Source organism: Catenovulum maritimum, assembly GCF_001050375.1.
GTDB lineage: Bacteria > Pseudomonadota > Gammaproteobacteria > Enterobacterales > Alteromonadaceae > Catenovulum > Catenovulum maritimum.
The window spans coordinates 1-115,343 of record NZ_KQ130487.1 but is presented as its reverse complement, the minus strand read 5'-3'; the positions used below and the strand labels follow the sequence as shown (position 1 = coordinate 115,343).

At 38.1% G+C, this 115,343-nt stretch carries 101 protein-coding genes and 4 tRNA genes; 72 read left to right on the top strand and 33 right to left on the bottom strand.

What is annotated here, in order from left to right; genetic code table 11:
- Positions 1 to 496 precede the first annotated feature (496 nt).
- Genes XM47_RS08035 through XM47_RS08025 form a run of 3 tightly spaced genes read left to right on the top strand, consistent with a single transcriptional unit; the run spans position 497 to position 3,793 of the window.
- Positions 497 to 1,078: a D-sedoheptulose-7-phosphate isomerase gene (locus XM47_RS08035; protein WP_048691457.1), complete on the top strand. Its 582-nt coding sequence runs from the start codon at positions 497 to 499 to the stop codon at positions 1,076 to 1,078.
- 22 nt (positions 1,079 to 1,100) lie between these two features.
- A complete protein-coding gene (gene hldE, locus XM47_RS08030; RefSeq protein WP_048691455.1) occupies positions 1,101 to 2,540 on the top strand; it encodes a bifunctional D-glycero-beta-D-manno-heptose-7-phosphate kinase/D-glycero-beta-D-manno-heptose 1-phosphate adenylyltransferase HldE in 1,440 nt (479 codons plus the stop codon).
- Positions 2,537 to 3,793 (top strand): 3-deoxy-D-manno-octulosonic acid transferase, encoded by a 1,257-nt coding sequence (locus XM47_RS08025; protein WP_077066510.1) that lies wholly within the window; start codon positions 2,537 to 2,539, stop codon positions 3,791 to 3,793. The genes hldE and XM47_RS08025 overlap by 4 nt, the downstream gene beginning before the upstream one ends.
- A gap of 26 nt (positions 3,794 to 3,819) precedes the next feature.
- Here the strand turns inward: XM47_RS08025 and XM47_RS08020 are convergent, their stop codons facing one another.
- Positions 3,820 to 4,539, bottom strand: a complete 720-nt coding sequence (locus XM47_RS08020; RefSeq protein WP_048691451.1) for a 3-deoxy-D-manno-octulosonic acid kinase — start codon at positions 4,537 to 4,539, stop codon at positions 3,820 to 3,822.
- A gap of 55 nt (positions 4,540 to 4,594) precedes the next feature.
- On the opposite strand from XM47_RS08020, the gene XM47_RS08015 reads away from it, so the two are divergent.
- From XM47_RS08015 to XM47_RS19250, 21 genes are all read left to right on the top strand, one after another.
- Positions 4,595 to 5,665, top strand: coding sequence for a glycosyltransferase family 9 protein (locus XM47_RS08015; RefSeq protein WP_048691603.1), 1,071 nt, complete (start codon positions 4,595 to 4,597; stop codon positions 5,663 to 5,665).
- Positions 5,658 to 6,203, top strand: a complete 546-nt coding sequence (gene gmhB, locus XM47_RS08010; protein WP_048691450.1) for a D-glycero-beta-D-manno-heptose 1,7-bisphosphate 7-phosphatase — start codon at positions 5,658 to 5,660, stop codon at positions 6,201 to 6,203. The genes XM47_RS08015 and gmhB overlap by 8 nt, the downstream gene beginning before the upstream one ends.
- Before the next feature lie 472 nt (positions 6,204 to 6,675).
- Entirely contained in the window at positions 6,676 to 7,134 is a 459-nt protein-coding gene (mraZ, locus tag XM47_RS08005; RefSeq protein ID WP_048691448.1) for a division/cell wall cluster transcriptional repressor MraZ, read from the top strand.
- 23 nt (positions 7,135 to 7,157) lie between these two features.
- Positions 7,158 to 8,099, top strand: a complete 942-nt coding sequence (gene rsmH, locus XM47_RS08000; protein WP_048691446.1) for a 16S rRNA (cytosine(1402)-N(4))-methyltransferase RsmH — start codon at positions 7,158 to 7,160, stop codon at positions 8,097 to 8,099.
- Positions 8,086 to 8,436 carry a cell division protein FtsL gene (gene ftsL, locus XM47_RS07995; RefSeq protein ID WP_245623444.1) on the top strand — a complete coding sequence of 117 codons (351 nt, stop codon included), beginning with the start codon at positions 8,086 to 8,088 and terminating at the stop codon, positions 8,434 to 8,436. Before rsmH ends, ftsL begins: the two co-directional genes overlap by 14 nt.
- Positions 8,433 to 10,235 (top strand): penicillin-binding transpeptidase domain-containing protein, encoded by a 1,803-nt coding sequence (locus XM47_RS07990; RefSeq protein ID WP_048691444.1) that lies wholly within the window; start codon positions 8,433 to 8,435, stop codon positions 10,233 to 10,235. Before ftsL ends, XM47_RS07990 begins: the two co-directional genes overlap by 4 nt.
- Positions 10,225 to 11,736, top strand: a complete 1,512-nt coding sequence (locus XM47_RS07985) for a UDP-N-acetylmuramoyl-L-alanyl-D-glutamate--2,6-diaminopimelate ligase (protein ID WP_048691443.1) — start codon at positions 10,225 to 10,227, stop codon at positions 11,734 to 11,736. The genes XM47_RS07990 and XM47_RS07985 overlap by 11 nt, the downstream gene beginning before the upstream one ends.
- Positions 11,733 to 13,118, top strand: a complete 1,386-nt coding sequence (locus XM47_RS07980) for a UDP-N-acetylmuramoyl-tripeptide--D-alanyl-D-alanine ligase (RefSeq protein WP_048691441.1) — start codon at positions 11,733 to 11,735, stop codon at positions 13,116 to 13,118. Before XM47_RS07985 ends, XM47_RS07980 begins: the two co-directional genes overlap by 4 nt.
- The gene (mraY, locus tag XM47_RS07975) at positions 13,118 to 14,203 is read left to right on the top strand and encodes a phospho-N-acetylmuramoyl-pentapeptide-transferase (RefSeq protein ID WP_048691439.1); all 1,086 of its coding nucleotides are present in this window, start codon (positions 13,118 to 13,120) and stop codon (positions 14,201 to 14,203) included. Before XM47_RS07980 ends, mraY begins: the two co-directional genes overlap by 1 nt.
- Positions 14,204 to 14,261: 58 nt before the next feature.
- Entirely contained in the window at positions 14,262 to 15,461 is a 1,200-nt protein-coding gene (ftsW, locus tag XM47_RS07970; protein WP_245623443.1) for a cell division protein FtsW, read from the top strand.
- Positions 15,454 to 16,515 carry an undecaprenyldiphospho-muramoylpentapeptide beta-N-acetylglucosaminyltransferase gene (gene murG / locus XM47_RS07965; RefSeq protein ID WP_048691435.1) on the top strand — a complete coding sequence of 354 codons (1,062 nt, stop codon included), beginning with the start codon at positions 15,454 to 15,456 and terminating at the stop codon, positions 16,513 to 16,515. Before ftsW ends, murG begins: the two co-directional genes overlap by 8 nt.
- A gap of 1 nt (position 16,516) precedes the next feature.
- Positions 16,517 to 17,971 carry a UDP-N-acetylmuramate--L-alanine ligase gene (murC, locus tag XM47_RS07960; RefSeq protein ID WP_048691433.1) on the top strand — a complete coding sequence of 485 codons (1,455 nt, stop codon included), beginning with the start codon at positions 16,517 to 16,519 and terminating at the stop codon, positions 17,969 to 17,971.
- A complete protein-coding gene (locus XM47_RS07955) occupies positions 17,971 to 18,900 on the top strand; it encodes a D-alanine--D-alanine ligase (protein ID WP_048691432.1) in 930 nt (309 codons plus the stop codon). The genes murC and XM47_RS07955 overlap by 1 nt, the downstream gene beginning before the upstream one ends.
- Positions 18,893 to 19,639, top strand: a complete 747-nt coding sequence (locus XM47_RS07950; protein WP_048691430.1) for a cell division protein FtsQ/DivIB — start codon at positions 18,893 to 18,895, stop codon at positions 19,637 to 19,639. Before XM47_RS07955 ends, XM47_RS07950 begins: the two co-directional genes overlap by 8 nt.
- A gap of 18 nt (positions 19,640 to 19,657) precedes the next feature.
- Positions 19,658 to 20,887: a cell division protein FtsA gene (gene ftsA / locus XM47_RS07945; RefSeq protein WP_048691429.1), complete on the top strand. Its 1,230-nt coding sequence runs from the start codon at positions 19,658 to 19,660 to the stop codon at positions 20,885 to 20,887.
- 36 nt (positions 20,888 to 20,923) lie between these two features.
- Entirely contained in the window at positions 20,924 to 22,105 is a 1,182-nt protein-coding gene (ftsZ, locus tag XM47_RS07940) for a cell division protein FtsZ (RefSeq protein ID WP_048691426.1), read from the top strand.
- 163 nt (positions 22,106 to 22,268) lie between these two features.
- The gene (gene lpxC / locus XM47_RS07935) at positions 22,269 to 23,180 is read left to right on the top strand and encodes a UDP-3-O-acyl-N-acetylglucosamine deacetylase (protein WP_048691424.1); all 912 of its coding nucleotides are present in this window, start codon (positions 22,269 to 22,271) and stop codon (positions 23,178 to 23,180) included.
- A gap of 418 nt (positions 23,181 to 23,598) precedes the next feature.
- A complete protein-coding gene (locus XM47_RS07930) occupies positions 23,599 to 25,263 on the top strand; it encodes a ribulokinase (protein ID WP_048691422.1) in 1,665 nt (554 codons plus the stop codon).
- The gene (locus XM47_RS07925) at positions 25,263 to 25,955 is read left to right on the top strand and encodes an L-ribulose-5-phosphate 4-epimerase (protein ID WP_048691420.1); all 693 of its coding nucleotides are present in this window, start codon (positions 25,263 to 25,265) and stop codon (positions 25,953 to 25,955) included. Before XM47_RS07930 ends, XM47_RS07925 begins: the two co-directional genes overlap by 1 nt.
- Before the next feature lie 54 nt (positions 25,956 to 26,009).
- Complete coding sequence (gene araA / locus XM47_RS07920; RefSeq protein ID WP_048691419.1) at positions 26,010 to 27,512, top strand: L-arabinose isomerase; 1,503 nt, start codon at positions 26,010 to 26,012, stop codon at positions 27,510 to 27,512.
- A 520-nt stretch (positions 27,513 to 28,032) separates the two neighbouring features.
- Positions 28,033 to 28,950, top strand: a complete 918-nt coding sequence (locus XM47_RS19250; protein WP_216595977.1) for a methyl-accepting chemotaxis protein — start codon at positions 28,033 to 28,035, stop codon at positions 28,948 to 28,950.
- Between the two features lie 54 nt (positions 28,951 to 29,004).
- Here XM47_RS19250 and XM47_RS07910 read toward each other — a convergent pair whose 3' ends face one another.
- Entirely contained in the window at positions 29,005 to 29,727 is a 723-nt protein-coding gene (locus tag XM47_RS07910) for a FadR/GntR family transcriptional regulator (RefSeq protein ID WP_245623442.1), read from the bottom strand.
- Between the two features lie 183 nt (positions 29,728 to 29,910).
- Here XM47_RS07910 and XM47_RS07905 point away from each other — a divergent pair, with 183 nt between their 5' ends.
- The 7 genes from XM47_RS07905 (at position 29,911) to XM47_RS07875 (ending at position 35,838) form a co-directional block, all read left to right on the top strand.
- The gene (locus XM47_RS07905) at positions 29,911 to 30,684 is read left to right on the top strand and encodes an SDR family NAD(P)-dependent oxidoreductase (RefSeq protein WP_048691417.1); all 774 of its coding nucleotides are present in this window, start codon (positions 29,911 to 29,913) and stop codon (positions 30,682 to 30,684) included.
- Positions 30,681 to 31,544 (top strand): SMP-30/gluconolactonase/LRE family protein, encoded by an 864-nt coding sequence (locus XM47_RS07900; protein WP_048691416.1) that lies wholly within the window; start codon positions 30,681 to 30,683, stop codon positions 31,542 to 31,544. The genes XM47_RS07905 and XM47_RS07900 overlap by 4 nt, the downstream gene beginning before the upstream one ends.
- Before the next feature lie 77 nt (positions 31,545 to 31,621).
- The gene (locus tag XM47_RS07895) at positions 31,622 to 31,960 is read left to right on the top strand and encodes a hypothetical protein (protein WP_048691415.1); all 339 of its coding nucleotides are present in this window, start codon (positions 31,622 to 31,624) and stop codon (positions 31,958 to 31,960) included.
- A 99-nt stretch (positions 31,961 to 32,059) separates the two neighbouring features.
- Positions 32,060 to 32,440 (top strand): SirB2 family protein, encoded by a 381-nt coding sequence (locus tag XM47_RS07890; protein ID WP_048691414.1) that lies wholly within the window; start codon positions 32,060 to 32,062, stop codon positions 32,438 to 32,440.
- A 136-nt stretch (positions 32,441 to 32,576) separates the two neighbouring features.
- On the top strand, positions 32,577 to 34,556 hold the full coding sequence (locus tag XM47_RS07885; RefSeq protein ID WP_048691413.1) for a methyl-accepting chemotaxis protein: 1,980 nt from the start codon (positions 32,577 to 32,579) through the stop codon (positions 34,554 to 34,556).
- A 122-nt stretch (positions 34,557 to 34,678) separates the two neighbouring features.
- Complete coding sequence (locus tag XM47_RS07880; RefSeq protein WP_048691412.1) at positions 34,679 to 35,332, top strand: pseudouridine synthase; 654 nt, start codon at positions 34,679 to 34,681, stop codon at positions 35,330 to 35,332.
- Complete coding sequence (locus XM47_RS07875; protein ID WP_048691410.1) at positions 35,320 to 35,838, top strand: DUF6942 family protein; 519 nt, start codon at positions 35,320 to 35,322, stop codon at positions 35,836 to 35,838. The genes XM47_RS07880 and XM47_RS07875 overlap by 13 nt, the downstream gene beginning before the upstream one ends.
- Before the next feature lie 13 nt (positions 35,839 to 35,851).
- Here the strand turns inward: XM47_RS07875 and XM47_RS07870 are convergent, their stop codons facing one another.
- The 6 genes from XM47_RS07870 to miaB all read right to left on the bottom strand — a co-directional run bounded on the left by XM47_RS07870 (position 35,852) and on the right by miaB (position 42,287).
- Positions 35,852 to 36,817 (bottom strand): Gfo/Idh/MocA family protein, encoded by a 966-nt coding sequence (locus tag XM47_RS07870; RefSeq protein WP_048691409.1) that lies wholly within the window; start codon positions 36,815 to 36,817, stop codon positions 35,852 to 35,854.
- Positions 36,804 to 38,369 carry an apolipoprotein N-acyltransferase gene (gene lnt / locus XM47_RS07865; RefSeq protein ID WP_048691408.1) on the bottom strand — a complete coding sequence of 522 codons (1,566 nt, stop codon included), beginning with the start codon at positions 38,367 to 38,369 and terminating at the stop codon, positions 36,804 to 36,806. The genes XM47_RS07870 and lnt overlap by 14 nt, the downstream gene beginning before the upstream one ends.
- A complete protein-coding gene (locus XM47_RS07860) occupies positions 38,369 to 39,238 on the bottom strand; it encodes an HlyC/CorC family transporter (protein ID WP_048691407.1) in 870 nt (289 codons plus the stop codon). The genes lnt and XM47_RS07860 overlap by 1 nt, the downstream gene beginning before the upstream one ends.
- A gap of 21 nt (positions 39,239 to 39,259) precedes the next feature.
- A complete protein-coding gene (ybeY, locus tag XM47_RS07855) occupies positions 39,260 to 39,751 on the bottom strand; it encodes an rRNA maturation RNase YbeY (RefSeq protein WP_048691405.1) in 492 nt (163 codons plus the stop codon).
- Positions 39,748 to 40,791, bottom strand: coding sequence for a PhoH family protein (locus tag XM47_RS07850; RefSeq protein WP_048691403.1), 1,044 nt, complete (start codon positions 40,789 to 40,791; stop codon positions 39,748 to 39,750). Before XM47_RS07850 ends, ybeY begins: the two co-directional genes overlap by 4 nt.
- A gap of 62 nt (positions 40,792 to 40,853) precedes the next feature.
- On the bottom strand, positions 40,854 to 42,287 hold the full coding sequence (gene miaB / locus XM47_RS07845; RefSeq protein WP_048691401.1) for a tRNA (N6-isopentenyl adenosine(37)-C2)-methylthiotransferase MiaB: 1,434 nt from the start codon (positions 42,285 to 42,287) through the stop codon (positions 40,854 to 40,856).
- Positions 42,288 to 42,650: 363 nt separating this feature from the next.
- On the opposite strand from miaB, the gene XM47_RS07840 reads away from it, so the two are divergent.
- The 10 genes from XM47_RS07840 to XM47_RS07795 all read left to right on the top strand — a co-directional run bounded on the left by XM47_RS07840 (position 42,651) and on the right by XM47_RS07795 (position 52,769).
- On the top strand, positions 42,651 to 46,085 hold the full coding sequence (locus tag XM47_RS07840) for a DUF1588 domain-containing protein (protein WP_048691399.1): 3,435 nt from the start codon (positions 42,651 to 42,653) through the stop codon (positions 46,083 to 46,085).
- Between the two features lie 11 nt (positions 46,086 to 46,096).
- Positions 46,097 to 47,431: a DUF1501 domain-containing protein gene (locus XM47_RS07835; RefSeq protein WP_048691398.1), complete on the top strand. Its 1,335-nt coding sequence runs from the start codon at positions 46,097 to 46,099 to the stop codon at positions 47,429 to 47,431.
- Position 47,432: 1 nt separating this feature from the next.
- Complete coding sequence (locus tag XM47_RS07830) at positions 47,433 to 47,921, top strand: TlpA family protein disulfide reductase (protein ID WP_048691396.1); 489 nt, start codon at positions 47,433 to 47,435, stop codon at positions 47,919 to 47,921.
- A gap of 9 nt (positions 47,922 to 47,930) precedes the next feature.
- Positions 47,931 to 48,149 carry a DUF4266 domain-containing protein gene (locus XM47_RS07825; RefSeq protein WP_048691395.1) on the top strand — a complete coding sequence of 73 codons (219 nt, stop codon included), beginning with the start codon at positions 47,931 to 47,933 and terminating at the stop codon, positions 48,147 to 48,149.
- An 18-nt stretch (positions 48,150 to 48,167) separates the two neighbouring features.
- Complete coding sequence (locus tag XM47_RS07820) at positions 48,168 to 49,337, top strand: DUF3570 domain-containing protein (RefSeq protein WP_048691394.1); 1,170 nt, start codon at positions 48,168 to 48,170, stop codon at positions 49,335 to 49,337.
- Positions 49,337 to 50,239, top strand: coding sequence for an FAD:protein FMN transferase (locus XM47_RS07815; protein WP_048691393.1), 903 nt, complete (start codon positions 49,337 to 49,339; stop codon positions 50,237 to 50,239). The genes XM47_RS07820 and XM47_RS07815 overlap by 1 nt, the downstream gene beginning before the upstream one ends.
- A gap of 93 nt (positions 50,240 to 50,332) precedes the next feature.
- Complete coding sequence (locus XM47_RS07810) at positions 50,333 to 51,055, top strand: YebC/PmpR family DNA-binding transcriptional regulator (RefSeq protein ID WP_048691391.1); 723 nt, start codon at positions 50,333 to 50,335, stop codon at positions 51,053 to 51,055.
- 133 nt (positions 51,056 to 51,188) lie between these two features.
- Positions 51,189 to 51,482, top strand: coding sequence for a hypothetical protein (locus XM47_RS07805; protein WP_245623441.1), 294 nt, complete (start codon positions 51,189 to 51,191; stop codon positions 51,480 to 51,482).
- A gap of 1 nt (position 51,483) precedes the next feature.
- Positions 51,484 to 51,843: a hypothetical protein gene (locus XM47_RS07800; protein ID WP_048691388.1), complete on the top strand. Its 360-nt coding sequence runs from the start codon at positions 51,484 to 51,486 to the stop codon at positions 51,841 to 51,843.
- Positions 51,844 to 52,001: 158 nt separating this feature from the next.
- On the top strand, positions 52,002 to 52,769 hold the full coding sequence (locus XM47_RS07795) for a TIGR04219 family outer membrane beta-barrel protein (RefSeq protein ID WP_048691386.1): 768 nt from the start codon (positions 52,002 to 52,004) through the stop codon (positions 52,767 to 52,769).
- Between the two features lie 393 nt (positions 52,770 to 53,162).
- On the opposite strand, the gene XM47_RS07790 is transcribed toward XM47_RS07795, so the two are convergent.
- The 12 genes from XM47_RS07790 to crp form a co-directional block, all read right to left on the bottom strand.
- On the bottom strand, positions 53,163 to 56,012 hold the full coding sequence (locus XM47_RS07790) for a fibronectin type III domain-containing protein (RefSeq protein ID WP_048691385.1): 2,850 nt from the start codon (positions 56,010 to 56,012) through the stop codon (positions 53,163 to 53,165).
- Positions 56,013 to 56,025: 13 nt separating this feature from the next.
- The gene (locus tag XM47_RS07785; RefSeq protein WP_048691383.1) at positions 56,026 to 58,002 is read right to left on the bottom strand and encodes a CsgG/HfaB family protein; all 1,977 of its coding nucleotides are present in this window, start codon (positions 58,000 to 58,002) and stop codon (positions 56,026 to 56,028) included.
- Between the two features lie 21 nt (positions 58,003 to 58,023).
- The gene (locus tag XM47_RS07780; protein ID WP_048691380.1) at positions 58,024 to 59,007 is read right to left on the bottom strand and encodes a hypothetical protein; all 984 of its coding nucleotides are present in this window, start codon (positions 59,005 to 59,007) and stop codon (positions 58,024 to 58,026) included.
- A 112-nt stretch (positions 59,008 to 59,119) separates the two neighbouring features.
- Positions 59,120 to 60,094, bottom strand: a complete 975-nt coding sequence (locus XM47_RS07775; protein ID WP_048691379.1) for an MlaD family protein — start codon at positions 60,092 to 60,094, stop codon at positions 59,120 to 59,122.
- The gene (locus tag XM47_RS07770; protein ID WP_048691378.1) at positions 60,094 to 60,744 is read right to left on the bottom strand and encodes an ATP-binding cassette domain-containing protein; all 651 of its coding nucleotides are present in this window, start codon (positions 60,742 to 60,744) and stop codon (positions 60,094 to 60,096) included. Before XM47_RS07770 ends, XM47_RS07775 begins: the two co-directional genes overlap by 1 nt.
- Complete coding sequence (locus XM47_RS07765; protein ID WP_048691376.1) at positions 60,741 to 61,532, bottom strand: ABC transporter permease; 792 nt, start codon at positions 61,530 to 61,532, stop codon at positions 60,741 to 60,743. The genes XM47_RS07770 and XM47_RS07765 overlap by 4 nt, the downstream gene beginning before the upstream one ends.
- Positions 61,522 to 62,295 carry a hypothetical protein gene (locus tag XM47_RS07760; RefSeq protein ID WP_048691375.1) on the bottom strand — a complete coding sequence of 258 codons (774 nt, stop codon included), beginning with the start codon at positions 62,293 to 62,295 and terminating at the stop codon, positions 61,522 to 61,524. The genes XM47_RS07765 and XM47_RS07760 overlap by 11 nt, the downstream gene beginning before the upstream one ends.
- Entirely contained in the window at positions 62,267 to 62,974 is a 708-nt protein-coding gene (locus XM47_RS07755) for a tetratricopeptide repeat protein (RefSeq protein ID WP_048691373.1), read from the bottom strand. The genes XM47_RS07760 and XM47_RS07755 overlap by 29 nt, the downstream gene beginning before the upstream one ends.
- A complete protein-coding gene (locus XM47_RS07750; RefSeq protein WP_048691372.1) occupies positions 62,974 to 64,011 on the bottom strand; it encodes an LPP20 family lipoprotein in 1,038 nt (345 codons plus the stop codon). The genes XM47_RS07755 and XM47_RS07750 overlap by 1 nt, the downstream gene beginning before the upstream one ends.
- Positions 64,008 to 65,417 carry a murein transglycosylase domain-containing protein gene (locus XM47_RS07745; protein WP_048691370.1) on the bottom strand — a complete coding sequence of 470 codons (1,410 nt, stop codon included), beginning with the start codon at positions 65,415 to 65,417 and terminating at the stop codon, positions 64,008 to 64,010. The genes XM47_RS07750 and XM47_RS07745 overlap by 4 nt, the downstream gene beginning before the upstream one ends.
- 11 nt (positions 65,418 to 65,428) lie before the next feature.
- Positions 65,429 to 66,235, bottom strand: a complete 807-nt coding sequence (locus XM47_RS07740) for an LPP20 family lipoprotein (RefSeq protein WP_048691369.1) — start codon at positions 66,233 to 66,235, stop codon at positions 65,429 to 65,431.
- A gap of 187 nt (positions 66,236 to 66,422) precedes the next feature.
- A complete protein-coding gene (gene crp, locus XM47_RS07735; RefSeq protein ID WP_048691367.1) occupies positions 66,423 to 67,058 on the bottom strand; it encodes a cAMP-activated global transcriptional regulator CRP in 636 nt (211 codons plus the stop codon).
- 234 nt (positions 67,059 to 67,292) lie between these two features.
- On the opposite strand from crp, the gene XM47_RS07730 reads away from it, so the two are divergent.
- The 10 genes from XM47_RS07730 to XM47_RS07685 all read left to right on the top strand — a co-directional run bounded on the left by XM47_RS07730 (position 67,293) and on the right by XM47_RS07685 (position 77,899).
- Positions 67,293 to 68,117 (top strand): mechanosensitive ion channel family protein, encoded by an 825-nt coding sequence (locus XM47_RS07730; RefSeq protein ID WP_053084529.1) that lies wholly within the window; start codon positions 67,293 to 67,295, stop codon positions 68,115 to 68,117.
- A gap of 9 nt (positions 68,118 to 68,126) precedes the next feature.
- Positions 68,127 to 68,855: a DUF481 domain-containing protein gene (locus XM47_RS07725; RefSeq protein ID WP_048691364.1), complete on the top strand. Its 729-nt coding sequence runs from the start codon at positions 68,127 to 68,129 to the stop codon at positions 68,853 to 68,855.
- Between the two features lie 302 nt (positions 68,856 to 69,157).
- Complete coding sequence (locus XM47_RS07720; RefSeq protein WP_048691362.1) at positions 69,158 to 70,318, top strand: porin family protein; 1,161 nt, start codon at positions 69,158 to 69,160, stop codon at positions 70,316 to 70,318.
- Between the two features lie 3 nt (positions 70,319 to 70,321).
- Positions 70,322 to 70,837, top strand: a complete 516-nt coding sequence (locus tag XM47_RS07715; RefSeq protein WP_048691357.1) for a polysaccharide biosynthesis/export family protein — start codon at positions 70,322 to 70,324, stop codon at positions 70,835 to 70,837.
- 3 nt (positions 70,838 to 70,840) lie between these two features.
- Positions 70,841 to 73,081 (top strand): GumC family protein, encoded by a 2,241-nt coding sequence (locus XM47_RS07710; RefSeq protein WP_048691356.1) that lies wholly within the window; start codon positions 70,841 to 70,843, stop codon positions 73,079 to 73,081.
- An 81-nt stretch (positions 73,082 to 73,162) separates the two neighbouring features.
- On the top strand, positions 73,163 to 74,137 hold the full coding sequence (dusA, locus tag XM47_RS07705) for a tRNA dihydrouridine(20/20a) synthase DusA (RefSeq protein WP_077066508.1): 975 nt from the start codon (positions 73,163 to 73,165) through the stop codon (positions 74,135 to 74,137).
- Between the two features lie 273 nt (positions 74,138 to 74,410).
- Entirely contained in the window at positions 74,411 to 75,211 is an 801-nt protein-coding gene (locus XM47_RS07700) for a CheR family methyltransferase (protein WP_048691596.1), read from the top strand.
- A 6-nt stretch (positions 75,212 to 75,217) separates the two neighbouring features.
- Positions 75,218 to 75,844, top strand: a complete 627-nt coding sequence (gene cheD / locus XM47_RS07695) for a chemoreceptor glutamine deamidase CheD (protein ID WP_048691354.1) — start codon at positions 75,218 to 75,220, stop codon at positions 75,842 to 75,844.
- Between the two features lie 12 nt (positions 75,845 to 75,856).
- The gene (locus tag XM47_RS07690; protein WP_048691352.1) at positions 75,857 to 76,900 is read left to right on the top strand and encodes a protein-glutamate methylesterase/protein-glutamine glutaminase; all 1,044 of its coding nucleotides are present in this window, start codon (positions 75,857 to 75,859) and stop codon (positions 76,898 to 76,900) included.
- Positions 76,901 to 77,014: 114 nt separating this feature from the next.
- Entirely contained in the window at positions 77,015 to 77,899 is an 885-nt protein-coding gene (locus XM47_RS07685; protein ID WP_048691351.1) for a tetratricopeptide repeat protein, read from the top strand.
- A 73-nt stretch (positions 77,900 to 77,972) separates the two neighbouring features.
- Here the strand turns inward: XM47_RS07685 and XM47_RS07680 are convergent, their stop codons facing one another.
- Positions 77,973 to 78,587, bottom strand: coding sequence for a tetratricopeptide repeat protein (locus tag XM47_RS07680; RefSeq protein WP_048691595.1), 615 nt, complete (start codon positions 78,585 to 78,587; stop codon positions 77,973 to 77,975).
- Between the two features lie 421 nt (positions 78,588 to 79,008).
- Between XM47_RS07680 and XM47_RS07675 the strand changes: the two genes are divergently transcribed.
- The 7 genes from XM47_RS07675 (at position 79,009) to XM47_RS07645 (ending at position 89,648) form a co-directional block, all read left to right on the top strand.
- Complete coding sequence (locus XM47_RS07675; RefSeq protein WP_048691347.1) at positions 79,009 to 80,229, top strand: alpha-amylase family protein; 1,221 nt, start codon at positions 79,009 to 79,011, stop codon at positions 80,227 to 80,229.
- 353 nt (positions 80,230 to 80,582) lie between these two features.
- Positions 80,583 to 82,352 (top strand): SLC5 family protein, encoded by a 1,770-nt coding sequence (locus XM47_RS07670; RefSeq protein ID WP_048691345.1) that lies wholly within the window; start codon positions 80,583 to 80,585, stop codon positions 82,350 to 82,352.
- Positions 82,353 to 82,414: 62 nt separating this feature from the next.
- Positions 82,415 to 83,734 carry a glycoside hydrolase family 27 protein gene (locus XM47_RS07665; protein WP_053084528.1) on the top strand — a complete coding sequence of 440 codons (1,320 nt, stop codon included), beginning with the start codon at positions 82,415 to 82,417 and terminating at the stop codon, positions 83,732 to 83,734.
- A gap of 293 nt (positions 83,735 to 84,027) precedes the next feature.
- A complete protein-coding gene (cobA, locus tag XM47_RS07660; RefSeq protein ID WP_048691343.1) occupies positions 84,028 to 84,831 on the top strand; it encodes a uroporphyrinogen-III C-methyltransferase in 804 nt (267 codons plus the stop codon).
- A 13-nt stretch (positions 84,832 to 84,844) separates the two neighbouring features.
- A complete protein-coding gene (nirB, locus tag XM47_RS07655) occupies positions 84,845 to 87,397 on the top strand; it encodes a nitrite reductase large subunit NirB (RefSeq protein WP_048691342.1) in 2,553 nt (850 codons plus the stop codon).
- 18 nt (positions 87,398 to 87,415) lie between these two features.
- Positions 87,416 to 87,739, top strand: a complete 324-nt coding sequence (nirD, locus tag XM47_RS07650; RefSeq protein ID WP_149865481.1) for a nitrite reductase small subunit NirD — start codon at positions 87,416 to 87,418, stop codon at positions 87,737 to 87,739.
- Between the two features lie 433 nt (positions 87,740 to 88,172).
- Complete coding sequence (locus XM47_RS07645; protein ID WP_048691337.1) at positions 88,173 to 89,648, top strand: NarK family nitrate/nitrite MFS transporter; 1,476 nt, start codon at positions 88,173 to 88,175, stop codon at positions 89,646 to 89,648.
- Positions 89,649 to 89,983: 335 nt separating this feature from the next.
- On the opposite strand, the gene yegD is transcribed toward XM47_RS07645, so the two are convergent.
- Both yegD and XM47_RS07635 read right to left on the bottom strand, forming a co-directional pair.
- On the bottom strand, positions 89,984 to 91,369 hold the full coding sequence (gene yegD, locus XM47_RS07640) for a molecular chaperone (RefSeq protein WP_048691335.1): 1,386 nt from the start codon (positions 91,367 to 91,369) through the stop codon (positions 89,984 to 89,986).
- 176 nt (positions 91,370 to 91,545) lie between these two features.
- The gene (locus tag XM47_RS07635; RefSeq protein WP_048691334.1) at positions 91,546 to 92,607 is read right to left on the bottom strand and encodes a family 43 glycosylhydrolase; all 1,062 of its coding nucleotides are present in this window, start codon (positions 92,605 to 92,607) and stop codon (positions 91,546 to 91,548) included.
- A 281-nt stretch (positions 92,608 to 92,888) separates the two neighbouring features.
- On the opposite strand from XM47_RS07635, the gene XM47_RS07630 reads away from it, so the two are divergent.
- Positions 92,889 to 93,590: a pseudouridine synthase gene (locus tag XM47_RS07630; RefSeq protein WP_048691333.1), complete on the top strand. Its 702-nt coding sequence runs from the start codon at positions 92,889 to 92,891 to the stop codon at positions 93,588 to 93,590.
- A 48-nt stretch (positions 93,591 to 93,638) separates the two neighbouring features.
- Here XM47_RS07630 and XM47_RS07625 read toward each other — a convergent pair whose 3' ends face one another.
- The 9 genes from XM47_RS07625 to XM47_RS07585 all read right to left on the bottom strand — a co-directional run bounded on the left by XM47_RS07625 (position 93,639) and on the right by XM47_RS07585 (position 105,131).
- Complete coding sequence (locus XM47_RS07625; protein WP_048691332.1) at positions 93,639 to 94,871, bottom strand: ABC transporter substrate-binding protein; 1,233 nt, start codon at positions 94,869 to 94,871, stop codon at positions 93,639 to 93,641.
- Complete coding sequence (locus tag XM47_RS07620) at positions 94,858 to 96,072, bottom strand: GGDEF domain-containing protein (RefSeq protein ID WP_048691330.1); 1,215 nt, start codon at positions 96,070 to 96,072, stop codon at positions 94,858 to 94,860. Before XM47_RS07620 ends, XM47_RS07625 begins: the two co-directional genes overlap by 14 nt.
- A 9-nt stretch (positions 96,073 to 96,081) precedes the next feature.
- Positions 96,082 to 98,976, bottom strand: coding sequence for a sensor domain-containing phosphodiesterase (locus tag XM47_RS07615; protein ID WP_048691328.1), 2,895 nt, complete (start codon positions 98,974 to 98,976; stop codon positions 96,082 to 96,084).
- A gap of 324 nt (positions 98,977 to 99,300) precedes the next feature.
- On the bottom strand, positions 99,301 to 100,587 hold the full coding sequence (purD, locus tag XM47_RS07610; RefSeq protein WP_048691327.1) for a phosphoribosylamine--glycine ligase: 1,287 nt from the start codon (positions 100,585 to 100,587) through the stop codon (positions 99,301 to 99,303).
- Between the two features lie 49 nt (positions 100,588 to 100,636).
- Complete coding sequence (locus XM47_RS07605; protein WP_048691326.1) at positions 100,637 to 101,491, bottom strand: class I SAM-dependent methyltransferase; 855 nt, start codon at positions 101,489 to 101,491, stop codon at positions 100,637 to 100,639.
- A gap of 183 nt (positions 101,492 to 101,674) precedes the next feature.
- Positions 101,675 to 103,261: a bifunctional phosphoribosylaminoimidazolecarboxamide formyltransferase/IMP cyclohydrolase gene (gene purH, locus XM47_RS07600; RefSeq protein WP_048691325.1), complete on the bottom strand. Its 1,587-nt coding sequence runs from the start codon at positions 103,259 to 103,261 to the stop codon at positions 101,675 to 101,677.
- A gap of 85 nt (positions 103,262 to 103,346) precedes the next feature.
- Complete coding sequence (gene fis, locus XM47_RS07595) at positions 103,347 to 103,640, bottom strand: DNA-binding transcriptional regulator Fis (protein ID WP_048691323.1); 294 nt, start codon at positions 103,638 to 103,640, stop codon at positions 103,347 to 103,349.
- A gap of 15 nt (positions 103,641 to 103,655) precedes the next feature.
- A complete protein-coding gene (gene dusB, locus XM47_RS07590) occupies positions 103,656 to 104,630 on the bottom strand; it encodes a tRNA dihydrouridine synthase DusB (protein ID WP_048691321.1) in 975 nt (324 codons plus the stop codon).
- A gap of 312 nt (positions 104,631 to 104,942) precedes the next feature.
- Positions 104,943 to 105,131, bottom strand: coding sequence for a hypothetical protein (locus XM47_RS07585; protein ID WP_048691320.1), 189 nt, complete (start codon positions 105,129 to 105,131; stop codon positions 104,943 to 104,945).
- A 237-nt stretch (positions 105,132 to 105,368) separates the two neighbouring features.
- Here XM47_RS07585 and XM47_RS07580 point away from each other — a divergent pair, with 237 nt between their 5' ends.
- The 7 genes from XM47_RS07580 to XM47_RS07550 all read left to right on the top strand — a co-directional run bounded on the left by XM47_RS07580 (position 105,369) and on the right by XM47_RS07550 (position 112,797).
- A complete protein-coding gene (locus XM47_RS07580; RefSeq protein WP_048691319.1) occupies positions 105,369 to 105,800 on the top strand; it encodes a DUF3859 domain-containing protein in 432 nt (143 codons plus the stop codon).
- 95 nt (positions 105,801 to 105,895) lie between these two features.
- Positions 105,896 to 107,167: a CRISPR-associated protein Csx16 gene (gene csx16 / locus XM47_RS07575; RefSeq protein WP_048691317.1), complete on the top strand. Its 1,272-nt coding sequence runs from the start codon at positions 105,896 to 105,898 to the stop codon at positions 107,165 to 107,167.
- Positions 107,167 to 108,210, top strand: coding sequence for a UDP-N-acetylmuramate dehydrogenase (gene murB, locus XM47_RS07570; RefSeq protein WP_053084527.1), 1,044 nt, complete (start codon positions 107,167 to 107,169; stop codon positions 108,208 to 108,210). The genes csx16 and murB overlap by 1 nt, the downstream gene beginning before the upstream one ends.
- 13 nt (positions 108,211 to 108,223) lie before the next feature.
- A complete protein-coding gene (birA, locus tag XM47_RS07565; RefSeq protein WP_048691316.1) occupies positions 108,224 to 109,273 on the top strand; it encodes a bifunctional biotin--[acetyl-CoA-carboxylase] ligase/biotin operon repressor BirA in 1,050 nt (349 codons plus the stop codon).
- Positions 109,270 to 110,022: a type III pantothenate kinase gene (locus XM47_RS07560; protein WP_048691314.1), complete on the top strand. Its 753-nt coding sequence runs from the start codon at positions 109,270 to 109,272 to the stop codon at positions 110,020 to 110,022. Before birA ends, XM47_RS07560 begins: the two co-directional genes overlap by 4 nt.
- Positions 110,023 to 110,288: 266 nt before the next feature.
- Positions 110,289 to 112,007, top strand: coding sequence for a putative bifunctional diguanylate cyclase/phosphodiesterase (locus tag XM47_RS07555; RefSeq protein ID WP_048691313.1), 1,719 nt, complete (start codon positions 110,289 to 110,291; stop codon positions 112,005 to 112,007).
- A 139-nt stretch (positions 112,008 to 112,146) separates the two neighbouring features.
- Positions 112,147 to 112,797 carry a hypothetical protein gene (locus XM47_RS07550; RefSeq protein ID WP_149865479.1) on the top strand — a complete coding sequence of 217 codons (651 nt, stop codon included), beginning with the start codon at positions 112,147 to 112,149 and terminating at the stop codon, positions 112,795 to 112,797.
- On the opposite strand, the gene XM47_RS07545 is transcribed toward XM47_RS07550, so the two are convergent.
- Entirely contained in the window at positions 112,779 to 113,831 is a 1,053-nt protein-coding gene (locus XM47_RS07545) for an aldo/keto reductase (protein ID WP_077066507.1), read from the bottom strand. The two genes, XM47_RS07550 and XM47_RS07545, sit on opposite strands and share 19 nt — an antisense overlap.
- A gap of 99 nt (positions 113,832 to 113,930) precedes the next feature.
- Between XM47_RS07545 and XM47_RS07540 the strand changes: the two genes are divergently transcribed.
- The 6 genes from XM47_RS07540 to XM47_RS07515 form a co-directional block, all read left to right on the top strand.
- A complete protein-coding gene (locus tag XM47_RS07540; RefSeq protein ID WP_048691308.1) occupies positions 113,931 to 114,329 on the top strand; it encodes a transmembrane 220 family protein in 399 nt (132 codons plus the stop codon).
- A gap of 139 nt (positions 114,330 to 114,468) precedes the next feature.
- Positions 114,469 to 114,544, top strand: a tRNA-Thr gene (locus tag XM47_RS07535).
- Positions 114,545 to 114,565: 21 nt separating this feature from the next.
- Positions 114,566 to 114,650, top strand: a tRNA-Tyr gene (locus XM47_RS07530).
- A gap of 28 nt (positions 114,651 to 114,678) precedes the next feature.
- A tRNA-Gly gene (locus tag XM47_RS07525) sits at positions 114,679 to 114,753 on the top strand.
- 4 nt (positions 114,754 to 114,757) lie between these two features.
- Positions 114,758 to 114,833, top strand: a tRNA-Thr gene (locus XM47_RS07520).
- 81 nt (positions 114,834 to 114,914) lie between these two features.
- Positions 114,915 to 115,343, top strand: a 429-nt coding sequence (locus XM47_RS07515; protein ID WP_048691307.1) for a GTP-binding protein, incomplete at its 3' end; no start/stop codon positions are given.

Genomic DNA, 115,343 nt, shown 5'->3' with positions numbered 1-115,343 from the left:
TAACGCCCAAAAAGTCCTGCTACATTTACTTAGGTGTATTTACTCGTTTTTTGACAAAACAATTACGTCAAAAATAACCAACTTAACTTGATAATAACTTTCGATTATTTGAAATGGTATTAGTAAAATCAAAAGCCAATCTGCAAAGTCTATTAACAGTAGTAATAGCCAAATAGGTAAAGTGAAATGCCAAAATCCCGTATGAATTTAGGCTAATTCCAAAAGGCGTTAAAGCCATTGCTCATCCATACCTCACTGGCATTTTCTTCCTTCACACTGTTAGCTTTTTCTCTTATTTAATTTTATTCCAACTTAGCCATTAAAACTGATTAATAATTCGTCATGGCAATTGCTCTTGGTGCTATCCGTTAACAAAAACGCTATTTTCCTTTTCTCTAGCCTACAATCATTTGCCAAAGCATAGTATGCTTAGCGGATAATTTATTTTATTCATTCTTACATAAAATAATCACAAAATTTGAGTTGAGAAACCTTTATGTCGCAACCTGACTTAGCATTAAGCTTCGAGCAAAATTTAGAACGTCATATCGAATTATTTAAAACCCTTGATATTCATAAACCTCAGTTACTCACTTTGGTGGAGCAATGCAAGCAGGCGATAGATAATGGTGGAAAAATTGTTTTTTTTGGCAATGGTGGTAGTGCTGCCGACAGCCAACATCTTGCTGCTGAATTTGTTGTTCGGTTTAAGAATGATCGACGGGCATTACCTGCGATAGCATTTACTACTGACACTTCTATTTTAACTGCCCATGCTAACGATTATGGTTTTGATACAGTTTTTGCTCGTCAGGTACAGGGACTTTGTTCTAATAAAGATGTGGTCATCGGTATTTCAACTTCGGGCAAAAGCCCTAATGTTAATTTAGCTTTAGAAGCAGCAAATGAAATGGGGGCTTACTCAGTTGCATTTACTGGGCGCGATGGTGGCTTAGTTAAAGATATCGCTCAATTAGCAATTGTGGTTAATCATCCTGAAACCGCACGCATTCAAGAGGCTCATTTATTTATGGGGCATTGGGTTTGTGAAGCATTCGATTTACTTCTGGCAGAATAAGTTTTTATAGGCATCTTTTTTAATGGATTTATCAGTTTTTTCTAGATTATCTCAGGCTAAAATTTTAGTTGTAGGCGATGTTATGTTAGATCGCTACTTTATGGGCGATTCACAACGCATATCACCAGAAGCACCAGTTCCTGTGGTCAAAATTGGACAAACCGATGATAAAGTCGGTGGTGCTGCAAACGTTGCTCGAAACATTGCTCATTTAGATGGCAAAGTGGGTTTACTCGGGATTATTGGTCAAGATGAAAATGGTGCAAGATTAACTCAGTTATTAAAGTCTGAGCAGATTCAATCTGAATTAGTAGAACAAGCTGAAAAACCGACCATTACTAAACTTAGAGTTATTAGCCGCCATCAGCAAGTGGTTAGATTAGACTTTGAAGAAAACTTCACCCAAGCGCAATCAGAACTACTTTCAGAGAAATTTTCACAAGTAGTTGATAACTATGATGTTGTCATTTTTTCGGATTATAACAAAGGCTCTTTGCAGCAAATTCAAAAGATGATTGCTACTGCAAATGCTGCAGGCAAACTGATTTTGATCGATCCAAAACAAATGGATTTAACACTGTATCGCGGTGCCAACGTTATCACGCCTAATTTAGGTGAATTTAAGTTAGCCGGTGGTGTTGCTGACAGCGAAGAAAGCATTTGCCAATCTGCTCGCAAACTCATGTCTGATGCTGGCATAGAATCTATTTTATTGACTCGAAGCGAGCAGGGCATGTCTGCCATTACAGCAACTGAAAAGCATGATATGCCAGCTCAAGTTCTAGAAGTCAGTGATGTTACAGGAGCTGGTGATACAGTCATTGCGACTTTAGCTGTGATGATGGCGGTTGGTTTAAGTATGCCTGATGCTGCTAAAATGGCGAACCTAGCGGCTGGTATAGTGGTTGCTAAATTAGGCGCAGCTACGGTGAGACCAGAAGAGTTAGCTGCTAAGTTCAATAAAGAGCTTATGGGGGACGGTCAACATTATCAATGTCCATTTGATGATGTATTACAACATATCGAATTTGCTAAAAAAGCGGGTGAAAAAATCGTTTTCACTAATGGCTGCTTTGATATTTTACATGCAGGCCATGTTACTTATTTAGAAAAAGCTAGATCATTAGGTGATCGACTGGTATTAGGCCTAAATAGTGACGAAAGCATTTCTCGCTTAAAAGGCCCACAACGCCCAGTTAATCCTTTAGCACAAAGAGCTGCTGTCATGACTGGATTAAGAGCCGTTGATTGGGTAATACCTTTCGGTGAAGCTGGAGACGACACGCCTGCTAAATTAATTGAGGCGGTTAAACCAGACGTTTTAGTTAAAGGTGGTGATTATACAATCGACACTATAGTGGGTGCTGAATTTGTATTAAATAACGGTGGAGAAGTTAAGGTAATCGAATTTGTTGATGGCTGCTCTACTACTAACGTGATTAATAAAATTCGCCAGTCTTGAATCGATTTACTTACACAATAGTTTGGTATTGTTTATTACCTATTGTCTTTTTATATCTGCTTAAGCGGATAATAAAAGATCCACAATACAAACGTGGCTTTTGGCAAAGGCTAGGTTTTATTCCTAAACAGTATAAGCCTTGCATCCATATACATTGCGCTTCTTTGGGAGAGGTTAATGCAGCTGCTGGATTAATTCAGCAGCTTATCGAAACTTATCCTGATTCTTCTATCCTGGTTACAAACTCGACGCCTGCTGGTGCTACCCGAATAGATGCGCTTTTTGGTACACAAGTACTGCAGCTGATGGCACCTATTGACCTCTCCATTTTTGTTAATCGTTTTAGTCGGAAACTCAATAGTAAATGCTCTATTTTTACTGAGGTTGAAATCTGGCCAAATTGGTTAGCTTCGTTAACAAAGCAGCAAACCAAGCTAATGTTAGTGAATGCTCGCTTATCTGATAAGTCCTATAGAAATTATGCTAAATGGGGGAGTGTGTTCAAACATGCTTTTTTACGTTTTGATTGGATTACGGCTCAAACTCAAAACGATCTTGAAAATTATCAAAAATTTGGTGTCAATCGAGTCAGTGCCGTCGGTAACTTAAAATTTGATATCCAATTACCGCAAACCTTGTCACAGCAAACCTTGGATTTGATGCAATCTCATCAATTAAATCGACCAATATGGATCGCAGCAAGTGTTCACCCAAGTGAGTATCAAATCATAGTTCAGGCTCATTTGGCTTTATTAAAACAAATTCCTGACGCGTTACTCTTGATTGCGCCTAGACACAAAGAAAGGTTTGATGAAGTCGCAGAGTATCTAAACAGCGAAAATGTGAATTACCAAAGACGAAGTCGTCAGCAAGCGGTAACTCAATCTGATCATGTTTGGTTGATTGATAGCATGGGCGAGCTAATTAATTTTTACGCCATTGCTGATATTGCTTTTGTCGGTGGGAGCTTAGTCGCTAAAGGAGGGCATAACCCATTAGAGCCTGCGGCGTTATCTAAGCCGATTTTAATGGGGCCTGATAGAGTTAACTGTGAAGATATTTGTCGTATGCTAGTGCAAGCTGGGGCTATGTTTGATGTTGATTCAGCAGTATCGATTGAAACACGTTTGATGGATTTGTTTAAATCGGAAAATCATTATCACCAAGCGGCTTTAGCAGCGAATAAAGTCGTGATGCAGAATCAAGGCGCCGTTCACTCCAGCATGAATCACATCCGAAATATTTTAGGTTAATAATTTTGCTAAGTCGGTTGAGGATATTAATCTTGTGATTGATATCCTTTTAACAAATGCAGCCATTGATTTGCCTGCCAATTAAACTCAGGATATTTAGATTTTTCTTTCTCTAATGAACGTTTTAGTCGTTCTAAGTTAGATTTTTGCCATTTCGCTTTGTTAGGTTTAATTTGCCCACGGTCAAAATCGATTAGCCAAATTTTTCCGGTATTATCCATCATTAAATTATGAATATTTAAATCAGCGTGATAAATACCATTTTGATGAAATTTAGCTATGGTGTTGCCTAGGTTAATCCATTCATCTTTGGTTAAAGCTCTTACTTTTAAGATTTGAAACAAATCTTGGGCGAGTGGGATTTGCTCCATTATGATGTCAGCTGTGTATAAATGGAGTTTTTTAACGAGTCGAGCCGCTATTGGTTTAGGTACGGGTAAACCTAATTCCAGCATTTTTTCCAGCAAGGCAAACTCTTTATAAACTCGACTTTGCTTTAAGCCAGCATACAAATAGCCATCTTTGGCTATTTTACCTATGAGCCCACCACGATAATAGTGACGTAGTACGAGTTGCTTATCTTGATGTTTTACAAAATAAGTAATATTTCGTCCTTGCGATTGACCAGTGACCGCATCATTTTGTTGCCAGTAGCTAGGTGAAAACCAATCAGATGACATTGAAAAGTTTACATTATCTGAGCTAATTAAGAATTCACGGTTTGTTAATCGACTGACTTGTGGCAAAATTTAGCTCTCGGCGCTGATGAAAAGCGCGATTATAACGAATTATTTAGCGAAAATGACCCCAAACTCCGCAATTAAATCTATTTGTATACTCCGTTTATCTGCAATTGGTGATGTATGCCATGCAGTTGCTACGGTTCAACAAATTCAAAAAAACTATCCAGCAGCTGAAATTACTTGGGTACTTGGTAAAGTTGAAGCTATGTTATTGGCTGATCTTCCAGGTGTGAATTTTGTAATTTTTGATAAAAAACAGGGCGTTAAAGCTTATAAAAAGTTAAAGCGAGACTTGCCACAAACTTTTGATGTGTTACTGCATATGCAGGTTGCGTTGCGCGCGAATATCGCAGCCATGTGTATCAAAGCGAAGCGAAAAATAGGTTTTCCAAAGCACTTATCTAAAGAGTTACATAGTTTAGCGGTTAATGAACATACCCAGGCTCAAGCCCAGCCACATGTTTTAGAAGGTTTTCAAGCCTTTGCGCATGCTATTGGGGTGGAACCATTTGAGCCTAGTTGGGATATACCTATTAGTGAAGCGGATATGACTTGGGCTAAGCAGCAACTCAATACTCAATCTCCGATTTTTGTCATCGCCGCGGCAGCAAGTAAAGCTGAACGGAATTGGTCTGCTAAGGGATATGCTGAAATTGCAAACTATGCGGCAGGTTTAGGTTTTCAGGTTGTATTAACCGGTGGACCAACTCAAATGGAAGTTGAGTTAGCCAGTGATATCGCTGCTTTTACTAATGCAAGCGTTGTTAATTTAGTTGGTCAATCGAATTTAAAACAGTTATTGGCTTTATTGAAATTAGCGGATGTCGTTTTAGCACCTGATACTGGCCCAGCGCATATGGCGGTAACTCAGGGAACACCTGTTGTTGGTCTATACGCCCATAGTAATCCTAAACGCACTGGCCCCTATACTTGTTTAGAGTACGTGGTGGAAGTTTATCAGCAGCATGTGACCAATCAGTTTGGCAAAACCACAGCCGACTTAAAATGGGGTACCAGAGTTAAAGGTAGCGATTTGATGCAAGATATTTCAGTTGAAGCTGTGAAACAAACTATAGATAAACTTATTTCAGACAAACAAATTAACACTAAGGTTAAATCCATTGGCTAAAGCACTTTTTTTAGATAGAGACGGTATTATCAATCTTGATCATGGCTACGTTTATCAAGCCGAATCTTTTGAATTCATGCCTGGTATATTCGAACTTTGTCAAAATGCTAATGGCGCAGGTTATCAGATTATTATTGTTACTAATCAGTCAGGCATCGCCAGAGGCTATTATTCAGAAGAGCAGGTTAATCAACTTCACGATTGGATGATTGAACAATTTAAGTCGCATAAGGTTGATATTTCTAAAGTTTATTTTTGCCCACATCATCCAGAGCACGGCGGCTTGCAATACCAACACAACTGTTTATGCCGGAAACCTAACCCAGGTATGCTATTAAGAGCCAATCGAGAGTTAGGTGTCGATTTAAGCCAGTCAATTATGCTTGGTGATAAAGAGTCTGATGTGCAAGCAGCCTTAAAAGCCGGAATACCGCATAGAATTCTACTGAATTCAGATTATATTAATACTGCTGATTTAAAGCATACTGCGGCGACTCAGGTGGTTAGTCAATTGAGTGAGATAGACATAGCTAAATAACCTGATCTGTGTTTTTGAGTTCAAGTCAAAGAAAAAAGCAGCCAGTTTGTTGGAATGAGCGAACAACAAACTGACTGCCAAGCCACGGAGGTAGAGTTAGCCACATGTGGGTTGTGCTTAACTCTGGAATCTATAATACAGATATAAACCACAGTTGCAAATGATAATTGTTCTCAATATCATCTTTTTTAAGTGTTTTTAATTATTTCTACCTTTCAAAATGTTATAAAAATATTAAATCTCCCCCAAAACTCCATTTTTTCCCACTTTTCAGTCACTTGAAATAGATCCTTATAAAACAGGGATCTAATCGCCTATTTTAAGCTTAATTTACCCTTGACAAACTTTACTTGCATACTCAAACTGTGCAATTGTGGATCAAAGTGGAATAAAGTGGATCGAATTTTAATTAGCAAATTAGTTTCGATACTTAACCAATTTTCAATCGAATTATTAAAGGCTTAAATTTCAAGTGTTTAGAGGCGCAAGTGCAATCACAATGGATAACAAAGGGCGGATAGCTATTCCGACGCGTTATCGTGAGCAGCTGCAAGAAGATTGCGGCGGCCAAGTTGTATGCACTATCGACATAAATCAAGAATGCCTTTTGTTATATCCATTAAACGAATGGGAAACGGTTGAAAAGCGCTTAATGGCTTTATCTGATATGAATCCAAGTGAAAGACGCTTTAAACGCTTAATTTTGGGCTATGCGACAGAAGGCGAAGTTGATCGTAATGGCAGGTTATTACTTTCTGGTCCTTTAAGAAAACATGCTTCGTTAGAAAAAGAGATCATGTTGGTTGGTCAATTACACAAATTTGAAATCTGGAGCGAAACTTTATGGAATGCTCAAATTACAGAAGATATGGAATCAATTAGCTCTGGTGAGTTTGAATTATCAGAACGTTTACAAGACTTTTCGCTGTAAAAATAAATAATAAGAGATCATAGATGCAATCTGAAAGTGGCCATATTAGCGTTTTATTAAATGAGTCGGTTGATGCGTTAGCAATTAAACCGGATGGCATTTATGTAGATTGTACTTTTGGCCGAGGTGGCCACAGTCGAAAAATCTTAAATCAGTTAAACGAAAATGGTCGTTTGTTTGCAATCGATCAAGACCCAGCGGCAGTTGCCTGGGCAAAACAACATTTTTCGGATAGTAACTTTGAGTTAATCCAAGGCAATTTTAGATATTTGAACGACTACATGGAGCAAAGAGGTTTAGTCGGTCAGGTGGATGGTGTGTTGCTCGATTTAGGTGTGAGCTCACCTCAGTTAGATGAAGCCGAGCGTGGTTTTAGTTTCCTTAGAGATGGACCGCTAGATATGCGAATGAATCCTGAAGTTGGGATTTCTGCTGCAGAGTGGTTACAAACTACGAAGAAAGAAGATATTGCCTTTGTTTTAAAAGAATATGGTGAAGAAAGGTTTGCTCGATTAATTGCTAGCGCAATTGTTATGGATAGAGAAACTAAGCCGTTTACCCGAACAAGTGATTTATCTGGCTTGTTAGAGCGCATTATTAAGAAAAAAGAGCCAGGTAAACACCCTGCAACCCGAACCTTTCAAGCAATTAGAATTGAAGTTAACGGTGAGCTGGATGCAGCAAAAGAAGCTTTAGAAGCTGCGGTTAATGTGCTTAAAAATGGTGGCAGAATTTCAGTTATTAGCTTTCATTCGTTAGAAGATCGTATCGTAAAACGCTTTTTTAACACTGAGAGTAAAGCTAAGCCTGTACCAAAAGGCTTACCTATAACAGATGAGCAGCTTAGCAAGGATATTCGTTTAAAAACGGTTGGCAAAGCAATCAAACCGAGTGCACAAGAAGTTGAAGATAATAAACGTTCCAGAAGTTCAGTACTGAGGATTGCGGAACGTGTCAATCGATGAAGAGCAACTTGAAAAAGAGTTTGATAAATCAAGGCAAGTTAATTTAGCTACTGCAGTTTTACTAGATTGGTGGCAAAACAAAGTGTTGGTTGTTTTGATTTTGTCAGTTTTAGCAAGCGCTTATGGTGTTATCTATTATGCCTGGAGTAATCGCCAGCTAAATAGCGAAATGCAAAAGCTACTAGAAGAAAAAGATAAATTAGATATTGATTGGCGCCACATGTTGCTAGAACACAATGCCTTATCTGAGCATAGTAGAGTAGAACATATAGCACGTGGACAATTGGGAATGGTTAGGCCATCAGGCGAACAAGAGAAAGTTATAAAAATAAAATGAATAAACGTAAACTGATAAATGTAAATGAGACAAAGCGCTGGCGGTTTATAACCGTTTTTGGCGTTATTGCGCTTGTATTTATCTGTTTACTCGCCAGAACCGCTTATATTCAAGTTATTTCGCCTGATATGTTGCGTCAACAAGGCGATTTAAGAACGCATAGAACTTTATCCGATACAGTGCTGCGCGGCATGATAACAGACAGAAATGGTCTAGAGCTGGCGATTAGTGTGCCAGTGAAAACCGTATGGGCTGATCCTAAAGAAATTTACAATTCGGTAAAGCTTAAATTAAGCGAATCACAAGGCATTGTGGTTGACCAAGTCACAAAACAAGATATTAAAAGCGCCTTGCTTGCAAAAAGAGAGTGGCGTGCATTAGCAGATATTTTAGATTCAGATGCTGAGTCTTTAGCTGAACGCATTATTAAGTCTCCAACGAGCCGATTTACCTACCTAGCTCGGCATGTTTCCCCTGCTATGTCTGAATATGTTCAGCACCTCAAAATTAGAGGGGTTCATCTCAGACCTGAATCAAAACGTTATTATCCAGCAGCCGAAGTTAATTCGCATATAGTGGGCATTACCAATATTGACGATCTTGGCATTGAAGGCGTTGAAAAAGCTTTTGATGAAGAATTAACTGGCGAAAATGGCCGTAAGCATGTATTACGTGATGCCCGGGGAAGAACAATTGATGTACTCGCTGAAGAGGCGGCGACTAAAGCGAAAGATGTCGTCTTATCTATCGACCAGCGTATTCAATCATTAGCATATCAAGAATTAAAAAAGGCCGTGCAGTATTATGAGGCTGATTCTGGCTCTATCGTTGCTGTGGATGTTAATACTGGTGAATTACTCGCTATGGTTAATAACCCGTCTTACAACCCAAATAACCGTTCTACGATTAAAAATTCTGCACTGAGAAATCGTGCGATTACAGATACCTTTGAGCCAGGCTCTTCTGTTAAGCCTTTAACTGTACTATCGGCTTTAGAGTTCGGTACAGCTGATGTAAATACATTAGTCGACACCTCACCCGGGTATATCATGCTGGGTGGCCGCCGCGTAAAAGATCATCATAACAATGGTAAATTAACGCTGGCTGAAATACTTAAAAAATCGAGTAATGTTGGTACAACCAAACTGGCCTTAGAATTACCAAAAGAAAACTTCCTTGATGCTTTTTATAATGCTGGTTTTGGCATGGATACCGGATTGGGCCTAGTGGGCGAGAGTTCAGGATTATTTTATGACAGACGCCGTTGGTCTGATATCGAGCTTGCGACTTTATCTTATGGCTATGGTTTGTCGGTTACACCAGTTCAACTTGCGCAAATGTACGCGACTATTGCGAATGGTGGTATTCGTCGTCCTTTATCTATTTTAAAACTCGATCAACCATTAGAAGGTGAAAGAGTTTTTAGCCATAGTTCAACTAGACAACTACTTAAAATGATGGAAAGCGTAGTCGAAGAAGATGGCACGGGTCATAGAGCGGCGGTTAAAGGTTATCGTGTCGCTGGTAAAACAGGGACCTCGTTAAAAGCCAAAGCGGGTGGTTATGGCAATGATTATATGGCTTTATTCTCTGGAATCGCGCCAGTTTCCAATCCTAAAATTGCTTTAGTTGTTGTGATTAATAACCCGAAAGGTGATAAATACGAAGGCGGCCAAGTTGCAGCGCCTATCTTTAGCAAGGTGATGAGCGGTACTTTACAGTTGTTAAACGTACCAACAGATAAAAATAATAAAGCTGTGAGCTTGGCTCAGGTTAAGGTGGCACGAAATGACGCTTAACCTAGACATTAACCAAGCGATTGCTGAGCTTTTAAACATTCATGTTTTTGAGCCTTGTATTAGCGGAATTAAATTAGATAGTCGAAAAATTCAGTCAGGCGACTTATTTATCGCGCTAGATGGTGAGCAATGCCACGGTATACGTTTTGCCGAGATGGCGATTGAAAATGGCGCTGTCATTATCTTTAGCCAGACAGTTACAAAAGCTGAGCACGGGCAAGTTCAGCAAATAAATAATATCCCTGTTATTAGTATTTTCCAATTAGATGCATTTGTCAGCGAAATCGCTGCTACTTTTTATCAACTGCCGACTCAAAAAATGAAGTTAATTGGGGTAACAGGGACGAATGGTAAAACCTCAATCTGCGATATTATTTTCCAGTTAAGTGAGGCATTAGAGTTACAGTCTGCATATATAGGTACGCTTGGCGTCAAAAGTAAAACCATTAATGATTATCATGGCATGACAACGCCAGATGCTGTCAGCTTACAAGCTTATTTAAATCAACTGGCTAAATCAGGTGTTGAGCTGACCGCGCTTGAAGTTTCGTCGCATGCTTTAACTCAAGGTCGAGTCTCTGCTTGTCAGTTTGATGTCGTCGCGTTTTCCAATTTATCTCACGATCATTTAGATTATCATGGCGATATGCAAAGCTATTTTGCGGCAAAGCAAAGTTTGTTTAGTTTAGATACGACAACGCCAGCTGTTATTAATATTGATAATAAATACGGCCAAGATTTAATCAAAGCCTTACAAGCTCAAAACCCAGAGCGTCAAGTGATAGCCGTTGGTCATAATGCATTTGAGTTTTCAAATTCGGCCTTACAGCTAAATCAGGCCGATATTCTAGTTGAAGGTTACTTATTAAAATTAAGCTTAAAGCTAAATGGAAAAGTTGAAAGCTTTGAACTTAAAACGCCATTACTCGCTGAGTTTAATATAGACAATTTATTAATTGCTATTGCTTGTTTAGTGACGCAAGGCTACTCAATTTCAGCCATCAGCCAAGCGATTAACTTGTTAAAACCAGTTGCTGGGCGAATGGAATGTTTTACCAGCTCAAATGATATTACCCTAGTTGTCGATTTTGCGCATACGCCAGACGGTTTAAAACGTGCTTTAGAAGCTTGCCAACAACATTGCCATGGCAAAGTTTGGTTGGTATTTGGTTGTGGTGGCGACAGAGACCAAGAAAAACGTGCAGAGATGGGAAGAATTGCATCTGAGTTAGCGGATCATATTATGCTGACTAATGATAACCCCCGCAGTGAATCACCAGCAGATATCACAAAACAAATTTCAGAGGGCATTTCGGGTAAACGTTACCGCATAGAGCATGATAGACAAGGTGCGATTCGCCAAACTTTCGCGCTAGCACAAGAAAAAGATTGGATTTTAATTGCAGGTAAAGGACACGAAACTATTCAGCAAATTGGCGATACTGAAATTCCATATAACGAAAGAGTTTTCGTTGAGTCATTGAGTCGGGGGCATGCGTGATAAACGTTTTATTAACTGAATTAGCAAAAGTGACTCAAGGTGAAATCTTTGGTGAAGATGTTGTTGTGAATCAAATTTGCACAGATAGCCGAAGCATTACTGCTAATTGCGCTTATTTAGCCTTGGTTGGTGATAAATTCGATGGTCATACTTTTTGCCAACAAGTTGTCGAAAAGGGTGTGAAAATTCTAATTGTTAATCAACCTCAAACCAACTTAGCAGAACATGTTAGCCAATTAGTTGTTAAGGATACTCTAATTGCACTAGGTCAAATTGCCGCATTAAACAAACAAAAAGCGAATGTTAAAACAGTCGCGATTACGGGTAGTTGTGGCAAAACAACAGTTAAAGAGATGCTTGCTGCTATCTGTCGTACGGCAGGTAAAACGCTAGCGACAAAAGGTAACTTTAATAATCATATTGGTGTGCCTTTAACCCTATTGAATTTAGAAGAGTCGGATGAGTTCGCGATAATTGAAATGGGCGCAAGCCAAGCGGGTGATATAGCCTATACAGTTAACCTAGCAACACCAGACGTGGCTATGGTTAATAATGTTGCTGCTGCACATTTAGAGGGCTTTGGGTCTTTAATGGGTGTTGCCTTAGCTAAAGGTGAAATCTATCAAGGCTTATCTAGTTCAGGCATTGCTGTGGTTAATATGGATTGTGATTATGTTGAAACATGGCAGCAAGATTTAGATAACTTAAAGCAAATCGGCTTTTCTTCAGAACCTTTTGCCGATCTTTATTATTCTGATTTAGTTTTAAATCAAAACTTATGTCCTGAATTTAAATGGCATTATCGTGGTCAGTCTTACTCTGTTACATTAAATATTGCGGGCGAACATAATGCACAAAATGCTTTAGCTGCAATAGCTTGTGCAATTGCATTAGGCATTTCAGCGGAAAATATTAATCTAGGCTTAAGCCAAGCTGAAACAGCAGCTGGCCGAGTTTCAATTAAAAAACCAAACGCAAATTTAACTGTGATTGACGATAGTTATAATGCAAATCTAAGTTCAATGAAATCTGCAATTGAGTTAGTTAGTAAAGCTGAGGGAACTCGTATTTTTGTGATGGGCGATATTGGTGAATTAGGTCAAGAAAGCCAAGCTATACATAGTGAAATTGGCGAGTTTGTTGCTCAAAACAAGATTGATAAATTTTATACTAAGGGACAAATGAGTCGATTTGCTCAGGCCAAAGCAGAAAACCATTTTGCTAGTTTTGATGCCTTAATCGAGCAAATATTGATTGATATTAATACCGCAGTAGAAGCGGATCAAAATGCGAAGCTAACCGTTTTAGTTAAAGGATCGCGTAGTCAAAAAATGGAAAACGTGGTTAATGCACTTGTGCAATCAAATGAGGAAAAAGTTTAATGTTATTGTGGTTAGCACAGTGGTTTCAACAAAATGTCGATACTGGCTTTAATGTTTTCCAGTATCTTACATTTCGTTCAATTTTAAGTATTTTGACCGCATTAACCTTATCACTGTATTTAGGGCCTAAATTAATTCGTTATTTGCAAAATATGCAAATTGGCCAAACTGTTCGCGACGATGGTCCTGAATCTCACCTAAGTAAATCAGGCACACCGACTATGGGTGGCATTTTGATTTTAGGCGCAATTTCTATTTCAACTTTACTCTGGGCGGATTTAAGTAATCGTTATGTGCTGGTTACACTATTTGTAGTGCTTGCATTTGGCTTAATTGGTTTTGTCGATGATTATCGAAAAGTCATTCGTAAAGATAGCAAAGGTTTAATTGCGAGATGGAAGTACTTTTGGCAGTCGGTTACGGCTGTAATCGTTGCTGTTGCTTTATTCTTTACGGCTGAGCGTCCTGAAGAAACTCAATTATTGATCCCATTTGTAAAAGAAATTATGCCGCAATTAGGTCTATTTTACCTAGTCACTACTTATTTTGTGATTGTCGGAACCAGTAATGCGGTTAATTTAACGGATGGTTTAGATGGCCTTGCGATTGTTCCTACTATTATGGTTGCAGCTGCGTTTGCTATTTTTGCTTATGTTACCGGCAATGTGAATTTTTCTTCTTACTTAAACATTCCTTATATCCCAGAAGCCAGTGAGCTAGTTATTGTTTGTACTGCGATTTTTGGCGCAGGGTTAGGCTTTTTATGGTTTAACACATATCCAGCACAAGTCTTTATGGGCGATGTAGGTTCACTTGCTTTAGGTGCAACTTTAGGTGTTATAGCAGTGCTAGTTAGGCAAGAGATTGTATTAATTATCATGGGTGGTGTTTTTGTGATGGAAACCGTTTCCGTCATATTACAAGTGGGTAGTTACAAGTTACGCGGTGAAAGAATATTTAGAATGGCGCCGATTCATCATCATTATGAATTGAAAGGCTGGCCAGAACCTAGAGTAATAGTACGGTTTTGGATTATTAGTTTAGTACTGGTGTTTATTGGCCTAGCGACCTTGAAACTCAGATAACGAATAAATGAGAGATGTTAATTAGCAAATGACAACTAAAATGCTGGCAAAACCAACAATGACAGAAAACGTAAAGCGCTTACTTGATAGCGCTTTCGGTGTTTCTGGTCAGCATAGTTTATATGATAGAAGTTTAGTGATTATTGCTTTGGCATTGGCAACAGTTGGACTCGTAATGGTTGCTTCGGCTTCGTTACCTTATGCCATGCGTGAGTTTAATAACCCATTACACTTTGTTATTCGACATGTCATTTACTTATTTTTAAGTGGGTTTGCAGCTATGGCTGTATTGCAAATTCCTATTAGTTGGTGGGAAAAATACAACCCGTATTTATTATTAGTCGCTTTGTTTTTACTCGTTTCAGTATTGTTTATTGGTAAAACGGTTAATGGTGCGACACGTTGGTTAGCGATAGGGCCGATAAATATTCAAGCGGCTGAACCAGCAAAGTTATTCTTTTTTGTTTATTTAGCGGGTTACTTAGTTAGACGAGAACAAGAGATTAAAGAAAATTTAAAAGGCTTTTTAAAACCGCTTGCTGTGTTTTTCTTACTCGCAATTATGCTTTTGCTACAGCCTGATTTAGGCACTGTGGTTGTCATGTTTGCGACAACAGTTGGTTTATTGTTTTTAGCTGGTGCTAAGTTAATCCAGTTTTTTTCGTTATTTATGACTGGGATTTCAGCCATTGTGGCGCTCATTATTTTAGAGCCATATAGATTACGACGTGTGACTTCATTTATGAGTCCTTGGGAAGACCCTTTTGGTAGTGGCTACCAGCTGACGCAAAGCTTGATGGCTTATGGCCGTGGTGATTGGTTTGGTACTGGCTTAGGTAACAGCATTCAAAAGTTAGATTATTTACCAGAAGCGCATACCGATTTCGTATTTGCGATTTTGGCAGAAGAAATGGGATTTTTTGGCGTAAGTTGCGTCATTCTGGCTGTGTTTTTCTTGGTTGGCAAAACGATTAGCTTAGGCAAACGCACGATAGAGGAAGAAAAATATTTCGCCGGTTATCTTGCTTATGCCATTGGTATTTGGATTAGCTTTCAATCAGCTGTCAATATAGGGGCGAGTGCGGGCATGTTGCCGACTAAAGGTTTAACTCTGCCATTAGTGAGCTATGGCGGCAGTAGCTTAATTACTATGAGTATAGCGGTTGCACTTATTTTGAGAATCGACCATGAGTCTAGGATTACTAAGCTACAAGCGACACGTTCAAGCAGTATAAAGCTGGGGGGACGTCATGGCTAAAAAAATTCTGATCATGGCGGGTGGAACCGGCGGACATATTTTCCCTGGATTAGCAATTGCAGATGAGCTGTCTAATAAAGGTTGGCAAGTACTCTGGCTAGGGACTGCTGATAGAATGGAAGCTGATTTAGTACCTAATGCTGGCTATCCAATCGAGTTTATTGAGATCAAAGGGGTTAGAAATAAAGGGATTATTAGAAAAGTACTGACGCCTTTAATGGTTATAAATGCAGTTTTACAAGCTAGAAAAATAATAAAAAAATTTAAACCGGATGTTGTTGTCGGTTTTGGTGGATATGCTGCTCTACCTGGTGGGATTGCTGCAAAATTATCAGCAATACCGCTCGTTATTCACGAGCAAAATGCCGCAGCAGGCTTAACCAATAGAATATTAAGCAAGATTGCAGCTAAGGTTTTAGTGGCATTTGATAATGTGACTAATTTGCCTGACACGACGGTTAAAGTTGGTAATCCGTTAAGGCAGCAAATATTAACTAAAACTACTCGCGGCAATGCGGCTGAATTATCAATATTAGTGGTTGGTGGCAGTTTAGGTGCGCAAGTATTAAATCAACAAGTACCAGCGGCATTAAAACAATTAGAAGCAAACAACATTAAAGTTTTGCATCAAGCAGGTAAAGGTAAGTTAGAGTCGACACTTGAGTCTTATCAAGGTTTTACTGGCGAGTACCAAGTGGTTGAGTTCATTACGGATATGGCTCAAGCGTATCAAGCTGCAGACTTAGTTATTTGCCGAGCAGGTGCGCTAACTGTGTCTGAATTAGCTCAGACTGGTATCGCAAGCGTTTTGGTGCCGTTGCCACATGCGGTGGACGATCATCAAACTAAAAATGCACAAGTATTGGTTAATGCGAAAGCTGGAATTTTGTTGCCTCAGACAGAATTAACTACTGGTGGTTTAGTGCCGGTATTAAAGCAAATATTAGCGACACCAGATATGGTCGAAAAAATGGCAATAGCTTGTCAGCAGGTGGCGACACCTCAGGCTAGACAAGTGATTAGTGAACAAATTGAAAACTTAGTCCAAGGTTAAAATGAAAAACAACAATAGCGATTATAAAATTCCTGAAATGCGCCGAGTGAACTTGATTCACATGGTCGGCATAGGTGGTGCAGGCATGTGTGGTATCGCTGAAGTATTGTTGACAGATGGTTACAAGGTATCAGGTTCGGATATCGCTGAAAGTGTAAATACACAAAGATTGAGAAAACTCGGAGCGGAAATTTTAATCGGCCATAAAGCTGAGCACATTAGTCATGCCGATGTTGTGGTTATCTCAAGTGCAGTTAATACCGAAAATCCAGAAGTTGCTGCCGCTATTGAGCGTAGAGTTCCAGTTATCCGAAGAGCTGAAATGCTTGCAGAGATCATGCGCTATCGACACGGCATTGCCGTTTCAGGAACGCATGGTAAAACGACAACAACGAGTCTTGTCGCCAGCATTTTTGCTGAAGCTGAGTTAGATCCAACTTTTATAATTGGTGGCAAGTTAAATAGTGCTGAAACCAATGCTCGATTAGGTAAAAGCCGTTATTTAGTGGCTGAAGCTGATGAAAGTGATGCTTCGTTTTTACACTTATTACCCATGGTTTCAATTGTCACGAATATCGAAGCCGACCATATGGATACTTATGATGGTGACTTTGAAAAAATGTTCGCCACCTATAAAGAGTTTTTACATAACTTACCTTTTTATGGCCTAGCGGTATTATGCATAGATGATGAAAATGTACGTCGAATTGCGACAGAAATCGGCCGTAATTATATAACTTATGGTTTTAATGACGAAGCTGATTACCAAGTTACTGACTTTAGCCAAACAGGTAAGCAAACTCGATTTACGGTTAAGCGCCAACAAGGCGACTTATCGGTTTGCCTAAATTTACCGGGTAAACATAACGCTTTAAATGCGGCTGCCGCGATTGCGGTGGCGACAGATGAAGGTATTCAAGATGATGTGATTTTAGCTGCTTTAGCTAAATTTGCAGGCATAGGGCGTCGTTTTGAAGCTATGGGCGAGTATCCATGGGGCGAAGGTAAAGTTGAATTTATTGATGATTATGGTCATCACCCAACTGAAGTTGCCGCAACAATCGAAGCGATTCGAGCTGCATACCCGGAAAAACGCCTAGTTATGGCTTATCAGCCACATAGGTATACCAGAACGCGTGATTTATACGAAGATTTCACTCAGGTTTTATCTCAAGTTGATGTGCTTCTTTTACTTGAAGTTTATAGCGCAGGAGAAAATCAGATTGTTGGCGCAGATAGTCGCAGCTTATGTCGTTCTATCCGTCAGCGAGGCAGTTTAGAGCCTATATATATCGCAAGTGCAGAGCAGTTACCGAATGAGTTGGCAAATGTTTTACAACCTAATGATTTATTTATTACCCAAGGCGCGGGCGATATAGGTAAAATTGCCAAGTTATTAACAGATTTAAAGCTAGATAAAGAAACCATGAAAAATTATCAAGCGGAGGCTAAATAATGTCTCTAGAACAATTGTCAGCAGAAAAAATTGCGGTTGTTTATGGCGGTACGTCAGCTGAACGTGAGATATCTCTTCGCTCAGGCAAAGCCGTCTTTAATGCGCTTGTTAGACAAAACGTAAACGTTGATTTAGTTGACACTAAAGAAGTGTCTCCATTGCAGTTAAAGCAACTAGGCTATGACAAAGTTTTTATCGCTTTACATGGCCGAGGTGGCGAAGATGGTGTTATTCAAGGTGTCTTTGAATATTTGAACCTTGCCTATACTGGCAGTCGAGTATTAGGTTCGGCGCTTGCTATGGATAAAATTAGAACTAAGCAAGTATGGCAAAGCTGCGATTTACCGACTGCAAACTTTGTTTATGTAGACGCTCAGGCTGAATATGATTGCGACGCTATTATCGAAAAGTTAGGCCAAGTTGCTTTTGTAAAGCCAGCTAGAGAAGGCAGCAGCATTGGTATGAGCCGAGTCGAAGGTGCAGAGCAATTGGCATTGGCAATTGAAAAGGCAGCTGAGTTCGATCAACACGTTTTAGTTGAAAAATGGATTAATGGTCCTGAGTACACAGTTGCTATATTAAATGGCCAAGCGCTACCTGCAATTTCAATGAAGACACAGCGTAGTTTTTATGACTATGAAGCTAAATATTTTTCAGATACTACCGAGTACTTATGTCCTTGTGGCTTAAGTGAAACGGATGAAGCCTATATTCAGAAAATAGCATTGGCAGCTTATCAAGCCGTAGGTGCTTCTGGTTGGGGACGTGTTGATGTCATGAGAGATGCTGATGGATGTTTTTATTTGCTTGAAGCGAATACTGTACCTGGCATGACAGAAAAAAGCTTGGTGCCTATGGCAGCAAAGGCAGCTGGTATTAGTTTTGATCAGTTAGTACTAGAAATTTTAAAAACGGCTGACAGTGATTGATTTACAACTAGCCAAATTACGCCAAATTGAATGGCCTTTTTGGATAGGATTTATATTTTTTATTGCCGTGATCGTAAGCTGTTTTAGATTATGGTTTAGCTCGGTCGATTGGTTAAAAACACGAGATAGTTTGCCGGTTGAGCAACTGATAGTGGAAGGGAATCAAGATTACGTTGAGTACCGAGATGTATTAGAGGCGTTAGCGCCTCAGATGCAACAAAGTTTTTTTGAACTCGATGTAAATCAGGCACAACAGAACGTTGAGAATATTGATTGGGTTTATTGGGTCGCAATACGCAAGGAATGGCCAAATATGCTGAAAGTAAATTTAATTGAGCAAGAAGCTGAAGTACATTGGAATGGTGACTTTTTGCTGAATACATTAGGCCAAGTATTTCAGGCCGATGTGAGTCGCTTGTTAAAGGCGATACCGGCTTTGTTTGGTCCCGAAGGGGATGAGACTAAAGCATTGCAGGCATATAGAGATTTATCTCAATTGTTAGCGTTAGAAAACTTAGCAATTGATGAAATGACATTAACTGAGCGTCATGCAATAAGAATGATTCTGAGTAATGGAATTAAATTAAATTTGGGACGAGAAGACTGGCTGGTAAGAATCAAGCGTTTTATCGAATTTTACCCAGATTTAAATGAACAAAATAACGTGGAATATGTTGATTTACGCTACGACACTGGATTTTCGGTTGGGCATAAATCAGAACAAACACAAACAAAATAATAATTGGCAGAGTTAAATATGTCTAAAGCGCTAGATAAAAACTTGATTGTAGGACTCGACATCGGCACATCTAAGGTTGTTGCCGTGGTTGGTGAAGTCTTACCTGATAATACAGTGAGTATTATTGGCGTTGGAACAAACCCATCTGAAGGTATGGATAAAGGTGGTGTGAACGATATCGAATTGGTTATTAAATCAATTAAACGGGCGATACACGAAGCAGAAATGATGTCAGATTGTCAGATATCATCTGTGTATTTAGCGATATCGGGTCGACATATCCAATGTCAAAATGAGCACGGGATGGTGCCAATACATGAAGCAGAAGTGAGCCAAGATGATGTAGATAGTGTCATTCACACTGCTAAATCTGTGCCTTTACCTGCAGACAGAATGATTTTGCATGTATTACCTCAAGAATACGACGTAGATGTTCAAGAAGGGATCAAAAGCCCAATTGGGATGTCTGGTGTTAGGTTAAAAGCAAAAGTTCACCTAGTGACTTGCGCGAATGACATGGCAAAAAATATCGTTAAGTGCGTCGAGAGATGTGATTTAAAAGTGGATGCTTTGGTTTCATCTTCTTTAGCATCAAGCTACTCAGTCTTAACTGATGATGAGAAAGAACTCGGTGTTAGTGTGGTCGATATTGGCGCTGGCACTATGGATCTTGTGGTTTATGCAAACGGTGCGATTCGACATAGCGCTGTTATTGCGATTGCTGGTAATCAAGTGACGAAAGATATAGCACAAATATTTCGTACACCTTTGAGCCATGCTGAGCAAATTAAAAAACAATATGCGTGTGCACAAAGACACTTAGTCAGTTTAGAAGATAGCATTGAAGTACCAAGTGTTGGTGGTCGACCAGCGCGTTCAATGTCGCGTCATACACTCGCTGAAGTGGTTGAGCCTAGATATCAAGAATTGTACGACTTAGTGTTAAGTGAAATACGTAAGAGTGAGTGGGAAGAACAAGTTGCAGCAGGCATAGTTTTAACTGGTGGAACAGCAAAAATGGAAGGAGCTATAGGTTTAGCTGAAGAAATTTTTCAAATGCCGGTGCGTTTAGGAGAGCCGGTAGGCATTAAAGGATTGACTGAATATGTGAATGATTCTAGTTATTCAACGGCAATTGGTTTGCTGCAATATGGTAAAGAGGATTTACTAAATAAAGACGCAGAAAAACAAATGTCAGAATCAACTTGGTTTCAACGCATTAAAAGCTGGTTTAAGGGCGAATTTTAAGTTTACAATAGCAGGTGTTATTAGGAGAGGGCAAAAATGTTTGATTTAATGAGTGAACATAACGACGAAGCAGTAATTAAAGTAATCGGTGTTGGCGGCGGCGGTGGTAATGCTGTTGAACACATGATGGTTCATACCATTGAAGGTGTGGATTTTTTAACTGCCAATACAGATGCGCAAGCATTACGTAATTCAGCGGCTAATACAACAATTCAATTAGGCCGTGACGTTACTAAAGGTTTAGGTGCTGGGGCGAACCCAGAAATAGGTCGACTTGCTGCAGAAGAAGATCGTGAAGTGATTATTGAAGCAATCAAAGGCGCGGATATGGTCTTTATTGCAGCTGGTATGGGTGGTGGTACAGGTACTGGGGCGGCACCTGTAGTAGCACAAATTGCCAGAGAATTAGGGATCTTAACGGTTGCAGTTGTGACTAAACCTTTCCCATTCGAAGGTAAAAAGCGTATGTCATACGCGGAGCAAGGTATTGATTTATTAGCAAAAAATGTTGATTCATTAATTACAATTCCAAATGACAAGCTACTTAAAGTATTAGGAAAAGGCACCACTTTATTAGACGCATTTAAAGCGGCAAATAATGTTCTTCAAGGTGCAGTTCAAGGTATTGCTGAATTAATTACTCGTCCTGGTTTAATTAATGTCGATTTCGCGGATGTTAGAACTGTGATGTCTGAAATGGGCACAGCTATGATGGGAACAGGCGTTGCTTCTGGCGAAGATCGTGCTGAAGAAGCGGCTGAAGCTGCGATTTCTAGCCCATTATTGGAAGATGTCGACCTAGCGGGCGCTCGTGGTATTTTAGTTAATATTACAGCAGGCATGGATATTAGCATTGACGAGTTTGAAACTGTCGGTAACGCAGTTAAAGCATTTGCATCTGAAAATGCAACAGTTGTTGTTGGTGCGGTTATCGATCATGAAATGTCAAACGAATTAAGAGTAACAGTTGTTGCGACTGGTATTGGTGATACACGTCCTGATATCTCTTTAGTCCCAACGGCTAAAGTTAGCTTAAACGAGAGAAGCGCAAGCCGATTCAGTTCTGTTGATGCTTCAGTACAAGCAAATTCTTCTGCTGCATATGAAATGGAAGAAAGAACAGCTGCACCAGCACCTGTATCTATCGATGACTCGTCTGCTGCGACAAACTTGGATTATTTAGATATCCCAGCATTTTTACGTAAACAAGCAGATTAAGCTAATTGATGCGAACTTGGTTGCAAAATCAAGCTTTGACTTAAAAGTCGATCGAGAAATGAACTTTTGCGTGATAAAATGCGTATAAAGTGAACCTAACCTAGAGTTGGTTAGAACTGTTTATAGTTTGCATACATATAAGCATAGGAGATAGTTAGATTAAATGGTAAAGCAACGTACCTTAAAACAAAGTGTTAGCACCATAGGTGTTGGCCTTCACCGAGGTGAAAAAGTTAGATTAACAATGCGACCTGCACCTGCTAATACAGGGATAGTATTCAGACGCGTTGATCTCTCACCTGTGGTTGATATGCCAATTGCACCGGAAAAGGTGACAGATACACGTATGTGTACCTGTATGACAAATGAAGACGGGGTTGCAATATCAACAGTTGAACATTTAATGTCAGCCTTAGCGGGCTTAGGCATAGACAATGTGATTCTGGAAATTGATGCTAACGAAGTACCTATAGTTGATGGTAGTGCAAGCCCTTTTATCATGTTGATAGAAGAGGCTGGAATAGAAGAATTAAACGCACCGAAAAAGTTTATCCGCATCGATAAACCAATTCGAGTTGAAGTTGAAGATAAGTGGGCTGAAGTCTTGCCATACGACGGCTTTAAACTCGATTTTTCGGTTGAATTCCCTCATCCGGCGATAGCAGCGACTAAACAACATGTAGAGATGGAGTTTTCGAGCCAAACTTTTATTGATGAAGTTTCACGAGCCAGAACTTTTGGCTTTATGAAAGACTTTGAATATTTAAGAGCAAATAATTTAGCTTTAGGCGCTAACTTTGATAATGCTGTTGTATTAGATGAGTTTCAGGTGCTAAATGCGAATGGCCTTAGATATGACGATGAATTCTTGATGCATAAAATTTTGGATGCTATTGGTGATCTATACATGGCTGGGCTACCTATTTTAGGTGAATTCAGAAGTTTTAAAACTGGTCATGCAGTCAATAATATTTTATTGAGAGCGATAATGGATAACCCAGATAGCTGGACTTTAGTCGAATTTGATGAAGCTAAACAAGCGCCATTGAAATTTTTAGCGGCATCTCCTGCGTAAAACTCTCCAAAAACAGATAGGTATTGATTTGCCCTAATCAATACCTACTCTCTTTTACATGCTCTAAAGACTCTATTCTAATTCCACACAATTAAATCGGTTATTAAGGCAAAACCTCTTTTATATTTCTATTGTTGACCGCTTGCTCATCCGCTATTGCTCTAGGCAAAAATACCTCTAAATTATTAAAAGTTAATAATATCAATAGCTTAATCCTGAACAGTTAATTTTATATCCTGAATTAAGCTTAGATAGTTTCAACCTCTCCGACTAACAATAAAAATATCTATTTAAAATCAGTTGCTTACATAACTACATTTTATTTGTATTATAAATGAGATAAAAATCACTTTCCATGTGAAATGGTTTTATGTATTATTTAAATTATCTTATGACAAATAATATTTATGGTGAGAATATGGCATCGTATGCTTTAGGCTTAGATTACGGCTCAGACTCTTGTCGAGCTTTGCTAGTGGATACTCAGACGGGTAAAGAAGTTGCAACTAATGTTGTTTATTACCCAAGATGGAAGCAAGGTTTGTTTTGTGAACCAGCAAAAGACCAGTTTAGACAGCACCCATTAGATTATGTAGAAAGCCTAATTGAAGTCATCAGTGGTTTATGGAACTTAGCACCGGAAGGCGCAGCAAATGATGTTGTTGGTGTGAGTTTTGACACCACGGGCTCTACCCCTATTGCTGTGGATGCAGAGGGGACAGCGTTAGCTCTTAAGCCTGAATTCTCAGAAAACCCAAATGCAATGTTTGTGTTATGGAAAGATCACACTGCAATCTTAGAAGCGCAACAAATTACCGAAGCTGCTAATAAGGCGCCGGAAAATTACCTTAAGTATGAAGGTGGTATTTATTCTTCAGAGTGGTTCTGGGCAAAAGTTTTACATGTTTCACGTCAAGATAAGGCTGTTGCAGAAGCTGCTTATGCTTGGGTGGAACATTGTGATTGGATGTCGGCTTTATTAACAGGTACGACTCATCCAGAAAAATTCCGTGCTAGTCGCTGTGCTGCAGGCCATAAAGTGATGTGGCATGAAAGCTGGGGCGGTTATCCACCTAATGATTTCTTCGCTGGTATCGATCCTCTATTAGATGGTCTTCGCGATAAATTACCAGCTGAAACTTTTGCTTCTGATCAAATCTGTGGCCAATTAACAGCTGAATGGGCTGAAAAATTAGCACTACCAGAAGGAATCGTTGTGACTTTTAGTGCGTTTGACTGCCACATGGGCGCGGTTGGCGCAAATGTAAAACCAGGCGTATTAACTAAAGTAATGGGCACATCTACCTGTGATATTACAGTTGCAACCTACGACGAAATTGGTGACAAGTGTATCAAAGGCATTTGTGGTCAAGTTGATGGCTCTGTTTTGCCTGGCTACATAGGTTTAGAGGCTGGTCAATCTGCTTTTGGTGATCTTTATGCTTGGTTCCGCCGCTTAATTAATTGGCCGTTACAAAATATCGCAGCATCAGAGTTATTAGATGATGTGACAAAAGCTAAATTAGCTGAAGAAATAGAAGATCAAACCTTATTTAAATTAGGTGAAGAAGCGGCAAAAATTCCAGTCGGTGAATCTGGGCTTACTGCTTTAGATTGGGTGAATGGTCGACGTACACCAGATGCAGATCAAACAGTTGCTATGGCGATTACTGGTTTGAAAATGGGTAGCCAAGCGCCGCATATTTATCGTGCCTTAGTTGAAGCAACTGCGTTTGGGTCTCGTGCAATTATTGAGCGATTTAAACAAGAAGGCGTTCGCATTGAATCTGTTGTAACTATAGGTGGTATTTCTAAGAAATCAGACTTTGTTATGCAAACTTGTGCAGATGTATGGAATAGCCCGATTGATGTGTTGGAAAGCGAGCAAAGCTGTGCTTTAGGTGCTGCTATTTTTGCTTCTGTTGCCGCCGGTGTTTACCCAGATGTTGCAAGTGCTCAAGAAGTCATGGCATCTCCAGTATGTAAGACGTATCAGCCGAATGCAGACAACGTCGCTAAGTTTGATGCACTTTATGAAAATTATAAAGCCTTAGGCGCTTATGTTGACGGAGCTAAAAAATAATGAGCTATACAGAACTAAAACGCGAAGTTTATGAAGCTAACATGGAGCTAGATAAACGAAAGCTAGTGACATATACCTTTGGCAATGTTTCTCAAATTGACCGCGCCAAAAGCGTAGTTGCTATTAAGCCAAGCGGTGTGCCGTACGAGGATTTGAAAGTTGACGATATCGTAATTGTTGATTTAGAAAACAACATAGTAGAAGGCAGTTTAAACCCTTCTTCAGACACGAAAACGCATACTTATTTATACCGTGAATGGTCTGACATTGGTGGCGTAACTCATACACATTCAACTTATGCAACAGCATGGGCACAAGCTCAAATAGCAATTCCTTGTTTAGGTACAACACAAGCTGATTATGTATATGGTGAAATTCCATGTGCAGCTGTGATGTCAGATGAGCGTATTAAAGGTGATTATGAAGAAGAAACGGGCGCTCAAATTGTTGAGTGCTTCGGTGACAGATCACCAAATGAATCACCTATGGTAATTGTTGCAGGACATGCCCCATTTACTTGGGGTAAAGACGCGGCTAAATCAGTTTACCATGCAGTGTTGCTAGAAGAGATTGCAAGAATGGCATACTTAACTAAAACCCTAACGCCAGAAATCGCAGCATTGAAGCAAGGTTTAGTTGATAAGCATTACCTACGTAAGCACGGTAAAGACGCTTACTATGGTCAAAAATAATTAAATCTTGAATAAAGATTTTATCCATTTTTATAAATTTTGAGAGATAAAATTATGAGCGTATTTGGTCAAAAAGAAGTTTGGTTTATCACAGGTTCACAGCACTTATATGGTCCAAAAGTACTAGAGCAAGTAGCCAAAGATAGCGAGCAAATTGTTGCTGGTTTTAATGCATCTGCAGAAGTTGGTATGAATGTAGTTTGCAAACCTACAGTTAAATCTCCTGAAGAGATCCATGCTGTATGTCAAGCTGCAAACGTAGAACCAAATTGTGTTGGTGTTGTACTATGGATGCATACATTCTCACCTGCCAAAATGTGGATTGCTGGTTTAAATGAATTGAAAAAGCCATTCATGCACTTACACACACAATTCAATGCCGAATTACCATGGGCAGACATAGACATGAACTACATGAACACTCATCAAAGTGCGCATGGTTGTCGTGAGTTTGGTTTTATTGGTACACGTATGCGTAAAGAGCGTAAAGTAGTTGTTGGTCACTGGGCAAACCAAGACGTTCAAACTCAAATTGATGACTGGTGTCGTGCCGCAGCGGGGTGGAATGAAAGCCAAAACTTAAAAGTAGCACGTTTTGGCGACAATATGCGCCAAGTAGCGGTAACTGAAGGTGATAAAGTTGCAGCGCAAATCCAATTTGGTTACGAAGTTCACGCTTATGGTTTAGGTGAATTATCTGAAGTGGTTAACTCTGTTTCAGATGCAGATGTAAACGCACAAATCGATTTATATAACAATGATTATGTGATTTCGACTGAAACTTTAAAAGACGAATACAAGCTTAAAATGCTTCAAAACGAAGCGCGTCTTGAATTAGGTATGGAAAAATTCCTAGTTGAGGGCGGTTTTGGTGCTTTCACTAACTGTTTTGAAAACTTAGCTGGCTTAACTGGTTTACCAGGTTTAGCGACTCAAAGATTAATGAGCAAAGGTTATGGTTACGGCGGTGAGGGTGACTGGAAAACTTCTGCTATGGTCCGTATCATGAAAGTGATGGCTGCTGGTCGTGAAGGCGGTACTTCATTTATGGAAGATTACACTTATAACTTTGGCGCTAAAGACCAAGTTTTAGGTGCGCATATGTTAGAAGTTTGTCCGTCAATTGCTGCAGAAAAACCAGTGTTAGATGTTCACTTACACACCATCGGCATGCGCTGCGACGTTGCTCGTTTGTTATTCTCTGGTAAAGCGGGTCCGGCTATTAACGTATCACCAATTGATATGGGTAATCGCTTCCGTATTATTGTGAATGAAGTAGAAGCTGTTACACCACCTGCGGATACACCTAAATTACCAGTTGCTTCCGCATTATGGGAGCCTAAACCTAACTTATCTATTGCAGCTGCAGCATGGATCCATGCTGGTGGTGCTCACCACACTGCATATAGCCAAGCTGTAACCACAGATAATATTGCTGATTATGCGGAAATGGCGGGTGTAGAGTTAACGGTTATTGACGAAGAAACTCGTATTCGCCAATTCAAAAATGAGTTGCGTCAAAATGCAGCTTATTACGCCTTATCGCAAGGTATTTAGCCTGAACATTGGATCAGAATTTAGCTAATACAAATCTCTTTTAGATTATATCAAGCCCGATAAATGAGTTTATCGGGCTTTTTTATACTGCTACTTTTTCTTAATTTTAACCGCCAGGTAGCAAAGCCGAATTTGTCTAAATGTTAAAAAATGTTAATTTTGTGGTTCTTTTGTAGAAGTAAGGTATTTTACTCCTAACAACATTGGGTAGAAGATCTTTTCGATTGCTTAAAAAATGGACCTTGAATTTAGCTAATAAAACAAATGTTGCCGATATAAGGATGCGCCATTAACTAATATTAATATAACCAGATGAGTTTAATCTATGAACGAAGAGTCACCATTAATGGTAGCTAAAAAGTTGAGTTACATTGCTTTTACTCTCATGTTAATAGCGGGTGCTGTTAGCTACATTTTTACTAGCTGGGTTGGCATTTCTTGCTTGGTTTTATCATCTATTTTTATACTTTTTTGCCCCTCTATTCTAACTCCAGAAATTCAGCTAACTAAAAGTGAATCTGTGAAAGAGAATCCCCTTGAAGCTGAATTAGTCAGAGTTAGCGAAAATATTTCTAACTTAACTCAAGAGCTAAATGAAACTAAAGCTAAAGCTGTGTTATATCGAACTGTTCTCGATTTAATTCCGGATTGGATTTATGTAAAAGACAAAGCGCATAATTATATTTTTGCTAATCAGTCTTTTCAGCACGCTATACCCGATTTAAAAATCGGGTATAGCGATGACAAGTTTATGCCAGCTGATTTTTGCCAAAAAATTTGGCGAGACGAACAAGTTGTTATTCAAACAGGTAAGCCGATCCAAGATGCAGAAGAACAGGCGGCAGATACTTGGTTTTCTACGACCAAAGTTCAATGGAATGATAGTGATTCTATGCAAACCTTAGGCATTATTGGAGTCACAAGAAATGTAACTGAAACGGTAACTAATAGAAACAGAGTGGAAGAAAGCTCGGATTTAATTAAACAAAAAATTGATCGCGTTTATTCGATTCAGTCAGATACAGAGCAAGTTAGGGTGAGTGCAAGTGAATGTTCAGGCGTCGTTGATAAAATGACAGATATTATAGCGGAAATAAATACCGGAAATGACAAAATAGAAGATACCATAGTTCTGATAAAAGGCTTAGCAAGCCAGTCTAAACTACTATCTATTAACGCAGCAATCGAAGCTGCTAAAGCTGGTGAGAGTGGCCGAGGTTTTGGCGTAGTTGCACATGAAGTTCGAGAATTAGCAGAACGAAGTGAGCAAGCTGTGACTGAGATTCAAGCCGCTATTAATGCGAGTTCACAAGTGATCAAAACAGGCACTGGCACTATGGAAGCTACGAACAAAGCATTTAATGTCAGCATTCAACAAATTGAACATATTGCGCTTAGATTAAATGGACTATCAGATGATTTGAAGCAAATTAGCTAGTGTATAAGCTGTTTTGTGCTTATACACCACCATTCACAGTGTTTATTTTCAATATTATTTATTAAGAGCCGTGTCAATCAGCTCTTGGGCTTCTTCAATTAAGTGCTTAGCCGCAGCTCTCGCCGCTTCAGGTTGTTTTTGTTCTATGGCTTCAAGCACTCTTGAGTGATCTTGTATATCACCGACAGTAATGCCTTTTAGCTGGTTAGTATATCGAATACTTACATTTAGCGCTGTTTGAACAAACTCTCTAAATTGTATAAAGAATCGATTGGAACTGGCATATAAGATGCTGATATGAAAGGCAATATCTGATTGTAATGGATCGTCCTGGCCATTATGTGCAGCTTGCATTCGGATGATAGCTTTTTTGATATTTTCAATATCTTCAGTTGTTGCATACTGAGCCGCTAAAGCAGCAGCTTCTGGCTCGATTGCCATGCGCATTTGCAAAAACTCTTTCAATAATAGTAATGAAGGGTTGCTATCTAAAATCCATTTTAAGACATCTGCATCAAATATATTCCAATTGTCTTCTGGTAATATCCTAATACCTTGTCTTGGACGAGAAATGATTAAGCCTTTAGCTGATAGCATTTTTACGGCTTCTCGCATTGCACTTCGGCTGATCCCAAATTTATCACAAAGTTCAGCTTCAGTAGGTAAACCGCCTGATTGCTTATATTCACCCCTAACTATTGCTTTACCTAGCTCGTGTGTCATGCGTTGTGAAAGATTTAAGTTACCTTCAAATTGAAACATAATATCTAGTGCCATACTCAATTTTTAAACTAGCCGCACTGTATCTTTTTTTGATTAATCATGCATCATATTTATCTGATATCTGGAAGGTAATCTTATTTTATTTGCTTCTCAGCCAAATTGATGCTTGTCTTTATGATGAATAGATCGCTATGATCTCGATATTAATTCCGTTTGTTGACAGAGAATAACCAGCTTATGAAGGCTACTAATTTAGCTATTTACCCTAGTTTAAAAGACAGAGTCGTATTTGTGACTGGTGGGGGCACTGGTATTGGTGCATGTATTGTTTCTGAACTCTGTCGTCAAGGTGCAAAAGTTGCTTTTGTTGATGTTAAAGTCGCAGAAAGTGAAAAGCTAGTTGAAAATGTAACCCGAGAGTTCGCGAACCAACCTTTGTTTATCCAAAATGACATCAGAGATGTCGAAGCGCTTAAACTTGCAATTGAAAAAGCTAATCAACATTTTGGCAATATCTCGGTATTAGTTAATAATGCTGGCGATGATGATCGAGAGTGTTTGGAAAACGTGACTCAATCAAGCTGGGATAACAGTCTAGCAATTAACTTAAGGCCTTCATTTTTTGCCGCCCAAGCAGTTTTACCTCAAATGAAACAAAATCAATCCGGTTGCATTATTAATTTTGGTTCTGTTTGCTGGATGTTAAGGCAAGGCGGTATGTCGGCCTATTCTGCCAGTAAAGCTGCATTAATTGGGCTAACCAGAGACTTGGCGCGTGACTTTGGCCAGTATGGGATTAGAGTTAATACTTTAGTACCTGGTTGGGTGATGACAGAGAAACAGTTATCGCACTGGATTGATGAACCGACTCAAGCTTGGCTTAAGCAGACACAATGTCTTAAAAATGACTTAGTAGAACAGGATATTGCTAATATGGTGATGTTTTTGGCTGCAGACGACAGTGCTATGATTTCGGCTCAAACATTAGTGGTTGACGGTGGTTTAGTGTGAGTTGTGACGTTGTTTTAGCTGCCGATGTTAAAGCTAAATTAGGCGAAGGGGCAATTTGGGTTGAGCATCTTAACTCTATCTTGTTTGTCGATATTTTAGGACTATCTATATTTCAATATCAGCTCAATACACAAAAAGTCAGCCAATACGCTACAACCAGTCAAACTTGTTGGCTTCAAATAACTGAGAATGACAATATTTTAGCTGGACGAGCGGATGGCATCTGGCTATTAGATCAAAGCTTTAACCCAATCAAGCAAGTAAGCAAGTTACCTTTTTCAGAGCCAAATATACGTTTAAATGACGCTAAGGTCGATAACCAGGGGCGTGTTTGGTTTGGCTGTATGTCTACGCTAGGCGGTGAAAAGTTAGGCCAAATATACAGCTTTTCTAATGCTAAAATAAAAGTTCATGACGATGACTTCTTTATCCCAAATGGTCCGGCATTTTCACCTTGTGGCCACTATCTATATCAATGTGACACTGAACGAAAAACCATTTACCGCTACCAATTATCAACTCGTGGGCAATTGAGCAATAAGCAGATCCTAATTATGTTTAATGAACAACAAGGTTACCCTGATGGTTTAACTGTCGATCAAGATGGGAACTTGTGGGTTGCACATTGGATGGGATGGGGGATCTCTCAATACTCACCCGAAGGAAAAGTTATTCAGTTTATTCCTTTACCCGTTGCTAGAGTGACATGTCCAACCTTTGCTGGAAAACATAATAATCGTTTATTCGTGACAACCTCTTCATTAATCGACGAAAATGAGCCACTGCAAGAGGTGGCTGGTGGTTTGTTCGAAATTAAAGTCGATGCGAGCGGATTTAGCCCAAATAAAGCAAAAATATAAGCTTTGATAACAGGAAACTAGCTTTTTAGTTAAATACAGGCTAAAACTTAATAAATTCACTTTATTGGGTTTATTCGATGACCGAGGCGTTTGTACTCCCCAAGGATAAAAAATTGATTGTGCAGTTCCGCTTAGAGCCGGGTTGCCTTGGCCCAGATGGTGCCGACTTTGTTGAAGATTTTTGCCTGCAAGCAAATAAAGTCATGAAGGTAGTCGATGCTGAATTTGTTATTTGGCAAATTATTCCTCGATTTGATAAAAGTTTGCCTGAAATCGAATATTTTATTGCCGACAAAGTATTATCTCGTGATAAAGCAGATAAATACTTGAAGCTTTTCGATAAAGAACTGGGTGAATTTGAATTGCATTTAGATGAAAAATTAACTGCTTTAGTTGATGCTTATTTAGCTAAGTAAGTGCATATACACCAAAACCCTTAGTGCTGACTAGAAATCGTTTGCTGATTTTATTTCAATCCTTTACCCTCGTTAAAATTTAATTAATTAAGGAAGTTTATGGGGTATTTAGCATTAAAACATTCACACATGCTATTTGTTGGATTGAGTGTTTTGTTTTTTAGTTTACGATTATTTTGGCATTTTAAAGGCTCTAACTTATTACAAGCTAAGTTAGTTAAAATACTACCTCATGTGGTAGATACATTTCTTTTATTAACGGCTTTTGCCTTAATGTTGACAACGTCTCAATATCCATTTGAGTTACCTTGGTTAACTGAAAAACTATTTAGCGTTATTAGCTATATAGCTTTTGGGATCTTAACCTTCAAAATAGCAAAAAATATACCTCAAAGAATTATTTTTAGTTTACTTACCTATGCATCTTTAGCGATTACTGTCCACTTAGCGATTAGCAAGCAAGCGCTTATTTTGAGTTAACACAAATTATAGCAATAACAGTTGAATTTTTAGCTGTTATTGCTAGCAAATTTAATATTCAAAGCTACATTTGTAATAAAGCTAACAATTTCTTTGTGCTAAATTACAGTTATGGATTTTTATTGGTAATGGAATTATGTTTAAAAACCTCAAATTTAAAACCGCGTTACAGTTTCTAGTTTTACTTGCTTTATTGCCCCTATCCATATTTGCAATTATGCATATATCTTTACTTGCTGAAGAGGTAAGTAATGCCAAATCCGATATTAAAGCTGTCCAATGGGTTTATACACTAGACGGGCTTGCACACAACTTTGCGGTAGAGCGCGGACTGTCTGCTGGATACATAGGATCGGGTGACAATGGCTTAAAAAATAAGTTATTAGCACAGAGAGAAAAAGCTAATGCCGCCGAATCTAATTTGATAAATTTGAGTCGAAAACTCCCAGAAGAGCAGGTTAATCAAGCACACAAAAATATTCTTCGTTTACTTAAGCAAAAAAATTTGGTGAGGGAACAAGTTGATGCTCGTAATGGCGTTCAATCATTTGAATTTTATTCTAAATTAAATGGATTCACTATACATTCGGCAAGTATATGGCTGGTTGATATTAACGAATCACGAATAAAATTTTTGGTAAAAGAAAGTTTATACCTAGCTTGGATAAAAGAAAAGTTAGGTCAAATTCGGGGTAAAGTTAATGGCATACTTGCTCAGCAGAATTTAACCATATCAGGAAAAGTGGAACTTAAAACTTATCTAACAGAGTTGAGACAGTTTGAGGATTTACTACTAAATATTGTACCTAAAGATGAACAAGCACCACTTAAAAAGTTAATCAGTAATTCTAATTACACCACTTATTTGAGTTACGCCGAGCAAATGATTAACCAAGACATTTCTACTATTGAATTCAGACGTTTTCCTAGTGCGAGTGCTTGGTTTTCAGCTTTAACAGATGTGATTAGCCAAGTTAAAAAGCAAATGGAACAAACTCAATCGAAAGCTCAGAAAATGGCTGAAGAAAGCCATGACAACGCTAATTTTATGCTCTACTTAGAGATTATTATTGTGCTCTTGGTTATGCTTGCTATTTTTGTGATTGCTTATTCTTTAACTTCTAAACTTAACTCTAAGATCGAAACAATACGCCAATTTTTAGCTGGAATTACTAAAACAGGCGATTTATCGAATACTTTAAATGATCCTTCAACAGATGAGTTTGGCCAAATTTCAAATAGTATCGATGCTATGGTTGTGAGTTTAAAAACGCTTGTTGCGAAATTAAGTCAGAGCACAGATGTAAATTCATTAGCCGTAGAGGAACTAAATAAACTCTCTGATCTTGTGGTGACAGAAATCAATCAAATCGAAAACTTTATGCATGATATAGCAACAAGTAATGAGGAAATGACTGCGACAACTGAGAATATTGCATCTTCTGCAACTGAAACCCTAGATGGCGTCACCCAGTTAGTTGAGCAAACAAAAGTAGTACGTCAAGTGTTAGAACAAAATCGAATGAATTCGGCTCAGCAATTAGAAATTGGTACTCAGACAATAGCGGCCGTAGATACGGTAAATCATAATAATGACGCTATTACTTCTATTTTAGACAGTATTAATGCACTTGCCGATCAGACTAATTTACTTGCTTTAAATGCTGCGATAGAAGCTGCTCGAGCTGGCGAACAGGGCAGGGGCTTTGCGGTTGTTGCGGATGAAGTGAGAAGTTTGGCCTCCAGAAGTAAAGATGCGACCAGTGAAATCTCGAAAGTACTTGATGCGATTAAGCAAGACTCTAGTGAAATGGCTGATTTAATGCGGAAGTCATTTGAATACAGCCAGCAAAGTCAAGAAAGTGCGGTTAAGCAAGCAGAGATTATTGAAAACTTAGCAAATCAATTAGATCAAATTCACAGTCAAAATACATCAGTGGCCGCAGCTGTTGAAGAGCAAAGTACCACCTCAATCGAAATTGCCGGTCGTTCGGTTGATGTGGCTGCTAAAAGCAAAGATGTGAGTGAGTTAGTGTCAGGCTTGAACCAGCTAGTGGTGAAATTATCGCAAACGAATAAAGCTATGTTAGAGAGCGTTAAGCGATTTAGCCATTAATTGATACATACATTAGATAAAAGTAAACATGCCGAATAAACAATTACTCATTTTTTAAGCTTGTGAATTGCTTCTAATCACTCTAACATGCGGGCATTATTGCCCGTTTAAAAATAAGCTTGATGGATTTTATTTATAACCCGCCTCAATCACCTTTATTACCCATACTTTACCATGACAAGGATATAGTCGTTTTTGATAAGCCAAGTGGTTTGCTGTCTGTACGTGGAAAAAAGCCTGAGCATCAAGACAGTTTAGAAGCAAGAGCGCAAAGAGTTTGGCCTGAGGTAGGTGTGGCACATAGATTAGATATGGCAACATCTGGCATTTTAGTTTGGGCATTACATAAACCGGCGCTTTCTGGCTTGGCTAGACAATTTCAAGATCGTAAAACAGAAAAGCTTTATATTGCTGAAATTTTTGGTCATCCAGATGCAGATCAGGGATATGTCGAGTTACCATTAATTTGTGACTGGCCAAATCGGCCAAAACAAATGGTTGAATTTAACCGAGGTAAAGCCTCCACGACGTACTGGAAGGTGCTAGAGCGGAAAGAAAAAACCACTCGCGTCGAATTACACCCAATTACAGGTCGATCACATCAGCTTAGAGTTCACATGAAATCTATCGGCCACTCAATTATTGGTGATAGGTTATATTCTCAAGGCGAAGCTTTATCTATGACAAATCGACTGCACCTGCATGCTCAGCAACTCAGCTTCCATCATCCGATAAATAAACAGAAAATGGATTTCTTTAGCCCATGTCTGTTTTAAATGCTGATTTGGGGTGGGGAAGTGCAAACTATCAGTTAGCGGTTTATTTTGAAAACAAACCGCCAGTCGAGGTTTACCAGCTTACTCCAGGTGTTAACCCTCTCAGCCATGCTGAGTTTAGCCATATCATTCAAAACTCAAGTAATAATTGGCGAAAACTCTTTAACTGTTATGCTAAATTAGCTTTTGCTTTAGATGCTAAGGGGTTTGAATCTTGGCAGAATTTGCGTGATGCAGAAATGCTGGGATGTAGATCCGAAGCTGCTTTATTGTTCTCCAAGCCTAACTTTGAACAAGAGAGCAATCGCATTCATATTATCAGTGGCCGGACTTACGCGGCAATGTTAAACCTGCCATTTGAATTAAACTGGTTGAGCCCGCAGTTTGCTATCAATACTCAGTTTAATTGTATTGTCTCGCCTTATTTCGACTATCGGCAGCTTTCGAATGAGCGGCTCGCTACATTAGTCAAGTTAGTGAAAAGCCTAGCAACAAAAAATCGTTAGGCAGGTCTTTTGATTAAGGTTTCAGTTGCTGCAGAACGGTTTCCATTATCTTCATATTCTGTAACGTTTCCTTATGACTGACGATTGAGCTTTCTAATTTCTTTTGCTTAATGCAGCTTTCTGCTTCTGCTATTTCATATTCGAAGCCAGTTTCTGCATGAGGTTTAGTGACTCGGGTTGTCGTATCGTCAACTATCAAGCTAGCAGTTGTTCCGGCCCAAAACATATCATCAATTTTAATTCTGCCTTTAGTGCCATTTATGTATAGCGAATTATCCGTTTGGGTTAAAAAATTACAGCTAAATTGCGCAAATTTATTATCCGGATAAGTGAGATTAACCATGGTTAACTCGTCTACACCAGTTGAGCCGATTAATCCTGAAGCTTGGATTTTACTTGGGTAGCTAGCGCTAAACCACTGTGCGGTAGCAACACAATAAATACCCATATCTAATAAAACCCCGCCAGCTAAATCTGGATTGAGTAAGCGATCAGACTCGTTTCTCGGAACAGCAAAACCAAAAGTTGAGTGGATTAATTTCACTTCACCAATCGCACCAGACTTAATCCAGTTATTTACCGTTTGATAGATAGGTAAGTAAAGTGACCACATTGCTTCCATCAGGAATAAATTTCGATTTTTGGCTAGTTCAGTTAGCTCTTTTGCCTGCTCGTAGTTTACGGTTAGTGGTTTTTCACAGAGTACGGCTTTATTTGCCATTAAACATTGTTTAATTTGTTCATAGTGAAAATTGTGTGGCGTAGCAATATAGACAGCATCTACTTTTGGATCTGCTAGTAAATCTGCATAATTATGGTAGCTGACTTGCGCTTGGTATTGTTGTGAAAAGTCTTTGCTGCGCTGGGCGTTATTTGAAGCCACTGCATATAATCTACCGACAAAATCAGCATTAAGCGCTTTTGCAAATTGATGTGCGATTCTACCTGGACCTATGAGTCCCCAATTAAATATTTCCATTATCAACCTTTAGTCGTTCTGTGGTGATTTTTAACATGTGTTTTTCTCTAATCGCATGGATAAAAATAGCGAGTAGCATTAAGGCACTTATAATAATTATGGGTAAGTTGCCTAATTTTAGATATAAGGTATCAACTCGATTAAGCGTGAGTCTGTGCTGCAGAATATGTTCTTCAAATTGCGGTGATTGAGCTTGTATTTGGCCCAGCTCATCAATGATAGCTGTAATGCCCGTATTGGTGACACGAACCACTGGAATACCAAACTCTAATGCACGCATTTGTGCGATTTCTAAATGTTGATGGGGCCCATGCGATTCGCCAAACCAAGCATCATTGCTGACCGTTAAGATAAAGTCTGTATCTGGTTTTAAGTTCGCTTTAATTTGTTGTGGGAAGACGATTTCGTAGCAAATAGCCGCCATCACATTAAAACCATTGGCTTTGAGATCTGCTTGAATATACTCACCGCGGTTGAAAGACGAGAAAGGTAAATCAAATAATGGGGATATCCCTCTTAGCCATTGCTCAAATGGAATAAATTCGCCTATGGGGAGTAAATGGTGTTTATTATACCTATTATCGTGACCATACTGATAATGGCCTTTACCCGAACGATAATTTTGATTACCTAGTACTATGAGGCTATTAAAAAACTCATTAGAGTATTGTTGGTAATTAATAATACCTGTGATCAAGGCGGTATTATTGTATCCAGTGGCTTTATCTAAATTGAGTAAATAATCTTGTGCAATTGGTTCCACCGCGGGAATCGCAGCTTCTGGCCAAATAATAATATCGCTGTCACCGTAATAAGGCCGGCTTAAGTCTTGATATGCTTCCATTACAGGCCAGAGGAATTCTGGATCCCAGCGATTCTCTTGTAAAATATTGCCTTGAACTAGTGTCAGTTTAACTGAATTTTTATCTGATGTTGTGGCTGTTTGATTTGGTAAAAGTGCGCTAATAAGTACAATACTCACTAACATAGGTAAAATAATCTGTAGCTTGCTGTAATGCTTAGCCGAGATCACTGAAATTAAAATAATACTGAAGGTTAAGCCAATTTCACCTACATAAGGTACCATTACTGATAAAGGTGAATTTAATTGAGAATAACCAATCGACAGCCAAGGAAAGCCAGTTAAAACAAGGCTTCTTAGCCACTCAAATAAGCACCAAAACGCCGGAAGAGTGTAAATTGCATATTGGCTAAATTTTTGTAAATAATGGCTTAAGCTAATTGCCGCTGTAAAGTAAATGGCTAAATAGGCCGCTAACGCTAAAATCATCGCTGCAGATACGATAAAAGGCATGCCACCGAAGTTGTCTAAACTGACAAATACCCAGCCTATCCCAGATAAAAACCAACCTAAAGAAAAACTAAAAGCGTATTTAGCCGCTTGTTTAAGGTTCGTGTTAAAGCAGGTGTAAAATAATGCAGGGAAAAGCAGAAAAACCAACCAAAAATGGTTAAATGGAGCAAATGCAAGCGAGCTGGTTAAACCAGCTAAAAAAAGTAGCAAGCTCAACCAAGTCGCAGATAACTTCATCAGTTAGAGGTTTCCTTTTCTTCTTTTGGTAGGATAAGTTGTAGCTGATTTACTCGGCGGCCATCACAGCTCACGATTTTAAATTGAAAGTTACCAATTTCTATCGTCTCGCCTTTTTCTGGGAAGTGTCCAAATTGTTGGACAACTAAACCGCCGACAGTATCAACATCTTCGGTTTCTAATTCACTATTGAAAAACTCATTAAATTCTTCAATCTCAGTTAAGGCATTGATTGCATACACTGTATTGGTAATTCGTCTAATTGATTCTGGCTCAACGGTTGAATGTTCATCTTCAATATCTCCAACAATAAGTTCGAGAATATCTTCAATTGTCACTAAACCTGAAACACAGCCAAATTCATCTACCACTATCGCCATATGGTATCTTTCGTTACGGAAGTCTTTGAGTAATATGTCTAATCTTTTACTTTCAGGTATGACTTCAGCTTGGCGTAAAATAGCGGTTACGTCTACATTTTCAAATCCATGCTCGTAAACGTAGGCTAATAAATCTTTAGCTAGGAGAATGCCTTCGATGTGATCTTTGTCTTCACAGATAACAGGAAAACGACTGTGAGCTGACTTTATCATCAAAGGTAAAAATTCAGAGACTGGTTGTGATTTTTCAATCGTTACCATTTGTGATCTTGGGATCATAATATCACGAACCCGCATTTCAGAAATATCTAAAACACCTTCAATCATATCCTTAGTGTCTATATCGATTAGTTGACTTTCAACCGCATCGTGAAATATTTCTTGTAAATCTTCTTTACTTCTCGGTTCTCCGTTTATCATTTGACCAATTTTGTCTAGCCATGATTTATTTGAAGAACCGTTACTAGAGTGAGGATTATCTTCGCTCATTTCTTTTTTATCTCTTCCTAATTAACTATTGATAGTTTGTGTTACTTGATAAGGATCGTCAAATCCTATTTGAGCTAAAATTCGTTTTTCCATGCTTTCCATGATTTCAGCTTCGTCATCTTCAATATGGTCATAGCCAAGCAGATGAAGACAGCCGTGGACTATCATGTGTGCCCAATGCGCTTGTTCAGACTTATTTTGTTCTTTTGCTTCTTGTCGAACAACATCCGCACATACTACTAGGTCACCGATTAAAGGTAAACTGAGACCAGGTGGATTTTCAAATGGGAAAGATAGAACATTGGTAGGCTTATCTTTGCTTCTGTATTCGTGATTTAAGCTTTGGCTTTCTTCTAACTCAACTAATCGAATGGTTAATTCTGTTAGCGCTTCGCCTCTTTCTACTAGGGCGTATTGAGCCCACAGCATAAAATCTTCATTAGAGGGGAACTCGCCTTCGCAAGCTATTTGTAAATCTAGATCTAGCTGTATTTTGCTGATGTCGAAGGTCATTTTTGTTCTAATTGCTCTGCTAATTTAGCTTTTTTATCTGCGATTTTTTGGCGCTCTTGAATTTCATCCCATCTGTCATAAGCATCAACAACTCGTTGAACAACAGGGTGACGAACGACATCATGCGAGCGGAAAAAATTAAAACTGATATCTTCAACATCTTGTAATACTTCTACCACGTGACGAAGACCTGATTTTTGGCCTTTAGGTAAATCAACTTGAGTGATATCACCTGTGATAACCGCTTTTGAGTTGAAGCCGATACGAGTTAAGAACATTTTCATTTGTTCTACCGTAGTGTTTTGGCTTTCATCTAAAATAATAAAGGCATCGTTTAAGGTTCTGCCTCGCATATACGCTAGCGGTGCAATTTCTATAACGCTTCGCTCTATTAATCTTTCTACTTTTTCAAAGCCGAGCATTTCAAATAAAGCGTCATATAGCGGGCGTAAATAAGGGTCTACTTTTTGACTTAAGTCACCCGGTAAAAAGCCTAGTTTTTCGCCTGCTTCAACCGCTGGTCGAGTCAGTAATATACGACGAACTTCTTGTCTTTCAAGCGCGTCAACAGCGCAAGCAACAGCTAGGTAAGTTTTACCTGTGCCAGCTGGACCCACACCAAATGCAATATCATTGGCCAATATATTGTTTACGTATTGACTTTGATTTGGGTTTCTTGGTTTGATTACACCGCGCTTAGTTTTTATAAAAGCTTCTTTACCAATAGGTTCATCAATGGAAAACTGTTCTAAAACTTTAAACTCTTGAATTGCTAAATGAACTTTTTCTGAATCTAATTCTTGAGCTTTGCCTTTAACTATTTGAGTTTCAACATAGAGGTTTTTTAATAGTTCCGCGACAGCTAAATTAACTTGCTGCTTACCTGTAATTGTGAATTCGTTATCTCTATACCTCAATTCAACACCTAATCGGCGTTCAATTAACTTTAAGTTATCATCAAACGGGCCACATAAACTGGCGAGCCTAAATTGGTCAGCGGGTTCTAAAAATATCTCTAATGAATCGGTTTGGTTACTCAAAAATTACTTCCTAGATAGTCATTGGCTTATTTAAATTAATAAGCCAATTATATAATTATTAGTTAATTTGGAACGAATACTGAAGCGCCGGTATCGTTCACTTCATCTTGTTTGTTGCGTGCTAAAATTTGGCTTGGAGCCGTTTCGACTCTCAGATCCATCTCTTGCTCACTTCGGATGAACTCGCCGCGCAGTGAGTTAGAGAAAACGTCTACAATTTTAACGTCAACAAAACCACCTATTGTGGTGTGTGGAGCTTCAAAATTTACTACCCGGTTGTTTTCAGTACGACCGCAAAGCTCCATTGGATTCTTTTTGGAAGGACCTTCAACTAAAATTCTTTGTTCAGTATTGAGCATAGAACGAGAAATTTGTAAGGCTTGTTGATTAATTCGTTGCTGTAATAAATATAATCGCTGTTTTTTCTCTTCTTCATCTACGTCGTCAGGTAAATCAGACGCAGGAGTGCCTGGACGAGCACTGTATATGAAACTAAAACTCATGTCGTAACCAACACTTGCGATTAAATCCATAGTGGCTTCAAAGTCTTCTTTGCTTTCACCAGGGAAACCGATAATGAAATCAGATGACATACTTAAATTAGGTCTGATTTTTTTAAGTTTTCTGATTTTAGACTTATATTCGATTGCGGTATGGCCACGTTTCATCAAGTTTAAGATGCGATCTGAGCCTGATTGAACTGGTAAGTGAAGATGATCAACTAACTCTGGAATGTCAGCATAAGCCTCGATTATGTCATCGGTAAATTCAACAGGGTGAGAAGTCGTATAGCGGATACGATCGATACCATCTATTGACGCGACTAAACGAAGTAACTCAGAGAAATAGCAGTCGCTGCCATCATGGTGAGGGCCGCGAAACGCATTTACATTCTGACCTAATAAATTGACTTCTCGAACGCCTTGCTCAGCTAATTGAGCTATTTCGTATAAGACATCATCGACAGGGCGAGAAACTTCTTCACCTCGTGTATAAGGGACAACACAAAAGGTGCAGTATTTTGAACAGCCTTCCATAATAGAAACGAATGCGCTAGGGCCTTCTGCTTTAGGCTCTGGTAAACGGTCAAACTTTTCGATTTCAGGGAAGCTAACATCAACAACCGCTTTGTTACCTTCTTTTATTTGGCCAATCATTTCTGGCAATCTGTGTAATGTTTGTGGGCCAAATACAATATCAACAAATGGCGCACGTTGACGAATCGCTTTACCTTCTTGAGAAGCTACGCAACCGCCAACCCCAATGATTAGATCGGGTTTAGTATCTTTTAGTTCTTTCCAGCGACCTAGTTGGTGGAAGACTTTTTCTTGTGCCTTTTCACGAATAGAGCAGGTGTTCAATAGAATCACATCCGCATCTTCAGCTTCGTCGGCAACAGTGTAACCATGAGTTGAATCTAATAAATCAGCCATCTTTTGCGAGTCGTACTCGTTCATTTGACAGCCCCAGGTTTTAATAAAAAGCTTTTTGCCCATTTAAGATAATACCCACTAGTTTAGCAACAGAAAAAACAACCGCGTATTCTAGCGATTTTCTAACCTTGTGACCATAGTTAAATCTGGATTGTCTACTTACAAAGTGCAAAAAATGTCACTAATTGTTTTCAATGCTTCTAAATTATCAAAGCAAAAGCAATTTGTCAGTAAAGTGTAAATAAATGAAATTTCAGATGACGAGCATTCTTAACCACTATAATGTTTTTATTTTGCTGTGAATTAGTTATCAATTTGTTGTTTGATGCATTTTATTTATGGCTATTAGTGTGATTATGACTAAACTGAAGTTATTACTTTGGATTATTAAATAATCATTTATTTACTAGTTGTACCGAGGTCAATGTGACATTTTATAAAAATGGAATTGCACTATTCTGTTCGTTTATCCTGATTGCTTGTGGAGGCGGGGGGAGTGACGGTGTAACTCAAGGGTTAGCACCCATAGTTGATGTGGTTGATGATAGCAACCCAGATATAAATTTGCCGGATTCAAATCAAGCTCAAACGACTCCCGAACAAAATTTAGCTTTTTATTCAGCAAAGATAGCTAAACCCGTTGTCGATAATTTATGTATTTCTTGTCATGTGACTGATGGTTTAGCCAGTGCGACTCGGCTGGTTTTTCAACCAACTTTAGCCTCTAGAGGTAATCAATCTACAACGGATGTGAGTAACAAATTAGTCTTCCAAAACTTCATCAGCTCGGTAGAAAACGGCGACTTTATATTGATTGAAAAAGCGTCCGGCAAAAAGAACCACGGTGGAGGCACTGTCTTAGAGCCTAATACTCAATTATTGAATGAATTTTCTACCTTTATTAACTTAGTTAAAAAAGAATGTGTAACAAACTGTGCTGAAGATAGTTCCAATTCAGGCACACAGACGGAATCAGAATCGGAAAGCGAGACAGATAACCAAACAGAAAATGAAGCGAATAATGGCAACCAAACAGAGACTGGGAGTGGCGAAGGTAACACCGAGACCGATTTAGATGCGTCAGATTTTTTTAGCCTCAATATCTCGCAGCAAATTATTATAAGTAATTGTGTTAATTGTCATACTGCATCTGGCAACGCTAAAGATTCACAACTTATATTTCAACCGAACTATGTTGAGAATAATCCCCAACTAAATTTTTCTGCATTGTCAGAATACATATCAAGGACCAATGACAATGCTCAAAATGTCTTAGATAAAGTCCGAGGCTTAAATGATCATGGTGGCGGGGTTCGTTTAACTTCAAACTCGGTTGATTTTTTAAACTTAACTGATTTTCTGAATTTGCTCGGAAAAGATGTCGAAAGCAATTCGCAGAGCAAGACTTTGTTTAGCGGAGCTAGTTATTTATCGAATCAAGAAACCTTTAAACGTGCGGCATTTTTATTAACCGCAAGTTACCCCAAGCAAGCCCAACTAGATAAAGTGGCCAATATGAGTGACTCTGAACTCAAGCAAGAGATAGTTAGCCTCATGCAAGGGGAAGGTTTTCATCAATTTTTAATCAGAAGTAGCAACGACAAATTACTGACCGATAAGTGGCTTTCTGAGTGGCGAGAGCTGGTGAATAATTTAGATAATTATTATCCCGAGTACACAAACAAGCTTCAAGAAATTGCTGAAAAATATAAAGATGAAACTTATGAAGATGCCGATAGGTTGAAGCGTAATGAAGAGAATAATTACAGAAAACCCGTAAGTTATGGCTTAGCAAGAGCGCCACTTGAACTGATTGCTTATGTTGTTGAAAATGATAAGCCGTATTCTGAAATTTTAACCGCTGATTACACTATGGTGACTAAAGAAAGCAATAGTGTATTAAAAACCGATGCAGATTTTAGCTCGACGGATAAAACTTGGTTACCAGGTAAAGACGCTGGATTAGTCCGCCACGCAGAAAATCGAACATATCAATATAATCGAGATTTAGCGATTATGATATATAACGGCGGTGGGATAGAGACGGCTTACCCTCATGCTGGTATTTTAAATTCACTTGCATTTTTGCGTCGTTACCCTTCCACTGCGACTAACCGTAATCGAGCTAGATCTAGATGGACTTATATGCATTTTCTTGGATTGGATATTGAAAAGTCGGCAGCAAGAACAACCGATCCTGAGGCACTTTCAGATAATAATAATCCAACCTTAAATAATTCAAATTGTACCGTTTGCCACCAAACTTTAGATCCATTAGCTGGGGCATTTCAAAATTATGGTGATGAAGGATTTTATCGAGACTCCATCGGAGGGTTAGACTCACTCCCTAACTCTTACAAACGAATATATGATGAGGATATTGGACGCTGGATCGCCAATGAGCTTTATCAAGATGGAGATACTTGGTACTCGGATATGCTAGTTCCAGGTTTTGAAAATGATATTGCTCCTACTTCTGAAACAAGTTTGAGTTGGGTGGCAACTCAAATCACTCAAGATGAACGTTTTGCCAGTGCGACAGTTAAATTTTGGTGGCCAGCTATTTTTGCTGCCGAGGTGGCACAAGCGCCATCAGTCGAAACCGATCAAAACTATCAATCTCAGAAAGTATTATTTGAGGCACAATCAGATTTTATCTCCGAACAGGCTGAAAACTTTATCAACAGTAATATGAATCTAAAATCATTACTAGCAGATTTAATCGTAAGCGACTGGTTCAGGTTAAGCACTTTAGATAGAGAAAACGCAAACCCAAATGCAGCAGAAGCGCTCACTCAGGTGGGCACCGAGAGGCTACTAACACCAGAGGAACTCGCAGCGAAAACGAAAAGTTTAACTGGTTTTGAGTGGGGAATCAGCCAATATCGAGATGTAAATTATTTAATGGATGATTATTTGATTTATTACGGTGGAATGGATTCAGATGCTGTAACCGAAAGAGCAAGGGAAGTTAATTCTGTGATGGCAAATGTAGCAGCTACTCATGCAATTGAAGCTTCGTGCCCCATTGTCATTAGCGAGTTTAACCAAGTGGCGGAAGCTAGGAAACTGTTTACCTATGTAGAGCCGGATGTCGTTCCAGGTGCTGAGTTTTCTACCGAGTTTGAGATTAATAAAACTTCTACTGAAGATATGCAATTAGTTGAATTTGATATGAATTTAACCCAAGGCAGCAAAACATTATCAGCATTATTTGTAAATGATTATAGTGATGATACGAGTGATCGAAATGTATTCCTTAATTATATCGAAATTATAGGCCCTCAAAATACAGTCGTTGTTTCTGATTATGCTTGGTCTTTAACGCAATATTCAGAGCCAGACATAGAATTAAACAGCTGCACAAGTAAGAGATATAATTCTGCTCAATCAGCTAACCATGACATTGCTATGTACTGTAATAACAGTGGATTCGAATTTAATTGGGATGCTAGCGTTGCGGGTGTATACAAATTTAAGTTTATAGCTTACGCAGAGCAAAGCGGGGAAGAGCTTGCGAAATTGAGACTTGCTATTCAAGATGATTTATTTGGCGAGTCAACGACTGGTACATTGGCGATAAAGACGAATATACAGGCGCTGCACAAAATTTTGTTAGACGAACACTTAACCCTTGATTCACCTGAATTAGAGGCAACCTATCAACTTTTTGTCGAAACATGGCAAGATAAATTAAATCGAGTTAAATCCGGCGACGAAAGAAACCACATTGTTGAAGCTGGCACTCGATGCGCTAATTTACCGCAATGGGCTTTGGGTTACGATAACTCTGGTACATTAACCGCATGGCGAACTGTCATTAGTTATTTAATGATGGACTATAAATATACACACCATTAGGAAGTTTAAGCATGCTAAGTAGAAGAAAATTCATTCATTTAACTGCATCAGCAAGCATTCTTTCTGGTGTGACACCAAATTTAAATTTGCTCGCAGCAGAACAAGATGGAGAATACCAAGGTGATCTGTTTGTTATGGTGCAAGCGCTTGGCGGCTGGGATGTCACTAGTTTTTGCGATCCAAAGTTAAATGTACCAAACGAAGCTGAGATCAATCATTGGGCTAGAACGGGTGATATTGAAACAGCTGGAAATATTCGTTATGCACCTTTTGCGGATAATAAAAACTTCTTTGAAAAGTACTATAAACACATGCTTGTGGTGAACGGAATTGATTCACAAACCAATTCACATGATGCGGGTAAAACCCACAATTTCAGCGGTCGATTGGCAAATGGGTATCCAACACCAACCGCATTAGCTGCAAGCGTTTACGCTAGTGATTTACCTATGGCATATGTAACTCAAGGTGGATATAACGAAACGGCGCGGTTGATTCGAGCTAATCGAATTAACAATAGCCGTTCGTTATCAAATATCATTAATCCTAACTTATATAATGACACAACAACCCATTTACCAGATGGAGACTGGCAGAGGATCCAAAACTATCACGCGCAACGTAATGCCAGACTCAATTCTCAAACTAATTTAACGCCTAGGCAAGGATATAATCGTCAGTTGTTTAATTCTGCCGTTGCTAATAGTGGTAAGTTGGCTAAGTTGTCTGATTCTTTAAAATTAACTCAACAGGATCGTTATGAATCAGGCCAGCTAGGGAATTTTAAGAAAACGACTGATATTACCTTAGCAGGGTTTTTATCTGGGGTAACCGCAAGTGCAGATTTAACCATAGGGCAGTTTGACACACATGATAATCATGATGAAGAGCATGCCGTTGCGTTAACTAATTTAACCCAGGCAATTGATTATTTATGGCAACAAGCTGAAGTATTTGGTTTGGCAGATAGATTAAAAGTTATGGTGGCTTCCGATTTCGGACGAAAACCTTTTTACAATGATGATAATGGTAAAGATCATTGGCCTATTTCTAGCGCTCTGTTTATGCAAAAAAATGCGACATGGGGCAACCGTGTCGTTGGTGTCACAGATGAGGGGCATAATGCATTGGCGGTTAACCCAGTTACACTTGAAAGAGATGATAGTTCAGGTGTCATTATTTATCCGAAAGACATATTAACTTCGACTCGACAGTTTTTTAACGTAGCTAGCCATGACTTCGCAGCTCCGTTTCCATTAAGGGCTGAAAATAATATTGATATATTTAATAATCAGTTACAAACTGCTCAGTTAAGTGATCCGAGAAATCTAATTAGAAGAGTTTAATATGTTATTAAAAATAAAAAGTCTTAGTTTAATTTTTGTTTGTTTATCCGTTTTTATCAGCGCTTGCTCTAATTCAGTTGAAGCTCCGAACATTAAATTAACGGATTTGGAAACTGCTGAAGTCGGTTCATTAAGCGACTATAAAGGACAGTATGTTTACATAGATTTTTGGGCTTCTTGGTGTGGACCTTGTTTAAAATCATTTCCATTTATGTATGAACTACAAAATAAGTATGAAAAATTAGCCATTTTAGCGATATCGGTTGATGAAGATAAAGAGGACGCTAAAGCCTTTTTAGCTAAGACTCAGTTTAATTTTAAAGTGTTTCACGATCCTCAAGGTGAAGCGGCACGTCAGTTTGATTTAGGCGGGATGCCGACATCCTACTTAATCGATCCTAATGGCAATATAGTTTCAACTCACGTCGGATTTTCGGCTAAGTCAAAAGCTAAAATTGCAGCTGAGATCGAAGGACTACATCTAAATTAAGGGTTTAATATGCTCAATAAACTAAAGCTAGTTAGCCTCATTTTTGTTTTTAGTTTAATTTCTGGCTGCGCTAATGTTGAGGTCTGGCAAAAGAAAAACTTAGCTAAAACTGAAATGCAATGGCAGCCAGATGAGATGCAAGCCAGTTTTAATAATCATGTTTATTTTAGTAAAGAAGCATCATCTGGGGGGAATGTAACTGCGGGTGGTGGCTGCGGCTGTAACTAAGTTAAAGGATCGTTATAAGTGAATAAATCAGCATTAAAAGCTTTATCTACAGCCGCACTTGCATTACCTGGCGTTTCTACTCAGGTACAAGCCAATGATAGTAAAGTCGGCGTAAGGTTGCATAATTACTCAGAAGGCGATGTGGCAGCCGGGGATGTAGATGGAACTACAACCGATAGATATGGCATTAAAGTGGGTCAATTTATGCTGACTACCTCTATTGCGGATAATCTAAATTTAGCTTTAAGCTATCAACAAGAAACAATGTCAGGCGCATCACCTTGGTACACTAAAAAATTAAGTTCTGGGCAGGTTAAGCAAGTGATGAGTGGTGCGTCAATTGCGGATACAAGAAAAGACTGGAATGCAGCAATTCAGTATAAACTAGATAATATAACTTTGAGTACCAATTTAGCTCAGTCGAAAGAAGATGATTACGCTTCAACCAGTTATGGGCTAGGACTTGGATATGAGTTTTCTGATAATGTAACGAGTGTTAATCTTGCTGTCGATACATCAGATGACGAATTAAATCCGGCTGGCACTCAAGCTAGTATCTTAAGTGATAAAAAAGAATCTTGGTCTGGTTTTATTGCTGTATCACGAATAATCAATAAAAACTTGATAGCTCAAATCGGGGTAGGGATTAGTCATAAATCCGGTTACCTGTCAGACCCTTATAAAAAAGTTAATTTTAGCATAGCAAATAAGCTTGAATTAGCTGCGGATACTCGGCCCGAGGAAAGACAAGCCAAAACCTTGGCAACTAAAATAAGATATTTCATACCCAAGTTAAACTCGGCTTTGCATTTTGACTATCGCTTTTATCAAGATGATTGGGAGGTCGTTTCCCACACATATGATTTGGCTTGGTATCAAAATTTAAACTATGGTTGGCAGATAATTCCTTCGATTCGGTTTTATGCTCAAACTGAATCATTTTTTTACGAAAATTACTACGAAATTAAAAGGCCTGACAATTTTCACTCTACGGATTATAGGTTATCAGGATATGGTGCTTATACATTAGGTCTGAAGCTTAATAAGCGATTTGAGGATTGGTTATTCACGATTGGCTATCAAAATTACCAAAGTGATTCAAACTATGGTTTTAGTCAACCGAATGAAGCGAGTTTAAGCTTGATTGATTTTCAATTATTTAGTTTAGGTTTTGATTACTCATTTTAATGGAGCTGTTTAATTTTAATTTCAAAGCTATGGGCTCTCCCTGCAGTCTAAGCTTTTATGCGCCTAGTGCATCATATGCAAATGATACCTTTGTAAAAGCTCGAGCTGCAATTGCGCAACTAGAGCAGACCTATTCAATATATAAACCGGACAGTTTAGTCTGCCAAATCAACCAGAATGCTGGTATTCGACCTATCTTAATTGATAATCAAACATATTGCTTATTGAAGTACGCTGATCAAGCCTATCAACTGAGTGGTGGAATATTTGATATTACCTCGGGTGTTTTAAGTGATTTGTGGGATTTTAGACAGGCAAAGATTCCTCAAGATACACAGATCAAAGCTTGTAAATCGTTAGTCGATTGGACAAGTGTGCAATGGAACCAAACTGAAATTTACTTGCCTCAAATTGGCATGAAGCTAGACTTGGGCGGCATAGTGAAAGAATACGCCGCAGATATGCTCGCTAGTTTAATGAAACAAAATAAAATTGACCATGGATTAGTTGAATTAGGTGGTGATATCTATGTCTTAGGTGAGCACCTATCTGGTGAACCTTGGCTTGTTGATATTAAGAAACCAGATTCAGGGAAAAGACCTAACCGAATAGCTCAAATTAAAATGACTAGGGGAGGGTTAGCTTCTAGCGGAGATTATGAACGAAACTTTAATTATCAAGGGGTTAATTATTGCCATATCATAAACCCCCAAACGGGCTGGCCTGCTCAAGGCCTTACTGCTGTGAGTGTGCGTGCTGAGCAGTGTGTGCTAGCTGGAACACTTGCGACTATTGCTATGCTTAAAGGTCAAGCTGCAATTGAATGGTTAAATCAGCTAGAAGTTGATTTTGTTGCACAAGATAACAAAGGCATCTTGCATACTAATTATACAAATTCGTAATATTTATTAATCTTTTGCTAACTAATGCTGGTCAATCGCAGGGCAAAAAGTTTAAAATCTATGACCATCTTTTTAGAAACGAGAATATGACACATGGGTAGAGCTTACCAAAATAGAAAAGAATCAATGGCGAAGACTGCCGGCGCAAAAACAAAAGTTTATTCTAAGTATGGTAAAGAAATTTACGTTGTCGCAAAAAATGGTGGCCCAGATCCAGACGCTAATCTATCTTTACGCCGTTTAATTGAAAGAGCTAAGAAAGATCAAGTACCAGCTCATGTTATTAAAAATGCGATAGATAAGGCGACAAGTGGCGCTGGAGAAAACTATGAACCTGCACGTTACGAAGGCTTTGGTCCTGCCGGCTGTATGGTGATAGTTGACTGCTTAACTGATAACGGAAATCGTACTTTCCCAGAAGTCCGCAATTGCTTTAATAAAAGTAACTCTAAGTTAGGTGCGCCTGGAGCAGTTGCTCACATGTTTGAGCATCAAGCCGTGTTGAGCTTTAAGCATGATGATGAAGAAGCTATTTTGGAATGTTTAATGATGGCTGATGTTGATGTCGCTGACATTGAAAACGAAGATGGTATTATCACAGTTCTTGCTCCACATACAGAATACTATAAAGCTAAAACAGCATTAGTAGAAAATTTAGGTGAAGTTGAATTCGACTTAGATGAAATTACATTTAATCCGCAAACTTATACTGAAATTTCTGGTGATGACGTTGCTAGCTTTGAGAAGCTAATTTCAATGTTGAATGATTGTGATGACGTCCAAGACATCTATCATAACGCGGAATTTAGCAGCTAAATAATAGTTAACTTTAGCAAAACTAGGATTTATTTTAACTAAGTGCTAGACTATTTGCTTAGTTTGACTGGCAGTAAATATGTTGTCGAACTAAACTTTAATTAATATATAAGAGATGAAGGGAGTATCACCCTTGTTAGAAAATTCAGGTTTAACTTTTGCGGTTAACAACAGCACTATCATTTTACGAGATGAGAAAAAAGAGTTGCTGTTAGTTACCCCACCTAAATATCAAAATATTTTAGTGTCTCGCTATTCTGTTGAATTTACTGATATGCAACCCGAGCGTAGAGCTGGTGTAAAAAATGTTTTTCTACATGAAGTTTTCAAAAAAGATAAGTCTTTCTTTTTTGTCAAAGCAGGCGAGACAGAATACCAAATAGACTTAAAATATACTGAAAGGCCGATTACGGCGATGAAGTTCTAATATGTCTGTTGTACTAGAATGGATTGCAGAGTACAGGACAATAGTGAATATTGTCCTGTTTGTTGCTGCTGCAATTTGTTTTGTGCTTATCATACGCCCCATTTTTTCTTGGTATCTCGGCATTAATGCACTGGCAAAAAAAGTAACAGAGTTAACTCTGCAGTGCGAAAAAAATCAAGCCGAAATCAAGTCTTTACTTAAGCAAATACAATATAACAATTCTCCTGAGCCTCCACTGGCCTTACCTCATCATAAAGAAACAAGTGCTATGACGAAAGATATAACAGAACAAGTTATATCGGCAAAGCAGAGTCGTAAATCAACAAAAGCTAAAAAAGAACCAAGTATTTCTTTTGAATAAATAAATTTTACTTTTTATTGAACTATTTCGCACTACCGCCTTGCAGTAATCCTTTTCGCATTTAATAATAACATTACTCATACAGGATAGGCTTGAGCCAAACTAGTCAAACTATCTGTTTTTATTTATATAATTTGATAAATCCAAAAGGGAATATCATGAATAAACGTAAATTACTGAACGCAGCTATTGGTACTGCATTGTTAACTACCGCTTCATTTGCGCAAGCAGATATGATTTTGGGGTTATATGCGGGTGGTCAAATTTGGAATGTAGAACCAGAAGGTAGCTTTGATAAAAATGGTGATGATTTCCAAGGTTCATTTGATTTCGACAGTGACACTCAAGGCACGCTTTATGTTGCTCTAGAGCATCCAATTCCTTTAATTCCAAATGTTAAATTAAGACAGACAGACTTGGAAGTTAAGGGCACAGGTGAAATTACAGGTGAGTTATTCGGTCAGCCATATTCAGGCACTACTAATGTGATGGGTGATTTATCTCATACGGATTACACTTTATATTATGAAATTTTTGATAATGGCTTAGTTAGCTTTGATTTTGGTATCACGGTAAAAGATATCGACGCTAATATTCAAGCTGATGGTGAATCTGACGCTTCTAGCCGCTCTACAACTAATGAATCTTTCAGTGGTTATGTGCCTATGGGTTATGTGGCTGCAGAAATAGGTCTTCCATTTACTGGCTTATCTGTTTATGGTGACGTTAACATGCTTGCTATTGGTGATCACAGCTTAGTGGATTATCAAGTGGGTGTTGCATATGCGTTATTAGATAATATTGCGGTCGACTTAGACGTGCAGTTAGGGTACCGCAGCTTCTCATTAAAATTAGATGATCTAGATGATATTAATACAGATTTAGATTTTAGTGGTGTTTATGCTGGTTTAGAAGTTCACTTCTAAACTGAGTTATTACTATCTAGCAGTATAAAAAAACCAGCTTTAGCTGGTTTTTTTATTTCTATGATATGTATAACTATGCGCTTGGTTATTTATATACGCTCTAAAGAAGGCTTTACTTACCTAGAGCTAAATCAATATAAATTGCGAGTATCAGAGCCATCACAGACAGTTCAATTCAAGGCGTATCATTGCAGGAATGTAGGCTACCTTTCAAAATGATACAACACAGAAGTGAGGTGTCTGTGAGGCTCCTGAAAGGCTGGGCTAAAAGCCATTTATTCTGCGTTAAGTTGGCTTGGCATAGAACCACTATGCCTGTGCCAACTTGCCTTGCCTAAATGGCTTTTATCTCCAGCTGATTATCGCTATTTATATTGATTTAGCTCTATCGGGTTACTGGGTTGATAGACTAGCCTCTGCCCACTTTTCGCTTTCTAAGTTATCTTTGTCTTTTGCTTTTACGCGGTAGCAATAGAATTCTCCCGCTTTTACATCTGTATCGACAAATTGCACTTCAGCTGTTTTTGTAACGCCTCGCCATAACAGACATGACTTTCCTGTACTTCTTTCTAAGATATACTGGGTAATGTCAGCTTCCAAGTTAGCAGCCCAAGACACTTGTATAGTACTTTGTGTATAGTTTAGAGTAAGTTGTTTAACTGAGTCAGGTAAAGATTTAGTTGTTGCTGTAATTATCTCACTTCTTAAACCTTCAGCCTCAAATTTGTTAAAGGCTGAAATTCTATATCCGTATTCACGACCATCTTTTAAACTGCTAAATAGCGATCCCTTATCGGTAAACTTGCTAATTTTTCTATGATCTATGGTTTCTATTTTGTCTGCTTCATTACCGTCTATTCTATATATGTGGTAACCAGCAATGTCAGGGTCCGTGCTTGGCTTCCAACTTAAATTGACTTGTTTGACTAAGCCAGAAGCCGCTTTAAATTCCACCGGAGGATTAGGTAGCGGTTTTGTTTTCGCTAAGATGATATTTGAGCTAGGAGTTTCAAGGTAACCATCAATAGCGGTTAATTTATATTCATATTGAATGCCGTCAAAAACCTGAGTATCAGTGTATCTAGAGACATCAGAAGACTCAAAGGTTTTAATATTTTTCCAACTAGCTTGAGCTACTTGTTTACGATAGATTTTGTAACCTGTGATATTCTTCTGAGCTTGCCATGATATTGTAATTTTTCTTAGAAGGTTATCAGCTTCGAGTTTTAAGCTCAGCTCAGCAGGGCTGGTTATACTCTCTGATAGCACATCAGCGCTCAGTAGGCCTGAATTATCTTCTGCTACCAACTTATATTGAGTTTGTGCATAAGGTTTCAAATCAGAATCAGCGTAGCTACGGGCTTCCACTGTCAGTTTAGCTATTGCGCGCCAATTTTGTTTATCCCATTTTCTGTAGAGGTGAAAATATTTAATATCCTGAGATAAAGGTTCTGACCACTGTAGTGCAATACTGCCACTCTGGCCTATAGCTGTTAAGGTTTCTACCGCTTTAGGTAGTGATTTAGTCGTTGCAGTTGCAATAAAGCTAAGTTCGCCTCTGGCCGAGAATTTATTCATAGCTGCAATGGCATAATGATATGTTGTACCATCTTTTAGCGTGTTGCCGTTTGTACCTGTATCGGTAAATTCAGTAGTTGTCCCACCATTAATAGTATGAACTAGTGTCAGTTGGTCACCTTCTTGAAAACCGTCACCATCATCTTCCATTCTATATAATTTATAGCCCGCAACGTCAGCATCATCCATTTTTCGCCAAGTCAGTTTTACAGATTTAACTAAATCACTTTCAGCGCTTAAAGCTTCAGCCCTTGCTGGCAAACCTTTAGTTGTTGCTGTTACTATATTTGATGGTTCAGTCTCCTGACCTTTATTGTATAAGCTTATATAGTATTCATATTGGGTATCATCTTTGAGGTCTTTACGATCGATAAAGCCTCTTATTGTATTTTGTTTTACTGCGCCAATTCTTTGCCATATGGTTGTGCCTTTTTGACGACGGTAAATATAAAAGCCACCAGAGGCCGATTCTATTTGCCAAGCAAGTTCTACTTCTCTTAGTTGCAAGTCTTTAGCAATCGATAAAACAGGTGTACTAGGTGAAATAAAAACTTCAGTCCCGCTTAACTTACTCTCTTTACCTAGCTGATTGACAGCAGAGACGGCATAGCTATAGCTTGCACCGTCTTCAATATTATTTTTATCTTTGTACACGTATGACAGTTTTGGCTCTTTAGTGTTTATTTTTATTGTGCCTACGTGTAGCCAGTTACTTAATCCAGCTTTTAATCGGTAGATTTTATATTTTTGGATGAGGTGGTTATTAGCTGGATTGTCTAAATTTGGCACGAAAGTTATCTCAGCACTACGTACTAAGGTTTCTACGTTTAAAATTGTCGGAGTAAAAGGTCGATTAACTTGTCTTACGTCTTTAAATTTTACTTCTGTAATTGACACATCTTCAGCTTGTTTGTTCGTTTCTTTTAAAACAACGGCTAATTTATAAAAATATGTTTGCTTATCTTCGACTTGCGAATCTAAATAACTATTTGATTCAACTTGAGCTATTTGGGTAAAAGGCCCGTGTTGGTTATTAGACCTGTATAAGTTATATAGGCTAATCGTTTCAGGTTTACTTGCTTGCCATTCAACAGAAATACCGGTTTCAACACTCTTACTTGTAAAGTTTTGCAGTAATTTCTCTTTGATGACGGGCATAGCTGCTTTGGCAGCGGCTAGGTTAGCTGCTTCTTTAACGCTAACAGCCATCGCTTTAATTAGAGTATCAGCTAATAATGGACCTTTTTCATTTATCTCGGTTCTACCAGTAAAGGTTAGCTCCCACTTTTTAGCTAATCGAGCATTTTTAATATCAACTAGGCTGATATTAGATTTGATGCCTGCTTCAGACATCATAACGTCACCGTAAATGACAAACTCAACACCGAGAGAGCGACCAGAAACAATCGCATCATCAAATGAGCTACCGATGGCAATGCCTTGGTTGAAAAGCTCAGATTCCATTTCTCTGCGGGTCATAATATTTACTTCGCTTCGCTTATCTAAGCTAGAGCGAAGTGCGTATTGGATGTCACCATCAAAGCCAATAGAGTCTATATCTAAAGGCTTTAGATTCATAAGTGCCGTGCTATAAATAGCAAACAGTGGGCTAGATATTAATGATAAGGCAACTAATATAAGTCCTTTAATTCGATATTTATGCATGGCACTCTTCTAATTAAAATTGATAATTTTTAAAGATTTGTTCAATGTATTGTTGTGACTGCTCTGAAATCGGTGAATTAACTGATTTCAGTTTTTCATCAAACAAGGCATTAGTGAACTCTTCAACCGCTGGGATAAACTCTTTTCTCCTATTTAAGTAGTTATCACCTTTTTGAAAGTATTCTTTTTCTAAGTTCATTAGAGGTTTTAATACTTCCCTAGCGAGTTGGTCAATTACATCAGTGGTCATAGATTGTAAGATTTCAGTGTCAGTTGGTACTTCCATTGGGTCAAATGTGATACCCGCATCTGGGATACCTGCATTAGACGTATCTTCCGCAACTTTTTTACGCTCTAAAGTTTCAACACTTGTGTTGATACCTGTACCTACATCAACAATTCGATATGATATTTGGATGAAGCCAACTTTTTTCTTGTTTTGCACTTCATAATCTTTAACTGCGTATTTTGGCACTTTAATTTTAGCAACTGGTGCTGCCATTAATTGCTTTTCTGTTGGCTTTGGATAACGTTTTTCCCAGTTTAGGTACTCTATGTTATCTTCAATGATTTCGCCAATTTGGTATCTTGCGGTTTTCTTCGAAGTTGATGCAGTCTCGTCAACTTTAAATAATAGTACGCTACCCATAATTGCGATATCGATACCATAAATACGACCCATTTCTTTTGCTGTATTTTCTGATACTACGCCAATTTGACCGAGCTTCATCTCTTCTAAAATAGATTTTAGATTTTCACGCTCTAAGATATTAATGTCTTTAGAAGCGTTGTTAAATAAGTAAGAAATTAAGTTGTTGGCAATTAATATACCGGCATCGTCATTGTTGGAAGGGCTTCTAAAGTCAAAAACCGCGATAGATTTTTTTACACGACCATAGATAGCATCTTCAACGGCTTGCTTCTTGCTGAATAAATCTTCATAAGAAGGGTTTACTTCTTGAAGTTTGTTATACCAATAATAAGCCGCACCGTAATTATCATTGTCTAGGAAGTTTTCAACTTCATCATTAATTTTTGCTGATAAGAAAGCCTGTAAAGACTTTTGTTGCACATTGTTATCGGCAAAAGAGTATTCTTGAGCTTTTTTGTAAGATTCAACAGCTTGATATAATTTACCTTGGGTAATAAGCGAATTGCCTTGGCCAATTAGTTTTAATTCTTTATTTATTCTAGCTTGCTTTAACTTAGCGACAACTTTTGAGTCAAACTGGTCAAAATCTAAAGCGCTTAAGTAATATTTTTCTGCGAGAATCCAGTCTGTTTTAGCTTCTGCTAAATCTGCCTTTTTCAAGAAGTAAGATTTATTATTGTTTTGTTCAGCTAAATTTAATAATGTTTGCGCTTGGCTCAAACTTGGATTGATGACTAATGCATCTGACAGGTATTTTACCGCTTCCTTGATATCATCATTCTTAAGTGCAGCTGTACCTTTTGCTAATAATTCATCAGCTCCGCTTGAGGTAGCTTTGCTAATTAGTTGGCTGGTTTGTTCGTAGTTAGGGTATTTTGCTTGTACTTGTTTAAGTTTAGTAACGGCAAGTGCCCATTCTTTCGAATCTAATAACGCTTTAGCTTCTGCATATTCAGCTGAGACTGTATTTAAAAAGCCTTGTTTTTTATCATTCAAACTTGACGCTAGTTTTGCTGCGGTGCTTGAATCAATTTTTTTGATATTCGCGACATCTTGCTCGACGCTATTGAAGTCTGAAATATTAACATCAGATTTATTTAATAATTCATCAACCTTTGACTTTAACTGTGCGACATATTTAGATTTGATTGACGCTAATTTCGCTTTGTATTCTGCATTTCCAGGTTCTTTCGCTATAGCTTGGGTTAAGTATTGAATAGCTTGTTGGTATTTTTGCGCTTTACTCAGTTGCATACCCACATCATATTCTTGCTTACCATTTGCCATACAGCCTGCAAGGACTATTGCCGATAATAGTAGTGCGGCTTTTGTCTTCATAATTACTCCTAAACCTAAAAATTATATAATTTTGATCACGATCTGATTGCCTGCAACACGTTGCACCTCAGATTCAAAATGACGAGTTTTAAATACGCCAGAATTCAATTCATCCACAAGCTGTTCAGGCCAGCCTCTGTACTCAATGCTAAATTCAGATAATTCTTTATCGAATATAGATAACTCTGCTTTTTTTACACCAGCGAGTGTCGATTGCATCGCTTTTAAAATTTCTTTTGCTTGTTCCATAGACTCAAGAGACTCTATTTTAAGTTGAATACCTCGAGTTGCATATTGTTCTTCTTCCCAAGCTGTCGTTAGTCTTTTTCTAAGTGTTTTCCAGATATCTTTGACTATGGCTTTCGATGCTTTTCTACTTGCTCTGCTTGTGTTACCGCCAGGTAATTTTTTTACCCCTGATGCGGTAGCCATGATTTTTGCGTCATCAGCTCTAGAGAGACGAGCATTAATTGCAAGCTCGTTGCTTTTTAATTTCATATTTTGATATTCAATTTCACTGGTTTGTTTCTCAACATTCAGGTGGATAACAAAGCCGCCTCTAAATTGAGTTTTTTCACCTAAATCAAATACTGGAAATTTGTCATCTTGGAGATGGTCAATAAGAAAGTTTTTAACTTGTTCGGCAGTAACACTACTTTTATCAAGTGAATAATTATCTATTACTACAGTAATTCTTGGCTTTTTTTGCCATTTTAACGCTTTTTGGAAACGGTCGACTTCTTGAATTAATTCATCAACATCAGCTTCTGCTTGGATTGTCACTTCATAAATATTATCAGGCGTTTTCCCTTCTTTAATAACTTGAAATGATTTTAGACGACCACTTGCAGAAGTTAACACTTGGTCGCTAACCATTTGGAAGTTTTCGACTAAGGTTCTAGATTCAATTATAGTGCCAACTGCTTGCTCTATTGCAGCTCGTTTTGCATTCGCAAGTGCAACTCGATATGCATTGGCCAGTTTACCATCTTGGATATCGCTCATCCCTTTCGCTACTACAATTTTTCCGGCGTGCAGGTGAGTTGAAGTGATACTTATCAACAAACAAAATAATATGGATAGTGACTTTTTCAAAGTATTATTCATCCTTAAATTTTCAATTGTTAGGCGGTGCTTGATTTATATACAGTGTATCATCAAATGCCGGAATCGGAAATTCAACTCGACTGTTTTTTTGAGACTCATCCCTAATTAACCAGTGATTATCAAGCGTATGCATTAATTTCTGGGAACTGCTTAAGGTATCTTCTATATTATAGATGAGAGAGGGCAGTTCCATAATTGCTGGTTGCAAATTCGTATTTGTTTGTCTTAATTCTTTCGTTAACAAAGAAATTTCAGTTAAGCTCGTATTCAATTTAGGCTGAATTTGATTGAGGGTATCAGATATGGTTAGACCGGCAGCAGATAAATTGGTTAATGGTTCCTTAGTATTCTCTATCATCTCAGGAATTAGTTGACTACTTATAATTAAATTATCGCTGAGTGTTTCTACGTTCAAGATGATTTGCTCAATACTATTTTGGTTTTGACTGATTTTTGCTGTTACTTTTTCTAAAGAATCAACAACGGAAATTGCTTTGTTTGCTATTTCCTCCACTTTCCATTCTTCTAATAAGTCATTGACTGATTTTGGCTCTTCTATGCTAATTTTGCTATTTGGACTGAGTGTTTTTGTTGACTGCTGAGCTGTGACGAAAATCAAATTGCTGCCGCTCAGGACTGTGCTTAAACCAAGTTGCGAATCTATTTTTAGGTAGCTGCCTTCTCGATAGAATTTTTGGTAGTCAGAATCTAGGTTTAAGGTTATTTCAACCTGTGCATTATTGGTAAGAGTCAAATCAGAGACATACCCAATTAACACACCGGATAAGCTCACTGAGGAATTGACTTCTATACCATAGGTTTGTGTTAAGTGCGCTTTCAACTTAAAGTCATCTTTGGTTTGGGTGTTAACTAGTTGGCTCAAATAAAGCGCATATAAGATTAAGCCAGCAGCTATTATGATAACCGCTCCAAGTACTTTATCTTGAAATTTCGATTCGAATGATTGAGGTTTAGCAAAACTCATTAGGTTAACACTATTGTTTGGTTTTCAATTTTATAAACACTGTCAGCAAAGTGAGTTGTGTCTCCAGCTGTCGTTGTCATTAATATGCTTGCGTTAGTTTCCTGTGTATAATCAATTAAAATATTTAATGTGTTTTCGCGCATTTCCGGTGACATTCCTGATTGTAGTTCATCTGCTAGAATAAGTTTAGGTCGAATTACCAACGCGCGAGCCAAATTAACAATTCTTTTTTGTACGTCATTTAATTGATGAGGTTCCATTTCAAGTAGCGGCTCAATATTTAATTGTTGGGCTACCTGATATATTCGGTCCGTGATTATTTTTTCTTTTAAACCTTTATGGTATCTAAGCGGCATTGCTAGGTTGTTGAATACAGTGAACAAGCTGACTAAACCACCTTCTTCATAACAGTAAGACACATTCTTAAAAATCTGGTTGGCATTCATGTCGGCTAAATTATGATTATTGATAACAATCCGGCCTTGTTGAAACTTGATGATACCAGCACAAGCCTTCAAAAAGCTAGTTCCACCGTCTAATACACCTGTGTGTAGACAGATAATTTTGCCTGATTCGATTGAAAAATTAGCGTCATCAAACAAAACAAGATCATCAAACGCCAAGCTGAAATTTTCTACCTGTAAACTCATATTTGGTAGGCCAGTAAGCTTAAAATAACATTTAGTAAAAAGAATGAAACAATTTGAACTGTGGTAGAACTCGATATAGCTCGGCTAATATCTGTGAATCGGTTACCTACAGTCGCACCATAATAAATTGATAGCAGCCCAATTAAAGTGCCGCCCATTATAGCTTTGGCTAGAGTGATAATGACTTCTAACAAGCTTACTTTAGCTAAAATGGAGCTTAAAAATAGACTAAATTCAAGATTTGGCTCGTTGATCACAATCGCTAAGTAAGCAGACAATATGCTAACCGCATTGAAGAAGATAAACATTAACAACAGAGAAATGGGAAATGCAAAAAATACAGGGAGTAGAAAAATGAAGATGGGATTCATTTTTTGTGCTTCAAGCACTTCAAATTCATTGTAAAGTTTTAAGTGTCCAATTTCTGCTGTTATTGCTGTTGCTGAACGCGCAATTAGTATAATACCAGAGATTAACGGCCCTAATTCTCTTATTATGACAACAACAAAAAAATTAGCATAAAATTCAGCAAGGCTTTTGCCTGGGGGAAGGTACGCATACAGTCTAGCCATCACTAAAGAACCAATAATGAGCGCAATTAAAGTGTTAATGCCAATCGCTCTGACCCCAGTATTAAATAGTTGCCTTTTGAACATCATAAAAAAAATGCTTCTTCTGGCGGGATCAGTAATATGCAATGTTTGTTTAAGCGACAGACTAAGCAAACCAAGCATATCGCTAAAAGAGAAAAAAAAGCGTTTGGTATTAATGCCTAGCTTACCTAACATTTTTTAACTCGTTTAGTAAGCTTTCGATACTAGCTAAATGCTTGTGATTGTTAGCGGATGCTGACGCCAAAGCTCTGGTTGCGTAAAATTCGGCTTGAGCATAGTTGCTTTCTGTTTGGTATAGTTTAGACAGTAAGTATAGGCAGTCAGTAACATATAGGCTCTGGTTGGTTTGCTTAAACAGGTTTAAAGCGAGTTTGATGTTATCTTTATCTGCATGTTTTTTTCCATACATATAATACAGGTAGGCACGTTCACTTAGATTTTCTTTTGGGATAGCCTCTTTTTTTTCAAAAGCTAAATCTATCTCACCTGAATAGGCAAGAACCAGTGTTTCTATGTGGTTGCTAGCTGGTTTGACTAAGATTTCTGAATATATTTGAGTTTGACTTGGCTTAATAAATACGTTGAATATTTGGCAAGTCTGCAACGCTTCTTTGTTGGTAAAAAATTGAGTTAGATTAATACACTGTTGAATCGAATTTGAAGCCTGTCCTGTATTTTTATTCTGATAATGTAACTTAGCCGTCAGATAATATACCTGCCATAAATTATCTAAATCGTCATGCTTGGCAAAGCTTTGCTCTAATTTCGCTAATTTTTTTAAATTTAAGCTAGCCGAGTCAGATTGCTTCAATAGTAGGAATTGAGCTCGGCTTGCTTCTAATTGAGTATTTTTAATAGTTTCTTTGTTACTTGCACATCCAGTACTGGTACAAAATAGCAAAAGGCAACTAAGCCTTAACACCCATTCTTTTGGCATCACTTTCTAGCATCCTCTTAAATGTGGCAAGGTGATCTGGGCTATTGACGTATTCTTCTAAAATCTCAATGGATTCAGATAGCGTTTTGTGGGTTAGCATAAACGCCATACTTTCTCTGAGCGGTTTTAATTCATTTGACGCTAGCTGAATTTCAAGTAAATCAGCGAAGTCATCAAAATCATTAGCTAAAAACAGTTTTTTACTATGCATTCTAAAACGCCATCTAGCAACACGCGCACCTATGGTATTGAGCGTTGTTCCTAACCAAATGCCTATTACTAATACAATAAAGTCACCCACTTTATCTCTTGCGACAGATTTCCATTCTTGAGAAAGTACGCTTTCAGATAGCTCGGAAGTACTGCGAATCTCTTCTATGTATCCTTTTGCCACCGCATTGAGTGGGTTTAAATTCAAGGCTTGCATGAACATAGCTTCGGCAGGTTCGAAATTTTTTGCTTGATAAAGAGCCTCACCTCTAAGTGCATAAATCATATCGTCTTTTGGATATAATGTTATGGCTTTAGAGGTCAGTTGTTCGGCTTGATCAAATTCACCAGCTTCAATAAACTTTTGAGCTTGTATGACTACTCTTTTCTGCGATTTTAAATATTTGCTAAACTCGTCCGCAAAAACCAAGCTCGAAAGAAAGCAGAGAGTTAAAACTAAGTACTTCATTATTCAGCTACTACCACCATGACACCAGCAGTGTGCATTACTTGGTGTATGCCTTTATTGGTACTCAGAATGATCGCATCTGAATCTGAAATTACTAAATCAGACTTTCTAGCTTTGTAGGTTTTGTTTGCTTTTACAACAAGTGGTTTTATTGCAACTCGAACATTACGGATTGCATCGTTAACATCAAAATCATAAGAAACTGGACGTTTTTTAACTAAATCATCATATTTAGTTGCTGACGTCGGGTAAATGATTTCGCCAGATTCGTTTCTAATTGTAGGCACTGCTGCGATTTCGAAATCAGCTACATTAGATGCATCAATTAATAAGCCAGTAAAGTTGGAGTGACTTTCAAAACTCTCGATAGACTCCCTAAGTAGTTTTGCGCTCGCCAGTGAATCTTGCTGTTCTAACCAAAGTAAAATCTTTTTACTAAACTCAGCTTCGTCTGTTGTTGTAATGACAAAGCTAGGTAGGGCTTTTGCGTGAGCTTGGCTGATTGGGGATAACAGGCTAGATTTTTCAATTAGGCTACCCCAAGTTGATTTTACTTTTGTGAAAATTATTTCGCTTTGACTTAAGCCTAAGCCGACAGTATTCAAACTTTTTTTATTTGGAATGATAGTCGACATTAGATTACCGCTCATAGGTATTTCCATTGTGACAGTAGCAACATCATTTTGATAATGATCTTTAATCATTTGCGCACCCTTGATAACAGCTTCAACTTGGGTCTTAACTGTATCACTTGCGACCATCATTTCTTGTACTATCGTTTGTGAATTGACTCTAACACCTTGAACCATTTCAGCGAGGTTTCGATAAGCATCAAGCTGTGCAGCTCTACGAGCTAACAACCTTGCTTTACTTGTCCCAATTTTATCTGCAGGCGCGACACCGTAACCATGGGCGTATATTGTGCCTTGCGACCAGTTAATCCCACCAGTGGCGGTTTCTTTAATCACGTCATCAGCTAGCGAATATGACGAAGACAATAATATAAATATTGCAAATAATTTATTTAAAGATTTCATATCTGTGTTGCCTCATCCCATTTTTTATAGCTTGCTTGAGCTTTTGTTACTTTAACTAGATAGCGTCTTGTTTCATCCGCTGGTAAGTTTTTTAAAAGGAACTGATAAACTTGCTCAGGCGTCTTTTTGTTAATTATAGTTGCTGCTTTGGAAAAGCTTTTACTTTTACCTGTAAAAGTTTTAGCAACATTGCCCACCCCTGTATTATATGATGCCACAGCACAATAGAAACGTGATAGAGGGTCTTTTACTTTTCTTAAATATCTATTGGTAAGCAAATTAAAGTAAGCCACGCCTAGCTCAATATTTTTAACCGGATCATATAAATAATCCGGAGCAACAATTTTCTTTTTCCCATAAACATGATTGTATGCGTCAATTCCTGCTGTCCTCGGTACGAGTTGCATCAAACCATATGCAGGTACGCTCGATGTTGCCTTCGGATTAAAACTGGATTCGGTTTGCATTATGGCCAAAACCAATGATACTGGGATATCGAATTTGGCTGCATAAGTTTTAATATCTTCTGAATATTTAGCAATTAAATTTTTCTGATATCCAGATAAAAAAGGTATCTCTAGGACTAGCTTCTGTCCGCTTGTACTTGCTTTCCCCTTTAGAGGCTGAGTGGAGACTTTTGGTTTTAATTTGGATACCGGTTCTGCGTTGGGTGTTTTTTCCAAGGTCGTTGTGACTGCAGTTGAGGGTTCGCTTTGAGGCGTTTTTTCCATCGCAGCTATAGTTGCAGTTGAGGATTCACTTTTAGGTTTTTGCTCTACAGTGGCACCATTCGCTACTGAAGGACTAGTAACAGTAGGGCCTTTTTCATTGTTTATCTGTTTTATCTCGTTGATTAAAGCAATCACGTTTTGTTCAGAGACAATGCCTTCTAAAAGTGCATGTTCAGTTTTAGTTTGTTTGGATGTTTTTTCGGTTTTAATGCCAGCTTTAGATAACTCTTTTTGAGTTAACGCAAGCAGTTGGTCTTTATTATTGATATCTGTAAGCGTATCTGTTGTTGATTCAGTTGCCGCTTGCGTTAATCTTTGATAACCATCTGAGAGCGATGCATTCGGTTTAATTATGGTCTCAATTCTGAGCACGCCAGCTTCAAAGTCCATTATTCTTCTAGTTTGCATATCTGGGGAATAATCAACCCATTGATGAGCTGATGGCATGACTAGATCGTCAGCTCCCCAATCAACTTCGATTTTATTTGATAGCCCTTTGAATGCCTTGTCTATTGCTTTCTCAACCGCGTTAAATCGGCGCTCTAAAATAGCATCTGTGCCAGCAAACTGCTTATCTAGAAGTGCATCAATAGAATCAAAATCATCAACTGCTCTAAGTGGTTGGCTAGTTATCCCTATTGCTAATAAAGCGACGATAATGTGCTTAATTTGCATAAGATTCTTCCTTAATCAGATAAAACGACGAGAATACCATCTAAAGACGAGTTATTGATGTTTTGTAATAACGCGTCAGCATCTTGTTCCGAGATAATTAAATTACTTTGGTCTGCTATTTTACTTACGGCAATGCGTCGAGGTGAAAAATCGTTAAATTCGTTTGGATCTTTGCTCCAAATTAATGATTTACTTGGATGCTGCTCAAATTGCTCCGATGAAAAAACAAGCTTGCCTGTATTAGTATAAACTTGAGTAACTAATGACGCGTTATACGCTTGGTTGCGAGCATCTAGTACGAAAGCCGTTGCTGGTACTTCTAGGCTGGTTTGTGCTTTATAAACTTCTTTTTGCTCTATTTTTTCTTTTGGTTCGGGTAAAACTTCCAATAAAGTCTGTTGTAAATTTTGTTTGCCTTTACACTGATCAGCACGAGCATTTACACATAGACCCACGACAACAGTCGCAACATAAGTACCATCTTCTTGGGTAAGTTGGCTATCAATTATAAAAGTACCTTCTAATGTGCCTTTTACACGAGTTGCAATAATATCTGAAGTCACTTCATAATCTTCGACAGTCGTGCCTGCGGTTAACCTTATACCTCTAATTTTTTCGGCTAAGTTTCTTTGAGCATCGACTTGGGCTGCTCTTTTAGCCATAAAACGGGCTTGTACTTTATTTGCTACTCGACTCATGTCAACCGTGCCAAAACCTGTGGCTTGCATTATACCTGTTTGAAATGCTTGGTTATCTGCGTTGGCAGAAAATGTAATGCTAAGCAAAGCTACTAGTATTGTTTGGTAGATAGTTTTCATCTGACATCCTTTTGATAATTTGCTGCTACAGTGGTAACAATATGCTCTAAGTTTAAACTATAAATAATAGTGAGAGGAGGTTTATCTGATATTTCTAGCATCTTGAGGTGGAAGTATGTTGCGTTTTTTGAGTTCCTTCACACTTTAGGCTTATTAACTCATCACAAGCTAGTAAGCCTAAAGCTGATTACCTTGTTCCGTATATCACCATGGTTTTTCCATGCGCCTCGATTAAACCTTGTTCTTCTAAGTTTTTCAGCACTCTACCGACCATTTCACGCGAGCAACCGACTATTCTGCCTAATTCTTGACGGGTAATTTTAATTTGCATACCATCAGGATGCGTCATAGCATCAGGTTGTTTTGATAAATCTAATAAGGCAGCCGCTACCCGACCTGTTACGTCAAGAAAAGCTAGGTCTACTACTTTTCGTGATGTATCTCTTAATCTAAGTGCTAATTGTCCTGCTACCCGAAACAGAATATCTGAATCTTGCTTACATAGCTCTTTGAATTTTTCGTAGTCTATTTCTGCTACTTCACACGCTGTTCTTGCTTTGATATTCGCGCTTCTGGACTCTTGCCCATCAAACAAACCCATTTCACCATAAAACTCACCAGGGTTTAGGTAGGCTAAAACGAATTCTCTGTCTTCTTCATTTATTATGCTAACAGAAACGGAACCTTCTAATAAAACAAATAAAGAATTGGGTTTGTCACCAGCTTTGATAATAGTGCTTTTGGCTGGGTAATGACGTTTAGTGCAATGCTTTAAGAAAGCTTGTAGTTGCTCGTCACTAGCCACATGGTATGGGATGCTCATTTTTGTCAACTCTTTATTATTATGATCTGTTCATTATTCTAACGCTTTCTTAACCTAAAGACATCAACTCAAATAAAATAGATTCAAAATACTTATTTTTCAGCTAATTGGCGGAGAAATGTCACAAAAATATATTTTGATTTTATTGTCTCTGCTTTAGAATGGGTATGAATTTTAATCTATCACTCAAAGTTGTTGCGTTAGCGTAGAGTACTTATTAGTTCAGGAGAACTTATGGAATATTTAACCAAATGGTTTGAAGATAATCAAACTCTATTTATAGACGGCATTATTAGCTTAGTTGTTGCATTTTTTATTGTTTGGCTCGGCTTAAAGTTGGCTAAGTTTTGCTCTAACCTTGTAATGAAATTACTTGAGAAAAAATCTGTCGATAAAGCAGTCAGTGCTTTTATCGCAAGCTTATTAAATGCGATTTTAGTTGCAGCAGTTATTATTGCAGCATTGAGTCATGTTGGTGTGCAAACAGCTACTTTTGTTGCAATTCTAGGTGCAGCGGGTTTAGCTATTGGTTTGTCTTTACAGGGTTCTTTATCTAACTTTGCTTCTGGTATTCTAATTAGCGTATTTAGACCTTTTAAAGCGGGCGATTTTGTCCAAGCTGGTGGTGTTTCAGGTGTTGTTAAGGAAATTCAAATTTTTTCTACAATTTTAACCACACCAGATAACAAATTTGTTGTTGTGCCTAATGCTCAGGTGACTGGTAGCCCAATCACTAACTTTTCAAAAAATGATACACGCCGCATAGATATGGTTATTGGTGTTTCTTACACTGCCGATCTACAAAAAGCAGAAGCATTACTTAAAGATATTCTTGAGAAGCATGAATTAGTTCTTAAAGAGCCAGGATATACTGTTGGGGTTAGTGCGTTGAATTCTTCATCTGTCGACTTTGTCGTTAGACCTTGGGTTAAGACATCTGATTATTGGCCTGTACATTTTGATTTAACTAAAACAATCAAGCTTGAGTTAGACAAAGCTAATATAGGTATTCCTTACCCTCAAATGGACGTTCACTTACATTCAGTAGATAAAAAATAAGAGATTTATATGAGAATTTTAGTTTCAACATTTATGGCAATGGCTGCATTTTCTTCTGTAGCTGCTGAAACCCCGAAAAAATTAGCGGGCGAAGTGGAGTTAGGTATAGTCGCGACTTCTGGTAACACAGAAACACAATCTTTAAAAGGTAAGATCGCGATTAAGCATAATTTGGAAAATTGGAAAAATAATTATCAACTTGATGCTTTATATAAAAAGGACGAAGTTGCGGGTGTTTCACAAACAACTGCGAATAAGTACTTTTTGTCTATGCAAAGTGATTATAAGCTAAATGAGAAACACTCAGGTTTATTTGTTTATGCTTCTTACCAAAAAGATAAGTTTAGTGGTTTTGATTACCAAAGTGCGATTGCTTTGGGTTATTCTGATCGCATGTTTGGCGATGATACGTCTTTCCTTGATTACAACATAGGTCCTGGTTATACGTTTGCTGAGACTGACGATGGAGATAAAACAGAAGCTGCTGTGTTACGATTGGCTGCTGATTATGAATATAAGTTGAGTGATACAGCCAAGTTCACTCAGACTTTAAGTACAGAAGCTGCGTTTGATAGCGACAAAAATACCAGATCGAAATCAGAAACAGCTATTTCAGCTAAGTTGATGGGTAATTTAAGCATGAAAGCTGCTTATACCATTATCCATAATAGCCTTGTTCCTGCGAATAAAGATAAAACTGATAGCACAACAAGCTTGACCGTAGTTTACTTATTTTAATTAAGTGGTTTACCTAGAGACTCTAGTATTTATCTAGGGTTTCTAGGTGTGAATTAGAAAGGTTTTAACTTTTAATTCACCGCCTTGTTAAAAAAAATGGGTGGAGTTGTATGTTTTGTTTTATTTTGGTGGTTAAATCTAAGCTAATTATTTACTTATCTGTTTTATAATTTAAATTTATTTGATATATTAAACGGAGTTATTGAATTATAGTCATAACTAATGAGGCATCTATAAGGGACATAGTTGTTTTATTTTAATAAATATTGAATGTGTAGCTGCGTATTCAAGGTTGTAAAAAAATGTTTAACCAGTTTGCCCGTATATTGGTCAGCTTGAGTTATATTGTTGTGTGCTATTGCTTTGCAGACACTCCAACTGGGGCGATCGCTAGCGCTAAGTTTAATTTAGGTCATACAGACAATTTACTAAAGACCCAAGAGCAACTTAAAACTCGCTATAGTGAACTCGCTGCGAATGTCCAATTACGCGGCCAATGGCGAGTTATGTCTATTGAAACAGGCCTAAACCTTAACAAAACCCAATTTTCAGAATCAGAGCAAGATAATACCGAAGAAAAGCAAGTGTATCTTGGATTCAACTGGCAAGCAGATGTTCAACATGGCTTTAGCGCAAATTTGGGATATTCAGATTCTGATGAGTTTAGAGGTGAGGGGATCAGTAAAAATGATCCTGAGGTTTTATCAACTCCAGATCATTACACCTTTTCTAATCATGCATTAAGTTATCGATATAATCCTGCATCTGAAAAAGGCATGATTGTCCGAAGCTCAATCGGTGCTACATCTAAAGAATATGAGTCGAGTCGAAAAATTGCCTTAGATAATAATTTAGACATCAAGGTTGCTAATCTTGATTTAGGGTACCAATGGCGAGACGGGCGTTTCTTTTATTTCCACCTAGCCCAAAACAAATACGAATTTATAGATGCGGCGGTACGTAATAATACCAGTAAGATTTATGCCTTGGGCCTTAATTGGCAAGCAACTGCGATAACGGGATTTGACTTTAAGTTAGGTCAAGAAATAACAACAGAAGCGATTACTTCTGCAGAAAAAGAAAGTGAGTATTGGTCCTTAACTGCAAGTTGGGCACCTAAAACCTATTCAATATTTTATTTAACGAGCGCAAGTCAGCAGTCCAATAGTCTGTATTTGGACTTGGCATTACAGTTAAACCGAGAGATAAAATTTTCTTGGCAACATACTTGGGCCAACCAAATGAAAACAACCTTGGGATATAGTCGAGGTAATTTAAAACAGTTAACTAATGACCAATTAGAAAAAAATACTCAGTTGAATATGGCATTGTCTTACCAAGTAAACCGACTATTAGATATTGAATTGGACTATGGATACGAGAAAAACATTGATAGCTTAGATAGGTTTGATTATCGACAAAATGTGTATGGGTTGAATTTAATTGTGAAATTGGGTAGTTAATTAATGAAATGTTTGAAGCTTATTATACTCGCTTTTGCATTTTTAACCGCGCAATTATATGCCGAAATTCAAGACTATCACTTGGCTGCGGGTGACGTTGTTTCGATACATGTTTATGGTCAAGCAGATTTATCTGTTAAAGCTAAAATCGATAATAAAGGGGTGATTAATTACCCTTTTATTGGTGAGGTTTTACTTATTAATAAAACGACTTCTGAGGTTAGAGAAAATATTTCAGAAGCGTTGAAAGATGGATACTTAATTTCGCCGGAAGTTCATGTCTCTGTGATTGAATATCGTCCTTTTTATATTCATGGACAGGTTAAACGACCGGGCAGTTTTGCTTATCAACCTGGATTAGTGTTAGCGAAAGCAATAGCATTAGCAGGGGGCTTAACAGAAAGAGCATCAAACACTTGGTTGCTAGAAAGAAACTCAGGCGAAATTAAAATTGAAGCGAATTCACAAACTGAAATTTTACCTGGTGACGTAATTACCATTAAACAGAGCTTTTTTTAACTAATGCAACAACAGAAAGATGATGAAATAGATTTAAGTCAACTTTTTGTGCTGTTATGGCGCAGAAAATGGCTACCTATATCTTTAGCTTTCTGTTTTTTTGCGTTTGCAGCTATTTATGCAGAAAATGCGACCAAGAAATATAGTGCCTCAACCACAATTCAAGTTGGAATTGATCAAGGGAATGTTGTTTCTATCGACGAGCTTTATATCTTAGAAGCCCGAACTAAAGAGCATTACAACACTCAAATTGAACTACTTAAATCACGCAACATGTTAGCTAGAGTAGTTGATAAAATAGGTTTGACTGCTCAGCAATTAAATTACAAACCAGAACCGCCTATTCTTAAATATATTCCGGATCTCAAACCTTGGTTAATGCCAGAAATTAAGCATACAGTGACTCAAGATTTAGCGATTCAGTTACAATCAATGATGAGTGTTAGTCAGGTTTCAGGTAGCCAGCTATTAAATATTAAAGCTAATGCATCTACACCTGAGCTTGCAGCTAAACTAGCAAATGGATTGGCTGATGTTTATATGGAATTTCACCGAGATTCAAGACAAGAAGTTAACGACAATGCTGCGGACTGGCTTGTAGTTGAATTAGAGCGACTAAAAGTCAAGCTAGGTGATGCTGAGCAAGATTTACAGCGGTTTGTAAAGGAAGAAGACTTAGTTGAAATTACAGGTGTACTCAGCCTGAAGAACAAAGACATTGAAACCCTAGCCGCACAGCAATTAGAAGCATCTCGACGTATTGATGAATTGAAAGTTCAATATTTGGCAATTCAAGATGTAACTGATCCACTGCTCTTGTTGGCATCTTCTGCAATCAGACCAAATTCAATGGTTGATGCAACCCAGCAAACTTTATCCGGATTGAAAAGAAAATTAGCCGAAATATCCCTAGTTTATGGACCTAAGCATCCAAAACGAATCGGTGTTGTTGAAGAAATTAATTCAGTTCAGTTAACTTTAAAAGAACAAGTTAACTCACTTATTAAAGGGGTTCGAACCGAGTATATCAGTGCCAAAGAAAACTTTGAAAAACTGCAAAGTAACTTTAATGCTGCTAAGCAAGAACTACAGCAACTAAGCTCCTCGCAAAATAAATATAGAAGGTTGCAACGTGAGGTTGAGGCCAATCAAGAGCTTTATGATACTTTCTTAAAACGTCTACAAGAGACAAAAGCAACTAAAAGTATGCAGAAGTCTTTTGCAAGGATTTTAGACTACGCAATACCAAACAATGCTCATGTTAGCCCTAAAAAATCTCTGATTGTCGTCTTAGCCGTTTTATTAGGTGGTATGTTGGGGGTTGTGCTGATATTTTTACTTGAATTTAAGCGAACTGGGATACAAACCGCAGAAGAGGCATGTCAGGTTACGGGACTTAATTTGTTAACTCAGTTACCAAAAATTAAGCGTAGAAAAGAAATGACAGGGCACATTGAACACGATGAGCTGTCGACCAATCCTTACTATATTGAAGCAATGCGTGCATTAAGAACGCGTTTGAAGGTCAATCATGACTCCAGTAAGGTGATTGCAATTACCTCTGCTATGCCTGGTGAAGGTAAGTCATCCATTGCACTGCATTTAGCCAAAGCCTTCTCTGAGCTTGAGAAAGTGCTAGTAATAGATGCAGACTTACATAAACCGTCAATGGCTACCAAGCTTGGCTTGCTGAAAACTAGACCGGGCTTAGTTGAGTTGTTATCTGGACAATTTAAGTTAATCTCGTGTTTACATAGACAAAAATCACTCGGCTATGATGTGCTGTGTGCGGGACGAGAATGCCCGAATCCAACACGACTATTGCTTTCTCCTGATTTTTCTAAATTACTCAAAGCTTTATCTAAACACTATGATCGAGTGATTGTGGAAACCGCACCTGTCAACTTGGTTTCTGATGCTCAAGCTATTTCTAAAGCTGTTGATGGCGTTGTATTTATTTCAAGAGCAGAAACGACACCCAGAGGTTTAATTCAAAATGGTATTGAGTTACTGAAACAGGTGGATGCTAATATTCTTGGTTTGGTTATGAACCAAGTCAATTATAAACTGGCAAGATACCAGTATAGACAATACACAAATAACCCTAAACCTATCATCCCAGTCAAAACAAACGATAAAGTTGTAGCTTTGCCGCCTAGGTATAGCGAAAAAGAGATGGCGAATTTAAAACTGCGACAGCAGGAATTAATGAAACAATACGAAAAAATAAAAGTTAAAAAATAACTTTATAACCGTCAATTATTTCGCATAAGTGATAAAATCCAAGCGTCCTCTATAAACACAACAAATCCGTTAGGCCTTAGTTTGAACAAAAACAACATAAATCACAGTTTTTCAGTTGCTCCAATGCTTGATTGGACAGATCGGCATTGTCGTTATTTTTACCGTATATTGAGTAAAAATGCAGTACTGTATACAGAAATGGTAACAACGGGTGCCATTTTATATGGAAAAGGCGACTACTTAGCATTCAATAAAATCGAAAAACCAGTTGTTTTGCAATTAGGTGGCAGTGACCCTAAGGATATGACGGCAGCAGCAGTTAAAGCCCAAGAGTATGGTTACGACGAAGTTAATATTAATGTTGGTTGCCCTTCTGACCGAGTTCAAAATGGCCGGTTTGGCGCTTGTTTGATGGCAGAACCTGAGTTAGTTGCAGAATGCGTTAAAACTATGCAAGCAAATATTGATATTCCTGTCACAGTTAAAACCCGTATTGGTATTGATGACTTTGACGATTATGCATTTTTGACAAATTTTGTTAATCAAGTATCTGAATCTGGTTGTAATCACTTTATTGTTCATGCTCGTAAAGCTTGGTTAAAAGGTTTAAGCCCTAAGCAGAATCGTGAGATTCCACCACTAGATTACGATAGAGTTTATCAACTTAAACGCGACTTTCCTGAACTCGAAATTAGTATTAATGGTGGAGTAGAAACGATAGAACAAGCTCAGGAGCATCTTAAGCGTCTTGATGGCGTTATGTTGGGCCGAGCTATTTATCAAAACCCATATTTATTACATCAAGTCGATGAATTAATTTATGACGATAAGCAAGCTAAATTGAGTCGAATCCAAGTTGTTCAAGCTATGCTAGATTATGTCGAGAATGAAACTCAAGATGGAGCTACGAGCTGGCATATAGCTCGACATATGTTGGGGTTATTTAGTGGCCAGCCAAGAGCTAGGATATGGCGACGATACTTAAGTGAGAATGCTAGAAAAATGCCAATAGGCACTGAGCTGTTTGAGAATGCAATTTCTTTAATGACAGAATAAGCGAATACATAATATTGCTTACCAAGTTTAGTTTGCTAAGCAATATTCCCCCTTCAATTTTTGTTTTCATGCCTATTTGAAAATAAGCTTCTTTGTATAATGAGTTAAGTTTTTGCGCTTAATCAAAGGAATAAATCTTTAATCCTTAAAAATCATATATTTTCTACAATTAACTTGGATAATTAAGGAAAAAACTTCTATCCTGACTCTATATAATAACTTTAATTAATATCGTAAGCATGGAGCTGTTTCTTGAATAACCGTGAATTTGTTATGACTGACGCTAACTTCAAAGTTATCCGCGAGTTAGTGTATGATTCTGCTGGTATTGTATTGGGTGAGCATAAGCGAGAGATGGTTTATTCTAGGCTTGCTCGTCGATTAAGAAGCTTAAATTTAAGTCATTTCGATGAATATTGTCAGTACTTAGAAAGTCATAAGGAACAAGAGTTTAGCCATTTCATTAACTCTATTACCACTAATTTGACTTCTTTTTTTCGTGAGAATCATCACTTTGAGTATTTGAAACAAACTGTTATTCCAGAGCTTAAAAAGCAACATGCGTTAGATAAACGAATTAGGGTTTGGTCTGCTGGCTGCTCCACAGGAGAAGAGCCATACTCTATTGCCATGACAATGGTGCCTGAGTTTTCTGCAAGTCAATGGGACTTAAAAGTACTTGCCACAGATTTAGACTCGAATGTATTGGCCAAAGCTAAAGCAGGGGTATATTCAGATACCAATGTGAATGGTTTAGATCAAATTATTCAACAAAAAGGCTTTGTCAGAAACAAAGACGGTAGCCAATTTAAAATTAAATCAGAACTACAGCAGCATATTCACTTTAAACGTTTAAATTTACTTGCCGAATGGCCTATGAAAGGGCCTTTTGATATTATTTTTTGCCGTAATGTTGTTATTTACTTCGATATGCCAACCAAAAATAACTTAATGCGAAGATATGCGAGTTTACTTAGACCGGGTGGTTATCTTTTTATGGGACATTCTGAAAGTATGAGTCGAGAAATAACAGACTTTAAGCCTTTAGGTCAAACCATTTATCAAAAGGTGTGAGTTTAGATTGTGGAAATAAAACCTAACTTTGCAGGCTTTGAACATATTAAACGTTTTATTGATAAAAAACGTCAAGTTGTCGTTGCTAAAATTTTACCTGGTGAATTTTATGTCACCAAGGAAAATGAAATTATTTCGACTGTGCTAGGCTCATGCATCTCGGCTTGCATTTGGGATGAAGTGCTAGGCATTGGGGGAATGAATCACTTTATGCTACCCGCCAAGAAAGATATGCATGGCGCAGAAGGTTGGCATTTAGATTCTAGCTATACTTGCCGTTATGGTCACTGGGCAATGGAATATTTGATTAACGAGATTATCAAAAATGGTGGTCGTAGAGAAAATATGATTGCGAAAGTTTTTGGTGGTGGCAAGATAGTTCCAAATATGTCTGATGTTGGCATGAGTAATATAAACTTTGTCCGGCATTTTTTTAAAACGGAAGAAATCCCAGTTATTGCTCATGATGTGGGTGGGCCTTGGCCTAGAAAAGTGATATTTCATCCTAATTCAGGCGTTGCGAAAGTTAAAAAATTACGAAGCATGCACAACGACACAATCCAACGTCGTGAGAAAGCTTATATGACAGATATAGAGCATCAAAAAGATGAAAGTGACATTGAGTTGTTTTAAATTGGAGTCTATATGGCTATAAAAGTATTAATTGTTGATGACTCTCCTTTAATTCGAGGGCTGCTAACCGAAATACTCGATGCAGACAGTCAAATTAATGTAGTTGGCACGGCTGAAGATCCTTATGATGCGCGCGAGAAAATAAAGCAGCTTAATCCAGATGTACTGACGCTAGATATAGAAATGCCAAAAATGAATGGTATTTCTTTTTTACGTAATCTGATGCGATTACGTCCGATGCCTGTCATTATGGTTTCAACTTTAACAGAGCAAGGTGCGCCAGCAACCTTAGAGGCGTTAGAGTTAGGTGCGGTTGATTATGTAGCTAAGCCTAAAGCGCAAATAGCAGAGCAACTTAATTTATATGCCCAAGATTTAATTGATAAAGTGAAAGCTGCAGGTAAAGCTAAAAGTAAAATACCGCCTTCTAAGCGGTTAGTTGCGCAAAGTAATATTAAAGTTTCACCTGAATTATTAAAATTTAATCCTAACTATTTAATTGCGATAGGGGCAAGTACAGGTGGCACAGAAGCGATAAAAGATGTAATTACACGGATGCCAGCACATATGGCACCTATTGTTGTTACTCAGCATATTCCACCTGTTTTTTCGACCTCTTTCGCACATAGATTGGATGGCATAGCTAAAATGAAAGTGTACGAAGCCGAGCATAATCAAAAGATTGAATTAGGCTGTGTTTATATTGCGCCTGGTGACGATCATTTAACGATAAAGAAAACCCCAACAGGTTACATTTGCCAGCTAGATAAAGGGGAGACGGTTAATCGACACAGGCCCGCCGTGGATAAATTATTTGATTCTGTTGCTGAGCAGACAAATGGTAAGGCTACCGGCATTATTTTAACGGGTATGGGAGCAGATGGTGCTCAAGGCCTACTGAATATGAGACAAATGGGCTGCAAAACAATTGCGCAAGATGAAGCGACTAGTGTTGTTTGGGGCATGCCTGGTAAAGCGGTTGAATTAAAAGCAGCGCAAAAAATTGCACCATTACAAGATATCGCTGCGTTGGCTATGGGGACTGCAACTAAATAGCTTTTAGCAAACGACTTTTATTAATTGCAAAATTGCTTAGCGCTTAGTTATCAAATGCATCTTAATTTAAATTAAGTATAATATTGAAATATATCATTTATTTTTGAGGTAGTAGTGGAATTATCAAATTCGGAATTATCGGCTAATAACGTTGTCGATATAACAGCGGAAAATTTTCAGCAAGTTATTATTGAAGGCTCTCAGAATAAATTAATTATCATTGATTTCTTTACGCAAAGAAGCGAACAAAGTATTTCAATGTCACAAACGTTAGCAAATATCTGCCAAGAGTATCTAGACGAGGTTATACTCGCTAAAGTTGACTGTGATCAGCCAACTCAGCAACAAATCGCAATGCAATTTGGCATTCAAAACCTACCAACTGTTGTATTGTTCAAAGGCGGTGAGGTTATTAATGGTTTTGCTGGTGGACAAGCGGAAGCCGAAGTTCGTAAGGTGTTAGCACCATATCTACCTAAACCTGAAGATAAGTATTTTGTTCAAGCGAAAGCTCAAATTCTAGCAAGTGATTTTCAAACTGCATTTACTTCAGCTAAAACAATTTTAGAATTAGTACCAGACAGTGTTGACGGCAAAAAATTGTTAGCAGATGCATGCTTAGGACTTGGACAAAATTCAGAAGCTGAAACTTTATTGTCGAGTATTACTTTAGTTGATCAAGACGATTACTACCATAGTTTGATCGCTAAACTAGAACTAAACAAACAAGCTGCAGAAACACCTGAAATTCAGGCTTTAAGAGCAGCCTTGGCCGAGAATCCCAATGATGAAGAAAGCACATTAAAGTTAGCTATTCAGCTTCATCAAGCACAACAGTTTGAGGAAGCGCTTGGCTTATTAATGGCAATTTTACGTCGGGATTTAAATGCACAAGACGGTGAAATTAAGAAAGCACTAATGGATATTTTAGCGGCGATGCCAAGTGGCAACGAAGTTGCGACTAAAGTACGTCGTCAATTATATAGCTTATTGTACTAAGCTATATACTCTCAACCAAATTGATAACTAAAACCTAGAGTCATGAACTTTAGGTTTTAATTGCTTGCTATGACTAGTTTAAAGCTTGTTTTGCTTTTTCAACGACTCTGGCTGGCATTTTCTCAGCTAGCTTAGCTAATGCTTGTTGTGCTTTTTTATGTTCAGATTTATCTTGGATAATACTGTTATGCAACCAGTGGTAGGCGTCTTGAAAGTCAAGCGGGCTTCCTAAACCATTATTCAAGGCTTCAACAAAACCGATTCTTGCTCTAATACTACCCATAGCGGAAGCTTCTCTTAAATAAGTAATGGCTCTTTTTTCGTCTTTTTGCACTAATATGCCTTTTGCATAATAGCGTCCTAACTGCTCCAATCCTTCCGGTAACCCTTGGTTGGCAGCAAGCTCAATGTAATGTAAGCCTAATTCTGCATTTCTTTCTACACAGACCCCCCAAGCGAGCATATCCCCCCAAAGAAATTGATACGAAGGTACTTTAACTATTTCAGCTCGTGCTTCAATATCTTCAACCAGTTGGCATCTATCGGTGACCACACGATCTAAATGAATATTCTGTTTTATCCAAGATAAAAGTTCTTCTTGAGAATATATTTGTACTACTTTGAGCTCCACTGCGTATTGGTGAAAACTTACCAAGGACAAAATACAAAAGCATAAAATTTTCAACATAGTCAACTTATCGACGTTTCTAACCGTAAACATTATTCAGCAAATATTAAGCCAATATAGTTAGTTTATAGATGATTTGCTAGGTTTTACTCTCTAAATTTTAGTATCTCTTAAGGTAATAGCTAGGGGCTTAGTTTAGTGCCTTGCTTGAAAGTATTAATTATTAAGCAGCCAATATCTGGGATGATAGTTGCAATTTTAACCGGATTAACTTTTTTTAAGCATACAGGGAGTCGATACACTTTAGGTATGTGGAGTCACTTTTAGCACACTGTTTTATTTTAAATGTATGATATTTAAAGGTTAAAATAATTACTTAACAAAAAATTACATTTATATCACTATTATTTACACCTATTTATATTATAAATGGCCTATGTTATCGAGCGTTATAATTTAACCAAAGAATACTAAGGTCGAAATGAAAATAAAATATCTTACAATCGCACTATTAATCAGCCTCGCATCTGCTTCAATAACAGCATGTGCCGTTACAGCTGAAACACAAGAAGGTGACCAATCCTCATTTGTTGAGCGTATCAAAAATAAATCATACCCAGCTGTATTTCAGGCATGGAATCCGTTAGATATGCCAGAAACGTTTAAAACAGATTCTTTGGCAAATCGACTTAAAACAGCAGCTAAACATTCACTCTTATGGGAAGAGCCTGTCAGCCAGCTTGGTTTTAATACGCCACTCGTTTTGGGCTTGGTTTGGGACGACAAATATGCAGGTATGGCTACTCAGTTTACTCAAGATACTTTGTTTCAGGCTAAACAGAATCGTAAAACTTTATTAGACCACAACCCTGATATGGTGTTATTAATGGAGATTCGCTGGCGTGATGCCCCTGGAAGTTACTTTCCTGAAGACTGTGAGTATTGGGCGAGAAATCCAGATGGAACACGTGTGATGGGTTGGGATGGTGGTCCTGAACCTTACTATATTATTAATTATGAAAATGAAAACTTTCAGCAAAGAGTCGCTCAACAAGCCAGAGCCGCTGTTGATTCAGGTATTTACGATGGTGTCATGCTAGATTGGAGTGGTCATTTAGAAATTATCAAAAAAATTAAGCATTCGATTGGCCAAGATGGCCTTATTTTGGTGAATATCCATGATGAAATCGACAAAGTAGCAAAATATAAAGACTATATTAATGGTGCATTTATGGAATGCGGCCCAGAAACCGATCGACTTTGTACTTGGGAGAAAATGCAACAAGCGTTAGCTATGTATGAGACGGAATTTCAGTCACCACAAATAAATGCTTTAGAGTTATGGACAGCTGACCGAAATCAAGAACAAGCAATGCGTGCTATCACAACTATGGGCATAACCCATTCAGACGGCTATGTATTATATGCTGATCGTAATCCACTCCCCACACCAGATCATCTACATAATTGGTATTCTTTTTGGGATGCCGATTTAGGCAAGCCGGTTGCTAAAGGCTTTAAACGTAGTGATGGTGCTTATCAAAGAGAGTTTGAAAAGGGGGTTGCTGTCTATAACCCTCCATTTAATAAACCCGTTAAAGTTGTTTTCGACAAAAATTATTTAGCGGTTTCAACTCAGGTGCCGAGACCTGATTTTGACATTCCTAGAGGTGATGGCGAGATCTTTTTGCAACAAGATTAATCATGATTTAAATCTAGAATGGGATATCTCTATTTCACAATTACATGCATTTTTGACGTACTCAATAGAGCTTAAATAAAGCACTTGGTACAGGCCGATGACATGAATCGGCCTAAAGGAATCACAGTAAACATAGTTTTAGAGCCGTTTTTAAATGTTACGGATAATGTAAAGAATTGTAACATCAATATGATATCGCTATGTTAAATATTTATATCATATATAATATTTAATAATTGTTTTTGCCGTTTTTTAGGTCGGTGAATTTTATTTTTCAGTTTTTTTAATAACAGAATTATGCGCTAGACCACTAGTTTTAATTTTGTATTCTGTTGATTATGTGAGGTTAAAACGTGTTTGATGCGATTGCTTTAGATCCGATAGATTGGCTTACCTTTGGTGGCTATTTTCTCGTGTTAAGTTTGGTTGGCTATTTAGCTGGCTCTAGAAAAAAAAATGAACCAGAAGAAGATTCGGAGGACTATTTTTTAGCAGGCAGAAGCTTACCTTGGTATGTTGTTGGTGCATCTTATATTGCCGCAAACATTAGTACTGAGCATTTTATCGGTTTAGTTGGTGCCGCCTTTATTTACGGTATATCGGTCGCGACAGGTGAGTGGAGTACAGTGATCGCTTTCACCTTTATGATCTGGATATTTATACCTTTTTTATTGTCCGCTAAAGTTTTTACTGCACCTGAATTTTTAGAGCAAAGATTTAATGCACCTATGCGGATATTTTTTGCAATCGTCACTGTTGTAGCCAATATTTTCGCTTTTTTAGCCCCCGTGATTTATGGTGGCGGTTTAGCTCTAGATGCAATTTTAGGTATGAATGCCTTACTTGGTGCGCCTGAAGGTTCACAACAAGGCCTTTATGTCTCTATTGCAATTATTGGTTTAGCTGCTGGTGTTTGGGCTATCTGGGGCGGACTAAAATCTGTCGCCTGGATGGATTTAGTAACCATTATTATCATGGTTGCAGGCGGAAGTTTAGTGACCTTATATGGTTTAAATGCATTGGGTGACGGTAGCATTGTCGACGGTTTTTCTAACATGATAACTGCAAACCAAGCAGAAACCGGTATTTGGGCACAAGCTGTCGAGCATGTTAGACCTGAAATTGTAAAAGAAGAAAGCTACAACCGATTATCTGTTATTCAACCGCTCACTCACCAAGTTGTTCCTTGGACTCATTGGGTTTTGAGCTTCTTCTACATCGGCTTGTGGTACACAGTTATTAATCAGTTTTTGATACAACGTGTTTTTGCGGCTAAAGACATGTACAACGCTCGTATGGGTATGGTATTCGCTAGTTTCTTAAAGCTGCTATTACCTTTTATTGTTGTTATGCCAGGCTTAATTTATTTTGCAATGAAACCAGAAATAATGCTAGCGGGTGAAAGCATTAATGATGTTCGTCAGGTGGCCGACCAAACCTATATTAACTTAATTAAAGAGCTTATCCCTGTTGGTATAAAAGGTATTTTATTAGCCGCATTATTTGGCGCAATTCAGTCAACAGTAAGTGCCGTTTTAACTTCTACCTCAACCGTTATTACTATGGATTTTTATAAGCGTTTTATTAAACCTGAGGCGACTGAAACTTCTATTGTCCTGATTGGTCGATTAATTACAGCGACAATTTTAGTGGGCGCTATTTTCCTTGGTATTTGGATTAGCACATTAGAGGTTAGCTTATTCGTTTACATTCAAGAGCTGTTTACCTTCTTTGCACCACCATTTTCAGCTGTATTTTTACTCGGTGCTTTTTGGAAGCGAGTGGATGGTAAAGCTGCCTTTATCACGGTTTGTGTCGGTTTCTTATTTGGGATAGCAATCAAAGCATGGGTCACAGCAGGTACTGCACCCGAATGGCTAGCGCCATATGCAAATCAAGGCGTTATTAACTGGTTGTTATGTATGGTGACTTGTTCTGTTCTTAGCTTGTTCACACCTAACCCTAGACCAGAGCAAATTACCGACAATCTAACCTTTAACTGGAGAACACTTAAATTAGCAGACGACGGTGCAGGTGCTTGGTATCAAAGTGTTACTTTCTGGTCAGTCGCGAGCATAGTGCTTATGTTCGGTATGATCATTACATTCTCTCTTCTATCTTAAATCAAACTGATTGGTGTGGTTGTTATTGCCACACCAAACTAGCGTAAAAAGTAGGTATTCTAATGTCATTTTTTAATACAGATCTTGCTCAGACTCCACCTATGGGTTGGAATAGCTGGGATTGTTTCAGTGTTTCAGTTACTGAAGACGAAGTTAAAGCGAATGCAAAATTTATTGCAGATAATCTAAAACAGTATGGTTGGGAATATGTTGTTGTTGATCTGGCTTGGTTTGCTCCAGGCGCGGTACATGACAACTACAAAAATAAAGATATTCCTCAGTTAATTGATGAAAACGGACGCTTAATTCCTTGCCCAGAAAAATTCCCATCTTCAGTCAATGGTGCTGGTTTTAAACCATTAGCTGATTATGTTCACAGTTTGGGCTTAAAATTTGGTATTCACATTATGCGCGGAATCCCAGTCCAGGCGGTGGAAGCTAAATCACCTATTAAGGGGACCAAGTCTACAGCTGACCAGGTTTCATATGATCGTGAAGCTTGTCCTTGGTATAACAGTTTACGCACGTTAAATTTTGCCCATCCAGATGCAAAAGCTTATTACGAGTCAATTGTTGATTTGTATAAAGAGTGGGGTGTTGATTACATTAAAGCCGACGACTTAAACTCGTGGCATGAAGTTGAAAATAGTGACGGCTCTCCAACTGGTACAGGTTCTCCATACAGAATTGATGACATAGAGGCGCTAAGCAATGCAATGCGAAACTGTGGCCGAGGCATGTTATTAAGTTTATCGCCAGGTGGACCGGAAACAACAATCGTAAATCATTTACGTAATCATGCGAACTTATGGCGTATTTCTGCAGATTTTTGGGATCATTGGGGATCACTTAAAAAGCAAATGGAGCGCTGTGCAATTTGGGCACCTTTTATTACAGAAGGCCATTGGCCAGATGCTGATATGCTGCCAATTGGTGATTTACCTCGTGGGGAATCAGGCGGCACAAATCGAGTGGGTAATTTCAATATGCAAGAGATGCACACTTTAATGACATTATGGTCTATGGCTCGTTCACCGTTAATGATTGGTGCTAATTTACCAGGTACAGATCCTGCAATCATTAAGTTATTACAAAATGCTGATGTGTTAGCGGTCAACCAAAACTCAACAGCAAATCGATATGTTGCGACGAAGGCCGGCTTTGTTATTTGGCGTGCACAAGCTAAAGATGGCACAGGTGAATATTTAGCCGTGATGAATACCAATGATGATATGGCCGTTGTCAGTTTAACTCCTTCTGAAGTCGAGCTATCAAATTTTACAGGTGCAAAAGATTTATGGTGCCGATATTCAGCTCAAGTTCACCCTGATTCACTGAGCGTTGAATTAGCAGCGCATGATGCAGTTTTATTTAAAATTTAATTAAACTTAAAATCTTTTTAACTAAAGTCCGAACAGTAACGCTGTTCGGACTTTTTTTATGTCTTTTTTCAGCACTCAATTAGTGCAACAAGCTGGTGCATTGCAATGAACCAAGATAATTCAATTGTTTCGATAAATATCTCCAAGTCACTTTTTTATCTCAATTTTTTTATGGGTTAATATTATTATTGCTTAATAAACAATGGATTATTGATTATTTTAAGTTTTGTTTTATTTTTGGCATTATTGTTGCTTTTTAATCATCATCTATTTAATACTTAGCTTGTGCAACGATGTTTAAGTTAGTAAAACAAAATTCAGGTGTTGGTAAAGTATGGCTTGTTGGTGCAGGCCCAGGTGATGCTGATTTACTTACTATCAAAGCTCTACGTGCGATTCAGTCTGCTGATATCATTTTATATGATAGGTTGGTAAGTGAAGATATACGTAGCCTTTTCCCTTCTAATACACCAGCGTTTTATGTCGGTAAGACAATGGGAAATCATTGTATCCCACAAGACAAGTTAAATGAGTTACTCGTTGAGAAAGCTCAAAAAGGTTTTAACATCTGCCGCTTAAAAGGTGGCGATCCATTCGTATTTGGCCGCGGTGCTGAAGAAATGTTAGTACTAAGAAACTCAAATATCGAAGTGGAGGTTGTTCCTGGCGTAACCGCTGGAATCGGAGCTGTTGCATATGCGGGTATTCCGGTTACCCATAGAGGTTTATCTCAAGCTTGTACATTTGTTACGGGCCACGCAGAAAAAGAGTTTAATATTGACTGGCAATCACTTGCTAGTTTGAAAAGTACACTTGTGTTTTATATGGGCCTTAATAAATTGCCAACAATCACAGAGCAATTGTTAAAGCATGGATTAGATGCAAATACACCGGCAGCATTAATTGAAAATGGTTGTCGAAATGAACAAAGAGTTTTTACAGGGAAGATCACTGACTTAGAAGCTATGGCTAAACAAAATGAGTTGCAAACACCAACTTTAATTGTTGTGGGTCAAGTGGTTGAGTTAGCAGAGTCTTTACAGTGGTACGGCACATTGACTACTGAAGATTCGCAATGGAAGCAGTTATCAGCTTAATAGAGGGTTAGTAATGAGCAAGCAAAAAATAGTTGTTGTTGGTAATGGTATGGTTGGTCATAAGTTCATCGAGAACATGATCGAACATCCAGATTATGATCAATATGAAGTTATCACTTTTTCAGAAGAGCCTCGTTTGGCTTATGACCGTGTTCAATTATCATATTATTTCGCAGGTAAAACTGCAGAGGAGTTAATGCTAACTTCTCCTGATTATTATGACGAGCATGGCGTTCGTTATATTGTCAAAGATAAAGTTATTAGCCTAGATACTGCAAATAACAAAATTGTGACTGAAAGCGGCCGTGAAGAAAGCTACGATCAATTAATTCTTGCTACAGGTTCATACCCGTTCGTACCACCAATTCCAGGTAAAGATCAAGATCACTGCTTGGTGTACAGAACAATTGAAGATTTAGAAGCGATTACTGCTTCTGCTAAAGAGAGCAAAGTTGGTGTTGTTGTCGGTGGTGGCTTACTTGGTTTAGAAGCAGCAAATGCACTTAAAAACTTAGGTTTAGAAACTCATGTTGTTGAGTTTGCACCACGCTTAATGGCTGTACAGTTAGACGAAGGTGGCGGTGACGTATTACGCGCTAAAATTGAAGCGTTAGACGTTGGCGTACACACAGAAAAGAATACCAAAGAAATTGTTGCTGGCGAAACTTGCCGCTACAGAATGAACTTTGCTGACGGTACTTTCTTAGAAACAGATATGATTTTATTCTCTGCGGGTATTCGTCCGCAAGATGAGTTAGCACGCCAGTTTGATATTGAAATTGGTCCACGTGGCGGTATTGTTATCAACAACCAGTGTCAAACATCTATACCAAATGTTTACGCAGTTGGTGAGTGTGCGCTTTGGGACAATAAGATATATGGTTTAGTTGCACCTGGTTACCAAATGGCTAAAGTGGCTGTTGATCACATAACGGGCGGTAATTTAGCGTTTGAAGGTGCTGATATGAGCACTAAACTTAAATTGTTGGGTGTTGATGTGGCGTCTATTGGTGATGCTCAAGCTCGTACACCAGGTTGTTTAAGCTATACATATTCAAACTCGCACGATGGTGTTTATAAGCGATTAATCGTATCTGAAGATAATACTAAAGTATTAGGTGCAGTATTAATTGGTGATGTAGACGCATACGGCAATTTATTGCAAATGATGCTTGGCGACATTGCTATCCCAGGTTCGCCTGAAGCATTAATTTTACCATCAGTTGATGGTGCGCCAGCACTAGGTGTCGATGCCTTACCTGATTCGGCTCAAATTTGTTCATGTCATGATGTTTCAAAAGGCGATATTTTTGAAGCAGTAAAAGGCGGCTGTACTGATTTAGCGGGCATTAAGTCTTGTACTAAAGCGGTAACAGGTTGTGGTGGTTGTGCTGCAATGACAACTCAGGTAATGAATGCTGCATTAACTGAGATGGGTGTAGAAGTTAATAATAACTTATGTGACCATTTTGAATATACTCGCCAAGAAGTATTCGACATTATTCGTACTAAAAAAATCAAAACCTTTGATGAATTATTAGCTGGATATGGTTCAGGTAAAGGCTGTGAAATCTGTAAACCGGCTGTTGGCTCTATGCTAGCAACTCAGTGGAATGAATATATTCTTTCTGATGACAACATTCAGTTACAAGACACGAACGATATTTTCTTAGCAAATATGCAAAAAGATGGTACTTACTCTGTTGTACCAAGAATGGCTGCAGGTGAAGTTACACCAGATCAATTAATTGCATTAGGTGAAATTGGTAAAGAGTTTAACCTGTATACTAAATTAACCGGTGGTCAACGAATCGATTTCTTCGGCGCGCAATTACATCAATTACCAATTATTTGGGAAAAACTTATCGCTGCAGGTTTTGAAACTGGCCACGCATACGGTAAGTCATTACGTACAGTTAAATCATGTGTTGGTTCAACATGGTGTCGCTACGGCATGTTAGATTCAGTCTCCATGGCTGTCTTACTTGAAATGCGCTACAAAGGTATGCGTACTCCGCATAAAGTTAAAATGGCGGTTTCTGGTTGTACTCGTGAGTGTGCTGAAGCACAAAGTAAAGATGTTGGTGTTATCGCCACAGATAAAGGTTGGAACTTATACTTATGTGGTAACGGTGGTATGAAGCCTCGTCATGCAGATTTATTTGCAACTGACTTAGATGATGAAACTCTGATTAAGTATGTCGATAGATTCTACATGTTCTATTGTCACACAGCAGACAGATTACAACGTACTTCTGTTTGGATGGATAACATGGAAGGTGGTTTAGATTACCTTAAATCTGTGATTATCGAAGATAAACTAGGTATCTGTGAAGATTTAGAAGCAGATATGGCACGTATTATCGATAACTACGAGTGTGAGTGGAAGAAAACTATTAATAGTAAAGAAAGACTTAAGCGTTTTGCACATTTCATTAACTCAGATGCAACTGATGACACTTTGGCTTACGTGGCTGAGCGTGGTCAGGAAAGAGCGCGTATCGATATGGACGCTCGAGCAAAAATCGCAAAAGGCGATGTAATTGAAACTGTTGAAGTCGTTTAAGCACTGGAGAATATAAAAATGAGTCAAGTTTGGAACGATATTTGTGATTTGTCTGACCTAGTCAAAAACACAGGTGTATGTGCGTTACATAATGGTGAACAAGTTGCAGTATTCTTAGACGATGAAAGCAATGTTTACGCTATCTCAAATTATGATCCATGTGGTAATGCTTATGTATTATCGCGTGGCTTAATCGCTGATTTTAAAGGCAAGCTAACAGTTGCTTCACCTTTATATAAACAGCACTTTGATTTAACCACTGGTGAGTGTATTGAAGAGCCTGAAAACTCGGTTAAAGCTTACCCAGTAAGAGTTGAAGCTGGTAAAGTTCAACTAGGTTAACCTTCTTAGTTACTAACCCTCTAAGTAGTGACTATGCCGGCTTCGGCCGGCAATTCTTTCTTTTCTGTCTAAATTCTCTCAAATATTTAATTTCATACTTACTTTTTAGCGCACATTGAGCATTTTTTGCTGCCGAGCAATTCAATTCCTTTTGATGCATAAATTCGAGCAGTGCTAACAAACAGTGCAATTCCTTTAACTATATTAGTGGTGAAAGGTTATAAATTTACCATTATAGCTTTAGGATTAACTCATGTTGTTGTTTTTAAATGATTTTTAATTGTTGGTATAGCTTTTGCTTTTAATCGGCATCATTTAAAAAGTTCGCGGTTCGTTAATTTTTTAAATTATAGAATTAGCTACGAGTTAACAGTTAGGCTTAAGTTTGGCGTTAGGGTAGCGACTAGTTTTTAAATTAATCAGAGGTTCAACGATGGACAACAGCACTAAGTTCAATATTTTCTCTTTCGCTGGGAAAATGAAAATCTTACATATGTCGTGGATGGCATTCTTTATCACTTTCTTTGTATGGTTTAACCATGCACCTTTACTTATGTCAATTAAAGAGACATTAGGCTTAACCGGTGCACAAGTTAAAACTTTACTTATCTTAAACGTTGCTTTAACGATCCCAGCTCGTATTATTATTGGCATGTTGACTGATAAATTCGGTCCTAGAAAAGTTTATTCTGCTCTTTTATTCATCTGTGCTTTCCCTTGTTTCATGTTCGCGTTTGCTGATACTTTTGAAATGGCTGCGCTAGCACGTCTATTACTTGGCTTTATTGGTGCTGGTTTTGTTATCGGTATCCGTATGGTAAGTGAGTGGTTCCCACATAATGAATTAGGTACGGCAGAAGGCGTATACGGTGGTTGGGGTAACTTCGGTTCAGCTGCTGCTTCTTTCACATTGCCTTGGATCGCCGTTTTAATCGGTGGTGATGATGCGTGGAGATATGCGATCGCGATAACTGGTGTGGTTTGTTTCTTCTGGTCATTTGTTTATTATGCAAATGTTTCTGATACGCCTAAAGGCTCGACTTATTTCCGCCCTAAGAATGTTGGTGGTATGGAAGTAACGAGTAAAGGTGACTTTGCTTTCTTAATCGTCATGAAACTACCTATGTACTTTGCGCTAGCATTGTTAACATGGAAATTATCACCTGAAGGTGTAACCCTTATTTCTGAAAGTGCAGCTTTAATTGCATACGTCGGTTTAGTCGTTTTATTTATTGTTGATTGTTATAAAGCTTATGACGTTAATAAAGAAATGTTCAAAACGCCTGTTCCTGAAATTCAACAGTATAAATTTAAACAAGTAGCTGTATTAAATATTTTATACTTTGCAACTTTTGGTTCTGAGTTAGCTGTAGTATCTATGCTACCTTTATTCTTTGCCGATACATTTGGCTTATCAGCTGTAATGGCGGGTATGGTTGCTTCTGCTTATGCATTTATGAACTTAATGTCTCGTCCGGGCGGTGGTTTAATTTCTGATAAATTTGGTCGTAAGAAAACCTTACTTATCTTAACTGCTGGTTTAGCTGTTGGTTATTTTGCGATGAGTTTAATTGATGCTTCATGGCCAGTATGGGTTGCTGTTATCGTTGCTATGGCTTGTTCTTTCTTTGTACAAGCTGGTGAAGGTGCGGTATTTGCAGTAGTACCTTTAATTAAGCGTCGCTTAACAGGTCAAATTGCTGGTATGACTGGTGCTTACGGTAATGTTGGTGCGGTTACTTACTTGACTATCTTCTCTATGGTTGATGCATCTACATTCTTCTTGGTGATTGCTGGTACAGCAATACTAGGTTTCGTTACTTTATTATTGATGGAAGAGCCTACTGGCCACATGGCTGAAGTACGTGAAGATGGTACATTAGAATTAATCAAAGTTAGTTCTAATTAAACTAAACTAAATTTAGCGTTAGTTTTAAAAAGCGAAGCCTATTGGCTTCGCTTTTTTTATGCCTAAAACAAAAGGTTTAAATGTTAGAATCAGCACTGAAGGTTAATGATTCCGAGCCCTTTCAATAGAATGAAAATTTGATGTAGCTGAGATTAATTTAGATAGCAGAATTAATGTTCTAGATTGAGAGGTTTATTCAGATTAGCTTATGGTTTGAAGAGTTTGTTTTGTGCGGTGAGCTTTCGGCATAACAGAGATTTACATTAAGAAGACCTAAGAGAGATAGGCCTTTGCTTTGTTTTGGTGCAGTGAAGAATAATGGATTTGGCGAAGTTCTAACGGTAAATTTTTTGAGCCCACTTAGTTAAACCTGATGCGACACTGCCAAAGTAATCTCCATCAAGTAATTCTACATCCATGCCGAGTTCTTCTTTAACAGCTGATAATACGGCTTGTTTTAATACTTGAGATTTAGCACTGCCTCCAGTGATATAAACGATATCGGGTACAGTATTGGCTTGGATTAAAGCTTCTTTGATGAGCTTTTGGATCGATATTTTCGGCTGCTGGATAGATTCAGCGAAATTACTTTGGTTAATGTTTTGTCCTAACTCATCTGCGACATAGTTTAAATCTACCTTGAACGATTCGTTTTGGCTCAACGCAATTTTTGCCAGTTCAGCATCTCGAACAACTCTGTGGTTTAATTTGTCTGCTTGTAATTTTATTAATCGCTGGATTAAGTCGGTAGACTTTGCATCTCGACTTAGCTGTTCTATTGCTAAGCGGTTAGAATTACTGACGAAGTCATTTTGAGCTACAACATCGTTCGTTGCCACTGCGTTCCAGAAAAAAGTTCTAGGAAGAGTGGCGCCTGTTTTATATTCGCTGCCTAAACCAAACAAAGGCATTAAGGTATGGAAGGCTGTGTATATGTCTAGATCATTTCCACCGATTCTGCGACCTGTATGGGCTAAAAAATCTTCTTCCCTGTCTAACTTATCCTTATTTGGCCCCATTTTCACAATAGAGCAGTCAGTTGTACCACCGCCTATATCAACAACTAGCACGACTTTTTCTTGGCTAAGCTGTGTTTCAAAATCTATACCTGCAGCAAGTGGTTCATATAAAAAGTCAACATGGCTGAAGCCACAACGTTTAGCACAACGGGTTAATATTTCGATTGCTTGCTGGTTACTTTTTTGACTATCTAAACCTTGAAAATTTACAGGGCGACCAATGACAACTTGGCTTAAACTTGCACCCAATTTGAGTTCTGCTTTATGTTTAACCGAAAGCATTAGAGCCGTTGTAATATCTTCAAAAAATTGAATCTGGTTATTCTGCAAACCTTTAGCACCTAAAAATGATTTAGGTGATTTGACAAAATAACCTTCTTCCGGAAACTCAATATATTCTGAGATTGCTTCACTGCCGACAAAGGTGGTTTGTTCACTCGCTGTGAGATCGTGCTGTTGTCTTAGATGAGCAATTTTATTTAGACTTGCTTCTCTAGAGCTTTGATACTCAGCTAGTTCGGTTTTATTGCTGCTTTGAGCAATTAACTTATGAACATAATCGACAATAAAACCACGGTCAAAAGCATACAAAGTTGAAGGCATAAAGGGGCTATCATTTTCAAGTGGGATTAGCTTGATTATCTCTTCTAACTTAACCCCAACGGCACAATGAGAGGTTCCAAAATCTAATCCACAAAACATACTTCACCCTTTATCAAACTTCAAAAATATTGAAACTAGGCATTATACCTTTGATGCTTAGAGAAGCTAGCTGATTTAGGTTTATAGCTTGAATAGATAAGTCTTATTCTAGTTAAGGTTTGTTAGAATTGATTACTAGAAATTTAGATGAGAAGTGATTTTTACACGACTACTGCTTACTTGGTTCGTACGACGCTTTGCGCATTGGCCTTTTTGGGTCTCCACCAAGGTTTTCTATTTTTCCAGCGCTTTGGCGGTCCTGTTTCAATTAAGGCTTCAACTGTAGTTTGGTCTTGGTTAGTGGGTTTGAATCTTTCATCTTTGACAATGAATTTAACATCATTTGCTGTTTCTTGAATCTCGATGGGAATTAACCACAAACTCCAACGATTCGAAAAGTCGTGTTCAAAAGCCGAGCTCCACCAATTGCCATGCTTATCTTTAAATAAATTACCGTTACCTGCATGCTTGATAGCCATTCTCCTATGGCTAAACTCGGCATTAATATCCTTAGAAATAGAGTAGTATAAATCGTAACTGTTATCCGCTTCGTACCCATACCGACCGGACGCCATATGAACAAAAAAGTGCTTGAGTTTGTATATACTAATACCCTCATAGCCTATCTCATGCTGGCCTTTGGCTGTCAATTTTTTGAAGCTTTTGGGTACCAGCAGCATTTCACTATTTAATTGAATCATATTGTCCGATTGCCAAAAGTAATAAGTTTGGTTGTTGTGTCTAAATAGATGTGGGTCTATTCCTGATTTACTCACTGCAGGTAATGCCATATATGGGCCTTCTGGCTTCCCACTGGTACTTTTTAATAACCCATGGCCGCCTAAATTCATACTATGAGGTATCCACCAAGTATTATTAATATAGTGTAGCTCTGGTGACCATATTGCCCTTAGATTTTTAAATTCAGGATGCAGTATTTTTTGCTCTAAATGCCAACTGCTTTGTTTGATGCCGTCTCGGTATAAATCCCAAACTAAACCTAAATCCTGCCAATCAATTAGGTTTTCACTTCGCCAAATTTTAACTCCAATTTGCGACCCCCAATGACTCCCAGCAGTTGTCCCAGTTAAATAATAGTAGCCATCGTCAGCAAGCGTGATATATGGACTTCTTAGTTTGACTTTAAATGCCTCGAATGCGATATCATGCTGTTTTATTAAACTTAGTTTAGATTGCTTAGATAAAGCATTATACTGGGCGGCTTGAACCGGACTCATACCTATCCAGCTGAATGTAAATAGCCAGATAAAGCGAAAAACACTCTTGTATAAGCTGGAGTCGAGTCGAGGCACGTATTTACCTTATTTCAAGTTAAGGTTTTAAGTATAACTCTCGGAGCAAGGCTCAACAGTTAACTTTTCATAAGTTTAGTTAAACTGAAACCTAACTTTTTGTTGGCGCTTGTGTCCATTTACTGAATTGTAATTTGGCTACCCAAGCTTAAAAGAGCACCTAATATGATTAGGGCGGCTAGTAACCTTTTTGGAACTTTCTTTATATGCGATTAGATAAATATTTATGTGAATCAACGGAATTCACCCGAAAAACAGCCAAAATGGCGATAGCAGCTGGGGATGTTGAAATTGACGGTGTGGTGGTTACTAACCCCGCAACTAAAGTAACAGCAGAAAGTCATGTGCAATTTAGAGGGGCAGATTTAGGCGTTGTTGGTTTAAGGTACATTATGTTGAACAAACCAATTGATACTATCTGTAGTACAGTGGATAGTGAAGATTATCAATCGGTTTTATCTTTACTTGAAATTGAAAAACCTGAGCGTTTGCACATTGCTGGTAGATTAGACGCGGATACGACAGGTATGGTGTTAATTACGGATGATGGCAAGTGGTCACATCGAGTAACCTCACCTAAGAAGGCTTGCGGTAAGACTTATTTAGCCGAGCTCGCTGAGCCTATGGATGAGGCTGCTCAGGCAGAAGCGATCGAGTTATTTGAACAAGGCTTTATGCTTAAGAGTGAAGATAAGCCTACTTTACCTGCTCAATTAAAGTTTATTCACCCTGATTATGCAGAAGTGACAGTGATGGAAGGACGCTATCATCAAGTAAAAAGAATGTTTGCAGCGATTGGTAATAAAGTAACTTATTTACACAGAGCGCAAATTGGTGAGCTAGATTTGGCGGATTTAGAACCATGCGAATGGCGCTATTTAACCCAAGATGAAGTCGATCTATTCTAATATCGACGCCCATTCAATTGTGTACATTTCAATTTGGAATAGCCTAACTTATTGGACTGCAATTAACTCTTTGGTTAAATGCTCAACTACTTCAGCCGCGGTTAAATTATTTTCCCAATAATCTTGAATCGTTGTTTCTAAAATAAAAGAGACGATATCATTGGAAGATGATAAAAATGAAGGCGCAAGTGAATTTGGTTTTTTTATAATACTGGCAACTAACTGAGCGCATTCATCAAATACCTTCATCTCTATATTTCGTAATATAGGGATGGAGCCTTTTGCCAAATTATATTTAATTTGTACCTTCTCACTGATAATTGGCTTAATAAAACTATCTTTGATGATGTCTAGGCTAATCTTGTTATTACGTGGAAAAATGAATAGATCAGAGCCGTAAAGTGCTATATCTTTATTTCCAGGTGCCATAGTGCAATTAAACTCTTTGCCCAGCTCTAAGCCTAAATGTTGTAATTCAGCTTTAGCCCAGTCACCAGTTAACCAGAGTGCTACTTCATTGTTTGCAAACCGCTTAGCCATAGCTTTAGCATTGAAACTATATTGATTAACGAAAGGTTTTACCTTGTCTAGTAACTTAAAAGATTGAGTTAAAAGACTGTTTAATTCTTTATAGGTTAGCTGATTTTCCATGAGTTTTTTGTAAGTATCAATGCTGGATTGAGCTAACACAATTGTATTCCAGAGTAATATTCTATTTCTTGGCGTATTACCTATCGACAAAGGACTATAGCCGCTAGCTTGAATTTTTGGCGCTATTTTTAAAAACTCGCGCCAAGTTTTAGGTGGTGTCATATTTAACTGGTTGAATATTTTGGTATCTACCCAAAGCATGTTTCTAGTGTGAATATTGATTGGTAAAGCCCAATACTCACCTTGGTGAGATATATCGTTAAGTATTTGAGGTAAAATGATTTCTCCCCAATTTTGTTCAACCGCAATTTGATTTAGTGAATTTAAAACCCCTAATTCACCCATTAAGTTAAGCTCTGGTCCAGCAAACCATTGAGATATGGCAGGAGAGTATCCATGAGCTATTCTTTCTGATACATATTCTCTATTTTTTTGTATATGGATAAACCTTGGACTGAGGGTTGACTTATCGGATTGAGTTGCATTTAATAATATGTTTAATGCATTGATTTCACTTGTAATATGCCAACTATGAATTAATTCTAGTGAAGGACGTTCAGGGTCAGCAGCAAAGCTATAGGGCATAATTAAAGTAAATATTAAGACGCAAAAAGTTCTAGTTGTTATCATCTGATTTTGCCTTTTTGTCTTTATACATGGCGATGTCAGCATGTTTAAATAACTCACTCAAATTTTTACCATGTGCGGGATAGTTTGCATAGCCTATGCTGGCATCAACACTTAAAGGCTGATTTAAGTTTGCTACCTTGATTGGTGTTGTGACTGCGTCTTTAATCTTTTCTAAGATATTGAATAACTGTCTTTCAGTTTCCACTTTCATTAAGCAAATGACAAACTCATCACCACCAATACGTGAGACAAAATCGTCTTTTCGAACCATACTCCTCAATTTCTTAGCGGTTTCAACTAAAACTATATCTCCGACATCATGGCCAAATTCATCATTTATCGGCTTAAATTTATCTAAATCTATAACCAATATTGAAAATCGAATTTTATTATTTGGTTGGGTAAGTTGTTTGACTCTCATCTCAAGTTCGTAGCGATTAACTAATTTAGTCAAGGGGTCTGTCGTTGCAATTTCTTGTAATTGGTTGCGAGAAGAGTCAAGTGCATCATGCTCAGAGTGTAATTGGCGGAGCAAAGGTCTAAAAATGTAGACCATCTGCAATGAGATTGTGAGTAAAATAATGACATTGAAAAACAGCAGTAAGTTCTTCATTAGATTAATGTATTTATCTGAGCTATTAATCAAGTCGTCTAAGTAAATTTGAATTCCCCGCATTAAAGTGGATTGTTCCGAAGTAATTAGGTACAGGGTGCTCCAACGCCGATATCGTTTTTTTAGGTTTATTGGACTCGTGCTAATTAGAATGCTCACTTGTTGCTCAAATCTATCTAGTTGATTAGATAGCTTATAGGGGGCTTCGTAGAAATAATGGAAATTTTTTACTTTATCGATTAGAAGCGATTCACGAGTAAGCTGTTTAGATTCTTTTCTTGCTTTTGCGAGCTGGGCAAGTGAGTCTTTTAAGCCGAGCTGAATTTTAGTGAGTAAAAATAGGTCAAGTTCGTCTTTTTGTATTTCGTTGAAAAAATAACGGGCATCTGAAGCGACCCGCTCTAAGGTATTCTTTTGGTGTATGATAGCTTGAGCTAGCTTGAATCTATGCTCTTGGTGCATAGACATAAAGCTGAAAACGAGACTATTAATTATGACTAAGCCAGAAATGGTTAACGCGGCTAACCAGTTCGTTTTATTTAATTTTCCGATAGCCCGGTCAGCTAATTCGGTACTTAGCTTAGTCATATGGTTTACCTAGCTGATGGCCTTTTCTTGATTGATTAGTGTTAAAAACTCAGCTTTAGGCACAGGCTTAGCAAAATAATAACCTTGAAATACAGGGCATTTCATTTGTATTAATCTGGCTAATTGAAGTTGAGTTTCGACCCCTTCGGCAACAACTTTTAAGCCCATATGGTGGCCAATAGAAAGCATAGACTCTAGTAAAGGAGGTCTATCATTCGTTTCTAGTTCATCGATAAAGGTTTTATCTATTTTTAAAATATCCAATGGTAGGTTTTTTAAATAAGCTAGTGAGGAGTAACCAGTCCCAAAGTCGTCCAAAGCGACCTTGATACCAAGAGATCTTATCTCAGACAATTTTTTAATTGTTTCTGTTATATCTGTTAATACAGCGCTTTCTGTCACTTCCAGCGTAATCTGGGTTACATCGATTTGAGCCTCTGAAATCATGGCTAGCATAGATGGCACAAAATCAGGGCGGGCAAATTGCCATGCCGAGACATTAAGTGATAAGTTTCCTCTAAAGTTAGGGTTATTAGCTAAAAACTCAAAGCCTGTTTTTAATACCCAATCACCTATCTGGTTTATGAGCCCTGTTTCTTCGGCAATCGGAATAAATTTAAATGGCGGTATCATGCCTTTTTCTGGGTGTATCCATCTAATTAAGGCTTCTGCGCCGACAATTTGTTCTGCTTGGTTATATTGAGCTTGGTAATAGAGTTCAAATTCATTATTACTTAAAGCTTGTCTTAACCCTGTTGTTATATTCAGCTTTTCGCTGACTTCCTCGTCCATTTGAGGCTGATAAATTAGAAAACGACCGCGATTGTTTTGTTTTGCTTTGTTTAAAACGATTTCCGCCACTCTAAAAGCATCAAGATCTGTACTGGCGTTATCTGGCAATAATACAACGCCTATGGTTGCAGTCATTTCCAGCATATGATCGCCAATATCAATTTCTTGATGAATTAACTCGTTTATTTCATTGGCTATTTTTTCAATAAATGTAGTTGAATTTGACGGCGGGGTATCAAAGATGACGACAAACTCATCTCCGCCAATTCGAGCAATAAACTCATTAAGAGGACGGTTTTGTCTCAATCTATTCCCTATGGTTCTAATGACTTCGTCACCAAGATCATGACCAAGGGCATCATTAATTGTTTTGAATTGGTCTAAATCTAGTAATAGTAAAGCGACTGTTTTTTCATGATTTAATGCATCTTGTATTTTTTCGTGCGCAACGGCTCTGTTCGGAAGATGGGTTAAGTAGTCCTCATAGGCCATTTTCTTGATTTTTTCTTCTGTTTGATAGCGTTTCATCTCGCTACTGACGCGATTAGCAAAAATCGTCATCACTTGATTAAGATAAGAGACGCTACAGAAGGGGAGTGAATTCATAGCCGCTATTACACCAATGACTTTACTATCGACGGTAATAGGTGCGCCAATATAGCTGTCTACATCTAATTTTTGTAACTCATCATTTTGGCTAAATGATTGTTTTAGATGATTGGGAAAGCTGATGACTCTGTTACTAAAAACGGCTTCGCTCGGTGTGTTGTGTAATTTAAATGAGATATTGGGTGTGATATTACCGTTGACACAAACCGCTAGCGTTTCTAAATTATTTTGCTTTTTGAGCGCTATGTAAACATAGGTTGAGCTGATGATGCGAGATAAGTTTTGTACCATCTGAATCGCGAGTTGCTCTGCGGTACTATGGTGTGCTTCTGCTGCGATAAAGTTTAGCGCATTTTCAACATACATTTTATCCGTGACATTCTCGAGCCTAAGCACAAATCGGCTGAGGTTTTCTTTATCTCGATTGAGCGCGAATAAATTTAGCTGAAACCACTCAGATCGCGTAACGGAAAGGTGCTTTATTTGACTGCTAGGTGTGATATTGAATGGACCTAGCTTAACCAAATCTTGAATTGAGATTAGTTCCAAAATGTTATCTTTAACACCTAGCTCCTCTAGAAAATCAAATACATTTAAGTTAGAAAAATCGCTACTTTGCCAGAGCATTTCAGCGTTTCTATTATGTTGTTCAACCTTTCCTTGAATATCAACTAGCAGAGTTGCAACTGGCGCTTGCATAAATACTTGAGATAGCTTTTCATGCTCAAGCGAAATAACGTCTTTAGCTGCATTCGTTTTTTGTAGCTCTATTTGGCTTTGTTTTAACTGACTTCGCTTTTTCGAGCTATCGAATGCAACGACTAAGCTTAAAGTTAACAACATAAAGCAACCCACAAAACCAGCTATATATACATTGTTATTTAAGCTGTGGTCGATTAATTGTCCCCAATAGCTGCTATAAAACAAAAGCAAAATGAATAAAGTAACAATTGCTGAAAATACTTTTCGACCATGTTGCCATGCAATGAAGCAGCGTAAGATAGACCAGAGACAAAAGAGACCAGATACCGCACCAATTAACCACCTATGTTGTCCTGTATCACCAATTACTTTATATAAATCAGTTTGAGCAAAATTTGAGAACTCGACTAATTGGATTTTGTTTGTATCTGCAAATCTCATGGTATAGATTTCTTGATGATTGAGTATGATTAAAAAAACACATAAACAGGACAAAATGAGTAGGCCGAATTGCCAGAATTTTTGTTGACTATACAGTGCGATAAATAGATAAAAAGCAGGCAGCAAAAGGAAGACTAAATCCGTTTGAAGCCTGAGCATTATGACTGAGCTTTCTAATTCTTTAGTGGAAAAGTATAAACCAGAGGTAAATTGATAGGCGCCAAAAATAGCAGAAATTATACCAATACTTGCGTAAATTGCTTTAAGTTGAGGGCGTTGGGCATAGGTTGCAGTGATAAACATAAAACCACAGGTTGCGACCATAAGCCCAGATGTTAGATAAAAAAGCGCAATCAACATTTAAAAGTGACCTTTGTTAGGTTTATTAAGCTCTGATTTATTAATTGTTGGTCGAAGAGCTTGCGGATACGGCAGCTAAAACGCCGAAATGACTTAAATCGAGTATAGTAAAGAATAGAGTTTGCGCTAAATTTTGAGTGTTTATTTATGCTAAATAATGACTTAGACGAATAAATTAAAAAATGAAAACTTAAATTTAATTTGAATAGGAGGAGGGGAGTTGGAGATAATTAATATAAAATGAGTAAGCTAATCAGGTTAGATTAGCTTACTCTAAAAGCGATTTGTTATAACAGTTTGCGCTGTTCTAGCAATGGCTTAGGGCTACTTAGCTTGCTCACGAGCAATCGCTCTGTAAGCAATATCGTTGCGTTTTGATACATCTTTCCAGTCAACTTTATTCGCTAAAACATAAGCTTTTTTCTGGGCGTCAGTAACAGAGTTACCCATAGCGGTTGCACATAATACACGGCCACCATTTGTTACCACTTTACCGTCTTTCATCGCTGTACCAGCGTGGAAAATTTTGCTATCAACACCTTCATCTTCAGGCAAGCTGATAACATCACCTTTGTTGTACGCAGCCGGATATCCGCCAGCGGCTAACACGACACCCACAGCAGGGCGCGGATCAAACTCAGCTGTTTTTTCATTTAATTTTTGTGCTTCAGCAGCTAAACAAAGTTCAACTAAATCAGACTGTAAACGCATCATGATAGGTTGAGTTTCTGGATCACCAAAACGACAGTTATATTCGATTACTTTTGGAATGCCATCTGCACCAATCATTAAGCCAGCATATAAGAAACCAGTATATGGGTTATCTTCTTTTGCCATACCTTCAACAGTAGGTTTAATGACTAGATCCATAATTTTATTGAACATTTCATCTGTTACTACTGGAGCTGGAGAATAAGCGCCCATACCACCAGTGTTAGGACCTTGGTCGCCATCTAACGCACGTTTGTGATCTTGGCTTGTGGCCATAGGTAGAATGTTTTTGCCATCGACCATGACGATAAAGCTAGCTTCTTCACCTTCTAGAAACTCTTCGATAACTACGCGGTTGCCTGCATCGCCAAATGCGTTACCTGCGAGCATATCTTTAACTGCATCGTTTGCTTCTTCGTTTGTCATAGCAACAATTACGCCTTTACCCGCGCATAAACCATCAGCTTTAATAACGATAGGCGCGCCTTTTTCTTCAATGAAAGCAAGGGCCTCATCAATTTGAGTAAAGGTTTGGTACCAAGCGGTAGGAATGTCGTGACGCGCTAAGAAATCTTTAGTGAATGATTTAGAGCCTTCCAACTGAGCGGCTTTTTCGGTTGGACCAAACACTTTTAATCCTGCAGCGCGGAATGCATCAACAACACCTATAACTAATGGTGCTTCAGGGCCAACTATAGTTAGCTCAATATCATTATTTTTTGCAAAATCAACTAGTGCTGAAATATCATCAACCGCAATTGAGATGTTCTCTAATTTATCTTCGATTTCTGTACCTGCGTTACCAGGTGCGACAAAAACTTTTTCAACTTGAGCTGATTGAGCTGCTTTCCATGCTAGTGCATGTTCACGGCCGCCATTACCTATTACTAATATTTTCATTTTTACCTCTATCTAAACCAAGTCGCTGAGCAAGCTTGGTTTGTATATTCTAAATTGGTTTTTTAAATTTTAATGTGAATCTGTCGCTTTCACCTATTGCTAGGTATTTAGCTTTATCTTGTTCACCTAATCTTAAAGCGGGTGGTAAAGTCCAAACCCCTTTAGGGTGATCAGCTGTGTCGTTTGGATTCGAGTTTATTTCGCTGGTTGCAACTAACTCAAAACCTGCTTGCTCTGCCCATTTTATTGCTAGGCTTTGTTTTATATAGCCAGAGCTTTTGTTATTAGCTTGGTCTTGGTGTTCAGGCATCCTATGATCAACAACACCTAATATGCCGCCAGGCTTTAATGCTTTATAAAAACTTTTATAGGCATTAATTGCAGCAGCTTCACCGCCATTGATATACCAGTTATGTAAATTTCGAAAGGTGAATATTCTATCTGCACTGTTGTCAGGTGCAATTTGAGCATCTTGGGCTGAAACCGCAGGGTTAAACTCAGTCAAGATAACATTTTGATACACAGCTGAGCTATTAAGCTTATTGTTATATTTTTTTAAGTTTTTAGTGAAGTATTTGATTGGACTATTAGCTGGAAAATGTGCTGCGTAATATTTGCCTCTTGGTTTTAATAAAGGCGCAAAAATTTCGCTATACCAACCAGCCCCAGGCCAAATTTCAACCACGGTATGCTCTGGTTTTAGCTCAAAAAAGTCGAGTGTTTGGATCGGGTTTCTATACTGGTCTCTTGCCGAATTTGCTTGGCTTCGATGTGAAGTATCTGCTGATTTTATCGACTCTACTAGCTTACTATCACTACTTGAACTGATATTTGAGGTAGACGAACAGGCTGCTAAAGCGCAAGATAGCAGGATACAACTGAGCTTAAATGTTTTAGTTGTCATAGGTCTAGACTTTTCGTTTATTTGGTTATTAGAGTGGAACAGAATCATAAACTAGATAAACTAAAACTGCTAAGAAAAATCAAATACAAAAAATATAACAATGAACTTAGACTTGTTAAAGGTTAAGAAAAATAAAGCTAAGTCACCTTAGCGCCTTAGCTTTACTTATATTCTCAATGTATTTTAGTGGCGGAAGTGACGCATACCAGTAAATACCATTGCCATGCCATGCTCATCTGCTGCTGCGATAACTTCTTCATCGCGCATTGAACCGCCTGGTTGAATAACTGCCGTTATGCCTGCTTCTGCTGCTGCATCTATACCATCACGGAATGGGAAAAATGCATCAGATGCCATTACAGAACCTGCAACTGTTAAGTTTTCATCGGCTGCTTTAATGCCTGCAATTTTAGCTGAGTATACTCGGCTCATTTGGCCAGCGCCAACACCGATTGTTTGGTTGCCTTTAGCGTAAACAATTGCGTTCGATTTAACGAATTTAGCGACTTTCCAACAGAATAATAAGTCTTTCAATTCTTCTTCAGTTGGTTGCTTTTTACTTACAACTTTTAAGTCGTCTAAGCCAACCATACCTTGGTCTCTGTCTTGAACTAATAAACCGCCATTTACGCGTTTTAAATCTTGTTCTGTTGTTGTTGTAGACCACTCACCACATTCTAAAACGCGAACGTTTTGTTTCGCAGCTACAACTTCTAGTGCCGCAGCTGAAACTTTTGGTGCAATAATAACTTCAACAAACTGACGAGAGATGATCGCTTCAGCTGTTTCTGCATCTAGCTCTTGGTTAAATGCTATGATGCCACCAAATGCTGATGTTGGATCAGTTTGATATGCTTTTTCGTAAGCGGCTAAAATATTTTCGCCTAATGCCACGCCACAAGGGTTTGCGTGCTTAACAATTACACAAGCTGCTTCGCTGAATTCTTTAACACATTCTAGTGCGGCGTCTGTATCCGCTATGTTGTTATAAGATAATGCTTTACCTTGTAATTGCTTAGCTGTAGAAACCGAAGCTTCTTGTGCATTCTTCTCAACATAGAAAGCCGCGTTTTGGTGGCTGTTTTCACCGTAACGTAAGTCTTGTTTTTTGATGAACTGAGCGTTGAAAGTACGTGGGAATTGACTGCCTTCTGCTTTTTCTTCATGGTAATCAGGTACCATTTTACCGAAGTAGTTAGCTATCATGCCATCGTAAGCTGCAGTGTGCTCGAACGCCGCGATCGCTAAATCAAAACGAGTTTGGTAAGTTAAAGAGCTTTCGTTTGCTTTCATTTCAGCAATAACACGATCATAGTCTGACGCGTTTACAATAATAGTAACGTCTTTATGGTTTTTCGCTGCAGAACGAACCATAGTTGGACCACCGATATCGATATTTTCAATCGCATCTTCTAACGAACAATCAGGGTTAGCAACCGTGCTAGCGAATGGATAAAGGTTAACCACAACCATATCTATGCCTTGAATGCCATGCTCAGACATAACCGCATCATCTTGACCACGACGACCTAAGATGCCACCGTGAACTTTTGGATGTAAAGTTTTAACTCGGCCGTCCATCATTTCTGGAAAGCCAGTGTAATCAGAAACTTCGGTTGCTGGAATTTGGTTTTGTTGAAGTAATTTAAAAGTACCACCCGTTGATAATATTTCAACGCCGTTTGCAGCTAATTGACTTGCAAATTCTACAATACCAGTTTTATCTGAAACGCTGATTAAAGCGCGTTTGATTGGTCGTGCATTATCCATTGTATGTTTTTTACCTTAAAGCGATTAATTTGAATAGTTTGAAACAAAAAAAGCACCTAACGGTGCTTTTTAAAACATGTATTACTTAGTTCATGCCGTATTTTTTTAACTTTTTACGTAAAGTACCACGGTTAATGCCTAACATGTTTGCAGCACGAGTTTGGTTGCCGCGGGTATAAAGCATAACTTCTTCTAATAAAGGAGCTTCAACTTCAGAGATAACTATGTCATAAAAGTTATCTATGTCTTGACCATTTAATTGTGACAAGTAGTTAGTCACTGCTTGCTTTACAGAAGCGCGTAATGGCTTTTGGTTTTGCTCTTGAGTAGCTGCTGGTGTACCCGTTGTAAGTACAGGAGAAACATTTTGATCAAACATAATAACTGCTCTTCTCTAATTGTTATTGACTAGATTTTCAAAAAATAAATTTAAGCTGTCGAGTTGCTCGGTGGCATCTACAATAGCGTTAAATTCTTTACGATAGCCATCCATTGCGTTTAATTCTTTTAAATACCAAGCAACGTGTTTTCGCGCCATACGATAGCCTTTTTCGTTGCCATAGAACTGATGCATTGCATCTATGTGACGTATCACTAGATCACCAATTTCCCTAATTGATGGCCGCTCGGGCACTTCACCATGTTCTAAATAATGGTTAATTTGATTAAATAACCATGGGCGACCTTGTGCACCGCGACCTATCATGATTGCGTCTGCACCGGTCAAATTTAATACCTGCTTTGCGCGCTCTGGTGAACAAATGTCACCATTGGCAATAACCGGTATTGAAATGCTTTGCTTTATTTGCTGAATAGTTTCAAATTCAGCTTCGCCTTTAAATAGGCAAGCTCTTGTTCTTCCGTGCACTGTTAATGCTTGGATACCTGCTTGCTCAGCAATTTTCGCTATTTGTACACCGTTTCTGTTTTCCGGATCCCAGCCTGTCCTTATTTTTAAACTGACAGGGACATCAACGGCGTTCACAACAGCTTGTAAAATTTTTTCAACTAATACTGGGTCTTGTAATAAAGCAGAGCCAGCTAATTTCTTATTAACTTTTTTAGCAGGGCAGCCCATATTTATATCTATGATTTGAGCACCAGTCGATACATTATGTTGTGCGGCCGCAGCCATTAAATCGGGATCACAGCCTGCAATTTGTACAGAGCGAATACCTGTATCACCAGTGTGATCCATTCTAAATTTTGATTTTTCAGTTGCCCAAAGTTTAGGGTTGCTTGAAAGCATTTCCCCAACGGCTAACCCAGCACCATATTGACGACAAATCTGTCGAAAAGGTCTGTCGGTTACACCAGCCATAGGCGCAAGCACCAATGGATTTGAAAGTTTATAATTGCCAATTTGCATGATGAAAATCGATTATCTAAACACGGCGCTAGCTGAAAAGGGCGGCTAGTTTAACTATTTTTAGTTAGAGTGCAATGCCTATTTTTTAATCAATAGTGATTTTTTTTTGTCAAGATTATTCCAGCAATAAATTTAAAAAAAACTGAAATATTTTTTGCTTATTTGTAAAAAAAGGTGGGCTAAAGTAAAAGAAAATTGAAATCTTTTATGCAAAGAATGAACGCGAGCTGCTTTAATTTTTCAGTTTGATATAAAAAAACCGCATTAAAGCGGTTTTATTATTGAGTGATTAGACTTGAGCTTTTACTTGGTTTAGATTAACCAGAATACTAAAAACGCAATTAAACTTGAAATACCAAAAAATGCGTATTCTACACGCGCCATAATTAACTGGTCGCGAGTTTCAGCTTTTTCAGTTGCACCTAATACAATAAAGGTAATTGCTAAGGCTAAAGTCAGTAAAGTGGCGTTCACTTCGATTGCACTAATGATATTTTCCATTGTATTTCTCTGCTGTAAGGTAAAGATAACTCAACTGCAACAAGTGTAGTTGGGAAATTTAAATCTGCATTTCTAAAATGTTTTTACACCGATTCGCTAATAAAATGAATCAGCGAGCTTGGTAGATTTAGGTATAATGCGTAAAATTGGCGACATTGTAATTAACCAGGGCAATAAATCCAAGTTAATTATTAAAAATTAATGATGTTGATCAATTAACTATCAAAATGGAAATAGATGTCTAAATTAAAACACCAAGTTGAAATTGCGAGCTACGGTATCTACGAAAGTTGGCAAGAAAAAAGTAAAAAATTACCAAAAGTGAAGGACTTCTCCACAGATGTACCTGCTGAAATAGATGTTGAATTTGGTATGGTGGTTAATTTTAAAAAAGCCAAAGGTGAAAAAATTCGATATTGTATTAATCATCCAGATATACCAAATGAAGATGGTGAGATCATGCCGCCCTTTGATGGAGAAGAGTATGTGGGCAATAATAATTGGGATTTTTATCTAGGTGATACGATTTGGGCGCCAATAGAAAATAAATTGGGTGATTGGCGCATGACGATAGAGCTAAAAGGCAAAGTAGTGGCAGAAAAAACATTTAATTTGTATTTAGAAGCCGAAAATAACGAAGTTACATTTTGGAAAAAACGTGGTTATTAATTCAAGTCTTAGTCAGTATTTAAATAGCGCCATTATGAAAATTGCAGCGGGCGATAAAAATCCGACCTTAAAATATAAGAATAACAGGTAAGGGCATGACAAAAATTGCAGTGACCCCACATCCAGGTGCGAGAAAGTGGTTATATAAAAATGTGACTCATATAGATGAGTTTGTTGATGAGATAGATATTAAAAATATTAATGCGGGTGATCAAATCTATGGTGAATTACCCGTACATTTAGCTGCCGCTATTTGTGATAAAGGGGCAGAATTTTATCATTTGTCGACTTCGCCACACCACGCTATGACTTATGAATTTGAACAATTTAAGTTAGCTCAACCTAAATTAGAAAAATTTTACATTAATAGCTTAACCAAACCTGCATTACCAGCCTTAGTTAAATCAAGTAGCGCTAAATTGGCAGCCAAGTTTAAGCGTATAAAGAAAAAGCATCTAGGTATTCGTAAAGCTGATTTTAAATTAGCGTTATATGCGTTATTAACAGCCGCTGGAGTTGCCAGTTTTGCCGATGCGTTATCTGGTATATTGTTATTTCAAAACCAGCTACAACATTGGTTTGATTTAGATAAAGAATGGTTTAAACAGCATTACACTATTTATTGGATTATCGAGCTAGGTTTTGGCCTTTGTTTATTCATGTGGGCTTCATGGGCGCTTAGGTTACAGGCTAAGAACTGGATCCCTATCCGAGATGTAAAAAGACAAGCTGAAGATAAAAGATATGCAGGTCTTATTTTAAGTCTTTCTTCTGGTTTTCGTTTCGAACACAAGCAAGGTGATTGGTTTTTCATTAAGCAGAAATATGGTGACCCTATCGAAGTTAAATTAAGCGGAGATTTAGAGCAAGATATTCAGTTACTCGAACCTTTAAAAATTCAATGGGAATTAATTTTACGTACGATTAGGTCGCAAGCTGTCGGTCATGATGCTTTGTTGCAGCGAGTTTCACTTCTGGGTTCGCAAGATTGTAGTATAAAAAATAGAGAAGGTAAGGTTGAACGCATCTCACCGGGTACTTATCCATTTATAAGTAATGCCTTAAAAGTTCTCTCAATATACCCTGAATTTAGAAATATTTGTTTTGAGCATTACCCTGTACCTATCCCGCCCAATGATATTGAAGCCTATTACAATGCTTACTTAAAAATCGCAAATAATTGGGTCGATAATCATAAACTGCAAGAAGAAGAAATTTTAATTGATATTACGGGTGGTAAATCACTCAATAGTGTTGCAGCAGCATTAGCCACTTTGCATAACAAAATGCAGTTTCAATATGTTGACACAAATAATCTAAACGACGTTTTAGTTTATAAAATGGAATACAGGCAGCAAAATATCTAATGACGGCATACTCAATAAACAATACGTTTGCGGTTGATGCTGATGCGTCACAATTAATACTCTGGCCAGAGCAAGCTCATTTGTTTGATCGTGAAAAAGCATTTTTAATTGCGGGTTCAGGTTCTAATTTACTTTTTGTCGACTCATGTTTTGATGGTCAAGTAATACTGAGCGGCAACCAAACCTTTAGGTTGAGTGAAACGTCTGAACATTATGTCGTTGAGTTAGGTGCTGGGTTAAATTGGCATCAAACCATTATACGATTGTTAGACTTGGGTATTTATGGCTTGGAAAACCTAGCTTTGATTCCGGGAACCGTTGGCGCTGCACCTGTCCAAAATATAGGTGCTTACGGCGTTGAATTTAGCGACTTTTGCTACCAAGTCGATGTGATTGACTTGTCGGCTACCGAAAAACAGACAAGCTGTGATGGGACTGCTTTTACTTTATCGAATGAAGAATGTCAGTTTGGCTATCGAGATTCGGTATTTAAGCATAAATTGAAACAGAGATATTTAATTCACCAAGTGACATTGCATTTAACTAAAAATTGGCAAGCTAACCTTAACTATGCCCCTTTGAATCAACTTAATCTAGATGCATCAGCAAAACAAATTTTTGACTTAGTTTGCCAAGTAAGAACACAAAAACTACCAGATCCAAACGAAATACCAAATGCAGGTAGTTTCTTTAAAAATCCTATCATTTCCACAGCAGAAGCTGAAAAATTGAAACAATCCGACCCAAACTTGCCTGTCTATCCGATCCTAGATTCAGATCAAGTTAAAGTTGCTGCGGGTTATTTAATCGATAAAACGGGACTAAAAGGATTTCAATTAGGTCAAGCGGCTATTCATGACAAGCAGGCTTTGGTGATAGTAAATAATGCAAAAGCGGACGGTAAGCAAATAGCTGAGTTGGCTAAGTATGTTAGGTTACAAGTCTTTCAACAATATGGGATTTGGTTAGAACCTGAAGTCAGGTTTATTCGTGCCCAAGGGGAGGTTGATGCAGTCGCCTTTCTTGACGCCTTAGACTACTGAGCTAATGATGACAATGGAAAATACAATAGAGAAAAATTTAGGCCTAGTTATTGGCCAAAATACAAAGCAAGCCGAAAAAAATTTGGCTTTATTAGATGCTTTAGCGGATAACCAGTTTCATTCAGGTCAAGCCTTGGCTAATCAGTTTGGCATTAGTCGTGCTAGCATTTCTAATTGGATCAATAAACTACGTCAAGCTGGCGTTGCAATACATTCAGTGTCAGGTAAAGGTTATTGCTTTCCAGAGTACGTACGCCCTTATGATGTTAACCAGTTAAAATCTGAGTTGGATGGCGCTGCGGAAGGTGAGTTGATTAATGCTAAGTTTTTATTCGATTATCAAGTTGAGTCGACTTCAACCAATGAAACCGTGAAAACTTTATTCAAAACTACGCTTCATCGACCCATTTTAGCCACTACTGAAAAACAAACCCAAGGACGCGGGCGTAGAGGGCGAGTTTGGCACTCACCCTATGCTCAAAATTGCTATCTAAGCTTAGGTTACCGATTTAATGCCGCATTATCTGAACTCTCTGGCTTGAGCTTAGTAGTGGGGTTGGCATTTGCAGAAGCCCTTTCAGAACTTAATTTTCCTGTTGAATTAAAATGGCCTAACGATTTGTATTTAAATGGTAAAAAGTTAGGTGGCATTTTAGTCGAGCTAGAAGGTACATTTGATGCGCCTTGTGATGTCATTATAGGGGTAGGATTAAATGTAAATATGCCACTCAATGATGATGGTACTGAGCAGATTGATCAAGCTTGGACAAGTTTATCGCAATATAAAGGTGAAGTGGTCGACCGAACCCATTTGTTACTCATTATCATACCTAAACTGGAAAGCTTTTTGGCTATTTTTGAACAGCAGGGCTTTACCAAGTTCGCTCAGCTGTGGCCGCAATACGACAGGTATATTGATCAAGCCGTAAATATTATTAGCGCGGAAAAGGTGATTACTGGCATTGCACAAGGGATTAATGAACAAGGCGAATTATTGCTTCAAACTGAGCAGGGCTTACTTAATATTAGTGGCGGTGAGATTTCACTAAGGCCTGTTGAATGATAGTGTTATTAATCGATCAAGGGAATACTAAAGCAAAGTACGCTTGGTGTGACGTGATAGAAAATAAAAAACATCAAGCGAGTGGATTTTTTTCCTCAGCGCCAATCATTCACTCAATCGAAGAGCAAGCTTTAGTTGGGCTAAAACCAGATAGAATTTTAATGGCCAGCGTAGCTAGCGAAGCAAATCAAAAGGCAATTAAATCGAGCGTTCAGGAGATCTACCCTAAACTGGCGCTGGAAATCATTACTACTCCAACTCAAGCGTACGGTTTAACCAATGCTTATCAGGCACATACTCGTTTAGGAGTTGATAGATGGCTTGCTATGCTTGGTGCGAAAGCAACTACAGATAAAGCCTTCATTGTGATTGATGCCGGTACGGCAGTTACTTTAGATGTGGTTGATAAACAAGGTAATCACCAAGGAGGATGGATATTACCTAATGTTAACTTTTGCGCGGAAAGTTTGGCGAATAGAGCGGGAAAGATCGAACTGAAACAATTAAACCCTATTAGTATTAGTTTAGGAAGAGTCACAGAAGATTGTGTTTATAATGCTTTGTATGCCAGTCATATACAGTTGATTAAATCTCAATATAACGAGCAAATAACAGGGGAAAAACCTTTAATCTTACTGGCAGGTGGCGACGCTCAGCTATATTTAGAGCTATTACAACAAGAGCAGGTCCCTGCTAAAATTGTTACCAATTTAGTTTTTCTTGGAATGCTCGAGTATTTGTCTGATTAACTATCACATCACTGGAGATTGACTTGTTTGCTATTCTCCTTACTCACTTCTACTTCCCTCTTAGCATACTCTTTAACGGTAAAGCTTTATATCTTACAACCTGAGCGCTAACGCTACTATAGCGCAATTTATAATTGATTGAATTTGCAGCACAGCGAACTAGATACTACCTTATATAAGATAGTAACCATCTTTGTGACAAGTTTATTGTTAGGTGTGAAGCCTTTTCTTTTTGTGCAGAATTTACCTTTCGGGTTCAAAACCTTATGTATTCGAGCATTAGTTTGTTAATTATTGATGACGATGAAGTTGATCAATTAAGCATTATAAGAGCGTTAAATAGTGCGGCTCAAAACTTTACAATTAGTAAAGCGAGTAGTGCGACTGAAGCTATGGAGAAAATAGATCAAACTTCATTTGATATTATTTTACTGGATTATCGTTTACCGGATTTGAATGGGATTGAACTGCTAAAGAAGATTCGTCAAAGCAGCACAGATCATAAAGCTATAGTGATGTTAACTGGAGTTGAGAACGCTAAATTAGAGCGCCATGCTTTAGAAGCAGGTGCCCAAGAATTTTTATTAAAGAACGAAGTGACAGCAAAGCGACTGTTAAGATTGGTGGAACAAGCCCAACACAGGTATGAGTTAGAAGTTAAATTAAAGCAAAGCCGAGAAGCGTTAAAACAATTAGCTGAGAAAGATAATTTAACCGGAGTAGCAAACCGATATTTTTTAGAAGAGACTCTGAATAACGCGGTAGCACGAGCCGAAAGGGGGTCAGGCAAGCTAGCTGTGTTGTTACTTGATTTAGATAATTTTAAGGAAGTTAATGATACCTTGGGGCATAGCGCCGGCGATGCACTATTGGTTGAAGTATCGAGACGATTAGGTCAGGTCGTCAGAAATAGCGATTTTCTTGCTCGGTTTGGTGGCGATGAATTCGTTATTTTAATTGAAGATAAAGATGCCAACTTACGTTACATGCAGCTTATTGAGCGTATTTATCAATCATTATCCCAGCCAATCGTACTGGGTGGAAATCAATTTAAAATATCAACTAGCATAGGCGCAGCTGTATATGGGACTTGCGCAAACAATGCGGAAGACCTATTAAAATGTGCTGACATTGCAATGTACCGTGCAAAACACTTAGGGAAAAACCAGAGTCAATTTTATACAGACACCTTGCACGAAGAGGTCATTAAGAAAGGTAAAATTGAGCATGATCTTAGCCAAGCAATCGAAAGAAACCAACTTGAACTCTACTATCAGCCCTTGTTGCGGCCTGCTAACTTGAGTTTAGGTAAGATTGAAGCTTTACTTCGTTGGAATCACCCTGATTTGGGCGTTCTTCAACCTAAAGCCTTTTTACCGCTCGCGGAAGAGTTGGGTTATATGTGTGAAATTGGTAATTGGGTAATTGAAAATACCTGTAAACAAATTAAACACTGGCTAGAGCAACCACAATTAAATCAAAATCGGTTTACGATTTCAGTTAATTTGTCCGCGATACAGTTACAAGATGATAGTTTTATTAATTTTGTTGAGGCTGCAATTAAACACTATCAGATCCCAGCTAATTGCTTAGAATTTGAAATTACAGAACACACACTAATTGGCGCTCCTGAAAGTGCAGGGGTATTACTTAGCAAATTATCTAATCTGAATGTTTATATTGCGTTAGATGATTTTGGTACTGGTTTTTCATCTTTTGATCACTTAAGGCTATTTCCAATAGATGTGATGAAGATAGACTCAACCTTTTTAGTTGGTGTCGGAGAAAATGAAAAAGCAGAAAAACTGTTATCCGCTATTGTTCAGTTGGCTAAAACATTAGAACTGGAAGTGGTTGTTGAAGGCATTGAAACAGAAGCCCAAGCTAAATTTTGTAGCCAATTACCAATAGATTATTATCAAGGCTTTCATTTTTATGAGCCTCTGAGCTTGGATAAATTTTTGGAGATACAGTGGGGAAAATAAATTTAAAAAATTGATAACTGATAGTCAGAACTTAGTAATAAATTTGGATATCTTAAATATGTTTTGTCCGAATCGCTCTCTCATGTATACAATACTTCCATCAAAGAATCCCACCACTTTTAACTTTAAGGACAGAAAGTTGAAGAAAACGATAATAATGTTCTCTTGTGTTTTATTAATAGCTTGTGCGAGCCGAGGTGTGGTCTCAGGAGCCTATAAGGCATTCGCTAACTCAGATTACTATGAAGCAATTCGTAAAGTTGATAGAGCACTGAATGTTTACCCAGATAGCTATAGCCAAGAACAAAAAGCCCAATTAATTATGTTAAAAGCTGACAGCTTGAGTTTGTTAGGAGAAACCAGCCGAGCCAATAGTTTATATCAACAGCTTGCGATAAATTTTTCTACTACCCAAGCGGGAATATCTTCGAGCAGTTTTATTATTGAAAATCCAGAGCTTGAGTTTATTGTTAGTCAGCAATTAAGTATCGATGAAGGCGAAACTAAAGGCCTCGATACCTGTGAAAGCCTAGCGAAACAAAAAGCAACTGAATACTTTGGCGTTACGCTAGAAAGTGAAGCGACAATTAGAGAGAGTTATCAAAAAAATAATGATGTCGAGACAAGTCAAACTGAGGTTGAGTCAAGTATTATTAGTAGCGCGAAAGCCAAAGTAAAATTAACGAGCTTGAAGCAAACAGCAAGACACCAAAAAGGTAAGATTTTGGTGCACTGCGTTTATAAAGCGGTTAAATATCAAACGGCAAAAGATCAAAATGGCATTGGGTAGCTCTTGATCACTTGATTGATACTATCAATTACCTCTTGCTCTAGTGTCATCGAATAAGCTTGGATATTTTGTTTGAGCTGTTCGACAGATGTCGCACCAATAATAGTGGATGAAACCCCTTCAAATTGATAAATATAAGCCAATGCCATTTGCCCTAAGTTGAGCTTATATTTATCTGCAACTTGCTTAAAGGCGATAATTGCTTTGTCAGTATGCAGTGTATCTCTAAATAGACCGTTACGTTGAACCATAGACCAGCGAGTATTGTTCGGTCGCGCGCCATTAACATATTTACCCGTTAACGCTCCGCCAGCAAGTGGCGACCAAGGTAAATATGAAACGCCTTCATTAATACAGGTTTCAAGTACATAAGGGTTGTCTTTTAGGTGCAACAAATTAAATTCATTTTGAATGGAGACTATTCTTGCTAAATTATGTGCTTCACTTAATTTTAAAAATTGGTTGATACCCCAGGGCGTTTCATTGGATAAGCCACATGCCCTTATCTTACCGGCTTTAATTGATTCATCTAATGCTTCAAGAATGGCTAGCATCATGTCTGTTTGCTCCGCAGAATCAACCGCAGAAAGATTTAATCTATTAGGCCAGTGCTTGCCAAAATGTGGGGAATTTCTATTGGGCCAGTGTATTTGGTATAAATCTAGATAATCTGTTTTTAATCGAGTTAAAGATTGTTCAAGTGCGTGTTTTACAGTTTCTTTAGTGAGGGGGCTGCCTTCTCTTATCCAATTAATGCCAGGACCAACTGCTTTTGACGCTAAAATAACTTTATCGCGGCGACTTGGATCTTGGCTGAGCCAATTACCAATGATGGTTTCAGTCGAGCCAGATGTTTCAGGTTTAGGCGGAATAGAATACATTTCGGCAGTATCAATAAAATTGATCCCCTGACTAAGTGCATAATCTAGTTGCTCAAAAGCTTGCTGTTGAGAGTTTTGGCCACCCCAAGTCATAGTACCTAAACAAACTTGAGAAACCTGTATCTGACTTTTGCCAAGGTTAATGTATTGCATATAAGAATTCGTCAACAATTTATAAAATAACGGATTGATATTGTTAAGCGAAAAGTTCAATAATTCAAGAATGAATTAAATCAGAAGAATAGGGTATTAATGTCAAAGTTTAATGTAGGACTCAATATTAGTATTGGATGTATTTTTGTAGTGTTCGGCTATTTACAGATAAATGATAGAAGTCAATATGGCAACAGTGACTGGTGGATATGGCTATGTTTGTACTGGGCCGCTGGAATAATGAGCATTGCAATAATTAAATATAAGAGGGTTAAGCAATATATTAATTGGTTTTGTGGCTTATTCTGGGGATGTTTATTGTTTAAATTACAAGACCAGCAAGGTAATTTACAGCCACAACAATTAAACCCAATGAAAATTTTTGATGAGCTGACTGGTGCTATGTTGCAACAAAGTAATGAATCACTGGGTTTATTATTAGTCTGTTTATGGTTTAGCTTTCTAGCTTTTAAACAAACGTCGTTAGACCCTAGATGATGTTTTGTATAAATAAACAGCATAAATTGACGCCATTGTTCGAAATATCAGCGAAAAGATAAAATAATGTTTTTTTTATCAAAAAAACCTTGCAACAACCCAAAGCTTTCAATAAACTTCGCGGCAACTTTTTGATAGTGCCGACTTAGCTCAGTTGGTAGAGCAACTGACTTGTAATCAGTAGGTCGCCAGTTCGATTCCGGCAGTCGGCACCAGTCAAAAATGGAAAAGTTTTAGGAGGGGTTCCCGAGTGGCCAAAGGGATCAGACTGTAAATCTGACGGTTCTACCTTCGCTGGTTCGAATCCAGCTCCCTCCACCATATTCACGCATGAGTTCATCTCTAGATTGCGAGCATCGTATAATGGCTATTACCTCAGCCTTCCAAGCTGATGATGCGGGTTCGATTCCCGCTGCTCGCTCCAAATCGCTGATATAGCTCAGTTGGTAGAGCACACCCTTGGTAAGGGTGAGGTCCCCAGTTCGAATCTGGGTATCAGCACCAGAGCTGTTCTATTTCCGTGGCGTGTTTTTCTTGAAATTGTATTGAGCATACTGCTCATCGACGAATATTTGAGGTCCTAAGATGGCTAAAGAAAAATTTGAACGTACGAAACCGCACGTTAACGTTGGTACAATCGGACACGTTGACCACGGTAAAACAACTTTAACAGCAGCAATCTCTACTGTACTTGCAAAAGTGCACGGTGGTGAAGCTAAAGATTTCGCATCAATCGATAATGCTCCAGAAGAGCGTGAGCGCGGTATCACAATCAATACTTCACACGTTGAGTATGACACGCCAATCCGTCACTACGCACACGTAGATTGTCCTGGACACGCGGATTATGTTAAGAACATGATCACTGGTGCTGCTCAAATGGATGGTGCTATCTTAGTAGTATCAGCTGCAGACGGCCCAATGCCACAAACACGTGAGCACATCTTGTTATCACGTCAGGTTGGTGTACCTTACATCATCGTATTCATGAACAAATGTGATATGGTAGATGAC

Coding starts and splice junctions, on each gene's coding strand:
- XM47_RS07635 (WP_048691334.1), bottom strand. CDS start 92,607: ATGAGTCCGGTTCAAGCCGCCCAGTATAATGCTTTATCTAAGCAATCT.
- XM47_RS07730 (WP_053084529.1), top strand. CDS start 67,293: ATGGAATATTTAACCAAATGGTTTGAAGATAATCAAACTCTATTTATA.
- XM47_RS07645 (WP_048691337.1), top strand. CDS start 88,173: ATGGACAACAGCACTAAGTTCAATATTTTCTCTTTCGCTGGGAAAATG.
- XM47_RS07690 (WP_048691352.1), top strand. CDS start 75,857: ATGGCTATAAAAGTATTAATTGTTGATGACTCTCCTTTAATTCGAGGG.
- XM47_RS07745 (WP_048691370.1), bottom strand. CDS start 65,417: ATGCAAATTAAGCACATTATCGTCGCTTTATTAGCAATAGGGATAACT.
- miaB (WP_048691401.1), bottom strand. CDS start 42,287: ATGGGCAAAAAGCTTTTTATTAAAACCTGGGGCTGTCAAATGAACGAG.
- XM47_RS07620 (WP_048691330.1), bottom strand. CDS start 96,072: ATGACTAAGCTAAGTACCGAATTAGCTGACCGGGCTATCGGAAAATTA.
- hldE (WP_048691455.1), top strand. CDS start 1,101: ATGGATTTATCAGTTTTTTCTAGATTATCTCAGGCTAAAATTTTAGTT.
- ftsW (WP_245623443.1), top strand. CDS start 14,262: ATGACAGAAAACGTAAAGCGCTTACTTGATAGCGCTTTCGGTGTTTCT.
- murG (WP_048691435.1), top strand. CDS start 15,454: ATGGCTAAAAAAATTCTGATCATGGCGGGTGGAACCGGCGGACATATT.
- XM47_RS07825 (WP_048691395.1), top strand. CDS start 47,931: ATGCTCAATAAACTAAAGCTAGTTAGCCTCATTTTTGTTTTTAGTTTA.
- XM47_RS08035 (WP_048691457.1), top strand. CDS start 497: ATGTCGCAACCTGACTTAGCATTAAGCTTCGAGCAAAATTTAGAACGT.
- XM47_RS07555 (WP_048691313.1), top strand. CDS start 110,289: ATGTATTCGAGCATTAGTTTGTTAATTATTGATGACGATGAAGTTGAT.
- XM47_RS07905 (WP_048691417.1), top strand. CDS start 29,911: ATGAAGGCTACTAATTTAGCTATTTACCCTAGTTTAAAAGACAGAGTC.
- ftsA (WP_048691429.1), top strand. CDS start 19,658: ATGTCTAAAGCGCTAGATAAAAACTTGATTGTAGGACTCGACATCGGC.
- crp (WP_048691367.1), bottom strand. CDS start 67,058: ATGAGCATCCCATACCATGTGGCTAGTGACGAGCAACTACAAGCTTTC.
- XM47_RS07750 (WP_048691372.1), bottom strand. CDS start 64,011: ATGAAATCTTTAAATAAATTATTTGCAATATTTATATTATTGTCTTCG.
- XM47_RS07780 (WP_048691380.1), bottom strand. CDS start 59,007: ATGAGCGATATCCAAGATGGTAAACTGGCCAATGCATATCGAGTTGCA.
- XM47_RS07580 (WP_048691319.1), top strand. CDS start 105,369: ATGTCTAAATTAAAACACCAAGTTGAAATTGCGAGCTACGGTATCTAC.
- XM47_RS07810 (WP_048691391.1), top strand. CDS start 50,333: ATGGGTAGAGCTTACCAAAATAGAAAAGAATCAATGGCGAAGACTGCC.
- XM47_RS07815 (WP_048691393.1), top strand. CDS start 49,337: ATGGAGCTGTTTAATTTTAATTTCAAAGCTATGGGCTCTCCCTGCAGT.
- lnt (WP_048691408.1), bottom strand. CDS start 38,369: ATGAAGTTATCTGCGACTTGGTTGAGCTTGCTACTTTTTTTAGCTGGT.
- cobA (WP_048691343.1), top strand. CDS start 84,028: ATGTTTAAGTTAGTAAAACAAAATTCAGGTGTTGGTAAAGTATGGCTT.
- XM47_RS07700 (WP_048691596.1), top strand. CDS start 74,411: ATGACTGACGCTAACTTCAAAGTTATCCGCGAGTTAGTGTATGATTCT.
- purD (WP_048691327.1), bottom strand. CDS start 100,587: ATGAAAATATTAGTAATAGGTAATGGCGGCCGTGAACATGCACTAGCA.
- rsmH (WP_048691446.1), top strand. CDS start 7,158: ATGCAATCTGAAAGTGGCCATATTAGCGTTTTATTAAATGAGTCGGTT.
- XM47_RS07800 (WP_048691388.1), top strand. CDS start 51,484: ATGTCTGTTGTACTAGAATGGATTGCAGAGTACAGGACAATAGTGAAT.
- XM47_RS07895 (WP_048691415.1), top strand. CDS start 31,622: ATGACCGAGGCGTTTGTACTCCCCAAGGATAAAAAATTGATTGTGCAG.
- XM47_RS07885 (WP_048691413.1), top strand. CDS start 32,577: ATGTTTAAAAACCTCAAATTTAAAACCGCGTTACAGTTTCTAGTTTTA.
- XM47_RS07790 (WP_048691385.1), bottom strand. CDS start 56,012: ATGCATAAATATCGAATTAAAGGACTTATATTAGTTGCCTTATCATTA.
- XM47_RS07725 (WP_048691364.1), top strand. CDS start 68,127: ATGAGAATTTTAGTTTCAACATTTATGGCAATGGCTGCATTTTCTTCT.
- XM47_RS07775 (WP_048691379.1), bottom strand. CDS start 60,094: ATGAGTTTTGCTAAACCTCAATCATTCGAATCGAAATTTCAAGATAAA.
- XM47_RS07785 (WP_048691383.1), bottom strand. CDS start 58,002: ATGAAGACAAAAGCCGCACTACTATTATCGGCAATAGTCCTTGCAGGC.
- XM47_RS07540 (WP_048691308.1), top strand. CDS start 113,931: ATGTCAAAGTTTAATGTAGGACTCAATATTAGTATTGGATGTATTTTT.
- XM47_RS07630 (WP_048691333.1), top strand. CDS start 92,889: ATGCGATTAGATAAATATTTATGTGAATCAACGGAATTCACCCGAAAA.
- XM47_RS07835 (WP_048691398.1), top strand. CDS start 46,097: ATGCTAAGTAGAAGAAAATTCATTCATTTAACTGCATCAGCAAGCATT.
- XM47_RS07615 (WP_048691328.1), bottom strand. CDS start 98,976: ATGTTGATTGCGCTTTTTTATCTAACATCTGGGCTTATGGTCGCAACC.
- XM47_RS07770 (WP_048691378.1), bottom strand. CDS start 60,744: ATGAGTTTACAGGTAGAAAATTTCAGCTTGGCGTTTGATGATCTTGTT.
- XM47_RS07990 (WP_048691444.1), top strand. CDS start 8,433: ATGAATAAACGTAAACTGATAAATGTAAATGAGACAAAGCGCTGGCGG.
- nirB (WP_048691342.1), top strand. CDS start 84,845: ATGAGCAAGCAAAAAATAGTTGTTGTTGGTAATGGTATGGTTGGTCAT.
- murB (WP_053084527.1), top strand. CDS start 107,167: ATGACGGCATACTCAATAAACAATACGTTTGCGGTTGATGCTGATGCG.
- XM47_RS07830 (WP_048691396.1), top strand. CDS start 47,433: ATGTTATTAAAAATAAAAAGTCTTAGTTTAATTTTTGTTTGTTTATCC.
- XM47_RS07925 (WP_048691420.1), top strand. CDS start 25,263: ATGAGCTATACAGAACTAAAACGCGAAGTTTATGAAGCTAACATGGAG.
- XM47_RS07765 (WP_048691376.1), bottom strand. CDS start 61,532: ATGTTAGGTAAGCTAGGCATTAATACCAAACGCTTTTTTTTCTCTTTT.
- XM47_RS07760 (WP_048691375.1), bottom strand. CDS start 62,295: ATGCCAAAAGAATGGGTGTTAAGGCTTAGTTGCCTTTTGCTATTTTGT.
- XM47_RS07560 (WP_048691314.1), top strand. CDS start 109,270: ATGATAGTGTTATTAATCGATCAAGGGAATACTAAAGCAAAGTACGCT.
- birA (WP_048691316.1), top strand. CDS start 108,224: ATGGAAAATACAATAGAGAAAAATTTAGGCCTAGTTATTGGCCAAAAT.
- XM47_RS08015 (WP_048691603.1), top strand. CDS start 4,595: ATGACCCCAAACTCCGCAATTAAATCTATTTGTATACTCCGTTTATCT.
- XM47_RS07955 (WP_048691432.1), top strand. CDS start 17,971: ATGTCTCTAGAACAATTGTCAGCAGAAAAAATTGCGGTTGTTTATGGC.
- purH (WP_048691325.1), bottom strand. CDS start 103,261: ATGGATAATGCACGACCAATCAAACGCGCTTTAATCAGCGTTTCAGAT.
- XM47_RS07870 (WP_048691409.1), bottom strand. CDS start 36,817: ATGGAAATATTTAATTGGGGACTCATAGGTCCAGGTAGAATCGCACAT.
- dusB (WP_048691321.1), bottom strand. CDS start 104,630: ATGCAAATTGGCAATTATAAACTTTCAAATCCATTGGTGCTTGCGCCT.
- XM47_RS07880 (WP_048691412.1), top strand. CDS start 34,679: ATGGATTTTATTTATAACCCGCCTCAATCACCTTTATTACCCATACTT.
- XM47_RS07910 (WP_245623442.1), bottom strand. CDS start 29,727: ATGGCACTAGATATTATGTTTCAATTTGAAGGTAACTTAAATCTTTCA.
- XM47_RS07680 (WP_048691595.1), bottom strand. CDS start 78,587: ATGTTGAAAATTTTATGCTTTTGTATTTTGTCCTTGGTAAGTTTTCAC.
- yegD (WP_048691335.1), bottom strand. CDS start 91,369: ATGTTTTGTGGATTAGATTTTGGAACCTCTCATTGTGCCGTTGGGGTT.
- mraY (WP_048691439.1), top strand. CDS start 13,118: ATGTTATTGTGGTTAGCACAGTGGTTTCAACAAAATGTCGATACTGGC.
- XM47_RS07605 (WP_048691326.1), bottom strand. CDS start 101,491: ATGACAACTAAAACATTTAAGCTCAGTTGTATCCTGCTATCTTGCGCT.
- XM47_RS07755 (WP_048691373.1), bottom strand. CDS start 62,974: ATGAAGTACTTAGTTTTAACTCTCTGCTTTCTTTCGAGCTTGGTTTTT.
- XM47_RS07545 (WP_077066507.1), bottom strand. CDS start 113,831: ATGCAATACATTAACCTTGGCAAAAGTCAGATACAGGTTTCTCAAGTT.
- XM47_RS07890 (WP_048691414.1), top strand. CDS start 32,060: ATGGGGTATTTAGCATTAAAACATTCACACATGCTATTTGTTGGATTG.
- XM47_RS07985 (WP_048691443.1), top strand. CDS start 10,225: ATGACGCTTAACCTAGACATTAACCAAGCGATTGCTGAGCTTTTAAAC.
- XM47_RS07740 (WP_048691369.1), bottom strand. CDS start 66,235: ATGAAAACTATCTACCAAACAATACTAGTAGCTTTGCTTAGCATTACA.
- ybeY (WP_048691405.1), bottom strand. CDS start 39,751: ATGACCTTCGACATCAGCAAAATACAGCTAGATCTAGATTTACAAATA.
- murC (WP_048691433.1), top strand. CDS start 16,517: ATGAAAAACAACAATAGCGATTATAAAATTCCTGAAATGCGCCGAGTG.
- XM47_RS07675 (WP_048691347.1), top strand. CDS start 79,009: ATGAAAATAAAATATCTTACAATCGCACTATTAATCAGCCTCGCATCT.
- XM47_RS07860 (WP_048691407.1), bottom strand. CDS start 39,238: ATGAGCGAAGATAATCCTCACTCTAGTAACGGTTCTTCAAATAAATCA.
- XM47_RS07585 (WP_048691320.1), bottom strand. CDS start 105,131: ATGGAAAATATCATTAGTGCAATCGAAGTGAACGCCACTTTACTGACT.
- XM47_RS07625 (WP_048691332.1), bottom strand. CDS start 94,871: ATGATAACAACTAGAACTTTTTGCGTCTTAATATTTACTTTAATTATG.
- ftsZ (WP_048691426.1), top strand. CDS start 20,924: ATGTTTGATTTAATGAGTGAACATAACGACGAAGCAGTAATTAAAGTA.
- XM47_RS07795 (WP_048691386.1), top strand. CDS start 52,002: ATGAATAAACGTAAATTACTGAACGCAGCTATTGGTACTGCATTGTTA.
- araA (WP_048691419.1), top strand. CDS start 26,010: ATGAGCGTATTTGGTCAAAAAGAAGTTTGGTTTATCACAGGTTCACAG.
- XM47_RS07710 (WP_048691356.1), top strand. CDS start 70,841: ATGCAACAACAGAAAGATGATGAAATAGATTTAAGTCAACTTTTTGTG.
- XM47_RS07665 (WP_053084528.1), top strand. CDS start 82,415: ATGTCATTTTTTAATACAGATCTTGCTCAGACTCCACCTATGGGTTGG.
- fis (WP_048691323.1), bottom strand. CDS start 103,640: ATGTTTGATCAAAATGTTTCTCCTGTACTTACAACGGGTACACCAGCA.
- XM47_RS07715 (WP_048691357.1), top strand. CDS start 70,322: ATGAAATGTTTGAAGCTTATTATACTCGCTTTTGCATTTTTAACCGCG.
- nirD (WP_149865481.1), top strand. CDS start 87,416: ATGAGTCAAGTTTGGAACGATATTTGTGATTTGTCTGACCTAGTCAAA.
- XM47_RS07720 (WP_048691362.1), top strand. CDS start 69,158: ATGTTTAACCAGTTTGCCCGTATATTGGTCAGCTTGAGTTATATTGTT.
- XM47_RS07930 (WP_048691422.1), top strand. CDS start 23,599: ATGGCATCGTATGCTTTAGGCTTAGATTACGGCTCAGACTCTTGTCGA.
- csx16 (WP_048691317.1), top strand. CDS start 105,896: ATGACAAAAATTGCAGTGACCCCACATCCAGGTGCGAGAAAGTGGTTA.
- lpxC (WP_048691424.1), top strand. CDS start 22,269: ATGGTAAAGCAACGTACCTTAAAACAAAGTGTTAGCACCATAGGTGTT.
- XM47_RS07875 (WP_048691410.1), top strand. CDS start 35,320: ATGTCTGTTTTAAATGCTGATTTGGGGTGGGGAAGTGCAAACTATCAG.